Here is an 81,350-nt window from a genome sequence, read left to right as displayed (position 1 = left end):
CGACTTCACCGAGGCGGTGCGCCTGGTGGCGTCGGGGGAGGTGCCCGCCGGTCGGCTGATCAGCGACGTCGTCCCGCTGGCACGGGTGGGTGAGGCGTTCGAGGCGCTGGCTGGTGGGGGTGCGGTGAAGGTGCTCATCGACTGCCAGGGCGACTCCTCTGAGCACGCGGCCCGGGGTGAGCAGGCATGAGCGCCGCGCCCGCGTCGTCGTCCCCGTTCGCCTCCCCGTTCGACCTGACCGGGAAGCTGGCGGCGGTCACCGGCGCCAGCCGCGGGATCGGGGCGGCGGTCGCGGTGGCGCTGGCGCGGGCGGGGGCTGACGTCATCGGGATCTCCACCCGCGGTCCTGGTGAGGATGTCGCTGAGGCGGTGCGCGCCACCGGCAGGTCTTTCACGTCACTGGCGTGTGACCTGGCTGACCGGGCTGCGGTGCGCGCGCTGGGCGCCGACCTCGCCTCCCGCAACGTCGATCTGCTGGTGGCCAACGGCGGCACCATCCGACGGAGCCCGGCCGCGCAGCACTCCCTGGCCGACTGGGACCACGTGCTCGAGGTGGACCTGACCGCGCAGTTCGTGCTCGCGCAGGCCGTGGGTGGGGCGATGGTGGAGCGCGGGTCTGGGCGGATCGTGTTCACCGCCTCGTTGCTGAGCTTCCAGGGCGGTATCACCGTTCCGGGCTACACCGCCGCCAAGCACGGACTGGCGGGGTTGACCAAGGCGCTGGCCAACGAGTGGAGCTCCAAGGGTGTGGGGGTGAACGCGGTGGCGCCGGGCTACATCGCCACCGACAACACCGCTGCGCTGCGCGAGGACGAGGACCGTTCGAGGGCGATCCTGGAGCGGATCCCCGCCGGGCGGTGGGGCCGTGCGCAGGACATCGCCGGCGCGGTGGTGTACCTGTGCAGTCCGGCGGCGGAGTACGTGCACGGCGTGGTCCTGCCCGTCGACGGCGGATGGATGGGCCGATGACCCAGCAGCTGCACCAGCGCCCCCCGCGCGCAGCCGGTGGGGCGATCGGTGCCCTGGCCGCCGCGGAGGACCTGCGCGACGCCCTGGCGCGCTGCCCGCTGCTGCCGGTCGTGGTCGTGGGGGAGCGCACTGACGGTGCGGCTCTGGGGGCAGCGCTGGTGGCCGGTGGGCTGACCGCTGCGGAGGTGGTGCTGCGCACCCCCGCCGCGCTGCGGGTGCTCGCCGAGCTGGCCCCCACCCAGGGGCTGCTCGTCGGCGCGGGCACCGTGGTGGACCCCGAGCAGGTGGAGCAGGTCGCCCAGGCGGGCGCGGCGTTCGTGGTCAGCCCCGGCCACGACCCCGACGTGGTGTCCCGGGCCTTCGCCCTGGGCGTGCCGGCGGTTCCGGGGGTGTCCACGGCCACCGAGGTGCAGCTGGCCCGCAGGGCCGGCCTGCGGCTGCTGAAGGTGTTCCCCGCCGGCGCGGTCGGTGGGACGGGGTTGCTTGCCGGGCTGGCGGGTCCGTTCCCGGACGTGTCGTTCGTGCCCACAGGCGGCATCGGCGAGGCTGACCTCGGTGGCTACCTGGCGCTGGGATCGGTGGCCGGCGTGGGTGGAAGCTGGTGTGTGCCAGCGGCGCTGGTCGCACAGGTGACCGGCGGCGGTGAGGCCAGCGCCACCGCGGCTGCTGAGCTGGCCGCGCGCGTGGCCACCGCCGTCGCGGCCTGCCGCGCCGCCCGTCCGTGAGCGCCACCGTGACTGCTGCCGTGACTCCTGCCGTGGCTGCGCCTGCTCCGGCGCAGGTGCTGGCGCTGGGGGAGGTGATGCTGCGCCTGGACCCCGGGGAGGGACGCATCGCCACCGCCCGCTCCTTCACCGTCTGGGAGGGCGGGGGCGAGTACAACGCCGTCCGCGCCCTACGGACCACCTTCGGACGCCGCGCCGGGGTGGTCACCGCCTTCCCGGACGATCCCGTGGGGCTCCTGGCCGCGGGTCTGGTGCGAGCTGGCGGGGTCGACGTCTCGCGGGTCGTCTGGGTCGACGCCGCTGCCGGGGCCCGCACGGGGCTGAACTTCGTCGAGCGCGGCTTCGGGGTGCGCGGGGCCCTGGGCGTCTCCGACCGCGCCGGGTCAGCGGCCTCCCGGTTGGCCCCCGGTGACCTCGACTGGGACGCGGTCCTGGACGGCGTGGCGCACCTGCACACCGGCGGGGTCTTCGCCGGGCTGTCGGCCACGACGACGCAGCTGGCCGAAGAGGGGTTGCGCGCTGCGCGGCGGCTGGGGGTGGGCACGTCGTACGACGTCAACCACCGCCCCTCGCTGTGGCGTCACCGCGGTGGTGCTGCTGCTGCGCGCACCGTGGACCTGCGCCTGGCGGGGCTGGCCGACGTCGTCCTGGGCGCCCTGCAGCTGGTCCCGGCCGACCAGGCGCAGGTCGAGCTGGGCACCCCTGAGGCGGTGGGGGAGGTCCTGGCCGAGCTCGGGCGGAACTGGGCCGCGCTCACCGGGGTAGACCAGCACGACGACGATGGAGCCGGCCCGCTGCTGGTGAGCTCCTGGCGCCGGGTGGTCTCGGCCGGGGTCAACGACTGGGGGGCTGCGGCGTGGAGCGCGGCCACCGGCGTCGTGGTCGGTCCCCGCCTGGACGGGGTGGGGGTGCTGGATCGCATCGGCAGCGGTGACGCCCTGACCGCCGGGGTGCTCGACGGCGTCCTCAGCGCGCGCTCTGCTGGCGAGCCGCTGACGGCTGCGGCGCTGGAGCGGGCCCTGGCCCTGGGTGTGGCGGCCGGGGCGATCACGATGACCACCCCCGGCGACACGTGCGCCGCCACGCTCGCCGAGGTGCGGGCACTGGCCGCCGGCGGCACCGCCCACGTCCAGCGCTGACCACCAGAGCTGTCCGACCTACCCGAGCGGAGACCACGTTGATCATCGACGCCCACCAGCACTTCTGGTCGCCGGAGGAGGTCTCCTACCCCTGGCTGACCGACGAGATCGCCCCCGTCAACCGCCGCTTCGGCCCGGAGCACCTCGCCCCGCTGATGACGGCAGCCGGCGTCCAGGCGACGGTGCTCGTGCAGTCCGCGGACCACCGCGCCGACACCGACGCCATGCTCGCCATCGCCGAGCGGTCGGCCGCGGTGGCCGGCGTGGTCGCCTGGGTGCCGCTGGACGACGCCGACGCCGCCGCGGAGCAGCTGGCCGAGCTGCGCCGTGACCCCGTCGTCGTCGGCGTGCGCAACCTCGTCCACGACCGGCCCGACCCCGATCACGTGCTGCTCCCGGCCTTCCTCGACGGCCTGCGGGTGCTCGCGGCAGCTGGCGTGCCGTTCGACATGGTCACCTCCCAGCTGCGCCACCTCGAGCACGTCCCATCGCTGTCCGAGCGGGTGCCCGGGCTGCGGGTGGTGCTGGACCACCTCGGCAAACCGCCCTTCCGCCAGGGCGAGGACGCCTGGCGGGCCTGGGAGCAGCTCCTCGCGCGCGCCGCCGAGGACCCCCTCGTCATCGCCAAGGTCTCGGGCCTGTACCCGGCGCCCGCAGGGGACCCCGGTTGGGACGTCGACGAGGTGCGCCCGGCGTTCGAGCACGCGATGTCGTGCTTCGGCCCCGAGCGGCTCATGGTGGGCGGTGACTGGCCCATCAGCGTGCTCTTCGGCGGCTACGAGAAGACGTGGGAGGTCACCCAGGGGCTCATGCGGGAGACCTCCGCCGACGAGCGAGCCGCTCTGCTCGGCGGCACCGCCGTCAGCACCTACCGCCTCGACGCACAGCGCCTCGCTGCTGCCTCTGCCTCCGCTGTCGCCTCCGAAGGGAGCCCGTCGTGATCGTCGCCCTCCACTCCAAGCTCAAGCCCGGCAGCGAGGAGGGGTACGACCGCGACCACGCCCGCATCCCCCCGGACCTGCAGGAGGTGTTCGACCGCGCCGGCATTCGCGAGTGGCGCATCTGGCGCAGCGGCTTGGACGTCTTCCACCTGGTGGACTGCGACGACTTCGAGGCGGCCATCGCAGCGGTCGACGCCGACCCGGCCAACGCCCGCTGGCAGGAGGTCATCGACGGTTACGTCGACCACTTCGTCGACCAGGGCGCCGGCACCTCCGGGCTGCAGCCGCTGAAGCTCGTGCACTCCCTGCTCGACCCCGCGGTGCTGCCGTGAGCCTGCCGCGCCGCCGCATCCCGAGGACGAGCGTCGAGCTGACCTCGCTGGGCTTCGGGGCTTCGCTCATCGGCAACCTCTACCGCGCGGTGGACGACGAGACTGCTCGCGCCGCCGTCGACGCTGCCTGGGGCGCGGGGGTCCGGTACTTCGACACCGCCCCCCACTACGGGCTGGGCCTGTCCGAGCGCCGTCTCGGCGAGGCCCTGCGCGGGCGCCCGCGGGAGGAGTTCGTCGTCTCCACCAAGGTGGGTCGCCTCCTGGAGCCGCGCGAGGTGCCGCTGGAGCGGGACGACGACGGGTTCGACGTCCCCGGGGACCTCGGCAGGCGCTCGGACTACAGCCGTGACGGGGTGCTGCGCTCGGTCGAGGCGTCCCTGGAGCGCACCGGGCTGGACCGGATCGACGTGCTGTACGTCCACGACCCGGACGACCACTGGGAGCAGGCCTCGCGCGAGGCCGTACCCGCCCTCGTGGAGCTGCGCGAGCAGGGCGTGGTCGGTGCTGTGGGCGTGGGGATGAACCAGTCGTCGATGCTCGCGCGGTTCCTGCGCGAGACCGACGTCGACGTCGTCATGCTCGCCGGGCGCTTCACGCTGCTGGACCAGAGGGCCCTGGACGACGTGCTGCCGGCCGCGGTGGAGCAGGAGCGGGCGGTGGTGGCCGTCGGGGTGTTCAACTCCGGGATCCTCGCCCGCGACGTCGTCCCCGACGACGCCCGGTACGACTACGCCCAGGCCCCGCCGGACCTGCTGGCCCGGGCCCGGGCCATCGCCGCCGTGTGCGCCGAGCACGGGACGACGCTGCCTGCTGCCGCCGTCGCCTTCCCGCTGCGGCACCCGGCCGTGGTCGACGTGACCCTCGGGATGCGCACGGCCGATCAGGTGCAGCGCAACGCCGAGCTGCTCGGCGCGGTGCCGTCCAGCGGCACCTGGGGCGATCTTTGGAGCGACCTGGATGCTCGCGGACTGGTCCGACCGGGGTCCGCAGACCGCCTCTGACCTGCTCTGCTGCCGCAGAGACCGGATCGTGACAACCCGACGTCGCGAAACCCTTGCGGGAAAGGTGATACGTATGATGTTGTTCCTTCACGCCGCAGGGCGATCGTCAACGATGTCGAGCCTGGGAGAGCCAACGATGTTCCCCTCCAGCACCACCACCACTCCGGTCCGGCGTTCCGGTCGCCGCATCGCCGCCCTCGCGGCGGGCGCCCTCCTGGCGCTGTCCGCGGCGGGATGCGCCACCAACGGCGGCACCGACCCGGGTGCCGCCGCTACCACGGAGGCCCAGTCCGCGGACAGTCCCATCACCGTCTGGGTCGACGCGACCCGCGCCCCGGCCGCCGAGGCCTTCCAGAAGGCCAACCCCGACATCCCGATCAAGGTCGAGACCTACGACGGCTCCTCGGGCGGCTCCAACTCCTTCAAGACCAAGATGGCCCTGTTCGACCAGTCCGGCAGCGGCTGGCCCGACGTCGTCTTCTCCAGCCAGAACAACGACGCCTCCTGGGCCAGCCAGAGCCAGGGCGGCAAGCAGGCCTTCGCCGCCGACCTGAGCAGCGGCGTGGTGCCCAAGGAGACCCTCGACCAGTTCACCAAGGGCTCCCTGGACGTCTGCACCGTCGACGGCAAGGTCTACTGCCTGCGCAACGACCTCGCGCAGGAGGTCCTCTGGTACGACAAGTCGCTCATGGACCAGTTCGGCTACCAGGTCCCCAAGACCTGGGAGGAGTACCAGGCGCTCGGCCAGAAGGTCGCCAAGGAGCACCCCGGCTACATCATCGGCGGCGCCGGTGACTCCTTCGACGGCCAGATCTACATGTGGTCCGCCAAGTGCGAGGCCGGCAAGCTCGACAGCGCCACCTCGATCTCCGTCGACGTGACGTCCGACCAGTGCAAGGCGGCCGCGAGCCTCCTGGACGACGGCATCAAGAACAAGTACCTCAGCACGGTCAGCGTGTTCACCCCGGAGTTCGTCCAGCAGTACTCCGGCAAGGTCCTCATGCTCCCCGGCCCGGCCTGGTACGGCGGCGCCCTGTTCAACAACCCCGAGTCGCTGAACATCCCGAAGGGCCAGATGGGCATCGGTGACCCGATGGCGTGGGGCTCCGGCCCGGCCGTGACCGGCAACGTCGGCGGCGGCACCTGGTTCGTCTCCAGCCACTCCAGAAACACCGAGGCCGCTTCGAAGTTCGTGCAGTTCGTGACGACCGACGACAGCTACCAGGTCGACCAGGCGCCGGGCTACCCGGCCTACGCCCCGGCCGCCGAGAAGTGGCTCGCCAAGCAGGCAGCCTCCGGCTACTACGCCACCTCGATGGACGCCCTGACCAACGCGGCCCCGCTCGTCTGGTCCGACTGGAGCGCCCCGTCCTTCAGCCAGGAGTCGGTCTGGTCCAAGACCGTCACCCCGGTCATCACCTCCGGAGGCTCCGTCCTCGACACCCTGCCCACGTGGCAGACGGCGATCGAGAACGAGGCCAAGGTCAACGGCTACACGGTCAAGTGACGGCACCGACGGACCTGCGCGCCGCCGCCCTGCCCCAGGCAGGGCGGCGGCCCGCCCGGCGGCCGCAGCCGAGGCTGTCGAAGGCCGTCGGCTACCTCTTCACCGGCCCGTACGTGCTGTTCGCCCTCGCCTTCGGCATCGGCCCGGCCGTGTACGCGGTGCTCCTGTCGTTCTCCGCCCCTGACGGCGACTTCGCCGGCGTGAGCAACTACGCCCGGGTCCTGGACGACTTCCGCTTCATCCCGGCCGTCGTCCACGTGGGCCTCTACCTCGCCCTGTGGCTCGTCTCGCTGCTGGTCTTCGTGGTGCTGCTCACGCTCATGGTCCACGCGATCTCGGTGCGCTGGCTCAGCGGCGCCCTGCGGCTGGCCTACTACCTGCCGGGCGCGCTGGCGGGTGCTTCGAGCGTCCTGCTGTGGCTGTTCATGCTCAACCCCTCCGCCAGCCCCGCGGCCTGGCTGCTCCGGCTCATGGGCTTCGAGAGCTTCGCCAGCACCATCGCGCCCGACGGCCTGCCGATCATCTTCACCCTCATCGCCTTCTGGTCCGGCGCTGGTGGCTGGATCGTCGTGATGTACGGGGCCCTCAACAACATCCCGCACGAGGTCATGGAGGCTGCGCGCATCGACGGCTGCGGCCCCGTCCAGATGGCGCTCAAGATCCAGCTGCCGCTGCTGCGCAAGTGGATCGCCTACATGGCGGTGCTCTCACTGGCCGGCGGGACGCAGATCTTCGTGGAGCCGACGATGCTCTCGCAGGCCAGCAACGGCCAGGTCCCCAACGACTACTCCATCAACCAGCTGGCGTACCTGTACGCCTTCAACATCCGCGACTTCAACGCCTCTGCCGCCATCGCGGTGATGCTCCTGGTCGTGGCCCTGGCCCTGTCCGCGATCTTCGTGTGGCGCGGTGGCCTCTTCGAGACGGAGGACGTGTGAGCACCACGGCACTGCGCCACCGGCCGCCTTCGACCGCCACCGGGGGTCCGCGCCGCGGCGGCGGCCTCGACCTCGACCTCGCCGGCTGGAGCGGCCGCGGCCTCGCCGGCATCGTGCTGGCGGTCTTCGCGCTGTTCTTCGTCGTCCCGCTGGTCTGGGTGCTGTTCGCCATGACCAAGTCCGGCGGCGAGCTGCAGCGCACCGCGGCCTTCGCGCCGGGGTCCCTGTCGGGCCTCGCCGGCAACTGGGCCCAGCTGTCCAGCTTCCAGGACGGCGCCGTCACCGGCTGGTTCACCAACTCGGTGGTCTACTCCGCGGGCGCCCTCGTGCTCACGCTGGTGATCTCCATCCCGGCCGGCTACGCCCTGGCCCTCACGGAGTTCCGCGGCCGCAAGCTGCTGCTGGTCATGACGCTCGTGGTCATGCTCATGCCGAGCACCGCCCTGGTGCTACCGGTGTTCCTGGAGATGAACCAGGTGGGCCTCATCGGCAGTCCCCTCGCCGTGATCCTGCCCTTCTCGTTCTACCCGTACGGGGTCTACCTGACCTTCATCTACTACTCCACCTCCATCCCCTCCAGCCTCCTGGAGGCGGCGCGGCTGGACGGGTGCAACGAGATCCAGGTGTTCTGGCGGGTGGCGCTGCCGCTCGCCACCCCGGTGGTGGCGCTGGTCGGCTTCTTCTCGTTCGTGCAGAACTGGAACAACTACTTCCTGCCGTTCGTGATGCTGCCGAGCAGCGACAGGTACCCCATGCAGGTGGGCCTGTCGACGCTGCTGTCCTCCACCCCCGCGTTCAACCCGAGCGCGGCCGGCTCCCAGTCGGTCCAGCTGCCGGCCCTGGCCCTCGCCACCGTGGTGAGCGTGCTGCCCGTGCTGGTCGTGTTCCTGTTCAGCCAGCGCTTCCTCGTCGCGGGCATGACGGCCGGAGGCACCAAGGAATGAAGATCACCGGGTACCGCTCGCTCACCACCCGCCACGAGTGGGGCCGGCCGGTCGGCGACGTCAACGGCGTCAGCGCCGGCACGACCACCCGCCAGGACGTGCTGGTCATCACCACCAGCGACGGCGTCGAGGGCGTCGCGCTCGGCGCCCACGCCGAGATCGAGAAGGTCTTCTCGGTGCTGGACGGGGAGGACCCCCGCAGCGTCACGGCCCTGTACGACCGCATGCTCGACGCGGTCTTCAAGCTCGGCCACCAGGGGTCGCTGTTCGGCACCCTGGGCACCATCGACTCCGCGCTGTGGGACCTCAAGGCCAAGCTCGCCGGTGAGCCCCTGTGGCGCCTGCTGGGCGCGCGGGACAGGTTCGTCCCCGGGTACGCCTCCGGCCTCGAGGCGGGCCTGGACGACGACGGCGTGGCGGAGCTGTACGGCCGCTTCGCCGAGCGCGGGTTCGGCGCCGCCAAGCTCAAGGGCGGTCGCCACCTCGACCGCGACCTGACGCGGCTGGGCATCCTGCGCGACGCGATGAGCGCCAACTCCTCCCACCCCGGCCTCATGATCGACGCCAACGAGTCGTGGCACGTCTCGCAGGCCGTCCGCCACGTCCGCGCCCTCGAGGCGGAGTTCGACCTCACGTGGGTCGAGGAACCGGTCCGGCGCTGGGACGTGCGCGGCATGGCCTCGCTGCGCCAGCAGGTGGCCGCCGGTGTGGCCAGCGGGGAGAACCTCACCGGGCTCGAGCAGGTGCGGGCTCTCGTCGAGGGCGGTGCGGTGGACGTGCTGCAGACCAACGCCGCCTGGGGGATCACCAACCTCCTGCGCGTCGGGGCCATGGCCCATGCGTTCGACCTCCCCGTCAGCCCGATCGGGCTCACCTACGCGGTGGCGGCCGGGGCCGCGGCCCTGCCCAACCTGCTCAGCATCGAGGTGCAGGACCTGTCCTGGCCGCTCGGCGTGGACGTCGACCAGGTGGTAGACGACGGCGGCACCGTGCTGGGGGACAGCCCCGGCAACGGGATCACCCTCCACGAGGAGCTCTTCGAGGAGGTCCCGGCCACCGCCGGGTGGGCGGTCCGCTCCGGGCCGCACCTGCGCCCCCGCCGGGCCGGGCTGCGCCTCGTGCCCGAGGACGACGCCGACGACGACCGGACCGACGACGTCCCCGGCCCCTCGCACACCCCTCACGCGTCCGGCGGCTGAGCGACGTGCCCAGCCGCCCCCGGGTGGGATGATGGCGCTGATGGCCTCCGCCGACGCAGTCCCCCGGTCCCTCGTGGAAGCGCCTGCGCGGCCGCCCGCACGCCTGGGGACCGCCGTGGTCGAGGAGCTCGTCAGCGCCATCGTCACCGGGGAGTTCGCCCCCGGCGACCTCCTCCCGCCCGAGGGGCCGCTGGCGGAGCGGTTCGGCGTGAGCCGGACCGTCATCCGCGAGTCGGTCAAGCGGCTCCAGGAGAAGGGGCTGGTCACCGTCGGCCAGGGCCGCGGCACCCAGGTGCTCGGGCAGGCGTCGTGGCGCATGCTCGACGCCCAGGTGCTCTCGGCCCTCGTCGACGACGACGGCAACAACGGCGTCCTGTCCGAGCTCAGCGCGGTCCGCGCGAACCTGGAGGCGCTCATGGCCGGTGTGGTGGCGCGCCACCACACCGCCGAGCACCTCGAGGCGCTGCGGGCCGTGCTGGAGGAGATGGCCGACCTCACGGACGAGGAGGCCTTCTACCAGGCCGACGTCGTCTTCCACTTCTCCCTCATGGAGGCGTCGGGCAACCGCCTGGCGCACAACATCACCAGGGCGCTCTACTCGCGCGCACTGGAGAGCCCGCGCTACCGCGGCCACAACCCCAGCGACGCGATGCAGCGGACCCTGGACGAGCTGTGGGCGGTCTACCGCGCGGTGGCCTCGGGAGACGTCGCCGCCTCCGAGCGCGCCATGCGCGAGCACATCGACGTCGGCTGGGAGCGGCGCCGCATCGGACCCGGCCCCGCCTGAAGGGCGCGCGGCGAGGCGGCCGCGCGTCAGCGCTGCTGCCGCAGCGCGAGGGCGCGCCGGCGCAGCTCTCGCGCCCGGGCCACCTCCTGCTGGAACGCGGTGCTCTCGCGGGCGCTGCGCGGCCACGACCTCACGCCGTTCACGTGGGCGCCCTCGTGGAGCACCCCCAGCTCGCACCGCTGGCGGATGCCGCGCACCGACGCGCAGCGGTCCGTGGTGAGCACGGCGACCCCCCTCGTCCTGCCCCGAGCGGCGGGGGATCCCGCCGACTCCCCATCATGCGCAGCACCGGCGCGCTGCCGCTCCGCGGCGCGCAGAGTGACACCCGACCTGTGACCAGCCCTGTGACATCCGGAGCGTCCGCGAGCGCGGAGGAGCCCGCTGCGGTGGAGTGGACCCGTGCTGCCGATCTCCGACGTGCTGCCGGACTCCCTGCCCGAGTGGGCGGTGTGGCTCGTGGTGGCCGTCGGCGTGCTCGTCGGGCTGGTGGTGGCCGCCGTGATCGCCAACGACCGGCGGCCGTCGGCGGCGCTGGGCTGGGTGCTCGCCGTCGTCCTGATCCCCTACCTGGGGCTGCTGGCGTTCCTCGTCATCGGCAGCAACAAGCTGCCGCGCGCCCGGCGGGAGAAGCAGCGGCGCTTCGACGAGCTGGTGCTGGAGCGGACCACCCGGCAGCGACCGGTGCACCTGACCCCCGAGGACGAGCAGCTGCCGGTGCTGCGCACCATCCACGCGATGAACCGGCGCCTGGGAGCCATGCCGGTGCTGTCGGGCAACACCGCTGACCTGTTGGAGGACTACGTCGGCTCGCTGTGGGCGATGACCGCGGAGGTGGAGGCCGCCCAGCACTCCGTGCACGCCGAGTTCTACATCCTCGCCCTGGACGAGACCACCGAGCCGTTCTTCGGGGCGCTGGAGCGGGCGGCGGCCCGCGGCGTGGTGGTGCGGGTGCTCTTCGACCACCTGGCGAGCCTGCGCGTGAAGGGCTACCGGCGGATGGTGCGCCGGCTGGAGGCCTCGGGCGTGCTGTGGCGGCGGGTGCTGCCGGTGTTCCCCACCACCCGCGAGGTGCTGCGCATCGACCTGCGCAACCACCGCAAGCTGCTCGTGGTGGACGGTGCCGTCGCCTTCAGCGGCAGCCAGAACGTCGTCGACCCCGCCTACGGCAAGCGCAGCAACCGCAGGAAGGGCCGCCGCTGGGTGGACGTCATGGCCCGCTTCGAGGGACCGGTGGTGACCGCGCTGGACGCCGTCTTCGTCGCCGACTGGTACTCGGAGACCGGGGAGCTGCTCGACGACAGGCTGCGGACGGACCTGCCGCCCGCGCCCGACTCCACCCGGGAGCTGCAGGCGCAGGTGGTGCCCAGCGGACCCGGGTACGAGCAGGAGAACAACCTGCGCCTGTTCGTGTCGCTGCTGCACGCCGCGCAGGAGCGGGCGGTCGTGGTGAGCCCGTACTTCGTGCCCGACGAGTCGCTGCTGCTGGCCATGCGCAGCGCCGCCGAGCGGGGCCTGGACGTGCAGCTGTTCGTCTCCGAGCGCGGCGACCAGGCCCTCGTCCACCACGCGCAGCGCTCCTACTACGACGCGCTGCTGCGCTCCGGCGTGCGGATCTTCATGTACCCGCCGCCGTTCGTGCTGCACGCCAAGACCCTCAGCGTGGACGAGGAGGTGGCCGTCATCGGCTCCTCCAACCTCGACATGCGCTCCTTCGAGCTCAACCTGGAGGTGACGGTGCTGGTGCGAGGGGTCGACTTCTCCCGCCAGCTGCGCGCCGTGGAGGACCTCTACCGGTCTCGGAGCCGCGAGCTCACCCCCGCCGAGTGGGGGCGCAGGGACCTGGTGGCCAGGACCGCCGACGGGCTGGCCCGCCTGGCCAGCGCCCTCGTCTGAGCGGGCGACACCCGCGGGGGCGGGGGGTCAGGGAAGCGTCAGGACCGACGTGCGCGATCACGGCGAGGGGGTTGACTGTGCCGTTGTGACCACCCCCGCCGCGACCGACGCGGCTGCACCGGCCCCGCCGGGCACCGACCGAGCCACCGCCCACGGTCGCCCCGCGGGGCAGCCCCACGGCCCCGGCCGCAGCGCGCTGCTGCTCGGCGCGCTCGGCGTGGTCTTCGGCGACATCGGCACCAGCCCCATCTACACGGTGCAGACGCTCTTCAGCCCCGACGACCCGCACCCGGTGCCGCTGTCCGCCGACAACGTGCTCGGCCTGGTCTCGATGGTCTTCTGGTCCGTGACCCTCGTGGTGACGGTCCTCTACGTGGGCGTGGTGCTGCGGGCCGACAACCACGGCGAGGGCGGCCTCATGTCGCTCATCACCCTCCTGGGCCGCCGGGGCCGCGACGGGCGCCGGCTCTCCCCGCGCCTGGTGGCGGGCCTGACGGCGGCCGGCATCGCCGGGGCGTCGCTCTTCCTCGCCGACAGCATGATCACCCCTGCGGTGTCGGTGCTGTCCGCCGTGGAGGGCGTGGAGGTGGTCAACGCCGGCTTCGCGCCGTTCGTCGTGCCGATCACGCTGGTCATCGTCGTCGTCCTGTTCGCCGTGCAGCGCTACGGCACGGCGACGGTGGGCCGCGCCTTCGGGCCGGTCATGGCGCTGTGGTTCGTCGTGATCGGCGTCGCGGGCCTCTTCCAGGTGCTGGGGAACCCCTCCGTCCTGCGCGCGCTGTCACCCACGTACGCCGTCGGCTTCTTCCTGGCCGAGCCCGGCATCGCGTTCTTCGCGCTGGCCACCGTGGTGCTGTCGGTCACCGGCGCCGAGGCCCTCTACGCCGACCTGGGGCACTTCGGGCGCCCCGCCATCACCCGCGCGTGGCTCTTCCTCGTCTACCCCGCGCTGCTGCTCTCCTACGCCGGGCAAGGGGCGCTGCTGCTGGGAGACCTGTCCGCCGCCGGCCCCGTCAAGGCCCCCTTCTTCCTGTCCGTGCCCTCCTGGGCGCTGGTGCCGCTGGTCGTGCTGGCCACCGCCGCCACGGTCATCGCCTCCCAGGCGGTGATCACCGGCGCCTTCTCCGCCGTGCGCCAGGCCGTGCGCCTGGGGTACCTGCCGCGGCTGAGGATCACCCACACCTCCGCCCACACCATCGGCCAGGTCTACGTGCCCTGGGTCAACTGGGCGCTCATGGTGGCGGTCGTGCTGCTGGTGGTCGCCTTCGAGTCGTCAGCCGCGCTCGCCTTCGCCTACGGCATGGCCGTGACCGGCACCATCCTCATCTCCACCTCGATCATCACCGTGGTGGCGGCGCACCAGTGGTCGTGGCCGCGACCCGTGGTCATCGCCGGCGGCGGGGCGATGGCGCTCCTCATGCTGCTGTTCCTCGCCGCGGGCCTGTCCAAGCTGTCGCACGGCGCGTGGGTGCCGCTGGTCATCGGTGCGGCCCTGTTCACCGTGATGACCACCTGGAACCGCGGGCGGGCCACCGTGACCCGCCTCCGCACGCGTCAGGAGGGTCCCCTGGAGGCGCTGCTCACCCAGGTCCACGAGGACGGCGTGGCTCGCGTCCCCGGCACGGCCGTCTACCTCAACCGCGCCGCCGAGGACGGCAGCAGCACCGCACCGCTGGCCATGCGCGCCACGGTCGAGCACCTGCACGTGCTGCACGAGCGGGTGGTGCTCGTCGCGGTGGAGACCACCCAGTCGCCCTACGTCCCGCTGGACGAGGTGGCCCGCGTGCTCCGCCCGGTGCCCGACGCCGAGGGCCGCACCGAGGGGCCCGGGGACCCGGTCCAGGTGGTGCTGCGCTTCGGGTACATGCAGCGCACGGACGTGCCCGACGCGCTCGCGGCGCTCGTCGAGCGCGAGGGTCTCGACGTCGACCTCGACGGCGCCTCGTGGTTCCTGTCCACGATCGAGCTGCGCCGGGCCTCCGGAGACGACGACGGCGACGGCGACGGTTCGCCCCAGGTGCACCTGCCGCGCTGGCAGCGGGGGCTGTTCACCGCCACCTCCCGCCTGACCACCGACGCCGCCCGCTCCTTCGACCTCCCGTCGGCGCGCACCGTGGTGATGGGCTCGCGCATCGAGGTCTGACGGCCCCGCCGTCAGGGCGGTCGTCCGGCCTCAGCGGGCGGCGGAGAAGGGGGCCCCCGCGGAGAAGGCCCACCGGGCGAAGCGCTCCGCCACGAGCCGGTGCGTCGCGGCGTCGGGGTGGAGCGCGTCGGGCAGGGGGTGCTCCTCGGCGTCGGCGGGGCCGTACAGCTCCAGCCCGTCGAGCAGGTGCAGGTGCGGGTCCTCCGCCTGGCGCGCCCGCACCACCTCGGTGACCACCTCGCGGGTCGCCCGCAGCGACAGGCGCCCCGCAGGCACGTCCGCCGGGTCGCCGGTGGCGACGAAGCGCACGCCGCCGTCGTCCACGACCGGCGCCGACGGCCCCGGCACGTCCTCGTGGACGGGGCAGGCCAGTGCCGTCACCACCACCAGCGGGACCTCGGGGTGCCCCTCGCGGACGGTGTCGAGGAAGCCGTGCAGCGCCGGCCCGAACGCCCGGCGGCGCATGACGTCGCCGTTGACCACGTTGATGCCCACCTTCAGGCTGACCAGGTCTGCGGGGACGTCTCGCAGCGCCCGCGCCGTGAAGGGGTCCAGCAGCGCACTGCCGCCGAACCCCAGGTTCACCAGCTCCACCCCGCCCAGTGCGGCGGCCAGCGCCGGCCACGTGGTGCTGGGGCTGTCGGCGCCGGAGCCGTGGCTGATGGAGCTGCCGTGGTGCACCCAGACCGGACGCGACGCTCCACCCGGGCCCGCCCCCTCGGGCGCCGCGCTGACCGGGGCGTCCGCCCGCAGCGCCACCAGCGTGGTGATCTCGGTGTGGGGCAGCCACACCTCCAGGTGCTTCTCCCCGGGGGGCAGGTGCCGGAACCTGACCGTGCCCACGGGACCCCGGCGCAGCGCGCGGGCACCCGTGACCATGTCGATCTCGAGGACGTCGCCCCCTGGAGCGGTCGCGCGCTCCACGAGCACACCGTCCACCACGGCGTCGTAGACGCCGTCGGGCCGCGGCGGTGCTCCGGCGTAGCTGTTCGTGGTGCGGACCACGTCGAGCTCCAGCTGGGTGGCCGCCGTGCGCACCACCAGCCGCACCCCGGACGGCTGGGCCACCGCCATCGCCGTCTGCTCGTCGGGCACCTGCGCGCGCGCCCGCGCCGGCAGGCGCTGCGGAAGGAGCCCCCGCTCGGTGGGCACCAGGTCCAGCGCGCCGCGCACGAGGTCGGGGGTGATCGGGGTCGTCGTCCACGCGGTCACCGCCCCACCCTCGCAGGGACGGAGCGCCTCAGCGCGCGGTGGTCCGCGTGCGCGGCAGCGTCCCGCCGCTGCGCACGCCGTCGTCGTCCTCCTGGTCCGAGGGCACGTGGACGTCGACGACGAGCACGTCGACGGCCCCCACCCGCAGCCCCGTGAGGTCCCGCACCGCCTCGGCCACGGAGCGGCGCACGGACTGCGCGACCGCGGGCAGGGAGGTGCCGTGCTCGGCGACCACCTCCACCGCCACCTCGGCGCTGTCCGCGCCGACGGTCACCGCGACGCCCGCCGCCCGCCGCCCCGCACCGCCCACGGCGCGGACACCGGGCACGCCGCGGACGGCCGCGCTGGCCACCTCGAGCACGACGACCTCGCCGATGCGCGTGGTGCCCCGCTCCGCGCTCGAGGCGCCCGGAGTGCCGGTGGGGCTGGTGCTCTGTGCGTTCACGGGGTGCTCCTCGCGTCGTCCGTCCTGCTCGCGGTGCCGCTCTCGGCAGGCGGGTCCTCGACGAGGTCCGCGACCTCCCGCCGCCGCTCGACGTCCACGGGCGCCGAGCCCGGCACCGCGCGGAGGCCCACCCGCACCCGCTCGTACGGCACGACCTCCAGGTGCACCACGGGCCGCTCCTCGGAGAGCACCACCTCCAGCGGGAGCGGGTCGCCCGGGTCCTGCGCGTCCGTGCGCGCCTGGAGGGGCTCGCGCTCCACGCGCAGCACCTCGCGCCGCACCGCCACCACCAGGGTCACCTCCTCGGTGACCACCTCCCGGCGCACCCGCACGCGCTCGCGGGGCACGCGCCGCACCCCGACGTCGACGCGCTCCGCGGAGAGCACCACGTCGACGGCGGCGTCGTGACCGTCACGCGGGTGACCGGGTGCGCCGGGAGGTGCCACGTCCGGCTCCTCAGCGCTCGCGGCGGGTGTCCGCGCGCGGCGCGTCCTCGTCGAGGTCGATCTCCTCCTTGCGCACGTCAGCGGAGACGGTCCGCTCCTCGGAGACCTCCCGGGTCCCCACCCGCACGCGCTCGACGGGCTCGACGGTGGTGGAGGTGACCGGCACCTCCTCGTGGAGGACCACCTCGTGCTCCTCGTCGCTGAGCCCCGGACCGGACGTCGCCGCCCCGCGGTTGCGGTCGGTGATCGGCTCGCGCTCCACCACCACCTCCTCGTGGGAGGTGGGCACCTGCTGGGTCTGGGTCTCGGTGACGACGTGCTTGCGCAGGCGAGCACGGCCCGCCTCGCGCCGCTCGGTGCCCACCTCCAGGCGCTCCTCGGAGCGGGTCATCGCGTCGTCGGTGGTGGGCCCCGAGGTGTCGTGGCCCTCGGCGCGCGTGGTGCTCGTCCCGGTCGCCGTGCCCGCCCCGGCCGCGGGGCCGGCCTCGCCGCGGGCGGCGCCCAGGTCGTCGAGGCCCTCGTACTCGCCGCGTCGCTGCCCCGTCCCCTCGGTGTAGCCGGCGCCCGTGCCCGTCGTCGTGCCCGTCGTCGTGCCCGTCGTCGTTCCCGCGCCGAGCCCGTAGTGCTGGTGGAGCCGCTCCTCCTCCTCGGGCGTGAGCTGCCCGTCGGCGTCGGTGCGCGGGGCGTCCTTGACCTGGTCCTTGCTGTAGGGCACGCGCAGCTCGTCGTCGCTGGTGGTGGCGCCGGCCAGCGGCACGAAGGTCTCCCAGCTGCCGAACAGGCCGGTCCTCACGGTCACCCACTCGGGGCGGTCGGTCGCGTCGTCGAGGTAGACCTCGCCGACCTTGCCGATCTTGGAGCCGTCGGAGGCGTGGACGGTGGCGCGGCGCAGGGCGTCGACGTCGAAGGTGGTTCCGGTGGCCATGGCAGTCCTCCTGGAGGGACGTCCGCCGGGGGTACGCGCCCTGGGGCTGCGTGCTCGCCGGCAGGGACGGAGGCACCAGAGGCTTACGGCGTCATCCGACCTGCCTCCACAGTCCCAGCGCCCCCGGGGCTGCGCGAGCCGATCACCGGCTCAGGAGCGGGCCACGTCGGCGAGGTCGAGGTGGCCCGAGAGCACCTCGCGGGCCACGCGGTGGATGGTCGTGTCGGCGCTGAAGGCGTAGGCCCGCAGGTGCGCCAGGGCGTCGGCGGCACCGGCGCCGAGGCGCGCCCGCAGCATGCCGACGACGATGGGCAGCTCCTCGTCGGGCGCCGCGTCGTGCGTGAAGAGCTCCTCGGTGGTGGCCCGCTGCAGCACCACCGCCGTGACCAGCCCCGCCAGCGCCGTGAGGTCGGTGACCTGCGCGGGGGTGAACGGCTGGGGCTGGTCCCGCCCCACCGCCAGCAGCCCGAGGACGGCCGGACGCGCTGCCTCGTCGTCGTCGTCGGGAGCGGTGAGGGGACGGGCGCCGGGCAGCCGCAGCGGCAGCACCGCCAGGGAGCGCACCGGCACCTCCGGCGGCAGCGAGCTCAGCAGCAGCGGCCAGGGGCTCACCGCGGTGCGCAGGTCGTCGACGAGCACCGACGCTCCCGAGGCGAGCACGTCGATCCCGGGGCCCTGGACGAGGCTCTGCTGCAGGTCGCCGAAGTGCTCGAGCGCCGCGTCGGAGCCGCGCAGCGGAAGGCGGCCGTCGGCGTCGGTGGCGACGACGACGGCGACGCGGTCCCAGCCGACGGTCTCGCGCAGCGCCGCGCACACCCGCAGCTCCGGGGAGGGTCCGGGATCCACGGCCGCCCTCAGCGCCGCTCGGGCCTGCTCATGCTCCAGCCTGACACCGCAGCAGCGGGGGCGCACCGGGACGAGAGGGGTACGAGCCGCAGACCTTGAGGTCGGCCGCAGAGGCGCCTAGGCTCCCTCGCACCGGGTCGACGGAACGGCTCCACCTCTCCCTCCCCGAGGTGCATCGTGGCCGAGACCCCCTGGACCTCCCACCCCGACCCGGGACCGCGGGTCCTGCGACGCACCAGCTCCGAGGCAGCCACCACCACCCTGCGGTGGACGCACGACGGCGTGCTCGTCGAGGTCAGCGGAGAGCTCGACGTGGGCTGCGCCTCGCAGCTGGCCGAGGTGCGCCACGCGCTCGCCGCGTGGGCCCACCGCGCGGTGGTGGACGCCGGCGGTGTCACCTTCGTGGACGTCGGCGGGCTGCGGGCGGTGCTGGAGCTGGCCCCTCCGGGCGGATCCCTGCTCGTGCTCCGGCCCAGCCGCCCCCTGCTGCGCCCCCTCGACCTCCTCCAGGCGGCCACCGCGTGGCCGGCTGAGATGTCCGTGGGACCCCGCGAGGAGGCGCTCGTGCTGCGACGACCCGCTCCCGAGCCCGCCGAGCAGCGGGCTGCCGACGTCGCCGCGAGCGCGGTGCTCCCACCGCCGCGGAGCGGCTGAGGCGGTCGCCCGCAGACGCCGCAGGGGCGCCCACCGGAACCGGTGGGCGCCCCTGTCAGCGGGAGGGGTGGTCCAGGGCTCAGCCCTTGAACGCGTCCTTGACGTGCTCGCCGCGCTGCTTGAGGTCAGCCGCGGTCTGGTCGCGCTGGCCCTCGGCCTGCAGGTCGCGGTCGTCGGTCTTGTCGCCGACCGCCTCCTTGACCTTGCCGGCGGCCTCCTGAGCAGCGTTCTTGACCTTGTCGATGGCGGACATCCGCCCTCCTTCCTCGGGGTGCTCCGATCTTCGGCTCAGTCGGCGTCCTTCGCACGTCGAGCGGAGTCCGCCAGGAGGGTGCCGGCGATGCCGGCGAGGAAGACGTCCTTGGCGATGGCCTGCCCCTGCTCGGTCCAGCGCAGGCTGCCGGGCTCGCGCATGCCCGGCACGCGCAGGTACAGGCCGAGCAGGCCGCCGCTGAAGGCCGCGAGACCGGTGGCGACCAGGCCGGTGGGCACGAACGGCAGCAGCAGGGCCGACCCGAGCACGATCTCGGCGGTGGAGAGGGCCTTGACGAACTTCTGCGGCTCCACCTGCTGCAGGAACGGGTACGCGGTCGAGGCGAAGCCGTGCAGCCCCTCGGCCACCTCCTGGGGCGCGTTCCGCTTGGACAGCCCCGAGTTGAGGATGTAGGCGCCGCTCGCGAGGCGGGCCGGCAGGTGGGACGGCAGGACGGGGCTGCGCACGGAGGGCCTCCGGGGTTGTTCAGGGTCTGTTCGACGGGTCCACGAGCAGAAGCGCTGGTCACGCTAGCCAGGGCGACACTCCGGCGCGACCGGCGCCGATCCTCCGAAGTCCCAGAAGTCGGCCCCCGGCGTGGCTACCGTGGGTCGCGGGCCGCCGCAGCGACCGCTGCTGCGCGGGTCTCGACGCGGAGGGGTGACGTGGGGCGACGGGCGAAGCGAGGCTCCGGCCTCCGCCTGAAGCACCCTGCCGAGGGCGTCGCCCTGGGCGTGGCGGGTCTGCTCGTGGCCGCCACCCTCACGATCTCGCTGGGCGGGCTGCCGCACGGTGGGAGCACCGACGGCAGTGGTAGCCCCGGCTCCACCTCCGCGGCCGGGGCGGCCGGAGGCACCGCGGTGCGCGGCTCCGTGGCCGGCAGCGGCGGTGCGGCCGGCAGCGGCGGTGCGGCCACCGGGTCCGCGGCGACCCGCACCCCCACCTCCCTCAGCCAGACCCAGCGGCTGCGCCTGGCCCACCTGGTCACCGGGCTGCCTCCGCTGCTGGTCGTCACGGACCTCGAGGGACCCCTGCTGCCCGGCGCGGGCGTCATGCGGCTGCCCAGCGGCTACCGCGTGGCCGCCAGCGACCAGCGCGCCATGAGCGACGACGAGACGGGCCTGCCGAGCCTGGAGGTGCCGCTCCCCACCCCCGAGCCCTCCAGCGCTCCCGGCGACGGGCTGGGCGAGGGGAGCAGCAGCGACACCGCGACCCCCCCGACGTCAGCTCCGCCCAGCGGGTCCGGTGGCAGCGCCTCTCCCGGCGGCTCGGCGAGCAGCTCCACGGGCGGGCCGAGCGCCGGCTCCACGGGCGGCACGGCGGACCGGGGGAGCGAGTCCTCCGCCGGCTCGGGCCCGAGCTCGGGCTCCGGGGCCGGGGCCGGGTCCGGGTCCGCAGACCCCGGCACCACCGCCGGGCTGACGGCGACCACCGGCACGACCGGGGGCGCGGCAGGCGCCAGCACGGGTGCGGGCGACGGCACCGGGACGCCGACCCCGACGGACGGCCGCGGCGCCTCCGCGGACGCGCACGGCGGGAGCGCGTCGGGAGCCGTCCCGGCCAGCGGTGTCACCGCCCTGTCCGCGCCCGCCAGCAGCACGGCCTCGGAGCCCGCGCCGCGGTCGTCCGCGGAGCCGTCAGAGGAGACGACCGGCGCCAGCCCCGCGGGCTGAGGTCAGCCGCGCCGCTCGCTCGCCAGCGCCGCCGCCCCCACGATCCCCGCGGAGTTCAGCAGCTGCGCCGGCACGATCGGCGTGCGCAGCTTGAGCTCGGGCAGGAACTTCTCCGACTTCTTGGAGACCCCGCCGCCGACGACGATGAGGTCCGGCCACAGCAGCGCCTCCAGGGACTGGAAGTACTTGTTGAGGCGCTTGGCCCAGTGCGACCAGGACAGGTCGTCGCGCTCGCGCGCGGCGTCGGAGGCGCGGGTCTCGGCGTCGTGCCCGTCCACCTCCAGGTGGCCCAGCTCGGTGTTGGGCAGCAGCACGCCGTCGACCATCACCGCGGTGCCGATGCCCGTGCCCAGGGTGGCCAGGACGACCACGCCCCTGACGCCCTTCGCAGCGCCGTAGCGGGCCTCGGCGACGCCGGCGGCGTCAGCGTCGTTGACGACGTGCACCGGGTGGCCGGTGACGGCGGTCATGAGGGTGGCGACGTCGAAGTCGATCCAGCCCTTGTCGACGTTGGCGGCGGTGCGGGCCACGCCGTGCTGGATGACGGCGGGGAACGTGATGCCGACCGGCAGGCCGGCGCCGCCGTCGGGCAGGCCCTCGCCGATCTGGTCGACGATCTGCTTGACCACGCGGGAGACGGCGTCCGGCGTGGACGGCTGCGGCGTGGGGATGCGGACTCGCTCGGCGGAGAACTCGCCGGTGGCGAGGTCGACGGGGGCGCCCTTGATGCCCGAGCCGCCGATGTCGATGCCGATGCCGGTCCCGCTCAGCGCGCCCGGGGCGCTGCCCGACGCCGCGTCCGGCGTCGTCGTCGGAGTGGTGGTCGGCTCGGTGGAGGTCTCGGGTGCCACGACGCCGCAGGCTAGCCCGCCCGGCGGCTCACGGCAGCGTCAGGACCTCCGCTCCGGTCTCGGTGACCAGCACGGTGTGCTCGAACTGGGCGACGCGGCCGCCGTCGCGGGTGACCACGGTCCAGCCGTCGTCCCACAGGTCCACCGCGGGGCCGCCAGCGGTGATCATGGGCTCCACGGTGAAGGTCATCCCGGTCACGATGACGTCGGCGTGCTCAGGGGCGGCGTCGTGGTGGGGGATGACCAGGCCCGAGTGGAACGCCGTGCCGATGCCGTGGCCGGTGTACTCCTTCACGGACCCGTAGCCGTGGCGGCGGGCGGCGCTCTCCACCACGCGGCCGATGACGTTGACCTCCCGCCCGGGGCGCACGGCGGCGATGCCGCGGTCGGTGGCGGCGCGGGCCCGCTCCAGCAGCAGCGCGCTGGCCTCGTCGAGCTCACCGGCGCCGAACGTGACGCACGTGTCGCCGTGCACGCCCACGCCGTCCAGGACCACGTAGGCGGTGACGTCGACGCTGCACAGGTCGCCCTCGACCAGCGGTCGGTCGTCGGGGATCCCGTGGCAGACCACCTCGTTGACGCTCGTGCAGCAGGACTTGGGGAAGCCCCGGTAGCCGAGCGTGGAGGGGTAGGCGCCGTGGTCGAGGAGGAACTCGTGGACGACGGCGTCGACCGCGTCCGTCGTGGTGCCCGGCCGCACGTGCCGGCCCGCCTCGGCGGCCGCCTGCGCGGCGAGCCGGCAGGCGGTGCGCATCCGCTCGACCACCTCGGCGGGCTGGACGTGCGGGCCGCGGTAGGGCGCCGGGTGCGGCCTGTCGACGTACTCCGGGCGGGGGATGCTGGCCGGCACGGGGCGGCGGGGGCTGACGACGCCGGCGACGACGGGGCTGGAGGGGGCGCGCTGCGGCACGGCGGGCGAGTCTAGGTCGGCCCGTGTCGCGGACCGCGGGCACCGGGAGGACGATCACGCGCATGAGCGAGCAGTTCTGGTTCAACACGAAGACCGGCCAGGTCGACGTCGGCCACCTCAAGCCCGGCGCCACCCTCATGGGTCCGTACGCCAGCCGCGAGGAGGCCGAGCAGGCCCTGCAGACGGCCCGTGAGAAGACCGAGGCCTGGGACCGCGCCGAGGAGGACTGAGTCCAGGGGGACTGAGCCCCGCGCCGGCGGGCAGGCGGGACCACCCGCGTCCGGACGGCCGTCCGTGGACGCTGTCCTCCGGTCTGGTGGTCCACACCGGAGCGCAGCGCCCGCGGTCGCAACGGGGGACCCCTGCGGACAGGACCGGTCCGCAACCGCCGTGCCGGCGCCCACGGGTGAGGGCGAGGATGTGCGCCGTGCTCGAGACGTCCGCCCGGTTGCTCCGCCTGCTGTCCCTCCTCGCCTCCCGGCGCAGCTGGGCCGGTGAGGAGCTCGCCGAGCGCCTCGAGGTGACCCCGCGCACCGTGCGCCGCGACGTCGACAAGCTGCGCTCCCTCGGCTACCAGGTCGACGCGGCGCCCGGGGCCAGCGGCGGCTACCGGCTGCGCGCGGGCAGCTCCCTGCCGCCGCTGCTGCTGGACGACGAGGAGGCCGTCGCGGTGGCCGTCGGCCTGCGCACCGCCGCCGGCGCCGGCGTCACGGGCATCGCGGAGGCGGCGGTGCGGGCGCTCGCCGGGCTGGAGCAGGTGCTGCCGAAGCGGCTGCGGCCGCGCGTGGAGGCGCTGGGCGAGGCCACCGTGCCGCTCACGGGCGGCGGGCCCACCGTCGACGGCGACGTGCTGGTGCTGCTGGCCGCCGCCTGCCGCGACTCCGAGCGCGTCCGGTTCGAGCACACCGACGGCACGGGCCGGGCGAGCCAGCGGCACGCGGTGCCGCACCGGCTCGTGCACACCGGACGGCGCTGGTACCTCGTGGCGCTGGACCTCGACCGCGGACCCGGCGACCCGCCGCGGGGGGAGTGGCGCAGCTACCGGGTGGACCGGATGCGCGCGCCGCGGACCACGGGGCGCCGCCAGCAGCTGGTCGACCCTCCGGACGCCGCGGCCTTCGTGTCCGCCGGCGTCTCGACGGCCCCTACCGGTGGACCGCGGTGGTGCGGCTGCAGGCGCCGCAGGAGGTGGTGGCGCGGCGGGTGCCGCCCACGGTCGGGCGGCTGGAGGCCGACGGCGACGACGCGTGCGTGCTCACCACCGGGGCTGACTCCCTCGACGTCGTGGCGGCGCAGCTGGCCCGGCTCGGGGTGCCCTTCACCGTGGTCTCGCCGCCGCAGCTGAAGGCGGCGGTGCGCTCCCTGGGGTGGAGGCTCGTGGCCTCCGCGGACGCGAGCTGACCGCGGACGGGCCTTGCGTGGTCGTCATGAGCGGTGGAGCTGACGTCCCAGCGGTCCCGAGTGTGCAGGTGGTCATCGACTGCGCCGACCCCCACGCCCAGGCGGAGTTCTGGGCCGCGGCCCTGGGCTACGAGGTGGAGGACGTCGAGCCCCTCGCCCGGCGCATGCTGGAGGCCGGGTACGCGACGGGTGCCGACGTCATGACGCGCGGGGGAACGCTCGTGTGGCGCGACGCCGCAGCGGCCCGCGACCCCGGAGGCGTGCGGCCGCGTCTGTACCTGCAGCGCGTCCCGGAGCCGAAGACGGTGAAGAACCGGGTCCACCTCGACCTGCACGTCGGGCCGGAACTGGTGGACTCCGAGGTCGCGCGCCTCGAGGGGCTTGGTGCCGTGCGCGCGGGGGAGGGGCGGCAGGGCCCGCAGCGCTGGGTGGTCATGACCGACCCCGAGGGCAACGAGCTCTGCGTCAGCTGACCTGGTCCGGGAAGGTGTGCTCCGGGCCGGGGAAGGCGCGCGAGCGCACCTCCGCGGCGTACTCGGCAGCGGCCTCGCGCAGCGCCGTGCGCAGCTGCGCGTAGGCCTTGGCCAGCTTGGGCGTGCGCGCCGACAGGCCCGCCATGTCCAGCCACACGAGCACCTGCCCGTCGCAGCCGGGGCCCGCGCCGATGCCGATGGTGGGGATGTCCAGAGCCGCGGTGACCCGCTCGGCCACCGCGCCCGGCACCACCTCGAGGACGACGGCGAAGGCTCCCGCCTCCTGCAGCGCCAGCGCGTCGGCGAGGAGCTCCTCGGCGGCGGCACCGCGGCCCTGCACGCGGGGACCGCCCATGGCGTTGACCGACTGCGGCGTGAACCCCAGGTGCCCCATCACGGGGATGCCCGCGTCGACGAGCGCCTTGACCGCCGGCGCCACGCGGCGGCCGCCCTCCAGCTTCACGCCGTGCGCGAGGCCCTCCTTGAGCATCCGCACGCCGGTCCGCAGCGCCTGCGCCGGGCCCTCCTCGTAGGAGCCGAACGGCAGGTCGGCGACGACGAACGGCCGCCCGCCGCGCGAGGCGACCGCCCGCACGTGCGGCAGCAGGTCCTCCACGGTGACCGGCAGGGTGGTGGCGTGGCCGTGGAGGTTGTCACCCACGGAGTCGCCCACGAGCAGCACGTCGACACCCGCCTCGGCGAAGACGTCGGCCGTGACCGCGTCGTAGGCGGTGAGCATGGTGATCGGCTGACCGGCGGCCTTCATCTCGCGCAGGTGGTGCACCCGCACGCGCCTGGGGGCGATCTGCTCGCTCATCGGGACTGCTGCTCCCGCCAGTGGGTGGTGATGGGCAGGCGCCGGTCTCGTCCGAACGCCACCGAGCTGATCTTCACCCCGGGCGCGAACTGCCGCCGCTTCCACTCCGCGCGGTCCACCAGGCCGACGACCTCGTCGACGACGTCGGCCTCGAAGCCCGCCTCCAGCAGCTCGCTGCGGCCCTGCGCGCCCACCACGTAGTGCTCCAGCACCTCGTCGAGCACCTCGTACGGGGGCAGGGAGTCCTGGTCGGTCTGACCCGGGCGCAGCTCCGCCGACGGCACCTTGGAGATCGAGTTCTCCGGGATCGGAGGCACCTCGCCGCGCGCGGCCGCCTGCGCGTTGCGCCAGCGCGACAGCTCCCACACGAGCATCTTGGGAACGTCCTTGAGCGGGGCGTACCCGCCCACGGAGTCGCCGTACAGCGTGGAGTAGCCGACGCTCAGCTCGGACTTGTTGGACGTGGCCAGCACGAGGTGGCCCTCGGAGTTGCTCAGCGCCATGAGCGTGGTGCCGCGCACGCGCGCCTGGAGGTTCTCCTCGGCCACCGGCGACAGCGTCATCGCCTCGCCGAGCCCCGCGGTGAAGGCGTCGACCATGGGCGCGATGGGGATCGTCCGGTAGTCCAGCCCCGTGCGGGCGGCGAGGTCGTCGGCGTCGCTGCGGGAGTGCTCGCTGGAGTACGACGACGGAAGCGAGATGCCCGTCACCGCCTCCGGGCCCAGCGCGTCCACCGCGATCGCCGCCACCAGCGCCGAGTCGATCCCGCCGGACAGCCCGAGGGCCACCTTGCGGAAGCCGTTCTTGCGGACGTAGTCGCCCAGGCCCAGCTGGAGCGCCGCCCACACCTCGCCGACCTCGTCGAGGCGCTCGCGCTCACCGCGGTCCACGGACTCCAGCGCAGGACGCTCGCGACCAGCGGTGGCGGGTGCGTCGCTGACGACGACGTGCTGCACGCCCGCCGGAAGCGCCTGCGGGTCGAGCCCGTTCTGCGGCAGGTCGACGTCCACGAGCAGCAGGTCCTCTGCGAACTGCGCCCCGCGGGCCAGCAGCTCGCCGTCCGCGGCCACCACCAGGGAGTCGCCGTCGAAGACGAGGTCGTCCTGGCCGCCCACGAGGTTGAGCCACGCCAGCGGGCAGCCCGCCTCGCGCGCGCGCCGCTGCGCCAGGGCCAGGCGCGTGTCGTCCTTGTCGCGCTCCCACGGCGAGCCGTTGAGCACGAGCAGGAGCTCGGCGCCGGCCTCGCGGGCGCGCTCGACCGGCCCGCCGTCCTGCCACAGGTCCTCGCAGATGACCACGGCCACGTCGACCCCGCCGATGCGCGCCACGAGCAGGTCGCGGCCGGGCACGAAGAAGCGGAACTCGTCGAAGACGCCGTAGTTCGGCAGGTGGTGCTTGGCGTACCGGGCCACCACCTGGCCGCGGTGCAGCACCGCGGCGCAGTTCTGCGGCATGCCCTTGGGCACGCCCACCACCCCGCGCTCGTCGCGGCCGGAGCCGGCGCGGGCGGCGGCCTCGGCGTCGAGCTGGGTCTCGGGGTCGGTGACCCGGTCGAGGTAGCCGACGACGACGGGGACCTCGCCCAGCCCGTCCGCGGCGAGGTCGCGCGCGAGCTGCTGCACGCACGCACGGGACGCCTCCACGAAGGACGAGCGCAGCGACAGGTCCTCCACGGGGTACCCGGTGAGCACCATCTCGGGGAAGGCCACCAGGTCGGCGCCCGCGGCGGCGGCGCGGGCGGTGCGCTCGCGCACCAGCGCCGCGTTGCCCGGCAGGTCTCCGACGGTGGCGTTGACCTGGGCCAGCCCGAGGCGCAGCTGCGTCATGGTTCGAGCCTAGCCAGCGCTGCGGGGACGGCCGCCATCGCTCGTGCGAGCACCCGGGTGCTCGCCGTCGTCGTCCTGAGGGGGAGCCGAGGAGCCGTCACCGCCGCCGCTGCGGCGCACGTCGACCACGGCCACCACGAGCGCCGCCAGCACGAGCGCCGCGCTCATGCCGAGCGCCGCGGAGAGCCCGTCGCGGGGGTCGCCGGCGCCGCTCACGGAGAGGAACACCGCGCTCACCACCGCCAGGCCGATGCCCGACCCGACGCGCTGGAAGGTCTGGAACACCCCGGACGCGCTGCCGGCGTCCCGCCCGTCGATGTTCGCCAGCGACAGGTTCACGTTGGGCCCGATGACGATGCCGCTGCCGAACCCGGCCACGAGGAACGGCACCAGCAGGAGCAGGCCCGTCCACCCGTCACCGACGGCGGGGGCCACCAGCTCGACCACGGCGATGACCCCCAGCAGACCGGTGATGACCGCGACCAGGCCTCGCACCACCAGGTGCCGCCCCTGGGCCACGACGCGCCTGCCGGCCCACGGCGCCGCCACCGCCGAGGCCAGCGCGAACGGCGTCTGGGTCAGGCCCGCCTCCAGAGCGGAGTAGCGCAGCGCGTCCTGCAGGTACAGCGTGACCGTGAAGAAGATCGCGATGAAGCCGCCGAAGTAGAGCGACCCGAGCAGCACCCCCGGGCCGAACCCGGGTGCCTTGAGGAGTCCCGGCCGTGCCAGCGGCAGGTGACCAGCGGCGGCGTAGCGGCGCTCCCAGCGCACGAACCCCCAGCCGCTGGCCGCGGCGACCACCAGGGCGACCACCACGAGCAGCGGGCCGAGCACCTCCCGCTCCTGCACCGCACCGAGCACGAGGCCCACGGCGACGGCGAGCAGCACCGTGCCCACCCAGTCCAGCCGCGAGCGCTCGGCGCTGGCGCGGTCGGAGATGAGCTTGAGCCCGAGCACGAAGGCGACCGCGGCCACCGGCATGTTGACGAGGAAGACGAGCCGCCAGGACTCCTCCCACGGGACGAGCGTGATGATCACGCCGCCGAGCAGCGGGCCGACCGCCGTCGACAGTCCCACCGTGGCCCCGAACCTGCCGAAGGCGCGGCCGCGCTCGGCGCCGCGGAACTCGGAGTTGATGATCGCGGTGATCTGCGGGTTGAGGACGCCCGCGCCCAGCCCCTGCGCGATGCGCGCGGCGATGAGCGCCTCCGGGCTCGGTGCCAGGCCGCAGGCCAGCGAGCCGAGCGCGAAGAGCACCAGCCCCACGAGGAAGATCTTCTTGCGGCCGAACGAGTCGCCCAGGCGCCCCGCGGGCACCAGCGCCAGGCCGAAGACCACGGCGTACCCCGTGACGACCCACTGCAGCTGGCTGCCGGAGGCGCCCAGGCCCGAGGAGATCGACGGCAGCGCGACGTTGACGATGCTGACGTCGAGCAGGGTCATGAAGCCCGTGACCAGGCAGACCCACAGGACGCGCCAGCGGTTCGGGTCGAGGCCCCCGCCGCCCGGGCTGCCGTCTGGGCTGCCGCCTGCGCGCGGTGGACGGGGGGTGGTCACGACTGACCATCCTCGGTCCGGTCGGGCGCTCGCGCGCGTTCGGCATGATGCCCCCATGGACAGGCAGCAGGAGTTCGTGCTCCGATCGGTGGAAGAGCGCGACATCCGGTTCATCCGGCTGTGGTTCACCGACGTCAACGGGTCGTTGAAGTCGGTGGCCGTGGCCCCCGCGGAGCTGGAGAGCGCCTTCTCGGAGGGCATCGGCTTCGACGGCAGCGCCATCGAGGGGCTGACGCGCGTCTCGGAGGCGGACATGCTCATGCGGCCCGACCCGGCGACCTACCAGGTGCTGCCGTGGCGCACCGACGCCGTCTCCGGCCAGGGCACGGCGAGGATGTTCTGCGACATCCTCACCCCCGAGGGCACGCCCGCCGCGTCGGACTCCCGGCAGGTGCTCAAGCGGGTGCTGGCGAGGGCCGCCGACGCCGGCTTCACCTTCTACACGCACCCCGAGGTCGAGTTCTACCTGCTCGCCGACGACGCCCGGAAGACCGGCGTGCCGGTGCCGATCGACTCCGGCGGCTTCTTCGACCACGTCGCACGGGGGGAGGGCCAGGACTTCCGGCGCCAGGCGATCTCCATGCTCGAGGCGATGGGCATCTCGGTGGAGTTCAGCCACCACGAGGCCGGCCCGGGGCAGAACGAGATCGACCTGCGCTACGCCGACGCCCTCTCGACCGCCGACAACATCATGACCTTCCGCACGGTGATCAAGGAGGTCGCGATCCAGCAGGGCGTCTACGCGACCTTCATGCCCAAGCCCATGGCGGGCCAGCCCGGCTCCGGCATGCACACGCACATGTCGCTGTTCGAGGGCGACCGCAACGCCTTCCACGACCCGGGCGGGCAGTACGGCCTGTCCAAGACGGGCCGCTCGTTCATCGCGGGGCTGCTGCACCACGCGCACGAGATCACCGCGGTGACCAACCAGTACGTGAACTCCTACAAGCGGCTGTGGGGCGGTGACGAGGCGCCGTCCTACGTCTGCTGGGGCCACAACAACCGCTCCGCGCTGGTCCGCGTGCCCATGTACAAGCCGCGCAAGGCCGGCGCCGCGCGCGTGGAGTACCGGGCGCTCGACTCCGCCGCCAACCCGTACCTGTCGTTCGCGCTGCTGCTCGCCGCGGGCCTCAAGGGCGTGGAGGAGGGCTACGAGCTGCCCGAGCCCACCGACGAGGACGTCACGCGCATGACCCCCGCCGAGCGGAAGGTCATGGGCATCACGCCGCTGCCCGCGAGCCTCGACAGGGCGCTGACCGCGCTGGAGGCCTCCGACCTCGTGGCCGAGACCCTCGGCGAGCACGTGGTCGACTACCTCCTGCGCGACAAGCGCGAGGAGTGGAACCAGTACCGGGCGCAGGTCACCCCGTACGAGCTGCGGCGGCACCTCCCGGTGCTGTGAGCGCCTCCCACCCGGTGGTGCTCGTCGTCGAGCACGAGGCCGCCTGCGGCCTGGGGCGGCTCGGGCCCGCCCTGACCGGCGCCCGGCTGGACGTGCGCCGCCCCTGGGCGGGCGACGTCCTGCCGACCGGGCGCGACGCGCTGGCCGGCGTCGACGCGCTCGTCGTCCTGGGTGGTCAGGTGGCCGCCTGGGACGACGACGTCGCGCCGTGGCTTCCGGACACCCGCGCGCTGCTCGCCCGCGCCGCGTCGGCCGGCGTGGCCGCGCTGGGGGTGTGCCTGGGGGCGCAGCTGCTGGCGCTGGCCACCGGCGGCCGCGTGGAGCGCGGCGCAGCGGGACCCGAGGCGGGGCTGCTGCCGGTGGGCGCCACCGCCGCCGGGCGCGACGACGCGCTGGTCGGCGCCGTCGTCGAGGTGTTCGGCGAGCGGTGGGAGGCACCCCAGGCGCACGGTGATGCCGTGACCGCGCTGCCGCCCGACGCCGAGCTGCTCGCCTCCAGCGACCTCTACCCCGTGCAGGCGCTGCGCGTGGGGGAGCGCGCCTGGGGCGTGCAGTACCACCCGGAGGTCACCCCGGCCGACCTCCTGGGCTGGCTGCAGGACCACCACGCCGAGCTGCTGGCGGCCCGCGGCAGCAGCGTCGCCGAGCAGCGGGCGGCGGTCGCCGAGGCGGAGCCGGCGCTCGCGCGGCTGGCGGCCGTGCACGGGCGCGCCCTGCTCGAGGCCGCGCTGGAGCCGTCCCGGTGAGCCGGGTCGCCGCCGCCGGCGGCTCAGCCGGTCAGGAGCCCGGCGCGCGCCTCGACAGCGCCGCCGCCCAGCTGCTGCGCACCGGCTTCACCGGCGGCCGCAGCGCGGTGAAGCTGCTCTCGGACCGCTCCCTGGAACCGCTGGCCCGGCGCGCGGGCGGCCTGGAGGGCGTCGTCGCGGCGCTCGGCGCCACCGCCGACCCCGACCGCGGGCTGCTGGTGCTGGTGCGCCTGCTGGAGCGCACCGACGACCCGGCCCTGCTCGACGTGCTCGCCCAGCCCTCCCCCGTGCGAGACCGGCTGCTGGCGGTGCTCGGGGGGTCCGTCGCCCTCGGCGAGCAGCTGGTGCGCCACCCGCAGCAGTGGCGCGCCGTCACCGACGACCCGCTGCGCCCGCCGGTGGACGAGGGCGTGGACGGCGTCGGGGACGACGACGACACCGACCGCGGCGGCGACCGCGCCGCGGTGCGCGCGCTCCTGCTGCGGGCCGTCGGCGCCGACCCCGCCGACGCCGCGCCCGTGGCGGCGGTGTCCGGGGACGCCGGCCGGGACGCGCTGCGCGTGGCCTACCGCGAGCGGCTGCTGGCGATCGCGGGAGCCGACCTCGCCAGCCCCGACCCGCTCGCCGCGGTGGACGCCGTGACGCGGTCCCTGTCCGACCTCGCCGACGCCGCCCTGGAGACGGCCCTGGCCCTGGCCCGTGCGGGCGTGGAGGGCCACGAGGCCTGCCGGATCGCGGTCATCGCCATGGGCAAGTGCGGTGCGCGGGAGCTGAACTACGTCAGCGACGTCGACGTCGTCTACGTCGTCGCGCCCAGCCTCGACGCGGACGGCGCCGACGAGGAGACCGCCACCGCCGTGGGCACGAGGCTGGCCACCGAGCTGGCGCTGGCGTGCTCGGCGACCACGGCCGAGGGCGTGCTGTGGCCGGTGGACCCCAACCTGCGCCCGGAGGGCCGCGACGGCCCGCTGGTGCGCACCCTGGAGAGCCACCTGCAGTACTACCGCCGGTGGGCGAAGACGTGGGAGTTCCAGGCCCTGCTCAAGGCCCGCCCGGCCGCGGGCGACCCCGACCTGGGCGCCGCGTACGCCGCCGCCACCGCCGACCTCGTGTGGCGCGCCGCCGACCGCCCCGACCTCGTGCCCGGCGCCCAGGCGATGCGCCGCCGCGTGGAGGACCACGTCCCGCCCAAGGAGCGCGAGCGCCAGCTCAAGCTCGGCCGCGGCGGGCTGCGCGACGTCGAGTTCAGCCTCCAGCTGCTGCAGCTCGTGCACGGGCGCACCGACCCCGCGCTGCGCACCGCCAACACGCTCGACGCGCTGCAGCGCCTGGCCGCCTACGGCTACGTGGGGCGGCACGACGCCGCCGAGCTCGACCACGACTACCGCTTCCTGCGGGTGCTGGAGCACCGGCTGCAGCTCAAGGCCGTGCAGCGGACGCACCTGCTGCCCACGAGCGAGGCCGACCTGCGCCGCCTCGGCCGCGCCGCGGGCGTGCCGGGCGGCGTGGAGGGCCTCCAGCGCGAGCTGGCCGTGGTCCGGCGCCGCGTGCGCCGCCTGCACGAGGCGCTGTTCTACCGGCCGCTGCTCGCCGCCGTCGCCGCGCTCAAGCCCGACGAGGTGCGCCTGTCGCCCGCGGCCGCGCAGGCGCGGCTGGGCGCTCTGGGCTACCGCGACCCGGCCGGTGCGCTGCGCCACATCGCGGCGCTCAGCTCGGGCGTGAGCCGGCGGGCGGCCATCCAGCGGCAGCTGCTGCCGGTGATGCTCGGGTGGTTCGCCGACGGCGCGGGGCCCGACGAGGGGCTGCTCAGCTTCCGGCGGATCAGCGAGAAGCTCGGCGGCTCGCACTGGTACCTCAAGATGCTGCGCGACGAGGGCGCCGCGGCCCAGCGCGTGGCGGTGGCGACGTCGTCGTCGCGGCTGGTCGCCGACGGCCTCGAGCGCGACGGGGAAGCCGTCCGCTGGCTCGGGGACGACGCCGAGCTGGCGCCCCGCACGCGCTCGGCGCTGCGGGCGGAGGTCGGGCGGGCGAGCGCCCGCCACGACGACCTCGCCGACGCCGCCGGCGTGGTCCGGCGCCTGAGGGGGCGGGAGGTGCTGCGCACGGCGCTGGCCGACGTCCTGGGGCTCCTGGAGGGGCCTGCCGTGCGCGAGGCGCTGAGCACGGCCACCGGGGCCGTGCTCGACGCGGCGCTCGAGGTGGCCTGGCGCGCGCCCGCGGTGGTGGCGGCGGGTGGCGGTGAGCGGGTGACGCGCTTCGCCGTCGTCGGGATGGGACGCCTGGGCGGCGCGGAGATGGGCTACGGCTCCGACGCCGACGTCGTCTTCGTCCACGACCCCCTGCCGGGCGTGCGCGGCGCCGACGCGCAGGACCAGGCCCTGGCCCTGGCCGCGGAGGTGACGAGGATCCTCACCGCCCCCGGCCCAGAGCCGGCGTTGGAGGTGGACGCGCGGCTGCGCCCGGAGGGCCGCAACGGGCCGCTGGCCCGCTCGCTCGGCTCGTGCCGGGAGTACTACCGCCGTTGGTCGGAGCCCTGGGAGGCGCAGGCGCTGCTGCGGGCCGTCCCGACCGCCGGTGACCTCGACGTGGGGCGTGCGTTCTGCTCGCTGGTCGACCCGCTGCGCCACCCCGACGGCGGCGCCGACGAGGCGGTGCTGCGCGAGGTGCGGCGCGTCAAGGCGCGCGTGGAGGGCGAGCGGCTGCCGCGCGGCATCGACCCGCGCCGCCACCTCAAGCTGGGGCCGGGCGGGCTGGCCGACGTCGAGTGGACCGCCCAGCTGCTGCAGCTGCGCCACAGCGGTGACCTCCCGGCCCTGCGCACCCCGTCCACGACGGGGGCGCTGCGCGCCGCCGCCGAGGCGGGGCTGGTCGCCGAGCGCGACGTCGAGGTGCTCGTGGAGGCGTGGGAGTTCGCGTCCCGCCTGCGGGACGCCCTCGTGCTCCACAGCGGCCGCCCCACCGACGTGCTGCCGCGGGAGGCGCGCGACCTCGACGCCGCCGCCCGGCTGCTGGGCTACCCGGCCGGGTCGGCCACGACGGTGGAGGACGACCTGCGCCGCTCGTCGCGCCGGGCCCGCGCCGTGGTGGAGCGCGTCTTCTACGGCTGACGTGCGGGTGCGCGGTGGTCGGGAGAGGCTGCGTCGGTGGACCTGCAGGGTGCTCGGGTGCTGGTGACGGGTGCGACCGGAGGGCTCGGCCGACCGACGGTCGCCCGCCTCGCGGGGGCGGGGGCGCGCCTGGCGCTGACCGCCCGGGACTCCGGTCGCCTGGAGGAGCTGGCGGGTTCCCTCGAAGGGGACCGGGCCCTGGCCGTGACGGCCGACCTCACCCTGCCCGACCAGCCGCAGGCCGTCGTCGACGCGGCGGTGGACCACCTGGGCGGCCTCGACGCCGTCGTCCACCTGGCGGGCGCGTCGGGCTTCTCCGCGGTGGGCGCGGAGGACGACGACGTCCTGGACGAGCTGCTCCTCGTCGACTACCTGGCACCGGTGCGCCTGCTGCGCGCCGCCCTGCCGGCGCTGCGCGAGACGAAGGGCACCGCGCTCGTGGTGACTGCCGTGCTCGCCGAGGGTCCGGTCGCGGGGATGGCCGCGTACGGCGCGGCGAAGGCGGCGCTGTCCAGCTACGTCGGCGCGGCCGCCAAGGAGCTGCGCCGCGACGGCGTCCGCGTGGTGGACGCCCGCCCGCCGCACACGGAGACCGGCCTCGCCGACCGGCCCCTGACGGGCACCGCGCCGAAGCTCCCGCGCGGCAAGGACCCCGACGACGTCGCCGCCCGCCTCGTGCAGGCCCTCGTCGACGACGAGCGCGAGGTCCCCTCCTCGGCCTTCTGACCCCGCGGCGGGGTCAGCAGCCGCAGCTCTTCAGCGTCGGGTCCAGCGGGGTGTGCTCGGCGATGACGCGGCCCTCGGCGTTGAACCAGGTGAACAGCTCGACGCCGTCGACGACGCCCTCGCTGACCAGACGCACTTCCTCCTCGCTCGCGCTCACGCCGCTCATCCTGGCGCGCTGGGCGCCCGGCGGCGAGGGCTCTTGCCCCGCCACTCCAGTGACTGCGCGTCCAAGGGGCGCAGCACCTCGTCACCGCCGTCGGCGACCTCCTCCGCCAGGGCCACGGCCCGTGCCAGCTGCTCGTCGGAGAGCCGCTCGAACGCCGGCCCGCGGCGCCCCGCTGCGCCGGAGCGGCCGAGCACGTCGTACCAGCGCCCGCCCACGGCGTGGTCGAGCACCACGCGGCCCAGGCAGTGGTCGGCGTGCACCACCCAGCGCTCGCGCGCTGCCCGCTCCGGCAGCTCGTGCAGCACCAACTGCCGGTAGCGCGCCAGCAGCTCCGCCCTCCGGGCTGCGGCCCCGCGCTCGCGCACCGGCCCATCGCTCACCGGCCCGTCGCTCACTGGCCCAGCGACCGGGCCACGGCCTCCAGCGGCGGCGGGACCACGCGGCGGGCGCGCAGGGCCCGCGGGGCGTCGCGCAGGGCCGGGACGAGCGCCGCGCGCTCCGGGCCGCCGGCTCGCCATGCGCGCGCGGTCCGCGCCGCCACCACGGGCCAGGGCCGCCGCATGAGCGCCGTGAGCAGCGCCGAGCGCGTGATGCGGGTGCGGCGCCGCTCGTCGGTGTCTCGCGAGGCCGACTTCTTGGGGTGGTGGTGCACCACCAGCTCGGGCACGTAGGCGCTGCCCCACCCGTCGCGCGCGAGGTCGAGCGCCACCCGCTCCTCCTCGCCGGGGAAGACCACCACGTCGTCGAAGCCGCCGACGGCCAGGAACGCCGACCGGCGGACCACCGCGGCGCAGGCGATGAAGCCCAGCGTCGACGGCCCGGGCAGGTCGGGCTCGGTCCCCAGCGGTGCGGCGGCCAGCACGTCGTTGAACGGGTCGGGCCGCTCGGCCTCGCCCACGAGGATGCGCGCGGTCAGCAGCCCCGCCCGCGGGTGCGCGTCGAGCAGCTCCGCGGCGTGCTCCAGCGACCCGGGCGCCCACCAGGAGTCGTCGTCGGCGAAGGCCACGTAGGGCGTCGAGGCCCGCTCCACGCCGAGCGTGCGGGCGGCCGCTCCGCGGTTGGCCGGCAGGGGGACCACCTCCACCTGCGGCAGCGCGGCGCGGACGGCCTCGACGGTGCCGTCGCGGCTGCCGTTGTCGACCAGCAGCACGCGCAGTCCCTGCGCGAGGTGGCGCGGCAGGGAGGCCAGCAGCTCCTCGCGCCGGTCCATGCTCGCCACCACCACGGTCACGGAGTCCGAGGGCGCGCTCATCCGACGTAGCTCCTCGCCGTCGAGCGGGTCTGGGCGTCCTCCAGGGCGAGGAAGCGCGCCTCGGCGTGCGGCGGCAGCGGCCGGCGCTCGCGCAGCACCCACGGCAGGCCGCGGGCGGCGTCGGCCACGGCCAGCACCGTGGTCCGGTCCTTGGGGACCTGCCGCGCCAGGACGCGCAGCCGGCGCAGCGCCGCCGGCCACGGGCGGCGCAGCAGCGTGAACCACACGGTGTTGCGGATGCCGTGGCGGCGCCGCAGCGAGGAGTCGCGGAGCGTCGAGGCCAGGTGGTGCACGGTGAGGTCGGGCAGGTAGCACAGCTCCCAGCCGGCGGCGGCGAGGTCGGCGGCGCACATCTCCTCCTCCCCGCCCAGCCACAGCCGCGCCGAGAAGCCGCCGACCTGCGTGAACGCGTCGACGCGGACCACCGACGCCCCCGCCAGGAAGCTCCCCAGCGCCGGGCCCGGCAGGTCGGGCCGGGAACCCACCACGGGGGAGTCGCGCAGCTCCGCGACGATCGGGTCCTCGCGGCCGCTGGGCTCCACGACGATGCGCGCGGTGAGCACGGCGACGTCGGGGTGAGCGTCCAGCACGTCGCCGGCGCGCGCGAGGCTGCCGGGCTCCCACCAGGTGTCGTCGTCGCAGAACGCCGCGTAGCGCAGACCCAGCTCCGCCAGGCGCGCCACCCCGACGTTGCGCCCCACGGCGCCCGCGTTGTGCGCCAGCGGCACCACCTCGAGCTGCCCGGACGCCACGGCCGCCGGGTGGGCGCGGCGCAGCGCGCCCGCCGTGCCGTCCGTGGAGCCGTTGTCGATGACGACCACGCGGGGCCGTTCGGGCAGGTCCAGCAGCCGCCCGACGGCGGCGAGGGCCTCCTCGCGGCGCTGCCAGGTGATCACCACGACGCCGAGGCGCGGGTCGAGGAGCTCGTCGGGGGAGGAGGTGCTGGGCATCCCGGCCGATCCTGCCTCCGGGGCGCTCGGTTCGCGCGTCCAGCGCGGGTGGGGTCAACTGGCCCCGACAGCGCCAGCGAGGTCGAGCAGTGCGGCCCGACGACGCCGTGACCGGGGAGTCCCCACCGTGGCCCAGCCCAGCACCAGCCAGCCCGACAGCCCGCGCAGCACCACCGGACCGACCACCGGCTCGACGGTGCTGCCGCAGCGCGGCTTCCGCCGGGCGGTCGTGACCGGCGGGGCCGGCTTCCTCGGCAGCCACCTGTGCGAGGAGCTGCTCGCGCGCGGCACCCAGGTGGTGTGCCTGGACTCCTTCCTCACCGGCGGGCCGGGCAACGTCGCCCACCTCGCCGAGCGCTACCCGTCCTCGCAGTTCCGGATGGTCCGCTGCGACATCACCGACTTCGTGCACGTCCCCGGCGACGTCGACCTGGTCCTGCACTTCGCCTCCCCGGCCTCCCCGATCGACTACCTGCAGCTGCCGATCGAGACCCTCAAGGTCGGTGCGATCGGCACCCTGCACGCCCTCGGGCTGGCCAAGGAGAAGGGCGCGCGCTTCCTGCTGGCCTCCACCAGCGAGGTCTACGGAGACCCGCAGGTGCACCCGCAGCCGGAGGACTACTGGGGCCACGTCAACCCCGTCGGACCGCGCGGGGTCTACGACGAGGCCAAGCGCTACGGCGAGGCCATGACCACCGCCTACCGCACCACGCACGACGTCGACACCGCCATCGTGCGCATCTTCAACACCTACGGGCCGCGGATGCGCCCGCACGACGGGCGCGCCATCCCCACCTTCATCCGCCAGGCGCTGGCGGGGGAGGACATCACCGTGGCCGGCGACGGGATGCAGACCCGGTCGGTCTGCTACGTCGACGACCTGGTGCGCGGCATCCTCGCGCTGGCCGGCAGCGGCCACCCGGGCCCGGTCAACGTGGGCAACCCGCACGAGATGACCGTGAAGCAGATCGCCGAGGACGTGGTGGCCGCCACCGGGTCCCGCTCGCAGGTGCGGTTCGTGGAGCGTCCCGTCGACGACCCGCAGGTGCGCCGCCCGGACACGACGCTGGCGCGCACGCTGCTGGGCTGGGAGCCGGCCGTGCCGTGGCAGCAGGGCCTGGCCTCCACCGTCGCCTTCTTCTCGGGGCTCCGGCAGGCCGCATGAGCGCCGCTGCGGTCCACCGGTCTCACGAGGGCGCCGACGGGCGCCCGCTCGTCGTGACGCTGGCCCTGGACGAGGCCAGCCAGGCGCGGCTGGACGACCTCCGTCGGGCGCACTTCCCGGCGGACCGCAACCACCTGCCCGCCCACGTGACGCTCTTCCACGCGCTGCCGTCCGCCGGTGCCCACCGCGTCCAGGAGCTGCTCGCCGAGCACGCGGAGTCCACCGCGGCCTTCGAGGTGCGCGTCGGGGAGGTCCTGAGGCTGGGCCGGGGGACGGCGCTGCGCCTGGCCTCCCGCGACCTGGACGCGCTGCACGCGCGGCTGCTGGCGCGCCTGCGCAGCGAGCTGGGGGACGAGTCCCTCACCGCTCAGGACCGCCAGCGGTTGCGGGCGCACGTCACGGTGCAGAACAAGGTCGACCCCGTCCGGGCGCGAGCGCTCGCGGACCGCCTCGAGGTGGAGGTGGCGCCGTGGACCGCCCGCGCGGCGGCGCTGGAGGTGTGGCGCTACGACGGCGGCCCCTGGGAGCCGGTGGAGACCCTCCCGCTGCGGTGACCGGGCCCCTCTGGGATCACGGCAGGGCGTTGATGGCGTGCGGCAGCACGCCCCACAGGTGCTGCACGGCGTACGAGCGCCACGGCGCCCACGCCGCGGCCTTCCGCTCCAGCGGGCGCGCGTCGCCGGGCAGTCCGAGCGCCCGCGCCGCAGCCAGCACGCCGAGGTCGCTGGCGAGGAAGGCGTCGGTGTCGCCCAGGGCGCGCATCGTCACCGTCTGAGCCGTCCACGGGCCGATGCCCGGCAGCGCCAGCAGCTGGGCGCGGGCACGGGACGGGTCGCCGCCGTCGTCGACGTGTCGGAGGTCCAGCGCCCCCGAGGCGAGCACGCGGGCGAGGTTCCGCAGCGTCTCGCGGCGCCGGACGGGCAGGGCGAGCAGGCGCGTGGCGGCGTCGTCGTCGAGAGCGGCCACGGACCCGGCGCTGGGGAACAGCCGCAGCCCGCTGGAACCGGCGGGCTCCCCGAGGGCCGCCACGAGCCGCGCGGCGTGCGTGCGGGCCGCCGCCGTGGAGACCTGCTGGCCGAGCACCGCGCGCAGCGCCACCTCCTCGGCGCTCGGCGAGCCGGGCGTGCGACGCCCCGGCACGGCGGCGACGAGCGGGGCGAGCGCCGGGTCCTCCGAGAGCGCGGTGTCGGGCAGGGCCGGGTCGAGGTCCAGGTCCAGCAGCCGCCGGCACAGCAGCGCGGCGAGCGGTGCCTCGGCGGGGTCGGTGGTGGTGATCTCGACGCGCACCGACGTGGCACCCGGGGGCGGGACGTGGACGACGACGACGGCGGGCCCGCCAGGCAGGCGCAGGCTGCGCCGCAGCGCGCCGCTGCCGGGGTCCTGGCCTGGCAGCCACTCCTCGACGCCAGGGACCGCCGTCGCGGCGAGGTGGCCGAAGAGCTGGTCGGCGTGCAGGGGCGGCGTGAAGGGCAGGTCCACGGACCCCAGCCTCGCGGGTCGTAGCCTGGGGGGCATGGCCAGCACCTCCACGGCAGAGCATCCCGTCAGGTCCGCCGCGGAGCTGGAGACCATGCGCGAGTCGGGCCGGGTGGTGGCCCTGGCGCTGCAGGCGGTCAAGGCCGCCGCGGTGCCCGGGGTGAAGCTGCGCGACCTCGACGACATCGCCCGCACCGCCCTGCACGAGGCCGGCGCGGAGAGCAGCTTCTTCGGCTACGCCCCGGCGTGGGCCCCCACGCCGTACAAGGGCGTGCTGTGCCTGTCGCCCAACGAGGTGGTCGTGCACGGCCCGCCGACCGGGCGCAAGCTCGCCGACGGTGACGTGCTGAGCATCGACTTCGGCGCCGCCGTCGACGGGTGGCACGGTGACGCCGCCATCACCGTCATCGCCGGCACGTCCACCGAGGAGGACCGCAGGCTCGTGGCGGCCACCGAGGAGGCGCTGGCGGCGGGCATCGCCGCCGCGGTGCCCGGGGCGACCCTGCTCGACGTGGCCACCGCCATCGACGCGGTGGCGAAGAGGCACGGGTTCGCGCACCTGCCCGACCACGGCGGCCACGGCATCGGCCGGGCCATGCACGAGGCGCCCTTCGTGCCCAACCAGCCGCTGGCCGGGGCGCGGGACGTGCGCCTGGAGGCCGGGCACACCATCGCCATCGAGCCGATGCTGCTGGCCGGCTCACCGGAGTACCGCACGGCGCGGGACGGCTGGTCGGTGGTGACGCGCGACCGTCGCCGCGCCGCGCACGCCGAGCACACGGTGGCCGTCACCGACGACGGCCCCGTCGTCCTCACCGCCCCCTGAGCCCGGCTCCTTCGCGCTTTCCTCGGCAAGTGCGCCAAAGGCAGCCCCTGTCCCGCACTTGCCGAGGAAGGTGCGGGACAGGGGCGTGGGTCAGCCGGCGAGGAAGCCCAGCAGCACCCGGTTGAACTCCTCGGCGTGCGAGGCGTTGATGCCGTGCGGGCCGTCCTCGACGACGTGCAGCTGCGAGCCGGGGATGGCCTCGTGGCTGCGCTGCCCGCTCACCTCCAGCGGGACGATCGCGTCGCTGTCGCCGTGGATGACCAGCACCGGGATGCCGGCGGCCGCCACGGCGGAGACGTCGCCGCGGAAGTCGGTGCGGCCGAAGGCGGTGATGCAGTCGAGGGTGCCCTTGGGGGAGGCGAACTCCGCGATGTGGCGGGCGTACTGCCGCTGCGGCTCGCTGACCTTGACCTTGGCGCCGGTGAGGCCCTTGCCGGCGGAGAAGAAGTTGGTGGTGAAGTCCTCGAGGAACGCGATCCGGTCGGTCTTCACGCCGGTCTGGAACTGGGCGATGGTGTCGTCGTCCAGACCGCCGTCGGGGTTGTCGGCGGACTTGTAGAGGTACGGCGGGACGGCGGCGGCCAGCACGGCCTTCGCCACGCGCGAGGTGCCGTAGCGGGAGATGTACCGGACCACCTCACCGCCGCCCATCGAGAAGCCCACGAGCGTGGCGCCGGCGACGTCGAGGTGCGTCAGCAGCGCGTCGAGGTCGGCGGCGAAGGTGTCGTAGTCGTAGCCGTCCCACGGCTGGGAGCTGTCACCGAAGCCGCGGCGGTCGTAGGTGATGACCCGGTGGCCGGCCTCGACGAGCGCGGGGACCTGCGCCTCCCAGGAGCGGCCCGAGAGCGGCCACCCGTGGATGAGCACGACGGGCGCACCGGTGCCGTGGTCCTCGTAGTACAGGTCGACCTCGGCGCTGGAACCCGAGCTGGACCGTCCGACGGTGAGGCGGGGCATGGCTCTTCCCTTCGGTGGAGTCACGGCCGTCGAGGCCGCTCCACCATCCTGCCCCCAAATCCAGTCGTGCGCGACTCAATACCTATCGCGCGCGACTGGTTCGCTCAGATGGCCGCAGGGCCCTCGAGCCGCTCGACCAGCTCCGTCAGCTGCGCTACGACGCCCTTGATCTCCGGCACGGTGAGCCCGGTCGCGCCGACCACGGTCCACGGCACGTCGGCGAGCTCCTCACCGAGCGCCTTCCCCTGCGGCGTCAGTGAGACCTCCACGCGGCGCTCGTCGTCGGTGGAGCGCGTGCGCGTCACGAGGCCGCGCTCGGCCAGGCGCGTCAGCAGCGGGGACAGCGTGCTCGACTCCAGGCCCAGCTCCTCGCCGACCCCGCCCACGGTGGTGGTGCCGCTCAGGCGCAGCAGCGTGATGACGAGGTACTGCGGGTAGGTCAGCCCGTGCGGGGCGAGCAGGGGCCGGTACTGCGACGTCATGGCCCGCGACGCGCGGTGCAGGGCCAGGCACAGCATCTCGCGGACCTCGAAGTCCCCGCCCGTCGCCACGGTCGGCTCGGACGCGCTCTCGGTCGGTTGCATCAGTCCACCGTACCTGCGAGGACGTCGCGCACCGTCGTGCGGAGGAGGACGGGGTCGGGGGACACCCCGTGCGGGTCACCCGGCGCGTCCCCCGCACGGGAGCGCCACAGCACCCGGTGCCGGTCGTGGTCGACCGCGGGCCCCCACCGCGCGGGCGACGTCGGCCCGAACAGCAGCACCGACGGCGTGCGCGCGGCCGTGGCCACGTGCGCGGCTCCGGTGTCACCGGACAGCAGCAGGGGGCTCGTCGCGACCAGCTCCAGCAGCTGCGCCAGCGACAGCCGCCCGCACAGGTCGGCGGCACCGGCGGCGGCCACCTCGGCGCACGCGCCGGCCTCGTCCGGCCCACCCGTGACGACGATGACGCGACCGGCGCCGGCCAGGGCGGCCACCACTCGGGCCCAGCGCTCGGCGGGCCAGCGCCGGGACGGTGAGGCGGCGCCGGGGTGCACCACCACCGGACCCGTGCGCGCGCCTAGGGGCACGTCGCGCAGCACGAGGTCCTCGGGGCCGCACGCACCGCCCAGGGACCTGACGAGGGAGCACCAGCGCTCGACCTCGTGGGCCTCGCCGTCCCAGACCGGCTGGCCGGGGCGGTCGAACGCCACGAGCTCGCGCGGCCGCAGCGCGGCCAGCGCCGCCGTGCTCTGCGGGCCGCGGCCGTGGAGGTTGACCGCGAGGTCCACCGTCGACGGGCCGAGTCCGCCCAGCACCGCGGGGTGCTCGGCGGCGGCGCGCACCAGGGCCTCGGGCTCGAGCGGAGCCAGGCCCCGCACGGGGAGCACCGCGTCGACCACACCCTCGTCCACCAGCAGCCCGCCGGTCTCGGGCGGGCCGGCCAGCACCAGCCGGGCCTCCGGTCGGGCCCGCCGCAGGCCCCGCAGGGCGGGGACGCCGGTGAGGGCGTCACCCAGCCCCAGGGCCCGCAGCGCGAGCACCGTCGTCGTCACGGCAGGGCCGTCAGGGCCAGGACGGCTCCGTGGACACCGTGACGACGATCTCGCGCACCTCGGTGCCGACCGGCTGGCGCAGGGCGTGCACCACCGACAGCGCCACCTGGCGCGGGTCCATGAGGGCAGCGTCGGGGCCGGGCCGGTACTGCTCGGTGCGCCCGTCGAAGAAGGCGGTGCGCATGCCGGCGGGCACCAGCATCGTCACGCCCACCTGCCCCGCCAGCTCCAGCTGCAGCGAGCGCGTGAACCCGACGATGCCGAACTTGCTCGCGCAGTACGCCGTGGCGTCGCTCGCGGCGCGCAGGCCCAGGGAGCTGGCCACGGTGACGACCGTGCCGCGGGCGGCGAGGAGGTGCGGCAGGCAGGCGCGCACAGCGGCCGCCGTGCCGATGAGGTTCACCCCGATCACCTTCTCCCACCGGTCGGTGGGGACGTCCTCGAGGCGCCCCACCGCGTCGGTCCCAGCGGCGGTGAAGAGCGCGGTGGGCGGCCCCACCTGCTCGACCAGGGACGCCACGGCCCGCTCGACGGCGGCGGAGTCCGACACGTCCGCGAGGGCGTGCGCGGCCGCTGCCGAGCCCTGCGGCGGAGCGGCCCTGTCGATGACCGCGGCGGTGCCGCCCAGCGCGGTCACCACCTCCACGACGGCGGCCCCGAGACCGCTGGATCCGCCCGTGACGTAGACGGTGCCGAGCGGGCGCTCGAGCTCCATGCCGTCGAGCAGGGGGGTGGTGCTGGGGGTCGCGCTGGTCACCGGGCGGTCTCCTGGGTGGTGCGGTCTGCGGGGGTGGCCGACGTCGACGCCGGCAGGGCGCCGCGGGCGAGGATGGAGGTGGTCGAGCGCCCGTCGAGGTAGGGCAGCAGCACGACGCGTCCGCCCCAGCTGCGCACGAGCGGCGCCTCGGGCAGCTCGGCGCCGCCGTAGTCACCGCCCTTGGCCCAGACGTCGGGGCGGACCTGCGCGAGGGCGGCGCGGGGGTCGTCCTCGGAGAAGACGACGACGGCGTCCACGCAGTCCAGCGCCGCGAGCACGCGGGCGCGGTCCACCTCGTCGTTCACCGGACGGGTGGGGCCCTTGAGCCGGCGGACGGAGGAGTCGGCGTTGAGCAGGACGACGAGCGCGTCGCCCAGGCGGCGCGCGGCTTCGAGGGTGGCGACGTGCCCGGCGTGCAGCACGTCGAAGCAGCCGCCGGTGGCCACCACGGTGCCGCCGGTCGCCCGGACGCGGGCGACCACGTCGGCGGCGGTGCTCGGAGCGCTGCGCTCGGCCGCGCCGGCAGCCGCCGCGGCGGCGCCCTGCGAGGCCGCCTCGCGCTGGGCCGCGCGCCAGCCGGAGGCACCGCCTGCGGCGACCCACGCCGAGGCGTCGGCCACGGCGGCGACGACGGCCTCCGACAGCACCCGGCCGGTGGCCAGCGACACCGCGGCCGAGGCCGCGAAGCTGTCGCCGGCGCCGCACGGGTCACCGCCGGCCACCACGGCGGCGGGGGCGAACACCGCGTCGGTGCCGGGGGAGGCGAGCCAGGCGCCCTGCGCCCCGGTCGTGACGCAGACCCCGCGCACGCCCCACGTGGAGGCGAGGTGCTCGGCGAGCACGTCGGGCGAGGCGCCCGCGACGCCCGGCGAGGCCGCGGCGCGCGCCTCCGAGAGGTTGGGCGTCACCAGGGCGCAGCCGGGCACGGGCGCCCCTCCGCGCGGGTGCGGGTCCCACACCACGGGCACGCGGCGGGCCGCCTGCGCCAGCGCCTCGCGCACGGCGGGGTCGCGCGTGGTGCCGGCGCCGTAGTCGCTGACCAGCACGACGTCGGCGTCGGCCAGGGCCTCGGCGAGCACGGCGAGGTCGACCTCCACCGGGGTGGCGGGGCCGCCCTCGTCGAGGCGGACGAGGGACTGGCCGGCCACGCGCACGCGGGTCTTGGTGCGGGTGCCGCCGGCGTGGCCGAGCGCGACCACCTCGACGCCCTCGACGCCGCCGGAGGGGCTCTCGAGGGCCTCGCGGAGGCGGCGGCCCGCGTCGTCGTCGGCCACCGGGGCCACCAGCGAGGTGCGGGCGCGACCGGCCACGAGCAGGGCCGTCAGGCCGGCGCCGCCGGGGCTCTCGTCGAGACCGGTGACGTCGACCACGGGCACGGGGGCGTCGGGGGCCACGCGGTCGCTGCGCCCGAGCAGGTCGCGGTCGAGCACGGCGTCACCGACCACGACGACGCGGGGGCGGCGGTCACCGGCGGACCGCGCCGCCCGCGCCGGCCGGTCGGCCGGCTGATCGGCCGGTTGATCGGCAGAGCGCAGGTCGAGCGGCTCAGCGCTGGCACCTGCAGCTGCAGCGGGGACGGGCGCGGCGGCGCTCGTCGTCGTCCCGGTGGTGGCGGCGAGGAGGTGGGCGTCCACAGCGGCGCACAGCGCGTGGACCACCACGAGGTGGCCCTCCTGCACCGCGGAGGTGGACGAGCCCGGCTCGCCGACGCGCAGCACCTCGTCGCTGGCCTCCGCCAGCGGGCTGTGGGCGGGCCCGGTGAGGGCCCACACCCGCAGGCCGGCGCGGCGGCCCGCCTGCGCGGCGCGGACGACGTTCTCGCTGCGCCCCGACGTGGAGAGCAGCAGCAGCACGTCACCGGGCCGGCCGTGCGCCTGCACCTGACGGGCGAAGACCTTGGCGGCGCCGTAGTCGTTGCCGATGGCGGTGGTGGAGGACGACTCCGCGTGCAGCGCGATGGCCGACAGCGGCTTGCGCTCGTCGACGAACCTGCCGACGAGCTCGGCGGTGAGGTGCTGGGCCTCGGCGGCGCTGCCGCCGTTGCCGGCGGCCAGCAGCCGGCCCCCGCCGTCCAGGACGGCGGCGAGGTGGCGGCCCCAGGCGTCGAGCCGGGCCGCGGCGGCCTGCAGGCCGCCGACGGTCGCGTCGACCTCGCTGCGGTGACCGGCCAGCCAGTCGGCCGCCGGCGTCGTGCGGCTGGTCGGGTGCGTGCTGTGGTCGGGAGCGCCCAGGGTGCTCACACCGCCTCCTGCTCGTCGAGGTGCAGCGCAGGACCGCGCACCAGCGGGGATGCGGGGCCCTTCGGCGCCGCGGCAGTCGCCGCGCGCCGGGCCGTGCCCCTCAGGGCCCGACCGTAGGCGTCCTCGGTCGATGCCGCCACGCGGTCCCAGCCGTAGTGGGCCAGCGCCCGGCGGCGCCCCGCGCGGCCCCACCGGCGGCGCCGGGCGGGGTCGTCGAGCAGCGCGCGCACCGTCGCGGCCAGCGCCGCGGTGTCGCGCGGCTCCACGAGCGCGCCGGTGGCGCCCTCCACCACGGTGTCGAGCAGCCCACCGACGGCCGTGCCGACCACGGGCAGGCCGCAGGCCATGGCCTCCAGCGGGGCGATGCCGAACGGCTCGTACCAGGGCGCGTTGACCGACACGTCGGCCGAGCGGAGCAGCCGCGGCACGTCGGGCTGCTCCACCTGTCCCACGAGCAGCAGCCGGTCGGCCACGCCCAGGGAGCGCGCCACGCTCCGCAGGCGCACGGCCTCCGGGTCGAGGTGCAGCTCGCGCGGCGGAGGACCACCCGCCACCACCAGCTCGGCGTCGGGCAGCACGGCGAGGGCGCGCACGGCCGTCTCCACGCCCTTGCGCTCCACGAGCCGGCCCACGCTCACCAGCCGGAACCGCGGACTGCCCGCGGCGCGCGGCTCCACGGGGCCCTCGGGCTCGAAGTGCTCCAGGTCCACCCCGCACGGCACCACCGCGGGGCGGCGGCGCGGTGCGGCCAGGGCGTCGAGCTCGGCGACCTCGTCGCGGCAGGTGGCCACCACGAGGTCGACGTCGCGCACGAGGCCCGCCTCCAGCGCCACGCGCTCCGCCGGGGAGGTGTCGTGGTCCCCCTGGTGGCGGCGCTTGACGGAGCCGAGGGCGTGGAAGGTCTGCACCACGGGCACGCCGAGCGCGCGCCCGGCCTCCAGCGCGGCCAGCCCGGACATCCAGAAGTGGGCGTGCACCACGTCGGGCCGGGAGCCGGGGGAGGCCCAGGAGCGCCTCAGCTGGGCGGCGAACGCCGGCATCCAGGGCAGCAGCTCGTCCTTCGGCACCGGCCGCGGCGGACCGGCGTCGACGTGGACCACGTCCACGCCCGGGCCCATGCGCACGCGCCGCGGCAGGTCCGGCGCGTCGCGCCGGGTGTGCACCTCCACCTGGTGACCGCGGGCGGCCAGCGCCTGCGCCAGGGCTGCGACGTGCACGTTCTGCCCGCCGGCGTCGACACCTCCGAGGACCGCCAGGGGACTGGCGTGCTCGGAGACCATCGCGATCCTCATCGGTGTCTCCTGGGTAGGTCCAGGAAGGGGCCGCGTGCTCGACCCCGGGGGCCTACTGCTGGACCCCGGCGCCTTCCAGGACGTCGTCCCAGTCGGCGAGGAAGCGCGCCAGCCCGAAGCGGCGCAGGGCGTGCTCGCGGGCGGCGAGGCCACGCTCTCGCGCCTCGGCCGGGTCGGCCAGCCAGCGCTGGGCCGTCCGCTCCAGCGCGGCGGGGTCCGCGGACAGGAACCCCGCCTCCGGCGGCACCGACTCGGGCGCCGCCGTGGTGGCCAGGGCCAGGACCGGCAGGCCCATGGTCATGGCCTCCACCAGCGCCAGCCCGAGGCTGGTCCACCGGTAGGGGTGGAAGTAGGCGCGGTGGCGGGCCACCTCCGCGTGCATCCGCGCCTGCGGCAGGTCCTCGTGGAGGTGGCCGGCGAGGTGGGGCGCGCACCTCTGCAGCGCGTCCATCCCCATGCCGTACACGTCCAGCGGCACCCGCTGGGCCAGGTCCACCACGAGGTCGGTGCCGGCCACGCGCCAGCGGCGCACCGGCTCGTTGACCACCACCGCGAGCGAGGCCCGCTCACCGGTGGCGAGGTGGCCGGGGTCGACGACGCCGTGCTCCACCACCCGGGTGGGCACGTCGCCGCAGTCCCACATGAGCGCGTTGAAGTGCGTCACGTGCACCACCGGGAGCGGTGCCCGCCCCTCGGAGGTGGCGTCGGCCAGGGGGTGGCGCGAGCGGACCGCGTGCTCACGGGGGGCGTCGTGCTCGACGTAGACGGCCGGGACGTCGACCCCGGCGCGCAGCCCGGTCCACTCCCGCAGCAGCTCCGCCTCGTGGGGGCGCTGGAGGAGGACGACGTCGGGGCGGGCGTCGCCGCCGCGCGTGCTGTCAGCGAGCTGCTCGGGGGTGACCTCACGCACCGACGCGGGCCAGTCCCACGTGCGGGCGCGGCCGCGGCCGTCCGGGCCGCGGTCGGGCAGCACGGGCACGAGGTAGTCGTGGCGGCCCTGCACGAAGGCCGTGGTCCACGAGCCGTGGACGTGCCAGAGGAGGACCCTCGGGCGCCGGGGCGGGCCTGTCACAGCGCCTGCCCGGCCTCGACGGCGACGGGCTGCGCCGGCGGCGGCACGGGCACGCGCCCGGAGGCGAGGTCGGCGACGGCCGCGACGACGGCCTCCGGGGAGACGTCGAGGCAGGGGTGGCCGCTCCCGTCTCCGACCGGGCAGCGCTGCGCGCGCGTGAGGCGGCAGGGGGCGTCGAGGTCTCCGAGCACCACCACGGGCACGCCGAAGGGCGCCCACCGCTCCACCGGCATCACCGCGGAGAAGAGGCTGGCCACGGGCGTCCCGACGGCTGCCGCCAGGTGCGCCGGTCCGGTGTTGCCCACGACGACGACGTCCGCCGCGTCCAGCAGCGCCGCCAGCTCGCCGAGCGACGTGCGCCCGCCGGCGTCGAGCGCTCCGGGCGCCGCGGCCGCCACGCGGCCGGTGAGGTCCACCTCACCGGGGCCGCCGGTCACCACCACGTGGTGGCCCGCCTCGACGAGGGCGGCCGTGGCGCGGGCGACGACGTCGGGCCGCGCCGCGCGGGCCGGCACGGAGGCTCCCGGGTGGACGACGACGAGGGCACCGGTGGCCGTGGTGCTGCGCTCCAGGAGCCAGCCCGGCACCCCGGGGAGCGGTCGGCGCAGCGCCGTGCGCGGGTCGGCGGGGATGACGCGGCCGCTGGCGGCCACCAGCCCGAGGCTGGCGACCACCTCGTGCTCGCCGCCGGTGCCGTCGGGGTCGCCGGGGCGCTTGTGGCGCAGGTCGAGCAGGGAGCCGGGGTAGTCGTCGCTGGCGGCGATGACGCGGGGCACCCCGGCCAGGCGCGCGAGGACCGCCATCGGCAGCGGGCTCTGGTGGTAGGAGGTGAAGACGACGACCTCGTCGTAGGAGCGCTCGCGCAGGAGGTCGACGAGGGCGGTCAGCGCCGCGGCGTCCGGGGCCGGCGGCTGGTAGCCGGACCACGGCACGTCGGCGACGAGCACCTCGTCGATCCCGGGCAGCAGCCGCGCGGCACCGGCGCCGCCGGGGGCGGCGAGCAGGTCGAGCCGCTCCACCTCGGTGCCGCCCGGGCCGCGGCGCAGGGCGGCGATCGCTGGGCCGGTCATGAGGACGTCGCCGTCGCTGTCGAGGCGGACGGCGAGCACGCGCCTCGGGTCCTGCTGGGCGGTCATGCGTGGCCTCCGGCCGGTGAGTGGCGGTTCGCGGCGCCGAGCAGCAGGTCCAGGGCGCCGGACAGGTCGGGGGCGACACCGAGGACGGGGCCGCCGGAGGTGGCCGTCTCACGGGCGGCCGCCACCTCCTCCGAGCGTGTCACGGGCGTCGGGACGAGCACACCTCGAGCGCCGGCGGCCACCGCGGCGCCGACGTCGGCGGCGATGTCGCCGACCACCGCGACCCGCGAGGTCGGCACGCCGAGGCGGCGGGCGGCCTCGACCACCATGCCGGGGCCGGGCTTGCGGCACGGGCAGGAGTCGTCGGGGCCGTGGGGGCACGTCATGACCACGTCGAGCCCGCCGACCTGGCGGACCACCTCGGCGGTGACGGCGTCGGCCTGGTCGCGCGTGATGATCCGGCGCGCGACGCCGGACTGGTTGGTGACCATCCCGGTGCGCAGCCCGGCGGCGCGCACGCGGGCCAGCGCCTCGCGGGCGCCGTCGACCAGGCGCACCTGGGCCGGGTCTCCGTTGTAGGCGACGTCGTGGACGAGGGTGCCGTCCCTGTCGAAGAGGACGGCGGCGAGAGGCTCCTCGCGCACGGCCTGCGGCCACGGCGCCACGGGTCCCGCACCGGGTCGGTGCCAGCGGGCGAGGCCTCGAGCGCGGTGCCACACCGCGGCGACGGGGATGGCGGCGGACGTCAGCACCATGCGGCGCACCTCGGCGGTGTCGCGCGGGCCGGGGGTGATGCGCAGGCGGGCGAAGTCGGCGGTGAGCCCGGCCCACGCCAGGGCGCCCAGCGCCGCCGTGCGCCGGTGGCCGGTCAGCGCGCCGAGACCGGCCGCCGCGAGGGCTGCCGTGGTCGCCGCGTGCCAGCGCAGCCGTCCGGGCGGGGCCTGCGCGTCGCGGCGCCACGTGGGGCCGTGCAGGGCGGCCATGAGGACGTCGTCGGCGTTGCCGCGCTGCACGCGGAGGCTCACGAGGTCGTCGGCGGGGCGCACGGGGTGCACGGCGGTGCGCCGACCGCGCACCAGCGACCAGCCGGCCCGCTCCACGCGCAGGGCCAGGTCGGCGTCCTCGCGGTAGGCGCGGGGGAAGCGCTCGTCGAAGCCGCCGACGGCCACCAGCGCGTCGAGGCGGTAGGCCATGTCGGCGGTGGCCCACGCCGCGTCGGCCAGCCCCGCGGTGCCGCGCTCCCAGTCCGTGGGGCGGCGGTCTGCCGGCAGCGGCACGCGCAGGCGCCCCTGCGAGCCGCCGACGGCGGGCCCGGGGTCCACGGCGCCCGCGGCGGCGAGGTCGGCGAGGTCGGCGAGCAGCTCGCGCGACCACGCCGGCGGCAGCTCGACGTCGTCGTCGACGAACGCCACCCACTCCAGGCCGTCCACGCGGGCCGCGGCGGTGCGCCACCCCAGGTTGCGGGCCGCGGCCGGCCCGCGCCCTCCCGAGCGCACCACGACGAGCTCCACGCCGCGCGCGCCGAGCACGGGCCGCAGCGCCGCAGGGCCCGAGCCCCCGTCGGTCAGGCGCCGGTCGTCAGCGACGACGACGAGCGCCGGCAGGGCGCCGCCGTCGTCGTCCTCCCCCGTGTCCTGAGCGGCCAGCGAGGCGAGCAGCACCTGCAGGCTGGGACGGCCCACCGAGGGGACGACCACCGCCCAGCGCGGGCCACCACCACCGGGCCTCACGAGGCGAACAGCGACTGCCGGCGCACGAGGTGCGGCCCGAGGACCAGCACGTCGACGGGGGCGGACCCGAACAGCTCGAGGGCGTCGCGGGGGTCGTCGACCATGGGGCGTCCAGCGGTGTTGAGGCTGGTGTTCACCACGACGGGCAGCCCGGTGCGCCGCTCGAAGGCGCTGATGAGGGCGTGGACGCCGGGGTTCGCGCTCTCGTCGACTCCTCCGTCGACCCCGGCTGTGCCGCCTGTGCCGTCGGAGACGGTCTGGATGCGGGCGGTGCCGTCGACGTGCGTCACAGCGGGGATCCTCTCGCGCCACCCGTCCTTCACGTCGTGCACGAAGAGCATGTACGGGCTGGGGAAGGGCCCGTTCTCGAAGACCTCGGTCGCGCGCTCGGCCAGCACCATCGGGGCGATGGGGCGGAACTGCTCGCGGCCCTTGACGTCGTTCATGCGCTCCACGTTGTGCGCGTGGCCCGGGTGGGCGATGAGGGAGCGGTGGCCCAGGGCGCGGGGCCCGAACTCGCTGCGCCCGTCGAACCAGGCGACCACGCCGTCGGCGGCGAGCACGTCGGCCACCTCCTCGGCGAGCGCCTCGCGGCTGCCGGGGGTGGTGAAGGGCACCTCGGCCGTGCGCAGCCAGTCAGCCAGCTGCTCGTCGGTCCACTCCCGGCCCAGCGCCGCGGTGCCCATGGGACGGATGCGGTCGCCGTGCTCCGCGGCCACCTGCAGCGCGGCGCCCAGGGCCGTGCCGGAGTCTCCGGCGGCCGGCTGCACCCACACGCGCTCGAACGGGGTGCGCTGCCAGATCTTCGTGTTGGCCACGCAGTTCAGCGCGGTGCCGCCGGCCATGGTCAGCAGGGTGTCGCCGGTCTGGGCGTGCAGCCAGGTGGCCAGGTCCACGAGGACCTCCTCGGTGAGCGCCTGCACGGACGCGGCGAGGTCGGCGTGCTCGGGAGGGAGGGCCTCGGCGCTCGTGGCGGCCGCCTCGGCGGGGGTGCGCCGCGGGGCGAAGCGGCTCCAGTCGGGCTCGGTGGCCACGAACCGGCCGTCGCCGGTGGCGTGGACGTGCTCGCGCAGCGCCTCGAGGTGGCGCGGCGTGCCGTAGGAGGCCATCGCCATGACCTTGAACTCGTCGGAGGACCGCAGGAAGCCCAGGTGGTCGGTGAGCGACTCGTAGACCAGGCCCAGGGAGTGCGGCAGCTCGGTGGTGGCCAGCACCTCGAGCTTCCCGCCGACGTAGCGGCCCGACAGGTGGCTCCCGCGCTCGCCGCGGCCGTCCAGCACGAGGACGCTGCCGGTGGTGGACGGTCCGGGCAGGCCCGAGCTCGCCGCGTGCGCGACGTGGTGGGGGACGAAGACCACCTTCTCCTTGTCCAGCCCCGGCAGCGCGGTGGCGAGGAACCCGGCGGCGCGGGAGGCGTACGTGGTGCGCAGGTGGTCCCACGGGTCGCGCAGGCCGCGCTCGTGGCCCTCCTCCTCCGACAGCGCCATCGACGGGTCGTAGCCGTAGGCGACGGCGTCGAGGTCGTCCACCGCCAGGCCCGCGTGGTCCAGGCACCAGCGCATCGCCAGCTCGGGCAGCTCCCACGCCGAGAACGGGACGGGGCGCTTGCCGTGCTTGCGCCGGGAGAAGCGCTCCTCCTCGGCGGCGGCCACCACGACGCCGTCCACCACGAGCGCGGCGGAGGAGTCGTGGAAGACCGCGTTGACGCCCAAGACCTTCATGGGGAGGTGTCTAGGGCAGACGCGGACACCTCGAAAGTCGATCAGTGGTCGATCACGTGTGCGACCGGCGTCCGCCTCCGGCTCACGGGGCGAGGACGCCGACCAGCCGGTAGACAGGCCGGGTGACGCTGACCGATGCCACGGGGTCCACCGAGCCCACGAGCCCCCTGCACGTGCCCGCGCTGACCACGGGCTGCTGGCTGGACGGCGCTCCGGTCGACGCCGCGGGCCGGTCCCTGCCCCTGGTGGACCCGACCACCGGTGAGCCCGCCGGGGAGGTCCGCTGCGCCTCACCGGAGCAGGTCGAGGCCGCGCTCGCAGGTGCCCGCGCCGCCCGCCGCGGCTGGCGGACGACCGCGCCCGGCGAGCGCGCCGCCGCCCTGCGGGCCGCCGCCGCGTCCGTGCGGGACCACGCCGACGTGCTCGGCGACCTCCTCGTCGCCACCACCGGTCGCCTCGTCGGCCAGGCCCGCGGGTCCGCAGCGGTGGCCGCGGAGCTGCTCGAGGAGGCGGCCACCACGGGCGTGCTCGACGCCGGCAGGTCGCTGGCGGGCTCGTCGGGCGCCATCGACGTGGTCCGCCGCGAGCCGCGGGGCACCGTCGCCGTCATCACGCCCTGGAACGACCCGTTCCCCGCAGCCGCCGGCCTGCTCGCCGCGGCGCTCGTGGCGGGCAACACCGTGGTGCACAAGCCGTCGGAGCGCTCCAGCGGGCCCGGAGCGGCGATGGCCGCGCTCGTCGCCGCGGCGCTGCCCCCGGGCGTCCTGCAGGTGGTCACCGGGGACGGGGAGGTGGGGGAGGTGCTGGTCGCCGACGACCGCGTCGACGTCGTGGCGCAGGTCGGCTCCACCGCCACCGGGCGCCGCATCGGCGCCGTCACCGGCGCTCGCGGCGCGATCGCGCTGCTGGAGAACGGCGGGAAGGACCCGCTCCTCGTCGACGCCGGCGTCGACCCGGCCTGGGCCGCCGCCCAGGTCGCGGCGGGTGCCTTCACCAACACCGGTCAGCTGTGCACCTCCGTGGAGCGCGTCTACCTGCACGCCGACGTCGCCGACGCCGTGCTCGCCGAGCTGGTGGAGCTCGCCCGCGGCCTCGTCGTCGCCGATCCCGCTGACCCGGACAGCCAGCTCGGCCCGCTGGTCGACGAGCGGCAGCTCGCCGTGGTGGCCGCGCACGTCGAGGCCGCTCGCGCGGCGGGGGCACGGGTGCTGGCCGGTGGTGAGCGGCTGGACCGGCCCGGCGCCTGGTACCCGCCGACCGTGCTGGTCGGGTGCACCGACGACATGGACGTCATGACCGAGGAGACGTTCGGTCCCGTCGCCGCGGTGCGCGTGGTGGCCGACTGGGAGGAGGGCCTGCGCCTGGCCGGTTCCGGCGCCTACGGCCTGGCCGCCACCGTGCTGACGCCCGACACCGCCCACGCGCTGCAGGCCGCGGACGAGCTGGAGGTGGGCACGGTCAAGGTCAACGCCGTCTGGGGCGGGGCTCCCGGTGGCTCCGCCGACCCGCGCCGCTCCTCCGGACGCGGCCGCGGCTACGGACCGGACCTGCTGGGCGAGCTCACGGCGCTGAAGGCGGTGCACCTGGAGCCGGCGCCTCCGGTGCGTCGCTGACCGGGGTTCCGGTGGCGTCGGCGGTGCCGAGCGTGACGCCCTCCAGCTCGAGCAGGCGCCGCTTGACCTCGACCCCGCCGGCGTAGCCGGTGATCTTCCCGCCGGAGCCGACCACGCGGTGGCACGGGACCACGAGGGAGTGCGGGTTGCGGCCGACCGCCTGGCCCACGGCGCGCACCGCTGTCGGCTTGCCGATCGCCGCGGCCACCTCGCCGTAGGTCCGGGTCTGGCCGCGCGGGATCGCGGCGATCTGCGCCCAGACGGCGCGCTGCAGGTCCGTGGCGCCGGGCACCGCGGCCGAGGTCAGCGGCACCTCCAGCACGTCGGACTCCCCCCGCAGGTAGGCGAGGACGGCGGACGTGACGGCGCGGACCTGCGGGTCGTCGGGGTCGGCGCAGCCGCCGAGGGCGGTCGGCCGCGGGGCGGGCGTGTGCCCGTCGGCGTAGTAGAGGCCGGCGAGCGCGCCGTCGTCGTCGACGACCACCACCAGCGGTCCGAGGGGTGAGTCCGTGCGGGCGTGGCGCAGCGGTCGCGCGGGGATCAGGGCCATGCGCCCACCCTGCCCGCCGGACGCCCCCGCCCGCTCGGACCGGTCCGCGACCTGTGGACGGCCTGCGGACGGCCTGCGGACGGAGGGGGTCGGGTGGTGGGCGGTGCGGGGCGTGGCGGAGGCTGGGGTCATGCCTCTCAGCGGTGAGTACGAGCCCAGCCCCGAGCAGTGGGTCCGCGACCAGGTCGAGCAGTACGAGTCCTCCGGTGGCACCGAGGGCACCACGCTGCGCGGGGTGCCGGTCATGATCGTCACCAACCGCGGTGCGAAGAGCGGCAAGCTGCGCAAGACCCCGCTCATGCGGGTCGAGCACGACGGCTCCTACGCCGCGGTCGCCTCCAAGGGCGGCGCCCCCACGCACCCCGTCTGGTACCGCAACCTGCTCGCCGAGCCCCACGTCGAGGTGCAGGACGGTCCGCACAAGGCCGACTACACCGCCCGTGAGGTGCACGGCGAGGAGCGCGAGCAGTGGTGGGAGCGCGCCGTCGCCGTCTGGCCCGACTACGCCGAGTACCAGACCAAGACCGACCGGCTGATCCCCGTCGTGGTCATGGAGCCCCGTCAGTCCTGAACGGGGCCGGAGCCTCAGTCGGGGGCGTGGCCGAGCTCCCGGGGGAGCAGCTCGCGCAGCTCCTCCGGGAGCAGCGGCAGGTCGAGCAGGCTGAGCTTCACGCGCGAGCGCCGGTCGTGGCGTGCCCTGTCCAGGCGCACGACGTGACCGGCGTCGCGCTCCTCCACCACCTCGATGCGCGCGCCCGGCGCCAGCGGCGCCAGCACGCGGCCGTCCACCTCCAGCGCCAGCACGCCGCTGTCGGGCAGCAGCTCCAGCGCGAGGTGGTCCTCGGGGGAGAGCACCACCGGCCGGGAGATGCCCGACCACGGCGACGCCGGCGCGACCACCATCGCCGACAGCGTCGGCGACACCACCGGACCGCCGGCGGCGTAGCTGTACGCCGTCGACCCCATGGGCGTGGCCACGATGACGGCGTCGCAGCGGTACACGCCGTAGCCCTGCCCGTCGATGCTCAGCGCGGCCGAGGCGATGCCGTCGCCGGGGCAGCGCGACAGCGCCACGTCGTTGAAGGCCACCGCCGAGGTGGAGCCGTCCTCGAGGTCGACGCCGGTCACGCGCAGCGCGGGCCTGGCCTCCACGGAGTAGCGGCCCTCCACGACGCGCTGCAGCGCCGGCGCCACCTCGGAGGGCTCCACCTCCACGAGCACGCCCACGCGACCGAGGTTGACGCCGAGCACCGGCACCCCCGTCCCGGCGGAGGCGCGCAGCGCGCCCAGCATGGTGCCGTCGCCGCCCAGGGAGACCAGGGCGTGGCACGCGGCGGCCAGCTCCTCCGGCGGCACCTCGAGCACCGGCCCGGCCACCCGGGCGGCGTCGCCGGCCGCGACCACCACCTGGGCGCCCTGCTCGGCGGCCCAGCGGCCCACCTGCTCGGAGACGGAGAAGACGTCACGCGTGGGGTGGAGCACCAACCCGACGCGCGGCGGCCCCCCGTCAGTCGTCACCCACCCATGCTCGCGCACGCGGCCGCCAAGCAGGTGCCAAGGGGGCGACAAGCGGTGGTCGGCACCGTGCCCGCATGACCTCCACCGCTCATCGGCTCACCACCCGCTTCTCCGACCTCGCCGCGAGCACCGCTCCCGGCAGCCGCACCGCACGCCTGGTCGACGCCGTCTCCCGGGCCCACGCGCGCACCTACCGGGCCAGCGGCGGACGGCTCGGCGCCTCGATGGGCGGCACCGCCGTCGCCCTGCTGACCACGACCGGACGGCGGTCGGGGCAGCCCCGCAGCGCCACGGTCGGCTGCCTGCGGACCGGCGACGAGGTCGTGGTGGTCGCCTCGAACGCCGGACGCGACGCGCACCCGGCGTGGTACCTCAACCTCCTCGACGACCCGCGCGTGACGGTGCGCATCGGCCGCGCCGAGCACCGGGCCACCGCCTGCACGGCGGTCGGCTCCGAGCGGCAGCGGCTGTGGGCCGCGGTGGTCGCCGCGGCCCCCGTCATGGACGACTACCGGAAGCGCACGAGCCGCGTGCTGCCGGTCGTCGTCCTGAGCCCGCCCGCCTAGCCGGCGAGCTCGGCCGACCGCCTCGCCGCGGCCATGACGGCCGACACCAGCGCGGCCCTCGTCCCCTGCGCGTCGAGCTCGCGCAGGCCCGCGGCGGTGGTCCCGGCGGGGGAGGTCACCTGCTCGCGCAGGAGCGCCGGGTGCGTGCCGGTCTCCACCATGAGCCGGCCGGCGCCCAGCACGGTCGCCGCGGCCAGCTGCAGCGCCACCGCGCGCGGCAGCCCGGCGCCCACCCCGCCCTCCGCGAGCGCGTCGGCCACGGCGAAGACGAACGCCGGCCCCGAACCCGAGACGCCGGTGGCCGCGTCGAGCTGGCCCTCGGCCAGGCGCAGCACGGTGCCGGTGGCGGCGAGCAGCTGCTCGGTGCGGGCCAGCTCCTCCTCACCGGCGCCGGCGCCGGCCGCGAGCACCGTGACTCCGGCGCCCACCAGCGCCGGGGTGTTCACCACCGTGCGCACCACCGTCGCGCCGGGGAACGCCGCGGCCAGCCGCGCGGTGGTCACCCCCGCCAGGAGCGACACCAGCAGCGCCCCCTCGCGCACGGCCCCCGCCACCTCGGCCGCCACGGCGTCGAGCTGCTGCGGCTTCACCCCCAGGACGACGACGTCGGCAGCGGCGGCCTCTCGCACGGGGACGACGCGGACGCCGTGGCGCTCGGTGAGCTCGGCGGCCCGCTGCGGGCGGCGGGCCGTGGCGAGCGTGCGCTCGGCGGGCTGACCGCCGGCCAGCACCGCGGCGAGCACCGCCTCGCCCATCGTCCCGGTCCCCAGGACCGCCACGTCCACCGCTGCCTGCTCCGCGTCTGCCACGGCGGCGAGCCTAGAGCGGCGCGAGGAGCTCCTCGACGTCGTCGACGAGGCCGGCGGCGCCGCGCGAGGCGGCGATGCGCCCGCCGATGCGCCGCGAGGCCAGCGTGTAGCGGTCGTCCGCCAGGACCCTCCTCACCGCGCGCCCCACCTGCGCCGCGGTGGGCCTGCCGGTCCCCAGGCTGATCCCCGCTCCTGACCAGCGCACGCGGGCCGAGGTCTCCACCTTGTCCTCGGAGTCTCCGGCGATGACGATCGGGACCCCGTGGCGCATCGCCTGGTGCAGGCCGCCGTACCCGCCGTTGGTGACGAACGCGCGGGTGAGCGGCAGCAGCGCGTCGTAGGGGAGGTAGGCGGCCGCGTGGGCGTTGGACGGGAGGGCTGGCAGGTCGGAGACCGCGCGGCCGCCGGCGGTGAGCACGACGTCCACCGGCTCGTCCGCGAGCGCCTCCAGGGCCGGCCCGACGAGCTCGCTGAAGTCGGTGTTGGCGACGGTGCCCTGGGTGACGTGGACCACCGGGCGGCCGCCGAGCTCGCCGAGCCAGTCGGGCGCCTGCAGCCCGGGCGGCGGAGGAGCCTGCATCGGCCCGTAGAAGCGCAGGTGCCGGGGGGCGTCGGAGCGCGGGTACTCGAACTCGGGGACGGTGCCCTGCGCCAGGAGGTCGCTGCGCGTGACGACGTCGGTGAAGAACGCCGACCCGAGCGTCGCCGCGCCCACGGAGGTCAGGAAGGCGTCGAGCGACCGGTGCACCGGGGCCAGCAGCCGCGGGGCGACCGCGCGCAGCACGGCGTCCCGAGCGCTTCCCCAGACGGGGAGTCGTGACGGGGTGATCCCCAGCCCGAAGGGCGGGCAGTCGCGGCTGGAGAACCCGACCGGCCCGATCCCGAGGAGGACGACGAGGGGGCGCTGCGCGCGCGGCCTCGCCAGGAGTCCCTGCACGCCGAGGAAGGTCGAGTCGTGGACCACGAGGTCGACCGGTTGGGCGTCCAGGTGCTCCTCGATGCGGCGCGCCGCCGCAGGCGCGGGCCGGACGAAGGCCTCCTCGACCCCGGCGTTGAGGGCGTCCAGGCCGCGCTTGCGGTCGTCGGAGCTGCCGACGGCGTCCAGGGTGTCGGCCTCGGCGGGCAGGGCCACGAAGCCGGCGCCGGCGCCGGTGACCCGGTCCTCGTACCGGGCGCCGGTGAGCACGTCCACCTGCCACCCCCGGCGGAGCAGCTCGCGAGCGACGACGAGCACCGGGTCGACGTGCCCCACAGCGGGCATGGCGCACAGGAGGGCCCGGCGGACGGGTGGTCCACTCATTGACATGATCCCAACTCTAGTGAATATGGTGATGCTCCAGTCAACTGGAGGAGCCGATCGTGTCGAGCGCCCCGCAGCACAGCCAGACCGCCGACCCCACCCCCACCGTCCCCGCAGCCGTCTCGCAGCAGCGCCGCGGCTCGCAGGGCGCCGGCCGCCGCCCGGTGTGGGCGGTCGGAGGCGGGGCGGGGGTCATGACCGGAGGGCTCCTGCTGACCGTCGCGACCGTGCTCGAGGCGGGTCTCGGTGACGGTGCACCGGACTCCGCCGTGGCGACGTTCAGCGCCTTCTACCTCGCCGCAGCCGTCGTGCACGCCGCTGCGATGCTGCCGCTGGCCCTGGGGTCGACCGGCTCGAACGGGATCTGCGGTCGCCGGGTGCTCGGCACCGTGGCGCTGCTCTCCTTCGGCGCGGTGTTCCTGATGAGCCAGGTGACGTACTGGGTGCTCTCCTACGGCGGCGGTGGCAGTGGGCCGGAGTCGGCCTGGATCCTCACCGCGGCCGGTCTGACGCAGCTGGTGCTGCTCCTCACCGCGTCGACCGTCGTCGTCGTCGCCCGCGTGGCCGCCGGTGCCGCGCGGTGGGCGTTCCCGGGGCTGACGGCGGCCGCCGTCGTCGCCGGGATCGTGGTGACGACCGCCTCGGATCCCGCCGTCATCACCGGCGCCCTGCTGTTCTCCACGTGCTCGCAGGTGGTCGCCGGTGCGGTGCTGCTGGCGGGCCGGGCCCGGACCGCCACGCCCCGGCCCGTCTGAGCCGGGTTGGATGGACGCGTGCCCCGCTCCTACCGCTCCCCGAAGCGCGAGGCGGACGCCTCCGAGACGCGGGCGCGCGTCCTCGACGCCGCCGCTGAGCTCTTCGCCGCCCGGGGCTACGCCGCGACGACGATGAAGGCCGTCGCGGAGCGGGCCGGCGTCTCCGTCCCGACGGTGCACCTGCAGGGGGCCAAGCACGCGCTCCTGGTCGCCGCGCTCGACCGCGCCTTCGCCGGTGACGAGGGCGAGCAGCTGCTGACCGACCGACCGGAGCTCACGGCCGTCATGGCAGAGGCCGACGTCGACACCGCCTTCGAGCGGTACCTGGCCTTCCTCGCCGAGGCCAACGAGCGGTCGGCGCCACTGGTCGCGGCCCTGAGCACGGCGGCCCGGGTCGACCCGGAGGCCCAGGCCGCCTACGAGCGCCTGGAGGAGCGGCGCTGGCAGGACATGGCCGTCGGGGCCCGGTGGTTCGCCACCCGCGGGCTCCTCGACGACGGCGACGTCCCCACGGCCACCGACCTGCTCGGCCACGTCCTCGCCCCCGAGACCTACCTCCACTTCACCGTCGCGCGCGGCTGGGACGCGTCGCGCTACGTCCGCTGGGTCGGGCATCAGCTGCGCACCCTGCGCGAGCAGGTCGCCGCCGTCGAGGGGTCCTAGACGCACCAGGTGCCCGACGACGGGCACCCCGGACCCGGCCGGGCCGGCTGCGCCTCCGCCGGACACGCAGCACACTGCCGGGGTGATCCCGTGGGACCGCGAGGCGGAGCTGCTCGCCCTGGCCGGGGACGGGCGCCGCGACCTGCTGGTCCCCGGGCAGGTCATCGGCGGGCGCCTCGTGCTCGGGCTGCTGGGCCGCGGTGGCAGCGCGCAGGTGTACCGGGTGCTGCGGGGGGCCGGGCGCAGCGCCCGCGAGGAGGCCCTCAAGGTGCTCGAGCCGAGCGCCGCGGCCACCGGTGCGGGGCGCCGCCGCTTCCACCGCGAGTGCGAGGTGGCCACCGAGGTGCGCCACCCCGGCGTCGTCGCCGTCCTCACCCACGGCGAGGAGCTGCCCCGGGGCAGCGCTCTGGAGGAGCCGCTGCTGTGGGCGGCGATGGAGCTGCTCGACGGCGGCACGTCGGCCGCGCTGCGGCCGCGCGGGCGCGGGCGCCCCGACGTCGACCGCATCCTCGACGTGCTCGCGCAGGCGGCGGCCGGCCTCGACGCCGTGCACGCGCTCGACGTGGTGCACGGCGACGTCAAGCCCACCAACGTGCTGCTCGCGGCACCACCTGACCGCCGGGCCGCGGTGACCGACTTCGGGCTGGCGCGCAGCCTGGACGAGTCCCGGCCGCTGGCCCGCCACGGCCGGGTGGCGGGGTCGCTGCCGTACGCGGCGCCCGAGCTGCTCCAGGCGCAGCGGGTCACGCCCGCCACCGACGTGTACTCCCTGGCGTGCACGGCGGTGGAGCTGCTCTCGGGGGAGCCGCCGTACCCGTTCTCCACGACGTTCGCCGTGGCCCGCGCCCACGTGGCCGGCCGTCCCCCGAAGCTCAGCCGGCGGCGCCGCTGGCTGCCCGTGGCGCTCGACAGGGTGGTGGCCCGCGCGCTCGCCGTGGACCCGGCCGAGCGGCCACCGTCGTGCACGGCGCTCGTCGAGGAGCTCACCGCGGCCCTCGTGTGAGGCGCGTGTCACGCCGCCGACACACCCTCGTCGCGCACAGGTGCGCCCAGGCACCTAGGGTCGCCCCGGCCGAACACGAGGAGGTGGAGCCCTGTGAGCTCCCAGACGCGCAGCCAGGCGGACCTGACCGCCGAGGACGAGGGTTACCACAAGGGCCTCAAGCCGCGGCAGATCCAGATGATCGCCATCGGCGGGGCCATCGGCACCGGCCTGTTCCTGGGCGCCGGCGGGCGGCTCGCCAACGCCGGCCCCGGCCTGTTCCTCGTCTACGCGATCTGCGGCGTGTTCGTCTTCCTCATCCTGAGGGCGCTCGGCGAGCTGGTGCTCCACCGTCCGTCCTCGGGGTCGTTCGTCTCCTACGCCCGCGAGTTCTACGGCGAGCGCTTCGCCTTCGTGGCGGGGTGGATGTACTTCCTCAACTGGGCGATGACCTCCATCGTCGACGTCACCGCCATCGCGCTGTACGTCCACTACTGGGGCGCCACCGAGGTGGTGCCCCAGTGGGTGATCGCGCTGGTGGCGCTGGTCGTGGTGCTGTCGATGAACCTCATCTCGGTCAAGCTCTTCGGCGAGCTGGAGTTCTGGGCGGCGCTGCTCAAGGTCATCGCGCTGAGCGCGTTCATCGTCATCGGCCTGGTGTTCCTCCTGGGCCGCTTCACGGTGGACGGCGAGACCACGGGCCCGTCGGTCATCGCCGACAACGGCGGCCTGTTCCCCACCGGCCTGCTGCCGCTGGTGCTGGTCACCTCGGGCGTGGTCTTCGCCTACGCCGCGGTGGAGCTGGTCGGCACCACCGCCGGTGAGACCGAGAACCCCGAGAAGATCATGCCCAAGGCCATCAACGCCGTGATCTTCCGCATCGCGCTGTTCTACGTGGGCTCGCTGGTGCTGCTGGGCCTGCTGCTGCCCTACACCGCCTACAAGGACGGCGAGAGCCCGTTCGTCTCGTTCTTCTCGCGCATCGGCGTGCCCGCCGCCGGTGACATCATGAACGTCATCGTGCTCACCGCCGCGCTCAGCAGCCTCAACGCCGGTCTGTACTCCACCGGGCGCATCCTGCGGTCGATGTCGGTGGCGGGGTCCGCGCCGAAGTTCACCGGCAAGATGACGCGCAACGGCGTGCCGTTCGGCGGCATCGCGCTGACCGGCGTCATCACCCTGCTCGGGGTGGGCCTCAACGCGGTCGTCCCGGGGCAGGCCTTCGAGATCGTCCTCAACATGTCGGCGCTGGGCATCGTGGCGGCCTGGGGGACCATCGTCCTGTGCCAGCTGCGGCTGTTCAGCCTGTCGAAGCAGGGCGTGGTGGAGCGGCCCCGCTTCAAGATGATGGGCGCGCCGTACACCGGGTACGCCACGCTGGTCTTCCTCGCGGTGGTGCTCGTGCTCATCGGCTTCGACTACCCCATCGGCACCTGGACGCTCGCCACCCTGGTGGTCATCGTTCCAGGGCTGATCGTCGGCTGGTTCGCGGTGCGCAGGCGCGTGCTGGCCGTGGCCGCCGAGCGCGAGGGCTACACCGGCGAGTACCCCGTGGTCGCAGAGCGGCCCGGCACGGACCACCGCCCCCACGGCTGAGGCCACCGAGCCGGGGCCCGAGCGGGCGCGGCGGCGGTCAGAGCCCCCAGAATGGGCGCCCGTGACCGCCACCGCCCCCACTCCCACCTCCTCGGCGCTGACGAGGGAGGTCTTCGCGAGGCTGGAGCTGCAGCTGTCCTCCCCGGCGGACCTGTCGCTGCTGGTCGCCGCAGCCCGGACCCCCGGTTCGACCGTGGAGGACGAGCTCGTCGTCACCCACGCCGACGGTCCGCTGCCGCAGGCCGCCCTGCCCGTCGAGGTGGCCGTCGGTCCGCGCGAGCGCGGTGAGCGCATGCACGTCCTCACCGGCGTTCCCGCGGGCCGCGTGGTGGTCGAGTACGCCGGTCGGCTCACGCCCGCGGCGGACGCGGCCGGCGCCCCCTCGCCCGTCGACCTGGTGGAGCGCTTCGAGCTCAACCGGCCCAGCCGGTACTGCCCCTCCGACGAGCTGACCGCGTTCGCCGCCGCGGAGTTCGGCACCCGCGCCCAGACCGGCGACGCCGAGCTCGCCGAGCGCATCACCGCCTGGGTGGCTGACCGGCTCGTCTACACCTCGGGCTCCTCCACGCCGTTCGACGGGGCGGTCCAGACCCTCCTGCGCGGACAGGGCGTCTGCCGCGACTACGCCCACCTCGTGGTGACCCTCGCGCGCGCCCTGGAGCTGCCCGCGCGCCTGACCGCCGTGTACGCCCCCGGACTGTCCCCGATGGACTTCCACGCCGTCGCCGAGATCAGGGTGGAGGACGGCGCAGGAGCTGCGCAGTGGCAGGTGCACGACGCCACGCACCTGGCTCCGCGTCCGTCGCTGTGGCGCATCAGCACCGGCCGTGACGCCGTGGACACGGCCTTCCTGACCTCGCTGCGGGGTGGCGTGGCGCTGCGCGAGATGCAGGTGCGGGCCGTGGTGACCGGCGGTGACCTCCCCACCGACCCCACGGGGCCCGTCCTCCTCCGCTGAGCCCCTGCGAACCAGGGCCAGGTCAGAGGTGGCGGCCGACGAGGCGGACGGCGACGAGAGCGATGTCGTCGTCCACGCGGCCGCCGACGAGGTCGAGCAGGGCGTCGCAGACCTCGTCGGGGCTCGCGCCGTCCAGGCCGGCGGCCGCGCTGCGGAGCCACACCAGCCCCTTGGAGAGGTCCACGCCGCGCCGCTCCACCAGGCCGTCGGTGTAGAGCAGCACGGTCGCCCCGGCGGGCAGCACCGTGCGGTGGTCGGTGCGGCGGGTGTCGACCTGCAGGCCCAGCAGCAGCTCGGCGGGCTCCTCGAGCAGGCGCGGGGCGGCGCCGGGCACGAGCAGCAGCGGCGGCAGGTGTCCCGCGCTGCTCCACACCAGCTCCCGGGAGCCGTCGGGCTCCGCCGGGGACAGGGAGCCGAGCACCGCCGTCGCCAGTGACGTCACGCCCAGGTGCGGCAGCGCGGCGTCGAGCTCGGCGAGCACCTGCGACGGCGTGCGCACCCCGCTGTGGGCGATGCCCCGCAGGAGGTTGCGCAGCTGCCCCATGGCCGCGGCGGCGCGCTGGTCGTGACCGGTGACGTCACCGATGACCAGCTGCAGAGCGCCGGTGGCAGTGGTGAAGGCGTCGTACCAGTCCCCGCCCACCTGCGCGTGCTCCGCGGCCGGCACGTAGCGCACCGCGAGGTCGAGCCCCGTCACGGGCGGGGGCTCGGTGAGCAGGCTGCGCTGCAGCTCCTCGGCGATGGCGCGCACGGCCTCGGTGGCGCGCTGCTCCGCCTCGCGGGCAGCGGCCCGCTCCAGGGCCTGGGCGGTGGAGCTGGCCAGCACCGACAGCACCGCCCGGTCCTCCTCGGCGAGCTCGGTCTGGTGCTGCCCGTCGGCCCAGGCCAGCTCCAGCAGCCCCAGGTGGCGGTCGCCCACGTCGAGGTGCACCGCGCCCCGGGCCTCCGCCGCCGCGACGGCCACCCCGTCGCCGTCGTCGGGAGCACCGAGGGACAGCTGCGCCCTGCGGGCGCCGAGCAGCCTGGCCGCCCCGCGCTCCACCACGCCCTCCAGCTGGGCCACGTCGGCGGCCTCGGGCAGCTCCTGCAGCACCCGCACCAGGCCCAGCAGCCGGCGCACCTGGGCGCCCTGGAGCTCCACCCGCGCCTGCGCGGCCTCGGCGGCGGAGGCCACCGCCAGAGCACCACCCAGGGCCGCCGCGACCTGCCGCAGGAAGCCCAGGTAGTGCTCGTCCTCGGCGAGCCCCGGGGAGAGGGCCACCACGAGCAGCGGCCGGTCGTGCGCCGGCCCCACGCCCGGCACCCGCACCCACGCGGTGCGCCCCGCCGCACTGGCGCCCACCACCACGGCCTCGTCCACCGCACGCGGAGGGGGGCCCAGCAGGCGGACCTCGCGCTGCCGCGGGGCCTCGCCGGGCACCAGCAGCTCCAGCAGGGGGAGGTCGCCCGGGTCGGTGCGCAGCACCGGCAGCGCCAGCCGCGCCAGGTCGGCGGTGCTGCGCAGCACGCGCGGCAGGTCCGCCAGGCGCCGCAGCAGCGCCGAGCGACGCCGCTCCAGCACCTGGGCGGTGGTCTCCACGGCGATGTCGAGCACGCCCTCCACCGCCCCGTCGTCTCCGGCGACGGGGGAGTAGCAGTAGTCGAAGTAGCACTCCTCGGGGAAGCCCCGGCGGTCGATGTACAGCTCCTGGTCGACCATGCGCACAGCACCGTCACCGGCGAGCACCCCGCGCATGAGCGGGCCGATCTGGTCCCAGATCTCGCCGAAGACGTCCTCGCACGGTGTGCCAAGCCCCCACGGGTGCTTGCCGGGGAGCATCCGCGCGTACGCGGCGTTGTAGAGCAGCACGAACCGGGGACCCCACAGCAGCGTCACCGGGAAGCTCGTGGCGAACGCCAGCGACAGGGCCGTGCGCAGCGGCGTCGACCACGTCTCGGGCGCCCCCACGGGCGTGGCGGACCAGTCGACGGCCTCGTAGGCGCCGCGCAGCTCGCCAGCCGCGGCGAACGGCCCCTCCGCCGGCGTCACCAGCAGGTCATGCCGTCAGGTGCAGGGTGCGCGCGGTCTCCTCACGCACCTCCTGCGCCAGGGAGGGGTCGTCGGACAGCTTCCGGCCGTAGGAGGGGATGACGTCGCTCAGCAGCGGGCGCCACGCGTCGATGCGCTCGGGGAAGCACCGCTCGAGCAGGGTGAGCATCGCCGAGGCCGCCGTCGAGGCACCCGGGGAGGCCCCGAGCAGACCGGCGATCGTGCCGTCGGCCCCGGTCACCAGCTCGGTGCCGAACTGCAGGACGCCGCGGCCGCGCTGGTCCTTCTTGATCACCTGGACGCGCTGACCCGCGGTGATGAGCTCCCAGTCGCCGTCCCCGGCCTCGGGGAAGAAGGTGCGCAGCGCCTCCAGGCGCTGTCCGCGCGTCTGCAGCACCTGCTGCACGAGGTACTTGGTGAGCGCCAGCTCCGAGCGGGCCACGCCCAGCATCGAGGACAGGTTGTTGGCCTTGACCGAGCGCGGCAGGTCGAACAGCGACCCCGCCTTGAGGAACTTCGGCGAGAAGCCCGCGTACGGGCCGAACAGCAGCGACTGCTCCCCGTCCACCGAGCGGAGGTCGAGGTGGGGCACCGACATCGGCGGGGCCCCGACCTCGGCCTGGCCGTAGACCTTCGCGTGGTGCTGGGAGACGAGGTCCTTGCGGCGGGTGCGCAGGAACTGCCCGCTCACGGGGAACCCGCCGAACCCGCGGATCTCCTTGATGCCGGAGTGCTGCAGCAGCGGCAGCGCCCCACCGCCGGCGCCGACGAAGACGAAGCGGGTGACCAGCGCGCTGCGGTGCCCGGTGGCGACGTCCTGCACCTGCACCTGCCAGCGCCCCGACGGGGTGCGCTTGAGGCCGGTGACGCGGGTGCCGGTGGCCACGTGCACGCCGCGGCGCTGGGCGGCGTCGAGCAGGAGCCCGGTGAGGGCGCCGAAGTTGACGTCGGTGCCGGCCAGGGAGCGGGTCGCGGCGACCTCCTGCGCCGGGTCGCGCCCGGCCATCACCAGCGGGACCCACTCGGCCAGCTCGGACGGGTCCGCGGTGTGCTCCAGCTCGGAGAACAGCGGCTGGGCCTTCAGCGCCTCGTAGCGGGCGCGCATGTAGCGCTGCCCGTCCTCGCCGGTGACGAAGCTGACGTGCGGCACCGAGGTGATGAACGCCTTCGGGTCGTCGGTGAGCCCGGCGCGCACCAGGGAGGACCACAGCTGGCGGGAGACCTGGAACTGCTCGTTGATCCCCACGGCCTTGGCCGGGTCGACCCGGCCGTCGGGGCCCGCCGGGGTGTAGTTCAGCTCGCACAGCGCCGCGTGGCCGGTGCCGGCGTTGTTCCACGGGTCGGAGCTCTCCAGCCCCACCGACGGCCCCGACTCCAGGACGACGACGGACCAGTCCGGCTGCACGAGCCCCAGCAGCGCGGCGAGCGTGGCGCTCATGATGCCGCCGCCGACCATGACGACGTCGGGCGCGGCGCTGGCTGCACGGGCGTTGTTGACCACGGACTCCTGGGCGCTCAGCGCTGCCTCCTCGGTGAGGACGTCGGTCGACGTCGGTGGTGCACTCCGGCCCGCTCGCGCGAGCCACCTCCCATCATCCCGCTCTCCGGGCCGCGCGGTCGACGCGCCCCGGCGGGGCTGTGGCGCACGTCGCAGGCGGTCGCCGCGGGTCGTGAGCCCTCAGGGCCCCCAGCGCTGCGCGGCCTCGTCGCGGGCGGAGCGGCCCTGCGAGCCGCCGAGGGGGGCGCTCTGCGGGCTGCGGCGCAGCAGGAACCAGACCTCCTTGCCGTGCTCGGTGGGCTCCGCGCCCCACGCGGCGGACAGCAGGTCCACCAGGGCCATGCCGCGCCCGTCGACGTCCGCGGGGCGCGCCGCGCGCGGCAGCGGCTGGCGGGAGCTGCCGTCGGTGACGCGCACCCGCATCCCGCTGGAGGTGTCGCACTCCACCGCCAGGGTCACCGGCGGCGCACCGTGGACCACGGCGTTGGTCACCAGCTCGGAGGTCAGCAGCTCGGCGTCGTCCAGCACGGTGGAGTGGTGCTGGGGGCAGCGGGCGGTGCGCAGGAACACCCGCGCCAGGCGCGGCGCGCTCGTGTCCGAGGGCAGGGTCGTGCTGGCCGCCGCCGTCACCTCGCACACCGCAGCTCCTCAGGGGTCTCGCACCACTCGCACCACAGCGCTCTGGACCGGTTGCCGGGCCCGCGACGGGAGCACACCCCCGAGTCTGGACCGGTTCGGCCTGCTCCGCCGGTCCAGACCGCTGGCCGCGCCACCGTCGGCCCACCCGGCCGGCCACCCGGTCGGACCCGCCGGGGGGCGCCGGCGGCGCACCGGCTCCCCAGAACCGACCTCGCGGACCCCTCCTGTGGGGCATCCTTGACGCGTGGGGGCGAGCAGGGGGACCTCGCCCGCGGTGGTTCCGCAGCGCGGCCCCTCCGCAGGCGAGCAGGTCGAGGCCCTCGGCGCAGCCGAGGGCGCCCTGGTGCTGCCCGAGACCCCCCTGGTGGAGCGCGTGGAGGTGCTGACCACGCCCGCGGCCCCCGTCCAGCCCGCCGCGCTGCCGGCGCCACCCCTCGACCTCACCGCCGCCGCCCCCGCCGGCGGGGGAGCCGGTGGCCGCGACGGCGCCCTCGACCGGCACGCCCGCCTGGTGTGCTCGGTCCTGGGCGTGCCCGCCGCCGTCGTCAGCCTGGTCTCCCGGCGCCTGCAGCTCTTCCCCGGCGCCGTCGGCCTGCCCGAGCCGTGGCAGACCACGCGCCTCGCGGACCTGTCCCGCTCCTCCTGCCAGCAGGTGGTGGCCAGCGGCCAGCCGCTCGCCGTGCGCGACGCCCGCGAGGACCCCGACCTGCGCGACGACGCCGTGGTCACCGAGCTCGGCGCCGTCGGCTACCTCGGCGCCCCGCTGCGGGACGCCCGCGGCGAGGCCGTCGGCGCGCTCGCCGCGCTGTCCGCCGAGCCCCGTGACTGGACCCGCCGCGAGGTGGCCCTCCTCGCCGACCTCGCCGCCGCGTGCTCCGCGGAGCTGCAGCTGCGCCGGGCCCTGTCCGACGCCGCCGAGGTGCGGGCGGCCGCCGAGAGCGCCCGCGACGAGGCCACCACCGCGCAGATGCGCGCCGTGGGCCTGCGCCGCGACGCGGAGGTGGCCGCCGCGCGCAGCCGCCTCCTGCTCGACCTCAGCCAGGCCGTCTCCCGCGCGCGCGAGGTGGAGGACGTCGCGGCCAGCGTCGTCGCCGGAGTGCGGACGGGCCTGGAGGCGCAGCTGACGGCCGTCGCCCTGCACGAGCGCGGCTCCGGCGCGCTGCGCTACGTGGCCTCCGACCGCGAGGCCGGGACGGAGCAGGACGACGACGGCGCGAGCCCGGCCGAACCGCTCGACGTGCCCGAGGGCGCGCTGCTGGCCGCGCGGGAGGCGCGCGTGGTCTTCACGCCCGACGCCGCCACCGCCGCGGCGACCGCCTCCTCAGCGGCACCCGTGCTGGCCGGCGTGGAGGCCGCTGTGCACGCCCCGCTGCTGGTCGACGGGCAGTGCCTGGGCGTGCTGACCGTCGCCTGGGGCTCCGCCCGTGCGCTGCTGCCGGCCGAGCGCGAGCTGGTGGCCTCCCTCGCGGAGGCCGCGGCCCACGCCGTCCAGCGCTGCCTGTCGCTGCGCGCCGAGCGGGAGGCCGCTCGGACGCTGCAGCGCGCCATGCTCACCGAGCTGCCCGACCTGCCCCACCTGGAGCTCGCCGCCCGGTACGCGCCCGCCGCCGCGGGCCACCAGGTGGGTGGCGACTGGTACGACGCGCTGCTCCACCCCGACGGCTCCACCCTGCTCGTCATCGGTGACGTCACCGGCCACGACATCGGCGCCGCCGCGGCCATGGGCCAGGTGCGCAGCGCGCTGCGCACCCTCGCCGTGGCCACGGAGGACTCCCCGGCCCAGCTGCTCGCCCGCCTGGACGGCACCCTCGACGTCCTCGGCGCCGACGTCCTCGCCACCGTCCTGGCGATCCGCCTCGCCGACGACGGCCACGGCGCGGGGGACCTGCGCATGCGCTGGAGCAGCGCCGGCCACCTGCCAGCGCTGCTCGCCGTCCCCGGTTCCGGCGTCGTGGCGCTGGACGGGCACGAGGCGGACCTGCTGCTGGGCCTGGCCCCGGGCAGCCCGCGCAGCGAGGCCGAGGTGGACCTGCCCGCCGGGTCCACCCTGCTGCTCTACACCGACGGCCTGGTCGAGCGGCGCGACAGCGACCTGGGCGAGGGCGTCCAGCGGCTCGCGGACGCGCTCGCCGAGGTCGCGCACCTGCCGCTGCCGGAGCTGCTCGACGCCGTCATCGCCGAGCTGGTGGGCGGCGGCGGCGCTGACGACGTCGCCGTGCTGGCGGCGCGCACGCGCTGACGGCACCTCCCGGCGCCCTGCGGCCGACCCCTACCGTGCGGTCGGGGACCGGGCCCGGCAGGCTGGTGCCGTGAGCGTCACCGACGACAACTCAGCCAGCGCACCCGTGGTGCGGCGCATCGAGACGGCCGCCGTGGTCGGCGCCGGGTACATGGGCGGGGGCATCGCGCAGTCGATGGCCCGCGCCGGGCTGCCCGTCGTCCTCGCGGACGTCTCCGCGGAGGCGGCGGCCCGCCAGCTCGAGCGCCTGCTGACCGAGGCCCGCACCTACGAGGAGCAGGGCCTGTTCGCCCCCGGCGACGCCGACCGCGTGGCCGCCAACCTGCGCGCCGCCACGTCCGTGGAGGAGGCCGTGGCCGACGTCGACTTCGTCCACGAGGTGGTCTTCGAGAAGGTCGAGGTCAAGCACGACGTGCTGGCGCGCGCCTCCGCCGCGGCCCGCCCCGACGCGATCATCGGCACCAACACCTCCACCATCCCCGTCAAGGTGCTCGCGCCCGCCGTCGTCCGCCCGGAGCGCTTCCTCACCGTGCACTGGTCCAACCCCGCGCCGTTCATCCCCGGCGTGGAGCTGGTGGTGGGCGAGGCGATCGACGCCGCCGTCCTGCCGGTGGTGCAGGAGATGCTCGAGCGGGCGGGCCGGCGCTCGGCGCAGGTGGCCGACACCCCGGGCTTCGTGCTCAACCGCCTGCAGTACGTGCTCTTCAAGGAGGCCGCGGACATCGTGGCCGAGGGCGTGGCGACCCCGGAGGCCGTGGACACCATCGTCTCGACGACGTTCGGCTTCCGGTACCCGTACTTCGGCCCGTTCGCCATCGCCGACATGGCGGGTCTGGACGTCTACGTGCTCGGCATGAAGATCATGGAGGAGGCCTACGGCGAGCGGATCTCCCCGCCGAAGGCCCTCACCGACCTCGTCGACGCCGGCGCGCACGGCGCGAAGAACGGCGAGGGCTTCACCGTCCACGGAGACCCCGAGAAGCTGGCGCGGATGATCGCCTACCGAGACCTCGCCTACGCCCGGCAGGGCCAGCTGCTGGCCGAGCTGGCGCACGCCCACCCGGACGCGCCGGCCTCCCCAGCACCGGCGCAGGACCCCGACGTCGTCGCCGAGCAGGAGGCCCGCCCGTGAGCACGCCCGACAGGACCACACCCGACCCCGCCACCTGGCCCATCGGCGCCGCGCTGCTGCAGGCCCCGCCGGTCCTCCCCGACGGCACGCCCGCCCAGGAGGCTCCCGAGGTCGAGTGGCGCCGCGTGCTGCGCCGGGTGCGCCTGGCCGGGTTCGACCACGTCGACCTCACGGACTCCTGGGTGCGCCCCGGCGACCTCTCGCCCGAGCGCCTCGCCGTCCTCAAGCGCCTGCTGGCCGAGGAGGGCCTGGGCGTCACCGCCATCACCACGGCCCGACGCAGCCCCATCGCCCCCGACGCCGGCGAGGCGGCGGCCAACCAGGAGTACCTGGAGCGCACGCTGGTCGCCGCGGCCGAGCTGGGGACGACGGTGGTCTCGGCCGGGCTGCTGCCGGTGCTCACCGACGCGCAGAAGGCCGCGGAGTGGTTCTGGCTGGAGCAGGGTCTGACCGACCCCGACCCGCAGACCGACGGCGGCGCCGCCTTCGACCTGGCGGTGGAGCGCTTCACCGCGCTCGGCCGGCGAGCGGGGGAGCTGGGGCTGCAGCTGAGCCTGGAGATGTACGAGGACACCTACCTCGGCACGCCGGAGTCGTCGGTGCGGCTCAAGGAGGCGGTCGGACTGCCGAACGTGGGCCTGAACCCCGACGTCGCGAACATCATCCGGCTCCACCGGCCCGTGCAGCCGTGGCGCGAGCAGCTGGCCGCGGTGCTCCCGCACGCCAACTTCTGGCACGTGAAGAACTACTACCGCGACCACGACCCGGCCACCGGGTCCTACGCCACCGCTCCGGCGCCGCTGGCCCTGGGCGTCATCGACTACCGGTGGGCGGTGGAGGAGGCGCTCCGCGTGGGCTTCACGGGGCCGTTCTGCACCGAGCACTACGGCGGCGACGGGCTGAGCGTGTCGGCGCAGAACCGCGAGCACCTGCGCCACCTGCTGGCGTCGGCCACGGAGCTGCTCTCCCTCTGAGCGCCGGGTGACGACTGCCGCCCTCCTCCTCGCACTTTCCGCGGCAAGTGCGAGAAGGAGAGAGGCGCGATCCGCACCTTCCGCGGCAAGTGCTGTCAGGCGGGGGCGGTCGCGACGGCGAGCAGGCCCGTGCCGCCGCGCCACCCGCCGTCGTCGCCGCCCACCGGGAGCACCCGCCAGGAGCCCTCGGGCGGCACGGCGGCGGCCGGACGGTCCTTGGTGACGCGGTGCAGCAGCCCCGTCACCCGCGGCTCGAGCCCGGCGGCGACGCCGGAGACGAGGTTCCACGCCCGGTTGGCCGTGCCCTGCACCAGCGCGCCCACCGGCGTGAGGGAGAAGGTCGGCCCGTCCACCCGGAGCACCGTCACCGGCCAGCCGCCCGTGCCCTGCGACACCGCGCGGGCCAGTCCGGCCGCGTCCACGGGGCCCACGTGCGGGGCGTACCCGGACCATCCCCGCGGGTAGCCGGACTCGTCGGGGGTCGACAGCACCAGCGCACCGCCCGGCAGCACCGCCGCGGCCAGCGACGCGACGAACGGCACCTGGTGGCGCGGCTCGATGTGCTCGATGACCTCCATGGCGGTGACGACGGCGCCGCGGGGGGCCTCCTCCAGGTCCGTGTGGACGCCGGTGCCGGGGAACGCCGCAGCGGCCAGCGCGGTGTGGCGGGGGTCGGTGTCCACCACGTGCAGCTCGCGGCCGAGCCGCTCCGCCAGCAGCGGTGAGAAGGCGCCGGTGCCGGCGCCGACGTCCACCACCGGGCCTGCCACCGCCTCCGCCGGCGCTGCCAGCTGGGCCGCCCGGACCGCCACGAGGTAGTTCACCGCGTGGCGCACCACCGTGCTGCGGTTGCGGTGCAGCCCCGGGTCGCCGCCGTGGGTGTTCGCGGCGCCGCCGGCCACGCGGGCGCGCACCGCGTCGAGGCGGTCCATCGAGGCCTCGGCGGCGAGCACGGCGTCCGCCACGCGCTGCGGCTGCCAGCGGCGGGCACCGGCGGGGTCGTGGGCGGGGGCGTCTGCGCGGGGCGTCTCCACTCCGACAGGGTCACAGACACCCCGCCCCACCCGGTCCAGCAGGGTGCTCAGACGGGGTCGGAGGTGCCGCTCCAGCGCTGCGACTGGCGCACCGCGCTGGTCACCGCCGTGCCCGCGCGCTGCCCGGCGACCAGGCCGACCTCGCGGAGCATCGCGGCGCGGACGTCGGCCAGGGGCGTCCACGCGCCGACGAAGGTGACGTCGTAGCGGTCCTCGACGCGCCCGTCGGCGATGGCCTGGCCCAGCAGCAGCCGGACCCTGGCGACGTGGCCGTCGGAGGTGACGACGGCCACCCGCCGCACGCCGGGGTCGGTGCGCGTGAGCAGCGGCAGGGCGTAGGCGAGGTTGTCGGCAGTGGTCAGCGCCCGCTCCTCCAGGAGGAGCCGGCTCGGGTCGACGCCGAGGGCCACCAGCCGGTCACCCAGCGCCTTCGCCTCGGAGACCGGCTGCGCGTCGAACGGCGTGGGGCCGGTGACGCCACCGCTGGTGACCACCCACGGGTCCGCGCCGTCGTCGTGGGCCTGCTCCACGAGGTCCGCCGCGCGCTGGGCCCGGCTGTCCAGCAGCGGGGTGACCTTCCCGGCGTCCAGGCTGGAACCGAGGACGACGACGGCGTCGAGGCGGCCGGCGTCCACGCCGCGGTGCGACCAGGCCGTGCTGGCCGCGATGTCGACGACGGGCCACAGCAGCACCATCGCCGCCACGCCGGCGCTGGCCAGCTGCAGGCGGCGGGACCAGCTGAGGCCGGTGAGCCAGCCCGCGGGCCGGGAGGGGTCACGACGCAGCACGGGCACCCCTGGTGCTGCGGCGGTGGGCGGCCATGACGCGCTCGGCCTCGCGGGCGTCCTGGCGCTCGCGCAGGGTCTGCCGCTTGTCGTGCTCGGCCTTGCCGCGGGCGACGGCCACCTCGACCTTCACCCACGAGCCGAGGAAGTACAGGCTGGTGGGGACGACGGTCCAGCCGCCCTCGCGGGAGCTCTCCGCGAGGCGCCGCAGCTGGGCGGCGTGCAGCAGCAGCTTGCGGGGGCGCCGCGCGGAGTGGTTGGTCCAACTGCCCTGGGAGTACTCGGGGATGTGCGCTCCGTGCAGCCACGCCTCCCCGGCGTCGTCGATCTCCACCCAGCTCTCGGACAGCGAGGCCCGGCCCTGGCGCAGGGCCTTCACCTCCGTGCCGACGAGCACCAGGCCGGCCTCGTAGCGCTGGGTGAGCAGGTAGTCGTGCGCGGCGCGCTTGTTGCGGGCCACCAGGCGCAGGCCCTCCTCGCGGGGACGGGAGGGCCTGCTCTGGCGCGCCCAGGCGCCGGCACCGCGGCGGGCTACGGCGCCACCGCTTCTGCAGCGGTGGTGGACGCGGCGATGGGCGCGGCGCCGTAGCGCTGGGCGGCGCGGGCGCGGGCCTGGGCGGCGAGGACCTCGCGGTCCCGCGGGGGAGCGGAGGTGGTGAGCGCCTCCAGGAGGTGCTCGGTGGCGTGGGCGACCTCGGCGACCGCGCGGTCGAAGGCGTCCGCGTTGGCGCGCGAGGGCTTCGTCGTCCCCGCCACCTTGCGGACGTACTGCAGCGCAGCCGCGTAGACCTCGTCGTGCGTCGTCGCCGGCGCGAGGTTGTGCAGCGTGCGGATGTTCCGGCACATGTCACGGAACGATAACGGCCTCGGTGCGCCGTCGGGCGAGGTGGGGCGAAGTCGACCCGAACTGCTCAGCCTCTCGCGCGACACCTCGCCCCGCATCCGGAGATCACCCTGCCCGCACTCTCCCGCGCAAGTGCCGGCCGCATGTCCAGCTGGACGGCACTCTCCCGGGCAAGTGCCGGTCTGGGGCCCCTTGAGGCGGCACTCTCCCGCACCAGTGCCGGTCAGGCGGTGCGCTGCGCGATCGCTCGGCGGACCGCGTCGACCGCCATGCCGCGCTCGCGCATCATGTCGGCGGTCACGTGGACGACGATCCAGCCAGCTTCCCGCAGACGGTCGAGACGCTGCCGGTCTCTGGCGAGCTGGTCGGCGATGAGGCCGTGCCACGAGCCCTCGTACTCGATCGCGATCCTCAGCTCCACGACGGCGAGGTCGACGCGCGCGACGAAGCGCCCCAGGTGCGTCACCACGTGCTGCGGCTCGATGGCGAACCCCAGGCTGGCCCGCACCAGCCTGACCCGCAGGCGGGACTCGGGTCGTGACCCAGCCCTGCCGTCGGACAGCGAGGCCATCTCGCGCACGGCCACGACGTCGTCCTCGTGCCGTCCTTCGAGCCACGAGCAGAAGGTGCGCCTGTCGAAGAGCCCGGCCCCCAGTGCGGCGTCGAGGTCGGCGACGCCGTCCTCCACCGGCCGCCGAGCGGCGATGTCGAAGGCCATCCGCTCGCGGGTCGTGACAGGGACCCCGCGCCACAGCCCGCCGCTGAGAGGTCCCCTCGCGGCTCCGCGGAGCTGGAGGCCGCCCCGCGGCTGCTTGCGCTCGGCCTGCGGGAGGACGAACTCGACCGCGTCGCCGGCATCTCGGAGGCGAACGCCCAGCGCAGTGGCCAGCGACCTGCCGGTGAGCCGCGCGGAGCCGGGGGCGACCAGAGAGGCTCCTCGGCAGTCCAGGCCGTGGTCGTGCGGCACCCACCTCGGCGCGTAGACGTCAGTCATGAGGCGTCGCAGGCGGTCGCTCCTCAGCTGCCGCCGCGTGAGGACGCCCCGTGCGACCAGGTCGGAGCCGAGGAAGACCTCGGGAAGGGCCTCGGGCCAGGGTGTCTTCGCCGCCACACCGCAGACACTGGCCGGTCAGGTCGCTCCGCTGCTGGCGGCGTGCGCCGGCCTGTGGACGACGACGTCCACCGCCGCCTGCGGCACTGGCGCGGGAGAGTGCCGGTGCGACGGGTCCACGACCGGCACTGGCGCGGGAGAGTGCCGGCGTGACGGGTCCACGACCGGCACTGGCGCGGGAGAGTGCTGGTGGGTGGGCGTGAGCGGCTAGGACGACGACGGCGGCCCGCCCACCCCGGTCAGGGGCAGGCGGGCCGCCGTGCGCGTCAGCGGGAGGTCACTCCCAGGAGAGGCCGCCGCCGGTCTGGTACTCGATGACGCGGGTCTCGAAGAAGTTCTTCTCCTTCTTGAGGTCCATCGTCTCGCTCATCCACGGGAAGGGGTTCTCCGCCGGGGGGAACACCTCCGCCAGACCCAGCTGGACGCAGCGGCGGTTGGTGATGAAGCGCATGTACTCGGAGGTGAGCTCGGCGTTCAGGCCGAGGATGCCGCGGGGCATCGTCTCCTGGCCGTACGCGATCTCCAGCTCGCACGCCTCCTTGAGCATGCCCCGGACCTCGGCCTGGAACTCCGCGGACCACAGGTGCGGGTTCTCGGCCTTGATCTGGTTGATGACGTCGATGCCGAAGTTCAGGTGGATCGACTCGTCGCGGAGGATGTACTGGTACTGCTCGGCGATGCCGACCATCTTGTTGCGCCGGCCCAGGCTGAGGATCTGCGCGAAGCCGGTGTAGAACCACATGCCCTCGAAGACCACGTAGAAGGCGATGAGGTCGCGCAGGAAGTCCTGGTCGGCCTCGGGCGTGCCGGTGGAGAACTCGCCCGACTCGAGGTTGCGGGTGTGCTTGAGCGCCCACGCGTCCTTGGCGGTGATGGACGGCACCTCGCGGTACATGTTGAACAGCTCGCCCTCGTCGAGGCCGAGGCTGGTGCAGATGTACTGGAAGGTGTGCGTGTGCACGGCCTCCTCGAAGGCCTGGCGCAGCAGGTACTGGCGGCACTCCGGGTTGGTGAGCTGGCGGTAGACCGCCAGCACGATGTTGTTGGCGACCAGCGACTCCGCCGTGGCGAAGAAGCCCAGGTTGCGCTTGAGCATGAGGCGCTCGTCCTCGGTGAGGCCGTCGCGGCTCTTCCACAGGGCGATGTCGGCCTGCATGGACACCTCGGTGGGCATCCAGTGGTTGTTGCAGCCGGCGAGGTACTTCTCCCACGCCCACCCGTACTTCAGCGGGAGCAGCTGGTTGACGTCGGCGCGGGCGTTGATCATCGCCTTGTCGCTGACGTCGACGCGTGCGGCTCCGGACTGGATGGCGCCGAGGCCGGTGACGTTCTCGACGGCTCCGTCGGCGGTCAGGGGGGCGTCGTCGGTGGTGGTCACGGTGATCTCCTCCGATGAGGTGCGGGTGGTCGGAACCGAGGACTGGGGGTTGCTGGTCGGCGCGCTCACTGGCAGGCCTCGCAGTCCTCGCCGTTCTCGATGGAGCAGGCGGCGGCGTACTCGGCGCTGTAGCGCGAGGCCTCCTCCGCCGCGGCGGTCTCGGGCAGCACCACCAGGGGCGACGGGCTGGTCGAGACGGCGGCGGCCGGGCTCGCGGCCACCGCGGCGGCGACCCCGCCGGCAGCGGCAGCGGCACCGCCCTGGGTCGGGACGCCCGCGGACGGCGCAGCGGCTGGGGTACCGGCGGAGACGGCGTTGAGCTTGCCGTCGGTGCCGCGCAGGGTCGACTTCTCCACGTGCGTGGCCGAGGACGAGCGCAGGTAGTACGTCGTCTTCAGGCCCAGCTGCCAGGCCGTGCGGTAGAGGTTGTCGAGCTTGCGGCCGTTCGGGCTGGACACGTACAGGTTCAGCGACTGGGCCTGGTCGATCCACTTCTGGCGACGGGCGGCCGAGCGCAGCAGCCAGGACGGGTCCACCTCGAAGGCGGTGGCGTACAGCGCCTGCAGGTCCGCGGGGACGCGGTCGATGGCGCCCAGGGAGCCGTCGAAGTACTTGAGGTCGGAGACCATGACCTCGTCCCACAGGCCGCGCTCGGCGAGGTCGCGCACCAGCGAGGCGTTCACCACGGTGAAGTCGCCGGACATGTTCGACTTCACGAACAGGTTGCGGTACATCGGCTCGATCGACTGCGCGACGCCCACGATGTTGGAGATCGTCGCCGTGGGCGCGATCGCCATGACGTTGGAGTTGCGCATGCCCTGGCGCTGCACCTTCTCGCGCAGCGGCGCCCAGTCCAGCGTCGTGGAGGTGTCGAGGTCGACGTCGCCGCCGCGGGACTCGCGCAGCAGCTCCAGGGAGTCGATCGGCAGCACGCCGCGGCTCCACAGCGACCCGTCGAAGCTCCGGTACGAGCCGCGCTCGGCCGCGAGGTCGGAGCTGGCCTCGATCGCGGCGTAGGAGATCTGCTCCATGGAGGTGTCCGCGAACTGCACGGCCTCCTCGGAGGAGTAGGGCAGGCGCAGCGCGAACAGCGCGTCCTGGAAGCCCATGAGGCCCAGGCCCACCGGGCGGTGCTGCTGGTTGGCGTTCTCGGCCTGGGGGATCGTGTAGAGGTTCAGGTCGATGACGTTGTCGAGCATGCGGACCGCGGTGCGGACCGTGCGGCGCAGCCGCTCGACGTCGAGGCCGTCAGCGGTGGTGTGCGCGGCCAGGTTGATGGAGCCGAGGTTGCAGACCGCGACCTCGTCGGCGTTGGTGTTCAGCGTGATCTCGGTGCACAGGTTGGAGGAGTGCACCACGCCCACGTGCTGCTGCGGGGAGCGCAGGTTGCACGGGTCCTTGAAGGTGATCCACGGGTGCCCGGTCTCGAACAGCGCCGTCAGCATCTTGCGCCAGAGGTCGACCGCGTTCACCTGGCGGTGCACGCGCAGCTCGCCGCGCTCCGCCATCGCCTCGTACTCCGCGTACCGCTCGGCGAACGCCGCGCCGTACAGGTCGTGCAGGTCGGGCGTCTCGTCGGGGGAGAACAGCGTCCAGGTGCCGCCCGCGGCCACGCGCTGCATGAACAGGTCCGGCACCCAGTTGGCCGTGTTCATGTCGTGCGTGCGGCGGCGCTCGTCACCGGTGTTCTTGCGGAGCTCGAGGAACTCCTCGACGTCGATGTGCCAGGTCTCCAGGTAGGCGCAGACAGCGCCCTTGCGCTTGCCGCCCTGGTTCACCGCGACGGCGGTGTCGTTGGCGATCTTGAGGAAGGGCACGACGCCCTGGCTCTGGCCGTTGGTGCCCTTGATGTGGGCGCCGATGCCGCGCACGGGGGTCCAGTCGTTGCCGAGGCCACCGGAGTACTTGGCCAGCATCGCGTTGTCCTTGATGGACTGGAAGATGCCGGACAGGTCGTCGGAGACCGTGGTGAGGAAGCAGCTGGACAGCTGCGGGCGGGTGGTCCCCGCGTTGAACAGCGTCGGGGTGGAGCACATGAAGTCGAAGCTGGAGATCAGGCGGTAGAACTCGATCGCCCGCTCCTCCTTGTGCTCCTCGTTGAGGGCCAGGCCCATCGCCACGCGGAGGAAGAACGCCTGCGGCAGCTCGTAGCGCACGCCGTGCTCGTGCAGGAAGTAGCGGTCGTACAGGGTCTGCAGGCCCAGGAACGTGAACTGGCCGTCACGGCCGGCCTCGATGGCCTGGCCCAGCTTGTCGAGGTCGAACTCGGCCAGGCGCGGGTCGAGCATGCCCAGCTCGATGCCCTTGGTGACGTAGCCCTTGAGGTAGCGGGGGTACAGCTGCGCCATCTGCGGCGCGGTGGCGAGGGTGCGCTCGCCGAGGACGTGCGAGAGGGCCTCGGTGCGCAGCATGTCCATGAGCAGGCGCGCGGAGACGTAGGTGTAGTCGGGGTCGACCTCGACCTTGGTGCGGGCGGCCAGCACCAGGGCCTGGGCGAGCTCGACCTCGCCGACGCCGTCGTACAGGGTCCGCATGGCCTCGGTGACCACGGCGTCCGGGTCCACCGTGGGCAGGCCGGCGCAGGCCTCGGCGACGACGGCGGCCACGCGGTCGCGGTCCAGCGGGACCAGGGTGCCGTCGGTGGTGCGCACCGACAGCTGGCGGACGGACTCGACGCTGGGGGTGGCGGCGTCGCGCTCGCGGCGGGCGCGGGCGTGCTCCTCGCGGTAGAGGATGTAGGAGCGCGCGACGGCGTGCTCGCCCGATCGCATGAGCACCAGCTCGACCTGGTCCTGGACCTCCTCCACGGCCACCGGGCGGCCGGAGGAGCCCGAGCCCGCCAGGGAGCGGCGCACGAGGGTCTCGACGACGGTGCGGGTCATCTCGTCGACCAGCTCGCGCACGCGGGCGGAGCTGCCGGCGGCCTGGCCCTCGGTGGCGAGGAACGCCTTCTGCAGGGCCACGCTGATGCGGGAGGCGTCGAACGGCACGACCTCACCGCGCCGGTTGATGACGGCGGTGGGGGCTTCCGTGGTCTCGCCGTTCCCGCTCGCGGACCCGTCCGTGGTGACCTCCAGGACCTCGTCTGCCACCTGGGTCATGTGCGTCTCCTCGGGGTCGTGGTGGTGCGTGAGAGCGTGATGAAGCCGGAACGCTGCGTCATCTGCGCAGGTCCCGGGGAAGTGGGGTGACCGGAGCGCTCGTCGGAGGCGCCTTCCGGTGTCTCCGACGCTACATCTTGTGCCGGGCGACGCGCCAGCGGGCACATTTGGGGAAAGCGCCTGTCGGGCGCGTCACCTGCGCAGCAGCCTCCCGAGCTCGGCGTGTCGTCCGAGCGGACCCTGCCAGAGGGGTCCGACAGCCCGTCCCAGGAGC

77 protein-coding genes and 2 pseudogenes are annotated in these 81,350 nt (G+C 75.3%); 37 read left to right on the top strand and 42 right to left on the bottom strand.

The window, feature by feature from the left end; translation table 11 throughout:
* From FMM08_RS23160 to FMM08_RS17890, 12 genes and pseudogenes are all read left to right on the top strand, one after another.
* Window positions 1-190, top strand: a pseudogene (locus FMM08_RS23160) (Zn-dependent alcohol dehydrogenase); the annotation flags it as partial.
* Window positions 187-969 carry an SDR family oxidoreductase gene (locus FMM08_RS17940; protein WP_147927728.1) on the top strand — a complete coding sequence of 261 codons (783 nt, stop codon included), beginning with the start codon at window positions 187-189 and terminating at the stop codon, window positions 967-969. The pseudogene FMM08_RS23160 and the gene FMM08_RS17940, both read left to right, overlap by 4 nt.
* Window positions 966-1,694: a bifunctional 4-hydroxy-2-oxoglutarate aldolase/2-dehydro-3-deoxy-phosphogluconate aldolase gene (locus FMM08_RS17935; RefSeq protein WP_147927727.1), complete on the top strand. Its 729-nt coding sequence runs from the start codon at window positions 966-968 to the stop codon at window positions 1,692-1,694. Before FMM08_RS17940 ends, FMM08_RS17935 begins: the two co-directional genes overlap by 4 nt.
* Window positions 1,695-1,726: 32 nt before the next feature.
* Complete coding sequence (locus FMM08_RS17930) at window positions 1,727-2,833, top strand: carbohydrate kinase family protein (RefSeq protein ID WP_147927726.1); 1,107 nt, start codon at window positions 1,727-1,729, stop codon at window positions 2,831-2,833.
* A 38-nt stretch (window positions 2,834-2,871) separates the two neighbouring features.
* Entirely contained in the window at window positions 2,872-3,774 is a 903-nt protein-coding gene (locus tag FMM08_RS17925; RefSeq protein WP_147927725.1) for an amidohydrolase family protein, read from the top strand.
* Window positions 3,771-4,106 carry an L-rhamnose mutarotase gene (locus FMM08_RS17920; RefSeq protein WP_147927724.1) on the top strand — a complete coding sequence of 112 codons (336 nt, stop codon included), beginning with the start codon at window positions 3,771-3,773 and terminating at the stop codon, window positions 4,104-4,106. Before FMM08_RS17925 ends, FMM08_RS17920 begins: the two co-directional genes overlap by 4 nt.
* Before the next feature lie 2 nt (window positions 4,107-4,108).
* On the top strand, window positions 4,109-5,107 hold the full coding sequence (locus FMM08_RS17915; RefSeq protein WP_147927767.1) for an aldo/keto reductase: 999 nt from the start codon (window positions 4,109-4,111) through the stop codon (window positions 5,105-5,107).
* Window positions 5,108-5,243: 136 nt separating this feature from the next.
* On the top strand, window positions 5,244-6,614 hold the full coding sequence (locus tag FMM08_RS17910) for an ABC transporter substrate-binding protein (RefSeq protein WP_147927723.1): 1,371 nt from the start codon (window positions 5,244-5,246) through the stop codon (window positions 6,612-6,614).
* Complete coding sequence (locus tag FMM08_RS17905) at window positions 6,611-7,552, top strand: carbohydrate ABC transporter permease (RefSeq protein ID WP_147927722.1); 942 nt, start codon at window positions 6,611-6,613, stop codon at window positions 7,550-7,552. The genes FMM08_RS17910 and FMM08_RS17905 overlap by 4 nt, the downstream gene beginning before the upstream one ends.
* Before the next feature lie 110 nt (window positions 7,553-7,662).
* Window positions 7,663-8,496: a carbohydrate ABC transporter permease gene (locus tag FMM08_RS17900; RefSeq protein ID WP_369431754.1), complete on the top strand. Its 834-nt coding sequence runs from the start codon at window positions 7,663-7,665 to the stop codon at window positions 8,494-8,496.
* A complete protein-coding gene (locus FMM08_RS17895; protein WP_147927721.1) occupies window positions 8,493-9,695 on the top strand; it encodes a mandelate racemase/muconate lactonizing enzyme family protein in 1,203 nt (400 codons plus the stop codon). Before FMM08_RS17900 ends, FMM08_RS17895 begins: the two co-directional genes overlap by 4 nt.
* A gap of 40 nt (window positions 9,696-9,735) precedes the next feature.
* A complete protein-coding gene (locus FMM08_RS17890) occupies window positions 9,736-10,482 on the top strand; it encodes a FadR/GntR family transcriptional regulator (RefSeq protein WP_147927720.1) in 747 nt (248 codons plus the stop codon).
* A 26-nt stretch (window positions 10,483-10,508) separates the two neighbouring features.
* Here the strand turns inward: FMM08_RS17890 and FMM08_RS17885 are convergent, their stop codons facing one another.
* Entirely contained in the window at window positions 10,509-10,706 is a 198-nt protein-coding gene (locus FMM08_RS17885) for a hypothetical protein (protein ID WP_147927719.1), read from the bottom strand.
* Window positions 10,707-10,881: 175 nt separating this feature from the next.
* On the opposite strand from FMM08_RS17885, the gene cls reads away from it, so the two are divergent.
* Both cls and FMM08_RS17875 read left to right on the top strand, forming a co-directional pair.
* On the top strand, window positions 10,882-12,375 hold the full coding sequence (cls, locus tag FMM08_RS17880) for a cardiolipin synthase (protein ID WP_255472551.1): 1,494 nt from the start codon (window positions 10,882-10,884) through the stop codon (window positions 12,373-12,375).
* Window positions 12,376-12,460: 85 nt separating this feature from the next.
* A complete protein-coding gene (locus FMM08_RS17875) occupies window positions 12,461-14,518 on the top strand; it encodes a potassium transporter Kup (protein WP_222710904.1) in 2,058 nt (685 codons plus the stop codon).
* A 30-nt stretch (window positions 14,519-14,548) separates the two neighbouring features.
* On the opposite strand, the gene FMM08_RS17870 is transcribed toward FMM08_RS17875, so the two are convergent.
* From FMM08_RS17870 to FMM08_RS17850, 5 genes are all read right to left on the bottom strand, one after another.
* Entirely contained in the window at window positions 14,549-15,730 is a 1,182-nt protein-coding gene (locus FMM08_RS17870; protein WP_147927718.1) for a GDSL-type esterase/lipase family protein, read from the bottom strand.
* A 28-nt stretch (window positions 15,731-15,758) separates the two neighbouring features.
* Window positions 15,759-16,175 (bottom strand): Asp23/Gls24 family envelope stress response protein, encoded by a 417-nt coding sequence (locus tag FMM08_RS17865; protein ID WP_147927717.1) that lies wholly within the window; start codon window positions 16,173-16,175, stop codon window positions 15,759-15,761.
* Window positions 16,172-16,621: a DUF2382 domain-containing protein gene (locus tag FMM08_RS17860; RefSeq protein ID WP_187279832.1), complete on the bottom strand. Its 450-nt coding sequence runs from the start codon at window positions 16,619-16,621 to the stop codon at window positions 16,172-16,174. Before FMM08_RS17860 ends, FMM08_RS17865 begins: the two co-directional genes overlap by 4 nt.
* A 10-nt stretch (window positions 16,622-16,631) precedes the next feature.
* Window positions 16,632-17,546: a DUF2382 domain-containing protein gene (locus FMM08_RS17855; protein WP_147927716.1), complete on the bottom strand. Its 915-nt coding sequence runs from the start codon at window positions 17,544-17,546 to the stop codon at window positions 16,632-16,634.
* Between the two features lie 150 nt (window positions 17,547-17,696).
* A complete protein-coding gene (locus FMM08_RS17850; RefSeq protein WP_187279831.1) occupies window positions 17,697-18,392 on the bottom strand; it encodes a GAF domain-containing protein in 696 nt (231 codons plus the stop codon).
* Window positions 18,393-18,569: 177 nt separating this feature from the next.
* Here FMM08_RS17850 and FMM08_RS17845 point away from each other — a divergent pair, with 177 nt between their 5' ends.
* The gene (locus FMM08_RS17845; protein ID WP_147927714.1) at window positions 18,570-19,046 is read left to right on the top strand and encodes an STAS domain-containing protein; all 477 of its coding nucleotides are present in this window, start codon (window positions 18,570-18,572) and stop codon (window positions 19,044-19,046) included.
* A gap of 79 nt (window positions 19,047-19,125) precedes the next feature.
* On the opposite strand, the gene FMM08_RS17840 is transcribed toward FMM08_RS17845, so the two are convergent.
* Both FMM08_RS17840 and FMM08_RS17835 read right to left on the bottom strand, forming a co-directional pair.
* A complete protein-coding gene (locus FMM08_RS17840) occupies window positions 19,126-19,299 on the bottom strand; it encodes a CsbD family protein (protein ID WP_147927713.1) in 174 nt (57 codons plus the stop codon).
* Between the two features lie 35 nt (window positions 19,300-19,334).
* On the bottom strand, window positions 19,335-19,766 hold the full coding sequence (locus tag FMM08_RS17835) for a hypothetical protein (protein ID WP_147927712.1): 432 nt from the start codon (window positions 19,764-19,766) through the stop codon (window positions 19,335-19,337).
* A gap of 198 nt (window positions 19,767-19,964) precedes the next feature.
* On the opposite strand from FMM08_RS17835, the gene FMM08_RS17830 reads away from it, so the two are divergent.
* Window positions 19,965-20,972, top strand: a complete 1,008-nt coding sequence (locus FMM08_RS17830) for a hypothetical protein (RefSeq protein WP_147927711.1) — start codon at window positions 19,965-19,967, stop codon at window positions 20,970-20,972.
* 2 nt (window positions 20,973-20,974) lie between these two features.
* Here FMM08_RS17830 and ppgK read toward each other — a convergent pair whose 3' ends face one another.
* Both ppgK and map (FMM08_RS17820) read right to left on the bottom strand, forming a co-directional pair.
* The gene (gene ppgK, locus FMM08_RS17825) at window positions 20,975-21,742 is read right to left on the bottom strand and encodes a polyphosphate--glucose phosphotransferase (protein ID WP_147927762.1); all 768 of its coding nucleotides are present in this window, start codon (window positions 21,740-21,742) and stop codon (window positions 20,975-20,977) included.
* Window positions 21,743-21,851: 109 nt separating this feature from the next.
* Entirely contained in the window at window positions 21,852-22,733 is an 882-nt protein-coding gene (gene map / locus FMM08_RS17820) for a type I methionyl aminopeptidase (protein ID WP_147927710.1), read from the bottom strand.
* 62 nt (window positions 22,734-22,795) lie between these two features.
* Between map (FMM08_RS17820) and FMM08_RS17815 the strand changes: the two genes are divergently transcribed.
* The 3 genes and pseudogenes from FMM08_RS17815 to FMM08_RS17805 all read left to right on the top strand — a co-directional run bounded on the left by FMM08_RS17815 (window position 22,796) and on the right by FMM08_RS17805 (window position 24,607).
* Window positions 22,796-22,963, top strand: coding sequence for an SPOR domain-containing protein (locus FMM08_RS17815; protein ID WP_147927709.1), 168 nt, complete (start codon window positions 22,796-22,798; stop codon window positions 22,961-22,963).
* A gap of 197 nt (window positions 22,964-23,160) precedes the next feature.
* Window positions 23,161-24,134 (top strand): annotated as a pseudogene (locus FMM08_RS17810) (helix-turn-helix transcriptional regulator).
* A 26-nt stretch (window positions 24,135-24,160) separates the two neighbouring features.
* A complete protein-coding gene (locus FMM08_RS17805) occupies window positions 24,161-24,607 on the top strand; it encodes a VOC family protein (RefSeq protein WP_147927708.1) in 447 nt (148 codons plus the stop codon).
* Here the strand turns inward: FMM08_RS17805 and panB are convergent.
* The 3 genes from panB to FMM08_RS17790 are packed head-to-tail and all read right to left on the bottom strand — an operon-like array spanning window position 24,600 to window position 28,807.
* Window positions 24,600-25,424 carry a 3-methyl-2-oxobutanoate hydroxymethyltransferase gene (panB, locus tag FMM08_RS17800; protein WP_147927707.1) on the bottom strand — a complete coding sequence of 275 codons (825 nt, stop codon included), beginning with the start codon at window positions 25,422-25,424 and terminating at the stop codon, window positions 24,600-24,602. The two genes, FMM08_RS17805 and panB, sit on opposite strands and share 8 nt — an antisense overlap.
* Window positions 25,421-27,250 carry an NAD+ synthase gene (locus FMM08_RS17795; RefSeq protein WP_147927706.1) on the bottom strand — a complete coding sequence of 610 codons (1,830 nt, stop codon included), beginning with the start codon at window positions 27,248-27,250 and terminating at the stop codon, window positions 25,421-25,423. The genes panB and FMM08_RS17795 overlap by 4 nt, the downstream gene beginning before the upstream one ends.
* Before the next feature lie 9 nt (window positions 27,251-27,259).
* Entirely contained in the window at window positions 27,260-28,807 is a 1,548-nt protein-coding gene (locus FMM08_RS17790; RefSeq protein ID WP_222710902.1) for an MFS transporter, read from the bottom strand.
* Window positions 28,808-28,862: 55 nt separating this feature from the next.
* Between FMM08_RS17790 and glnA the strand changes: the two genes are divergently transcribed.
* From glnA to FMM08_RS17770, 4 genes are read left to right on the top strand one after another with little or no spacing between them, the layout of a single operon-like run.
* Complete coding sequence (glnA, locus tag FMM08_RS17785) at window positions 28,863-30,209, top strand: type I glutamate--ammonia ligase (RefSeq protein ID WP_147927704.1); 1,347 nt, start codon at window positions 28,863-28,865, stop codon at window positions 30,207-30,209.
* On the top strand, window positions 30,206-30,955 hold the full coding sequence (locus tag FMM08_RS17780; protein ID WP_187279830.1) for a type 1 glutamine amidotransferase: 750 nt from the start codon (window positions 30,206-30,208) through the stop codon (window positions 30,953-30,955). Before glnA ends, FMM08_RS17780 begins: the two co-directional genes overlap by 4 nt.
* Window positions 30,952-34,062, top strand: coding sequence for a bifunctional [glutamine synthetase] adenylyltransferase/[glutamine synthetase]-adenylyl-L-tyrosine phosphorylase (locus FMM08_RS17775; RefSeq protein ID WP_222710901.1), 3,111 nt, complete (start codon window positions 30,952-30,954; stop codon window positions 34,060-34,062). Before FMM08_RS17780 ends, FMM08_RS17775 begins: the two co-directional genes overlap by 4 nt.
* Before the next feature lie 36 nt (window positions 34,063-34,098).
* Window positions 34,099-34,788: an SDR family NAD(P)-dependent oxidoreductase gene (locus tag FMM08_RS17770; RefSeq protein ID WP_255472548.1), complete on the top strand. Its 690-nt coding sequence runs from the start codon at window positions 34,099-34,101 to the stop codon at window positions 34,786-34,788.
* Window positions 34,789-34,801: 13 nt separating this feature from the next.
* On the opposite strand, the gene FMM08_RS23155 is transcribed toward FMM08_RS17770, so the two are convergent.
* From FMM08_RS23155 to FMM08_RS17755, 4 genes are read right to left on the bottom strand one after another with little or no spacing between them, the layout of a single operon-like run.
* Window positions 34,802-34,945 carry a hypothetical protein gene (locus FMM08_RS23155; RefSeq protein ID WP_187279829.1) on the bottom strand — a complete coding sequence of 48 codons (144 nt, stop codon included), beginning with the start codon at window positions 34,943-34,945 and terminating at the stop codon, window positions 34,802-34,804.
* A 5-nt stretch (window positions 34,946-34,950) separates the two neighbouring features.
* A complete protein-coding gene (locus FMM08_RS17765; RefSeq protein ID WP_255472546.1) occupies window positions 34,951-35,334 on the bottom strand; it encodes a hypothetical protein in 384 nt (127 codons plus the stop codon).
* Between the two features lie 11 nt (window positions 35,335-35,345).
* Window positions 35,346-36,206, bottom strand: coding sequence for a glycosyltransferase family 2 protein (locus FMM08_RS17760; protein ID WP_147927702.1), 861 nt, complete (start codon window positions 36,204-36,206; stop codon window positions 35,346-35,348).
* A complete protein-coding gene (locus FMM08_RS17755) occupies window positions 36,203-37,156 on the bottom strand; it encodes a glycosyltransferase family 2 protein (RefSeq protein WP_147927701.1) in 954 nt (317 codons plus the stop codon). Before FMM08_RS17755 ends, FMM08_RS17760 begins: the two co-directional genes overlap by 4 nt.
* A 196-nt stretch (window positions 37,157-37,352) precedes the next feature.
* Here FMM08_RS17755 and FMM08_RS17750 point away from each other — a divergent pair, with 196 nt between their 5' ends.
* Both FMM08_RS17750 and FMM08_RS17745 read left to right on the top strand, forming a co-directional pair.
* Entirely contained in the window at window positions 37,353-38,321 is a 969-nt protein-coding gene (locus tag FMM08_RS17750; RefSeq protein ID WP_147927758.1) for an NAD-dependent epimerase/dehydratase family protein, read from the top strand.
* Window positions 38,318-38,875 carry a 2'-5' RNA ligase family protein gene (locus tag FMM08_RS17745; protein ID WP_147927700.1) on the top strand — a complete coding sequence of 186 codons (558 nt, stop codon included), beginning with the start codon at window positions 38,318-38,320 and terminating at the stop codon, window positions 38,873-38,875. The genes FMM08_RS17750 and FMM08_RS17745 overlap by 4 nt, the downstream gene beginning before the upstream one ends.
* Before the next feature lie 16 nt (window positions 38,876-38,891).
* Here FMM08_RS17745 and FMM08_RS17740 read toward each other — a convergent pair whose 3' ends face one another.
* Window positions 38,892-39,800, bottom strand: a complete 909-nt coding sequence (locus FMM08_RS17740; protein WP_187279835.1) for a DNA-3-methyladenine glycosylase 2 — start codon at window positions 39,798-39,800, stop codon at window positions 38,892-38,894.
* A 34-nt stretch (window positions 39,801-39,834) separates the two neighbouring features.
* Here FMM08_RS17740 and map (FMM08_RS17735) point away from each other — a divergent pair, with 34 nt between their 5' ends.
* Window positions 39,835-40,623, top strand: a complete 789-nt coding sequence (map, locus tag FMM08_RS17735) for a type I methionyl aminopeptidase (RefSeq protein WP_147927698.1) — start codon at window positions 39,835-39,837, stop codon at window positions 40,621-40,623.
* A 90-nt stretch (window positions 40,624-40,713) separates the two neighbouring features.
* Here map (FMM08_RS17735) and FMM08_RS17730 read toward each other — a convergent pair whose 3' ends face one another.
* The 10 genes from FMM08_RS17730 to FMM08_RS17680 all read right to left on the bottom strand — a co-directional run bounded on the left by FMM08_RS17730 (window position 40,714) and on the right by FMM08_RS17680 (window position 53,002).
* The gene (locus FMM08_RS17730) at window positions 40,714-41,580 is read right to left on the bottom strand and encodes an alpha/beta fold hydrolase (RefSeq protein WP_147927697.1); all 867 of its coding nucleotides are present in this window, start codon (window positions 41,578-41,580) and stop codon (window positions 40,714-40,716) included.
* 104 nt (window positions 41,581-41,684) lie between these two features.
* The gene (locus tag FMM08_RS17725; RefSeq protein ID WP_147927696.1) at window positions 41,685-42,164 is read right to left on the bottom strand and encodes a MarR family winged helix-turn-helix transcriptional regulator; all 480 of its coding nucleotides are present in this window, start codon (window positions 42,162-42,164) and stop codon (window positions 41,685-41,687) included.
* Window positions 42,164-43,114, bottom strand: a complete 951-nt coding sequence (locus tag FMM08_RS17720) for a glycosyltransferase family 9 protein (protein WP_147927695.1) — start codon at window positions 43,112-43,114, stop codon at window positions 42,164-42,166. Before FMM08_RS17720 ends, FMM08_RS17725 begins: the two co-directional genes overlap by 1 nt.
* Window positions 43,115-43,124: 10 nt before the next feature.
* A complete protein-coding gene (locus tag FMM08_RS17715) occupies window positions 43,125-43,829 on the bottom strand; it encodes an SDR family oxidoreductase (protein ID WP_147927757.1) in 705 nt (234 codons plus the stop codon).
* Window positions 43,830-43,867: 38 nt separating this feature from the next.
* Window positions 43,868-46,111 (bottom strand): PfkB family carbohydrate kinase, encoded by a 2,244-nt coding sequence (locus tag FMM08_RS17710; protein ID WP_222710898.1) that lies wholly within the window; start codon window positions 46,109-46,111, stop codon window positions 43,868-43,870.
* The gene (locus FMM08_RS17700) at window positions 46,108-47,403 is read right to left on the bottom strand and encodes a glycosyltransferase (protein ID WP_147927694.1); all 1,296 of its coding nucleotides are present in this window, start codon (window positions 47,401-47,403) and stop codon (window positions 46,108-46,110) included. The genes FMM08_RS17710 and FMM08_RS17700 overlap by 4 nt, the downstream gene beginning before the upstream one ends.
* Window positions 47,404-47,455: 52 nt before the next feature.
* On the bottom strand, window positions 47,456-48,475 hold the full coding sequence (locus FMM08_RS24010) for a glycosyltransferase family 4 protein (RefSeq protein ID WP_147927693.1): 1,020 nt from the start codon (window positions 48,473-48,475) through the stop codon (window positions 47,456-47,458).
* Window positions 48,472-49,611 (bottom strand): glycosyltransferase family 9 protein, encoded by a 1,140-nt coding sequence (locus FMM08_RS17690; protein ID WP_147927692.1) that lies wholly within the window; start codon window positions 49,609-49,611, stop codon window positions 48,472-48,474. Before FMM08_RS17690 ends, FMM08_RS24010 begins: the two co-directional genes overlap by 4 nt.
* On the bottom strand, window positions 49,608-51,281 hold the full coding sequence (locus FMM08_RS17685; protein WP_147927691.1) for an HAD-IIIA family hydrolase: 1,674 nt from the start codon (window positions 51,279-51,281) through the stop codon (window positions 49,608-49,610). The genes FMM08_RS17690 and FMM08_RS17685 overlap by 4 nt, the downstream gene beginning before the upstream one ends.
* Window positions 51,278-53,002 (bottom strand): carbamoyltransferase family protein, encoded by a 1,725-nt coding sequence (locus tag FMM08_RS17680; protein WP_147927690.1) that lies wholly within the window; start codon window positions 53,000-53,002, stop codon window positions 51,278-51,280. Before FMM08_RS17680 ends, FMM08_RS17685 begins: the two co-directional genes overlap by 4 nt.
* A gap of 122 nt (window positions 53,003-53,124) precedes the next feature.
* Between FMM08_RS17680 and FMM08_RS17675 the strand changes: the two genes are divergently transcribed.
* Window positions 53,125-54,615 carry an aldehyde dehydrogenase family protein gene (locus FMM08_RS17675; RefSeq protein WP_222710896.1) on the top strand — a complete coding sequence of 497 codons (1,491 nt, stop codon included), beginning with the start codon at window positions 53,125-53,127 and terminating at the stop codon, window positions 54,613-54,615.
* Here the strand turns inward: FMM08_RS17675 and FMM08_RS17670 are convergent.
* Complete coding sequence (locus FMM08_RS17670) at window positions 54,563-55,165, bottom strand: methylated-DNA--[protein]-cysteine S-methyltransferase (RefSeq protein ID WP_147927689.1); 603 nt, start codon at window positions 55,163-55,165, stop codon at window positions 54,563-54,565. The genes FMM08_RS17675 and FMM08_RS17670 overlap by 53 nt on opposite strands.
* 130 nt (window positions 55,166-55,295) lie before the next feature.
* Here FMM08_RS17670 and FMM08_RS17665 point away from each other — a divergent pair, with 130 nt between their 5' ends.
* On the top strand, window positions 55,296-55,736 hold the full coding sequence (locus tag FMM08_RS17665) for a nitroreductase family deazaflavin-dependent oxidoreductase (protein WP_147927688.1): 441 nt from the start codon (window positions 55,296-55,298) through the stop codon (window positions 55,734-55,736).
* 14 nt (window positions 55,737-55,750) lie between these two features.
* Here FMM08_RS17665 and FMM08_RS17660 read toward each other — a convergent pair whose 3' ends face one another.
* On the bottom strand, window positions 55,751-56,683 hold the full coding sequence (locus FMM08_RS17660; protein ID WP_147927687.1) for an NAD(+)/NADH kinase: 933 nt from the start codon (window positions 56,681-56,683) through the stop codon (window positions 55,751-55,753).
* 74 nt (window positions 56,684-56,757) lie between these two features.
* Between FMM08_RS17660 and FMM08_RS17655 the strand changes: the two genes are divergently transcribed.
* Window positions 56,758-57,249: a nitroreductase family deazaflavin-dependent oxidoreductase gene (locus FMM08_RS17655; protein ID WP_147927686.1), complete on the top strand. Its 492-nt coding sequence runs from the start codon at window positions 56,758-56,760 to the stop codon at window positions 57,247-57,249.
* Here the strand turns inward: FMM08_RS17655 and proC are convergent.
* Window positions 57,246-58,058, bottom strand: a complete 813-nt coding sequence (proC, locus tag FMM08_RS17650; protein WP_255472542.1) for a pyrroline-5-carboxylate reductase — start codon at window positions 58,056-58,058, stop codon at window positions 57,246-57,248. The two genes, FMM08_RS17655 and proC, sit on opposite strands and share 4 nt — an antisense overlap.
* Window positions 58,059-58,068: 10 nt before the next feature.
* Window positions 58,069-59,358, bottom strand: a complete 1,290-nt coding sequence (locus tag FMM08_RS17645) for a glycosyltransferase (protein WP_187279828.1) — start codon at window positions 59,356-59,358, stop codon at window positions 58,069-58,071.
* A 59-nt stretch (window positions 59,359-59,417) separates the two neighbouring features.
* Here FMM08_RS17645 and FMM08_RS17640 point away from each other — a divergent pair, with 59 nt between their 5' ends.
* From FMM08_RS17640 to FMM08_RS17620, 5 genes are all read left to right on the top strand, one after another.
* Window positions 59,418-60,113, top strand: a complete 696-nt coding sequence (locus FMM08_RS17640) for a hypothetical protein (RefSeq protein ID WP_147927684.1) — start codon at window positions 59,418-59,420, stop codon at window positions 60,111-60,113.
* A gap of 18 nt (window positions 60,114-60,131) precedes the next feature.
* A complete protein-coding gene (locus tag FMM08_RS17635; protein ID WP_187279827.1) occupies window positions 60,132-60,776 on the top strand; it encodes a TetR/AcrR family transcriptional regulator in 645 nt (214 codons plus the stop codon).
* Between the two features lie 82 nt (window positions 60,777-60,858).
* A complete protein-coding gene (locus FMM08_RS17630) occupies window positions 60,859-61,779 on the top strand; it encodes a serine/threonine-protein kinase (protein WP_187279826.1) in 921 nt (306 codons plus the stop codon).
* Between the two features lie 93 nt (window positions 61,780-61,872).
* Complete coding sequence (locus FMM08_RS17625; protein ID WP_255472539.1) at window positions 61,873-63,354, top strand: amino acid permease; 1,482 nt, start codon at window positions 61,873-61,875, stop codon at window positions 63,352-63,354.
* A 61-nt stretch (window positions 63,355-63,415) separates the two neighbouring features.
* On the top strand, window positions 63,416-64,312 hold the full coding sequence (locus FMM08_RS17620; RefSeq protein ID WP_222710895.1) for a transglutaminase-like domain-containing protein: 897 nt from the start codon (window positions 63,416-63,418) through the stop codon (window positions 64,310-64,312).
* Window positions 64,313-64,334: 22 nt separating this feature from the next.
* Here the strand turns inward: FMM08_RS17620 and FMM08_RS17615 are convergent, their stop codons facing one another.
* The 3 genes from FMM08_RS17615 to FMM08_RS17605 form a co-directional block, all read right to left on the bottom strand.
* Window positions 64,335-66,341 carry a PP2C family protein-serine/threonine phosphatase gene (locus FMM08_RS17615; protein WP_147927681.1) on the bottom strand — a complete coding sequence of 669 codons (2,007 nt, stop codon included), beginning with the start codon at window positions 66,339-66,341 and terminating at the stop codon, window positions 64,335-64,337.
* A gap of 7 nt (window positions 66,342-66,348) precedes the next feature.
* Window positions 66,349-67,842 carry a malate:quinone oxidoreductase gene (locus FMM08_RS17610; protein WP_255472538.1) on the bottom strand — a complete coding sequence of 498 codons (1,494 nt, stop codon included), beginning with the start codon at window positions 67,840-67,842 and terminating at the stop codon, window positions 66,349-66,351.
* Between the two features lie 177 nt (window positions 67,843-68,019).
* Entirely contained in the window at window positions 68,020-68,478 is a 459-nt protein-coding gene (locus tag FMM08_RS17605) for an ATP-binding protein (protein WP_147927679.1), read from the bottom strand.
* Window positions 68,479-68,722: 244 nt separating this feature from the next.
* On the opposite strand from FMM08_RS17605, the gene FMM08_RS17600 reads away from it, so the two are divergent.
* The 3 genes from FMM08_RS17600 to FMM08_RS17590 all read left to right on the top strand — a co-directional run bounded on the left by FMM08_RS17600 (window position 68,723) and on the right by FMM08_RS17590 (window position 72,823).
* On the top strand, window positions 68,723-70,717 hold the full coding sequence (locus FMM08_RS17600; RefSeq protein ID WP_147927678.1) for a SpoIIE family protein phosphatase: 1,995 nt from the start codon (window positions 68,723-68,725) through the stop codon (window positions 70,715-70,717).
* Between the two features lie 70 nt (window positions 70,718-70,787).
* Complete coding sequence (locus FMM08_RS17595; protein ID WP_255472536.1) at window positions 70,788-71,849, top strand: 3-hydroxyacyl-CoA dehydrogenase family protein; 1,062 nt, start codon at window positions 70,788-70,790, stop codon at window positions 71,847-71,849.
* The gene (locus tag FMM08_RS17590; RefSeq protein WP_147927677.1) at window positions 71,846-72,823 is read left to right on the top strand and encodes a sugar phosphate isomerase/epimerase family protein; all 978 of its coding nucleotides are present in this window, start codon (window positions 71,846-71,848) and stop codon (window positions 72,821-72,823) included. The genes FMM08_RS17595 and FMM08_RS17590 overlap by 4 nt, the downstream gene beginning before the upstream one ends.
* 95 nt (window positions 72,824-72,918) lie before the next feature.
* On the opposite strand, the gene FMM08_RS17585 is transcribed toward FMM08_RS17590, so the two are convergent.
* From FMM08_RS17585 to FMM08_RS17555, 7 genes are all read right to left on the bottom strand, one after another.
* Entirely contained in the window at window positions 72,919-73,857 is a 939-nt protein-coding gene (locus FMM08_RS17585; protein ID WP_147927676.1) for a class I SAM-dependent methyltransferase, read from the bottom strand.
* 47 nt (window positions 73,858-73,904) lie between these two features.
* Window positions 73,905-74,645 carry a YdcF family protein gene (locus FMM08_RS17580; RefSeq protein ID WP_147927675.1) on the bottom strand — a complete coding sequence of 247 codons (741 nt, stop codon included), beginning with the start codon at window positions 74,643-74,645 and terminating at the stop codon, window positions 73,905-73,907.
* Window positions 74,632-75,111: an SsrA-binding protein SmpB gene (gene smpB, locus FMM08_RS17575; RefSeq protein ID WP_147927750.1), complete on the bottom strand. Its 480-nt coding sequence runs from the start codon at window positions 75,109-75,111 to the stop codon at window positions 74,632-74,634. The genes FMM08_RS17580 and smpB overlap by 14 nt, the downstream gene beginning before the upstream one ends.
* A gap of 62 nt (window positions 75,112-75,173) precedes the next feature.
* Window positions 75,174-75,488 carry a DUF2277 domain-containing protein gene (locus FMM08_RS17570; RefSeq protein WP_147927674.1) on the bottom strand — a complete coding sequence of 105 codons (315 nt, stop codon included), beginning with the start codon at window positions 75,486-75,488 and terminating at the stop codon, window positions 75,174-75,176.
* Window positions 75,489-75,709: 221 nt separating this feature from the next.
* Entirely contained in the window at window positions 75,710-76,597 is an 888-nt protein-coding gene (locus FMM08_RS17565) for a putative endonuclease domain-containing protein (RefSeq protein WP_147927673.1), read from the bottom strand.
* A gap of 277 nt (window positions 76,598-76,874) precedes the next feature.
* Window positions 76,875-77,975 carry a ribonucleotide-diphosphate reductase subunit beta gene (locus tag FMM08_RS17560; RefSeq protein ID WP_222710894.1) on the bottom strand — a complete coding sequence of 367 codons (1,101 nt, stop codon included), beginning with the start codon at window positions 77,973-77,975 and terminating at the stop codon, window positions 76,875-76,877.
* Between the two features lie 65 nt (window positions 77,976-78,040).
* Window positions 78,041-81,076 carry a ribonucleoside-diphosphate reductase subunit alpha gene (locus FMM08_RS17555; protein ID WP_147927672.1) on the bottom strand — a complete coding sequence of 1,012 codons (3,036 nt, stop codon included), beginning with the start codon at window positions 81,074-81,076 and terminating at the stop codon, window positions 78,041-78,043.
* Window positions 81,077-81,350: the final 274 nt, after the last annotated feature.

The sequence above is a fragment of the Quadrisphaera setariae genome (genome assembly GCF_008041935.1).
In the GTDB taxonomy this organism is placed as follows: domain Bacteria; phylum Actinomycetota; class Actinomycetes; order Actinomycetales; family Quadrisphaeraceae; genus Quadrisphaera; species Quadrisphaera setariae.
The sequence above is the reverse complement of the archived record's forward strand: the minus strand, read 5'-3'. Positions and strand labels throughout refer to the sequence as shown.

Bases quoted from the DNA above. Each gene is read 5' to 3' on its own strand.
- FMM08_RS17910 (WP_147927723.1), top strand. From the start codon at position 5,244: ATGTTCCCCTCCAGCACCACCACCACTCCGGTCCGGCGTTCCGGTCGC.
- FMM08_RS17895 (WP_147927721.1), top strand. From the start codon at position 8,493: ATGAAGATCACCGGGTACCGCTCGCTCACCACCCGCCACGAGTGGGGC.
- FMM08_RS17760 (WP_147927702.1), bottom strand. From the start codon at position 36,206: ATGAGCGCGCCCTCGGACTCCGTGACCGTGGTGGTGGCGAGCATGGAC.
- FMM08_RS17935 (WP_147927727.1), top strand. From the start codon at position 966: ATGACCCAGCAGCTGCACCAGCGCCCCCCGCGCGCAGCCGGTGGGGCG.
- FMM08_RS17730 (WP_147927697.1), bottom strand. From the start codon at position 41,580: ATGCCCCGCCTCACCGTCGGACGGTCCAGCTCGGGTTCCAGCGCCGAG.
- glnA (WP_147927704.1), top strand. From the start codon at position 28,863: ATGGACAGGCAGCAGGAGTTCGTGCTCCGATCGGTGGAAGAGCGCGAC.
- FMM08_RS17815 (WP_147927709.1), top strand. From the start codon at position 22,796: ATGAGCGAGCAGTTCTGGTTCAACACGAAGACCGGCCAGGTCGACGTC.
- FMM08_RS17755 (WP_147927701.1), bottom strand. From the start codon at position 37,156: ATGCCCAGCACCTCCTCCCCCGACGAGCTCCTCGACCCGCGCCTCGGC.
- FMM08_RS17725 (WP_147927696.1), bottom strand. From the start codon at position 42,164: ATGCAACCGACCGAGAGCGCGTCCGAGCCGACCGTGGCGACGGGCGGG.
- FMM08_RS17555 (WP_147927672.1), bottom strand. From the start codon at position 81,076: ATGACCCAGGTGGCAGACGAGGTCCTGGAGGTCACCACGGACGGGTCC.
- FMM08_RS17855 (WP_147927716.1), bottom strand. From the start codon at position 17,546: ATGGCCACCGGAACCACCTTCGACGTCGACGCCCTGCGCCGCGCCACC.
- FMM08_RS17795 (WP_147927706.1), bottom strand. From the start codon at position 27,250: ATGACGCAGCTGCGCCTCGGGCTGGCCCAGGTCAACGCCACCGTCGGA.
- FMM08_RS17665 (WP_147927688.1), top strand. From the start codon at position 55,296: ATGCCTCTCAGCGGTGAGTACGAGCCCAGCCCCGAGCAGTGGGTCCGC.
- FMM08_RS17745 (WP_147927700.1), top strand. From the start codon at position 38,318: ATGAGCGCCGCTGCGGTCCACCGGTCTCACGAGGGCGCCGACGGGCGC.
- FMM08_RS17670 (WP_147927689.1), bottom strand. From the start codon at position 55,165: ATGGCCCTGATCCCCGCGCGACCGCTGCGCCACGCCCGCACGGACTCA.
- FMM08_RS17715 (WP_147927757.1), bottom strand. From the start codon at position 43,829: ATGGAGCTCGAGCGCCCGCTCGGCACCGTCTACGTCACGGGCGGATCC.
- map (WP_147927698.1), top strand. From the start codon at position 39,835: ATGGCCAGCACCTCCACGGCAGAGCATCCCGTCAGGTCCGCCGCGGAG.
- FMM08_RS17890 (WP_147927720.1), top strand. From the start codon at position 9,736: ATGGCCTCCGCCGACGCAGTCCCCCGGTCCCTCGTGGAAGCGCCTGCG.
- FMM08_RS17680 (WP_147927690.1), bottom strand. From the start codon at position 53,002: ATGAAGGTCTTGGGCGTCAACGCGGTCTTCCACGACTCCTCCGCCGCG.
- FMM08_RS17700 (WP_147927694.1), bottom strand. From the start codon at position 47,403: ATGAGGATCGCGATGGTCTCCGAGCACGCCAGTCCCCTGGCGGTCCTC.
- FMM08_RS17655 (WP_147927686.1), top strand. From the start codon at position 56,758: ATGACCTCCACCGCTCATCGGCTCACCACCCGCTTCTCCGACCTCGCC.
- FMM08_RS17645 (WP_187279828.1), bottom strand. From the start codon at position 59,358: ATGAGTGGACCACCCGTCCGCCGGGCCCTCCTGTGCGCCATGCCCGCT.
- FMM08_RS17805 (WP_147927708.1), top strand. From the start codon at position 24,161: ATGAGCGGTGGAGCTGACGTCCCAGCGGTCCCGAGTGTGCAGGTGGTC.
- panB (WP_147927707.1), bottom strand. From the start codon at position 25,424: ATGAGCGAGCAGATCGCCCCCAGGCGCGTGCGGGTGCACCACCTGCGC.
- FMM08_RS17840 (WP_147927713.1), bottom strand. From the start codon at position 19,299: ATGTCCGCCATCGACAAGGTCAAGAACGCTGCTCAGGAGGCCGCCGGC.
- FMM08_RS17570 (WP_147927674.1), bottom strand. From the start codon at position 75,488: ATGTGCCGGAACATCCGCACGCTGCACAACCTCGCGCCGGCGACGACG.
- FMM08_RS17940 (WP_147927728.1), top strand. From the start codon at position 187: ATGAGCGCCGCGCCCGCGTCGTCGTCCCCGTTCGCCTCCCCGTTCGAC.
- FMM08_RS17690 (WP_147927692.1), bottom strand. From the start codon at position 49,611: ATGACCGCCCAGCAGGACCCGAGGCGCGTGCTCGCCGTCCGCCTCGAC.